This window comes from Providencia sp. LY12, assembly GCF_057621555.1.
Genome location: NZ_CM172594.1, coordinates 1,268,770 through 1,384,112, shown reverse-complemented (window position 1 = coordinate 1,384,112; position 115,343 = coordinate 1,268,770). Strand labels below are relative to the sequence as shown.

108 protein-coding genes, 3 tRNA genes, 2 other RNA genes, 1 pseudogene and 1 riboswitch (1 of these 115 running past the window's edge) are annotated in these 115,343 nt (G+C 42.5%); of the genes and pseudogenes, 39 read left to right on the top strand and 75 right to left on the bottom strand.

What is annotated here, in order from left to right:
• The 3 genes from ACY3ZI_RS06310 to ACY3ZI_RS06300 all read left to right on the top strand — a co-directional run.
• Positions 1-58, top strand: partial view of an endonuclease/exonuclease/phosphatase family protein gene (locus ACY3ZI_RS06310; RefSeq protein WP_211885005.1) — the 3' portion only. It extends 836 nt beyond the left edge of the window; only the last 58 of its 894 coding nucleotides appear in the window; its start codon lies off the left edge, out of view; its stop codon occupies positions 56-58.
• The gene (locus ACY3ZI_RS06305) at positions 51-491 is read left to right on the top strand and encodes a hypothetical protein (RefSeq protein ID WP_211885004.1); all 441 of its coding nucleotides are present in this window, start codon (positions 51-53) and stop codon (positions 489-491) included. Before ACY3ZI_RS06310 ends, ACY3ZI_RS06305 begins: the two co-directional genes overlap by 8 nt.
• A 189-nt stretch (positions 492-680) precedes the next feature.
• Complete coding sequence (locus tag ACY3ZI_RS06300) at positions 681-1,109, top strand: YbaK/prolyl-tRNA synthetase associated domain-containing protein (protein ID WP_249215424.1); 429 nt, start codon at positions 681-683, stop codon at positions 1,107-1,109.
• Positions 1,110-1,164: 55 nt separating this feature from the next.
• Here the strand turns inward: ACY3ZI_RS06300 and ACY3ZI_RS06295 are convergent, their stop codons facing one another.
• From ACY3ZI_RS06295 to gndA, 5 genes are all read right to left on the bottom strand, one after another.
• A complete protein-coding gene (locus ACY3ZI_RS06295; RefSeq protein ID WP_211885002.1) occupies positions 1,165-1,587 on the bottom strand; it encodes an FxLYD domain-containing protein in 423 nt (140 codons plus the stop codon).
• A gap of 199 nt (positions 1,588-1,786) precedes the next feature.
• Positions 1,787-2,422, bottom strand: a complete 636-nt coding sequence (locus ACY3ZI_RS06290; protein ID WP_487376511.1) for a CatB-related O-acetyltransferase — start codon at positions 2,420-2,422, stop codon at positions 1,787-1,789.
• A gap of 128 nt (positions 2,423-2,550) precedes the next feature.
• Positions 2,551-3,744 carry a multidrug effflux MFS transporter gene (locus ACY3ZI_RS06285; protein ID WP_487376509.1) on the bottom strand — a complete coding sequence of 398 codons (1,194 nt, stop codon included), beginning with the start codon at positions 3,742-3,744 and terminating at the stop codon, positions 2,551-2,553.
• An 87-nt stretch (positions 3,745-3,831) separates the two neighbouring features.
• The gene (locus ACY3ZI_RS06280; protein ID WP_487376508.1) at positions 3,832-5,124 is read right to left on the bottom strand and encodes a DKNYY domain-containing protein; all 1,293 of its coding nucleotides are present in this window, start codon (positions 5,122-5,124) and stop codon (positions 3,832-3,834) included.
• 256 nt (positions 5,125-5,380) lie between these two features.
• A complete protein-coding gene (gndA, locus tag ACY3ZI_RS06275; protein ID WP_108478980.1) occupies positions 5,381-6,787 on the bottom strand; it encodes an NADP-dependent phosphogluconate dehydrogenase in 1,407 nt (468 codons plus the stop codon).
• 242 nt (positions 6,788-7,029) lie between these two features.
• Between gndA and ACY3ZI_RS06270 the strand changes: the two genes are divergently transcribed.
• Positions 7,030-8,613, top strand: coding sequence for a TerC family protein (locus ACY3ZI_RS06270; RefSeq protein ID WP_036949673.1), 1,584 nt, complete (start codon positions 7,030-7,032; stop codon positions 8,611-8,613).
• Between the two features lie 213 nt (positions 8,614-8,826).
• Positions 8,827-9,369 carry a BAR domain-containing protein gene (locus ACY3ZI_RS06265; protein ID WP_487376504.1) on the top strand — a complete coding sequence of 181 codons (543 nt, stop codon included), beginning with the start codon at positions 8,827-8,829 and terminating at the stop codon, positions 9,367-9,369.
• A 62-nt stretch (positions 9,370-9,431) separates the two neighbouring features.
• On the opposite strand, the gene asmA is transcribed toward ACY3ZI_RS06265, so the two are convergent.
• The 6 genes from asmA to apbC form a co-directional block, all read right to left on the bottom strand.
• Positions 9,432-11,294 (bottom strand): outer membrane assembly protein AsmA, encoded by a 1,863-nt coding sequence (asmA, locus tag ACY3ZI_RS06260; protein ID WP_487376502.1) that lies wholly within the window; start codon positions 11,292-11,294, stop codon positions 9,432-9,434.
• A gap of 112 nt (positions 11,295-11,406) precedes the next feature.
• Positions 11,407-11,988: a dCTP deaminase gene (dcd, locus tag ACY3ZI_RS06255; protein WP_211884996.1), complete on the bottom strand. Its 582-nt coding sequence runs from the start codon at positions 11,986-11,988 to the stop codon at positions 11,407-11,409.
• A 65-nt stretch (positions 11,989-12,053) separates the two neighbouring features.
• On the bottom strand, positions 12,054-12,698 hold the full coding sequence (udk, locus tag ACY3ZI_RS06250) for a uridine kinase (protein WP_036949681.1): 645 nt from the start codon (positions 12,696-12,698) through the stop codon (positions 12,054-12,056).
• A gap of 170 nt (positions 12,699-12,868) precedes the next feature.
• Positions 12,869-13,825 (bottom strand): zinc metalloprotease HtpX, encoded by a 957-nt coding sequence (htpX, locus tag ACY3ZI_RS06245; protein WP_211884995.1) that lies wholly within the window; start codon positions 13,823-13,825, stop codon positions 12,869-12,871.
• A gap of 29 nt (positions 13,826-13,854) precedes the next feature.
• On the bottom strand, positions 13,855-14,415 hold the full coding sequence (locus ACY3ZI_RS06240) for a LemA family protein (protein WP_487376500.1): 561 nt from the start codon (positions 14,413-14,415) through the stop codon (positions 13,855-13,857).
• A 218-nt stretch (positions 14,416-14,633) separates the two neighbouring features.
• Entirely contained in the window at positions 14,634-15,746 is a 1,113-nt protein-coding gene (apbC, locus tag ACY3ZI_RS06235; protein WP_006662269.1) for an iron-sulfur cluster carrier protein ApbC, read from the bottom strand.
• 238 nt (positions 15,747-15,984) lie between these two features.
• Here apbC and metG point away from each other — a divergent pair, with 238 nt between their 5' ends.
• The 4 genes from metG (at position 15,985) to cdd (ending at position 20,419) form a co-directional block, all read left to right on the top strand.
• Positions 15,985-18,012 (top strand): methionine--tRNA ligase, encoded by a 2,028-nt coding sequence (metG, locus tag ACY3ZI_RS06230; protein ID WP_211884993.1) that lies wholly within the window; start codon positions 15,985-15,987, stop codon positions 18,010-18,012.
• Between the two features lie 168 nt (positions 18,013-18,180).
• A complete protein-coding gene (locus ACY3ZI_RS06225) occupies positions 18,181-18,648 on the top strand; it encodes a CidA/LrgA family protein (protein WP_132494380.1) in 468 nt (155 codons plus the stop codon).
• Positions 18,648-19,343 (top strand): CidB/LrgB family autolysis modulator, encoded by a 696-nt coding sequence (locus tag ACY3ZI_RS06220; protein ID WP_036949690.1) that lies wholly within the window; start codon positions 18,648-18,650, stop codon positions 19,341-19,343. The genes ACY3ZI_RS06225 and ACY3ZI_RS06220 overlap by 1 nt, the downstream gene beginning before the upstream one ends.
• 179 nt (positions 19,344-19,522) lie before the next feature.
• Entirely contained in the window at positions 19,523-20,419 is an 897-nt protein-coding gene (cdd, locus tag ACY3ZI_RS06215; protein ID WP_487376497.1) for a cytidine deaminase, read from the top strand.
• Positions 20,420-20,551: 132 nt separating this feature from the next.
• Here the strand turns inward: cdd and ACY3ZI_RS06210 are convergent, their stop codons facing one another.
• The 5 genes from ACY3ZI_RS06210 to ACY3ZI_RS06190 all read right to left on the bottom strand — a co-directional run bounded on the left by ACY3ZI_RS06210 (position 20,552) and on the right by ACY3ZI_RS06190 (position 23,772).
• Entirely contained in the window at positions 20,552-21,268 is a 717-nt protein-coding gene (locus ACY3ZI_RS06210) for a hypothetical protein (RefSeq protein ID WP_487376495.1), read from the bottom strand.
• 138 nt (positions 21,269-21,406) lie between these two features.
• Positions 21,407-21,793, bottom strand: a complete 387-nt coding sequence (locus ACY3ZI_RS06205) for a hypothetical protein (RefSeq protein WP_487376493.1) — start codon at positions 21,791-21,793, stop codon at positions 21,407-21,409.
• A 10-nt stretch (positions 21,794-21,803) separates the two neighbouring features.
• Positions 21,804-22,496: a hypothetical protein gene (locus ACY3ZI_RS06200; protein ID WP_487376492.1), complete on the bottom strand. Its 693-nt coding sequence runs from the start codon at positions 22,494-22,496 to the stop codon at positions 21,804-21,806.
• Positions 22,497-22,522: 26 nt separating this feature from the next.
• On the bottom strand, positions 22,523-22,990 hold the full coding sequence (locus ACY3ZI_RS06195) for a hypothetical protein (protein ID WP_487376490.1): 468 nt from the start codon (positions 22,988-22,990) through the stop codon (positions 22,523-22,525).
• 143 nt (positions 22,991-23,133) lie between these two features.
• Positions 23,134-23,772 carry a hypothetical protein gene (locus ACY3ZI_RS06190; protein WP_211884988.1) on the bottom strand — a complete coding sequence of 213 codons (639 nt, stop codon included), beginning with the start codon at positions 23,770-23,772 and terminating at the stop codon, positions 23,134-23,136.
• Positions 23,773-24,202: 430 nt separating this feature from the next.
• Between ACY3ZI_RS06190 and ACY3ZI_RS06185 the strand changes: the two genes are divergently transcribed.
• The 4 genes and pseudogenes from ACY3ZI_RS06185 to sanA all read left to right on the top strand — a co-directional run bounded on the left by ACY3ZI_RS06185 (position 24,203) and on the right by sanA (position 28,954).
• Entirely contained in the window at positions 24,203-25,900 is a 1,698-nt protein-coding gene (locus tag ACY3ZI_RS06185) for an NAD-dependent malic enzyme (protein WP_036949699.1), read from the top strand.
• 168 nt (positions 25,901-26,068) lie between these two features.
• A pseudogene (locus ACY3ZI_RS06180) lies at positions 26,069-26,959 on the top strand (rhomboid family intramembrane serine protease); the annotation flags it as partial.
• A gap of 24 nt (positions 26,960-26,983) precedes the next feature.
• Positions 26,984-28,102, top strand: coding sequence for a YncE family protein (locus tag ACY3ZI_RS06175; RefSeq protein ID WP_487377460.1), 1,119 nt, complete (start codon positions 26,984-26,986; stop codon positions 28,100-28,102).
• A gap of 147 nt (positions 28,103-28,249) precedes the next feature.
• Positions 28,250-28,954 (top strand): outer membrane permeability protein SanA, encoded by a 705-nt coding sequence (sanA, locus tag ACY3ZI_RS06170; protein ID WP_036949704.1) that lies wholly within the window; start codon positions 28,250-28,252, stop codon positions 28,952-28,954.
• Here sanA and yeiB read toward each other — a convergent pair.
• Positions 28,951-30,132, bottom strand: coding sequence for a DUF418 domain-containing protein YeiB (yeiB, locus tag ACY3ZI_RS06165; protein WP_487376487.1), 1,182 nt, complete (start codon positions 30,130-30,132; stop codon positions 28,951-28,953). The two genes, sanA and yeiB, sit on opposite strands and share 4 nt — an antisense overlap.
• 3 nt (positions 30,133-30,135) lie before the next feature.
• Positions 30,136-30,795, bottom strand: coding sequence for a GTP cyclohydrolase I FolE (gene folE / locus ACY3ZI_RS06160; protein ID WP_036949713.1), 660 nt, complete (start codon positions 30,793-30,795; stop codon positions 30,136-30,138).
• Between the two features lie 426 nt (positions 30,796-31,221).
• Between folE and moeA the strand changes: the two genes are divergently transcribed.
• From moeA to ACY3ZI_RS06145, 3 genes are all read left to right on the top strand, one after another.
• On the top strand, positions 31,222-32,463 hold the full coding sequence (moeA, locus tag ACY3ZI_RS06155; protein ID WP_211884985.1) for a molybdopterin molybdotransferase MoeA: 1,242 nt from the start codon (positions 31,222-31,224) through the stop codon (positions 32,461-32,463).
• A 4-nt stretch (positions 32,464-32,467) separates the two neighbouring features.
• Positions 32,468-33,214 (top strand): molybdopterin-synthase adenylyltransferase MoeB, encoded by a 747-nt coding sequence (gene moeB / locus ACY3ZI_RS06150; protein WP_487376485.1) that lies wholly within the window; start codon positions 32,468-32,470, stop codon positions 33,212-33,214.
• Between the two features lie 202 nt (positions 33,215-33,416).
• Positions 33,417-33,752, top strand: coding sequence for a zinc ribbon domain-containing protein YjdM (locus ACY3ZI_RS06145; RefSeq protein WP_006662278.1), 336 nt, complete (start codon positions 33,417-33,419; stop codon positions 33,750-33,752).
• A gap of 90 nt (positions 33,753-33,842) precedes the next feature.
• On the opposite strand, the gene ACY3ZI_RS06140 is transcribed toward ACY3ZI_RS06145, so the two are convergent.
• The 3 genes from ACY3ZI_RS06140 to ACY3ZI_RS06130 form a co-directional block, all read right to left on the bottom strand.
• A complete protein-coding gene (locus ACY3ZI_RS06140) occupies positions 33,843-35,417 on the bottom strand; it encodes an ABC-F family ATPase (RefSeq protein ID WP_487377458.1) in 1,575 nt (524 codons plus the stop codon).
• A gap of 277 nt (positions 35,418-35,694) precedes the next feature.
• Complete coding sequence (locus tag ACY3ZI_RS06135; RefSeq protein ID WP_487376483.1) at positions 35,695-36,153, bottom strand: N-acetyltransferase family protein; 459 nt, start codon at positions 36,151-36,153, stop codon at positions 35,695-35,697.
• A 17-nt stretch (positions 36,154-36,170) separates the two neighbouring features.
• Complete coding sequence (locus tag ACY3ZI_RS06130; protein ID WP_487376481.1) at positions 36,171-36,746, bottom strand: LOG family protein; 576 nt, start codon at positions 36,744-36,746, stop codon at positions 36,171-36,173.
• Between the two features lie 301 nt (positions 36,747-37,047).
• On the opposite strand from ACY3ZI_RS06130, the gene rhtA reads away from it, so the two are divergent.
• Together rhtA and dps are read left to right on the top strand one after the other, a co-directional pair.
• Positions 37,048-37,935, top strand: a complete 888-nt coding sequence (gene rhtA, locus ACY3ZI_RS06125) for a threonine/homoserine exporter RhtA (protein ID WP_036949726.1) — start codon at positions 37,048-37,050, stop codon at positions 37,933-37,935.
• Positions 37,936-38,227: 292 nt separating this feature from the next.
• Complete coding sequence (gene dps, locus ACY3ZI_RS06120; protein ID WP_211884980.1) at positions 38,228-38,731, top strand: DNA starvation/stationary phase protection protein Dps; 504 nt, start codon at positions 38,228-38,230, stop codon at positions 38,729-38,731.
• Positions 38,732-38,829: 98 nt separating this feature from the next.
• Here the strand turns inward: dps and dinG are convergent, their stop codons facing one another.
• Positions 38,830-40,941 carry an ATP-dependent DNA helicase DinG gene (gene dinG / locus ACY3ZI_RS06115; RefSeq protein WP_487376478.1) on the bottom strand — a complete coding sequence of 704 codons (2,112 nt, stop codon included), beginning with the start codon at positions 40,939-40,941 and terminating at the stop codon, positions 38,830-38,832.
• Between the two features lie 240 nt (positions 40,942-41,181).
• Here dinG and ACY3ZI_RS06110 point away from each other — a divergent pair, with 240 nt between their 5' ends.
• The 4 genes from ACY3ZI_RS06110 to ACY3ZI_RS06095 all read left to right on the top strand — a co-directional run bounded on the left by ACY3ZI_RS06110 (position 41,182) and on the right by ACY3ZI_RS06095 (position 43,194).
• Positions 41,182-41,343, top strand: a complete 162-nt coding sequence (locus ACY3ZI_RS06110) for a hypothetical protein (protein ID WP_165906914.1) — start codon at positions 41,182-41,184, stop codon at positions 41,341-41,343.
• Between the two features lie 36 nt (positions 41,344-41,379).
• Complete coding sequence (gene sseA, locus ACY3ZI_RS06105) at positions 41,380-42,219, top strand: 3-mercaptopyruvate sulfurtransferase (RefSeq protein ID WP_487377456.1); 840 nt, start codon at positions 41,380-41,382, stop codon at positions 42,217-42,219.
• A gap of 131 nt (positions 42,220-42,350) precedes the next feature.
• On the top strand, positions 42,351-42,815 hold the full coding sequence (locus ACY3ZI_RS06100; protein WP_487376476.1) for a hypothetical protein: 465 nt from the start codon (positions 42,351-42,353) through the stop codon (positions 42,813-42,815).
• Between the two features lie 10 nt (positions 42,816-42,825).
• Positions 42,826-43,194, top strand: coding sequence for a hypothetical protein (locus ACY3ZI_RS06095; RefSeq protein WP_211884975.1), 369 nt, complete (start codon positions 42,826-42,828; stop codon positions 43,192-43,194).
• A gap of 110 nt (positions 43,195-43,304) precedes the next feature.
• On the opposite strand, the gene ACY3ZI_RS06090 is transcribed toward ACY3ZI_RS06095, so the two are convergent.
• From ACY3ZI_RS06090 to rhlE, 3 genes are all read right to left on the bottom strand, one after another.
• A complete protein-coding gene (locus ACY3ZI_RS06090; protein WP_036949742.1) occupies positions 43,305-43,553 on the bottom strand; it encodes a GlsB/YeaQ/YmgE family stress response membrane protein in 249 nt (82 codons plus the stop codon).
• Positions 43,554-43,735: 182 nt separating this feature from the next.
• Entirely contained in the window at positions 43,736-44,695 is a 960-nt protein-coding gene (gene dusC / locus ACY3ZI_RS06085; protein WP_211884973.1) for a tRNA dihydrouridine(16) synthase DusC, read from the bottom strand.
• A complete protein-coding gene (gene rhlE, locus ACY3ZI_RS06080; protein WP_211884971.1) occupies positions 44,695-46,116 on the bottom strand; it encodes an ATP-dependent RNA helicase RhlE in 1,422 nt (473 codons plus the stop codon). Before rhlE ends, dusC begins: the two co-directional genes overlap by 1 nt.
• A 289-nt stretch (positions 46,117-46,405) precedes the next feature.
• On the opposite strand from rhlE, the gene ACY3ZI_RS06075 reads away from it, so the two are divergent.
• From ACY3ZI_RS06075 to ACY3ZI_RS06055, 5 genes are all read left to right on the top strand, one after another.
• Positions 46,406-47,104, top strand: a complete 699-nt coding sequence (locus ACY3ZI_RS06075; RefSeq protein WP_211884969.1) for a CerR family C-terminal domain-containing protein — start codon at positions 46,406-46,408, stop codon at positions 47,102-47,104.
• A 66-nt stretch (positions 47,105-47,170) separates the two neighbouring features.
• Positions 47,171-48,163: a secretion protein HlyD gene (hlyD, locus tag ACY3ZI_RS06070; protein ID WP_187128880.1), complete on the top strand. Its 993-nt coding sequence runs from the start codon at positions 47,171-47,173 to the stop codon at positions 48,161-48,163.
• Positions 48,164-48,171: 8 nt separating this feature from the next.
• Positions 48,172-49,929, top strand: coding sequence for an ATP-binding cassette domain-containing protein (locus ACY3ZI_RS06065; RefSeq protein ID WP_211884966.1), 1,758 nt, complete (start codon positions 48,172-48,174; stop codon positions 49,927-49,929).
• Positions 49,926-51,065 (top strand): ABC transporter permease, encoded by a 1,140-nt coding sequence (locus ACY3ZI_RS06060; RefSeq protein WP_211884964.1) that lies wholly within the window; start codon positions 49,926-49,928, stop codon positions 51,063-51,065. Before ACY3ZI_RS06065 ends, ACY3ZI_RS06060 begins: the two co-directional genes overlap by 4 nt.
• Before the next feature lie 8 nt (positions 51,066-51,073).
• A complete protein-coding gene (locus ACY3ZI_RS06055; RefSeq protein WP_211884962.1) occupies positions 51,074-52,180 on the top strand; it encodes an ABC transporter permease in 1,107 nt (368 codons plus the stop codon).
• Positions 52,181-52,261: 81 nt separating this feature from the next.
• Here ACY3ZI_RS06055 and ACY3ZI_RS06050 read toward each other — a convergent pair whose 3' ends face one another.
• The 5 genes from ACY3ZI_RS06050 to moaA form a co-directional block, all read right to left on the bottom strand.
• Positions 52,262-52,969: a Bax inhibitor-1/YccA family protein gene (locus ACY3ZI_RS06050; RefSeq protein ID WP_036949765.1), complete on the bottom strand. Its 708-nt coding sequence runs from the start codon at positions 52,967-52,969 to the stop codon at positions 52,262-52,264.
• 153 nt (positions 52,970-53,122) lie between these two features.
• Positions 53,123-53,575: a molybdopterin synthase catalytic subunit MoaE gene (gene moaE / locus ACY3ZI_RS06045; protein ID WP_036949766.1), complete on the bottom strand. Its 453-nt coding sequence runs from the start codon at positions 53,573-53,575 to the stop codon at positions 53,123-53,125.
• Between the two features lie 2 nt (positions 53,576-53,577).
• On the bottom strand, positions 53,578-53,823 hold the full coding sequence (gene moaD / locus ACY3ZI_RS06040) for a molybdopterin synthase sulfur carrier subunit (RefSeq protein ID WP_036949767.1): 246 nt from the start codon (positions 53,821-53,823) through the stop codon (positions 53,578-53,580).
• On the bottom strand, positions 53,820-54,299 hold the full coding sequence (gene moaC / locus ACY3ZI_RS06035; protein WP_036949768.1) for a cyclic pyranopterin monophosphate synthase MoaC: 480 nt from the start codon (positions 54,297-54,299) through the stop codon (positions 53,820-53,822). The genes moaD and moaC overlap by 4 nt, the downstream gene beginning before the upstream one ends.
• A gap of 26 nt (positions 54,300-54,325) precedes the next feature.
• A complete protein-coding gene (moaA, locus tag ACY3ZI_RS06030; RefSeq protein ID WP_036949769.1) occupies positions 54,326-55,306 on the bottom strand; it encodes a GTP 3',8-cyclase MoaA in 981 nt (326 codons plus the stop codon).
• A riboswitch (molybdenum cofactor riboswitch) is annotated at positions 55,296-55,431 on the bottom strand. (Overlaps the previous gene by 11 nt.)
• Positions 55,432-56,146: 715 nt before the next feature.
• On the opposite strand from moaA, the gene ACY3ZI_RS06025 reads away from it, so the two are divergent.
• Positions 56,147-57,055 (top strand): gluconeogenesis factor YvcK family protein, encoded by a 909-nt coding sequence (locus tag ACY3ZI_RS06025; protein WP_211884960.1) that lies wholly within the window; start codon positions 56,147-56,149, stop codon positions 57,053-57,055.
• Between the two features lie 63 nt (positions 57,056-57,118).
• Here ACY3ZI_RS06025 and pgtA read toward each other — a convergent pair whose 3' ends face one another.
• From pgtA to ACY3ZI_RS06010, 3 genes are read right to left on the bottom strand one after another with little or no spacing between them, the layout of a single operon-like run.
• Positions 57,119-58,366 carry a two-component system response regulator PgtA gene (gene pgtA / locus ACY3ZI_RS06020; protein WP_211884958.1) on the bottom strand — a complete coding sequence of 416 codons (1,248 nt, stop codon included), beginning with the start codon at positions 58,364-58,366 and terminating at the stop codon, positions 57,119-57,121.
• The gene (gene pgtB / locus ACY3ZI_RS06015; RefSeq protein WP_211884956.1) at positions 58,359-60,365 is read right to left on the bottom strand and encodes a two-component system sensor histidine kinase PgtB; all 2,007 of its coding nucleotides are present in this window, start codon (positions 60,363-60,365) and stop codon (positions 58,359-58,361) included. The genes pgtA and pgtB overlap by 8 nt, the downstream gene beginning before the upstream one ends.
• The gene (locus ACY3ZI_RS06010; RefSeq protein ID WP_211886339.1) at positions 60,362-61,591 is read right to left on the bottom strand and encodes an ABC transporter substrate-binding protein; all 1,230 of its coding nucleotides are present in this window, start codon (positions 61,589-61,591) and stop codon (positions 60,362-60,364) included. The genes pgtB and ACY3ZI_RS06010 overlap by 4 nt, the downstream gene beginning before the upstream one ends.
• Before the next feature lie 400 nt (positions 61,592-61,991).
• Between ACY3ZI_RS06010 and pgtP the strand changes: the two genes are divergently transcribed.
• Positions 61,992-63,371, top strand: a complete 1,380-nt coding sequence (gene pgtP / locus ACY3ZI_RS06005; RefSeq protein WP_132494322.1) for a phosphoglycerate transporter PgtP — start codon at positions 61,992-61,994, stop codon at positions 63,369-63,371.
• Between the two features lie 86 nt (positions 63,372-63,457).
• Here the strand turns inward: pgtP and ACY3ZI_RS06000 are convergent, their stop codons facing one another.
• The 6 genes from ACY3ZI_RS06000 to bioB form a co-directional block, all read right to left on the bottom strand.
• Positions 63,458-64,429, bottom strand: coding sequence for an Rpn family recombination-promoting nuclease/putative transposase (locus ACY3ZI_RS06000; protein WP_487376464.1), 972 nt, complete (start codon positions 64,427-64,429; stop codon positions 63,458-63,460).
• A gap of 222 nt (positions 64,430-64,651) precedes the next feature.
• Positions 64,652-66,670 (bottom strand): excinuclease ABC subunit UvrB, encoded by a 2,019-nt coding sequence (gene uvrB / locus ACY3ZI_RS05995; RefSeq protein WP_036949781.1) that lies wholly within the window; start codon positions 66,668-66,670, stop codon positions 64,652-64,654.
• Between the two features lie 624 nt (positions 66,671-67,294).
• Positions 67,295-67,969, bottom strand: a complete 675-nt coding sequence (gene bioD / locus ACY3ZI_RS05990) for a dethiobiotin synthase (protein ID WP_211884954.1) — start codon at positions 67,967-67,969, stop codon at positions 67,295-67,297.
• Positions 67,962-68,777, bottom strand: a complete 816-nt coding sequence (gene bioC / locus ACY3ZI_RS05985) for a malonyl-ACP O-methyltransferase BioC (protein ID WP_211884952.1) — start codon at positions 68,775-68,777, stop codon at positions 67,962-67,964. The genes bioD and bioC overlap by 8 nt, the downstream gene beginning before the upstream one ends.
• Positions 68,755-69,912: an 8-amino-7-oxononanoate synthase gene (gene bioF, locus ACY3ZI_RS05980; protein WP_487376460.1), complete on the bottom strand. Its 1,158-nt coding sequence runs from the start codon at positions 69,910-69,912 to the stop codon at positions 68,755-68,757. The genes bioC and bioF overlap by 23 nt, the downstream gene beginning before the upstream one ends.
• The gene (gene bioB / locus ACY3ZI_RS05975; protein WP_181478135.1) at positions 69,912-70,949 is read right to left on the bottom strand and encodes a biotin synthase BioB; all 1,038 of its coding nucleotides are present in this window, start codon (positions 70,947-70,949) and stop codon (positions 69,912-69,914) included. The genes bioF and bioB overlap by 1 nt, the downstream gene beginning before the upstream one ends.
• A gap of 93 nt (positions 70,950-71,042) precedes the next feature.
• Here bioB and bioA point away from each other — a divergent pair, with 93 nt between their 5' ends.
• Positions 71,043-72,314, top strand: a complete 1,272-nt coding sequence (bioA, locus tag ACY3ZI_RS05970; protein WP_487377454.1) for an adenosylmethionine--8-amino-7-oxononanoate transaminase — start codon at positions 71,043-71,045, stop codon at positions 72,312-72,314.
• A gap of 47 nt (positions 72,315-72,361) precedes the next feature.
• On the opposite strand, the gene pgl is transcribed toward bioA, so the two are convergent.
• Positions 72,362-73,342 (bottom strand): 6-phosphogluconolactonase, encoded by a 981-nt coding sequence (gene pgl / locus ACY3ZI_RS05965; protein WP_487376457.1) that lies wholly within the window; start codon positions 73,340-73,342, stop codon positions 72,362-72,364.
• 212 nt (positions 73,343-73,554) lie between these two features.
• On the opposite strand from pgl, the gene ACY3ZI_RS05960 reads away from it, so the two are divergent.
• Positions 73,555-74,373, top strand: a complete 819-nt coding sequence (locus tag ACY3ZI_RS05960) for a pyridoxal phosphatase (RefSeq protein ID WP_487376455.1) — start codon at positions 73,555-73,557, stop codon at positions 74,371-74,373.
• 139 nt (positions 74,374-74,512) lie between these two features.
• Here ACY3ZI_RS05960 and modC read toward each other — a convergent pair whose 3' ends face one another.
• From modC to modA, 3 genes are read right to left on the bottom strand one after another with little or no spacing between them, the layout of a single operon-like run.
• Complete coding sequence (gene modC, locus ACY3ZI_RS05955; protein WP_487376454.1) at positions 74,513-75,580, bottom strand: molybdenum ABC transporter ATP-binding protein ModC; 1,068 nt, start codon at positions 75,578-75,580, stop codon at positions 74,513-74,515.
• Position 75,581: 1 nt separating this feature from the next.
• Complete coding sequence (modB, locus tag ACY3ZI_RS05950; protein ID WP_036950542.1) at positions 75,582-76,271, bottom strand: molybdate ABC transporter permease subunit; 690 nt, start codon at positions 76,269-76,271, stop codon at positions 75,582-75,584.
• Between the two features lie 22 nt (positions 76,272-76,293).
• Complete coding sequence (gene modA / locus ACY3ZI_RS05945) at positions 76,294-77,070, bottom strand: molybdate ABC transporter substrate-binding protein (RefSeq protein ID WP_487376453.1); 777 nt, start codon at positions 77,068-77,070, stop codon at positions 76,294-76,296.
• A gap of 281 nt (positions 77,071-77,351) precedes the next feature.
• On the opposite strand from modA, the gene ACY3ZI_RS05940 reads away from it, so the two are divergent.
• Positions 77,352-78,383: an ElaD/SseL family deubiquitinase gene (locus ACY3ZI_RS05940; protein ID WP_211884947.1), complete on the top strand. Its 1,032-nt coding sequence runs from the start codon at positions 77,352-77,354 to the stop codon at positions 78,381-78,383.
• A gap of 88 nt (positions 78,384-78,471) precedes the next feature.
• Here ACY3ZI_RS05940 and ACY3ZI_RS05935 read toward each other — a convergent pair whose 3' ends face one another.
• A complete protein-coding gene (locus tag ACY3ZI_RS05935; protein WP_036950553.1) occupies positions 78,472-78,624 on the bottom strand; it encodes an AcrZ family multidrug efflux pump-associated protein in 153 nt (50 codons plus the stop codon).
• A gap of 191 nt (positions 78,625-78,815) precedes the next feature.
• Between ACY3ZI_RS05935 and modE the strand changes: the two genes are divergently transcribed.
• The 4 genes from modE (at position 78,816) to ACY3ZI_RS05915 (ending at position 83,260) form a co-directional block, all read left to right on the top strand.
• A complete protein-coding gene (gene modE / locus ACY3ZI_RS05930; protein ID WP_036950555.1) occupies positions 78,816-79,604 on the top strand; it encodes a molybdenum-dependent transcriptional regulator in 789 nt (262 codons plus the stop codon).
• 134 nt (positions 79,605-79,738) lie between these two features.
• Entirely contained in the window at positions 79,739-81,217 is a 1,479-nt protein-coding gene (modF, locus tag ACY3ZI_RS05925) for a molybdate ABC transporter ATP-binding protein ModF (RefSeq protein WP_487376452.1), read from the top strand.
• Positions 81,218-81,590: 373 nt separating this feature from the next.
• Complete coding sequence (gene gpmA / locus ACY3ZI_RS05920) at positions 81,591-82,343, top strand: 2,3-diphosphoglycerate-dependent phosphoglycerate mutase (protein WP_006660200.1); 753 nt, start codon at positions 81,591-81,593, stop codon at positions 82,341-82,343.
• A gap of 176 nt (positions 82,344-82,519) precedes the next feature.
• The gene (locus tag ACY3ZI_RS05915) at positions 82,520-83,260 is read left to right on the top strand and encodes a hypothetical protein (RefSeq protein WP_487376451.1); all 741 of its coding nucleotides are present in this window, start codon (positions 82,520-82,522) and stop codon (positions 83,258-83,260) included.
• Positions 83,261-83,332: 72 nt separating this feature from the next.
• Here ACY3ZI_RS05915 and aroG read toward each other — a convergent pair whose 3' ends face one another.
• The 3 genes from aroG to nadA form a co-directional block, all read right to left on the bottom strand.
• Positions 83,333-84,388 carry a 3-deoxy-7-phosphoheptulonate synthase AroG gene (gene aroG, locus ACY3ZI_RS05910; RefSeq protein ID WP_487376449.1) on the bottom strand — a complete coding sequence of 352 codons (1,056 nt, stop codon included), beginning with the start codon at positions 84,386-84,388 and terminating at the stop codon, positions 83,333-83,335.
• A gap of 332 nt (positions 84,389-84,720) precedes the next feature.
• A complete protein-coding gene (pnuC, locus tag ACY3ZI_RS05905) occupies positions 84,721-85,443 on the bottom strand; it encodes a nicotinamide riboside transporter PnuC (protein WP_211884943.1) in 723 nt (240 codons plus the stop codon).
• A gap of 95 nt (positions 85,444-85,538) precedes the next feature.
• Positions 85,539-86,579 (bottom strand): quinolinate synthase NadA, encoded by a 1,041-nt coding sequence (gene nadA / locus ACY3ZI_RS05900; protein ID WP_211884942.1) that lies wholly within the window; start codon positions 86,577-86,579, stop codon positions 85,539-85,541.
• Positions 86,580-86,818: 239 nt separating this feature from the next.
• Here nadA and ACY3ZI_RS05895 point away from each other — a divergent pair, with 239 nt between their 5' ends.
• Positions 86,819-87,694, top strand: a complete 876-nt coding sequence (locus ACY3ZI_RS05895; protein WP_487376442.1) for an aminoglycoside 6-adenylyltransferase — start codon at positions 86,819-86,821, stop codon at positions 87,692-87,694.
• 59 nt (positions 87,695-87,753) lie between these two features.
• Here ACY3ZI_RS05895 and ACY3ZI_RS05890 read toward each other — a convergent pair.
• The 24 genes from ACY3ZI_RS05890 to sdhC all read right to left on the bottom strand — a co-directional run bounded on the left by ACY3ZI_RS05890 (position 87,754) and on the right by sdhC (position 108,030).
• Positions 87,754-87,882: non-coding RNA, RtT sRNA (locus tag ACY3ZI_RS05890), on the bottom strand.
• Positions 87,883-87,924: 42 nt separating this feature from the next.
• Positions 87,925-88,053, bottom strand: a non-coding RNA gene (locus ACY3ZI_RS05885) — RtT sRNA.
• Positions 88,054-88,095: 42 nt separating this feature from the next.
• A tRNA-Lys gene (locus tag ACY3ZI_RS05880) sits at positions 88,096-88,171 on the bottom strand.
• Between the two features lie 34 nt (positions 88,172-88,205).
• Positions 88,206-88,281: transfer RNA gene (locus tag ACY3ZI_RS05875), tRNA-Lys, on the bottom strand.
• Between the two features lie 34 nt (positions 88,282-88,315).
• Positions 88,316-88,391, bottom strand: a tRNA-Lys gene (locus tag ACY3ZI_RS05870).
• A gap of 205 nt (positions 88,392-88,596) precedes the next feature.
• A complete protein-coding gene (gene cpoB, locus ACY3ZI_RS05865) occupies positions 88,597-89,379 on the bottom strand; it encodes a cell division protein CpoB (RefSeq protein ID WP_154600186.1) in 783 nt (260 codons plus the stop codon).
• A 22-nt stretch (positions 89,380-89,401) separates the two neighbouring features.
• Positions 89,402-89,899 carry a peptidoglycan-associated lipoprotein Pal gene (gene pal, locus ACY3ZI_RS05860; RefSeq protein WP_006660438.1) on the bottom strand — a complete coding sequence of 166 codons (498 nt, stop codon included), beginning with the start codon at positions 89,897-89,899 and terminating at the stop codon, positions 89,402-89,404.
• A gap of 43 nt (positions 89,900-89,942) precedes the next feature.
• Positions 89,943-91,235 (bottom strand): Tol-Pal system beta propeller repeat protein TolB, encoded by a 1,293-nt coding sequence (tolB, locus tag ACY3ZI_RS05855; RefSeq protein WP_036947763.1) that lies wholly within the window; start codon positions 91,233-91,235, stop codon positions 89,943-89,945.
• Between the two features lie 144 nt (positions 91,236-91,379).
• Positions 91,380-92,498, bottom strand: coding sequence for a cell envelope integrity protein TolA (gene tolA, locus ACY3ZI_RS05850; protein WP_211887958.1), 1,119 nt, complete (start codon positions 92,496-92,498; stop codon positions 91,380-91,382).
• A 70-nt stretch (positions 92,499-92,568) separates the two neighbouring features.
• Positions 92,569-92,994, bottom strand: coding sequence for a colicin uptake protein TolR (gene tolR / locus ACY3ZI_RS05845; protein ID WP_211887957.1), 426 nt, complete (start codon positions 92,992-92,994; stop codon positions 92,569-92,571).
• An 18-nt stretch (positions 92,995-93,012) separates the two neighbouring features.
• Entirely contained in the window at positions 93,013-93,696 is a 684-nt protein-coding gene (gene tolQ / locus ACY3ZI_RS05840) for a Tol-Pal system protein TolQ (RefSeq protein ID WP_036947783.1), read from the bottom strand.
• Entirely contained in the window at positions 93,693-94,088 is a 396-nt protein-coding gene (gene ybgC, locus ACY3ZI_RS05835; protein WP_036947785.1) for a tol-pal system-associated acyl-CoA thioesterase, read from the bottom strand. Before ybgC ends, tolQ begins: the two co-directional genes overlap by 4 nt.
• Positions 94,089-94,223: 135 nt before the next feature.
• On the bottom strand, positions 94,224-94,511 hold the full coding sequence (gene ybgE / locus ACY3ZI_RS05830; RefSeq protein WP_132494279.1) for a cyd operon protein YbgE: 288 nt from the start codon (positions 94,509-94,511) through the stop codon (positions 94,224-94,226).
• Between the two features lie 5 nt (positions 94,512-94,516).
• Positions 94,517-94,639 carry a cytochrome bd-I oxidase subunit CydX gene (gene cydX / locus ACY3ZI_RS05825; RefSeq protein WP_006660445.1) on the bottom strand — a complete coding sequence of 41 codons (123 nt, stop codon included), beginning with the start codon at positions 94,637-94,639 and terminating at the stop codon, positions 94,517-94,519.
• A gap of 12 nt (positions 94,640-94,651) precedes the next feature.
• Positions 94,652-95,791, bottom strand: coding sequence for a cytochrome d ubiquinol oxidase subunit II (gene cydB, locus ACY3ZI_RS05820; RefSeq protein ID WP_132494277.1), 1,140 nt, complete (start codon positions 95,789-95,791; stop codon positions 94,652-94,654).
• Between the two features lie 14 nt (positions 95,792-95,805).
• A complete protein-coding gene (cydA, locus tag ACY3ZI_RS05815) occupies positions 95,806-97,374 on the bottom strand; it encodes a cytochrome ubiquinol oxidase subunit I (RefSeq protein ID WP_211887956.1) in 1,569 nt (522 codons plus the stop codon).
• 828 nt (positions 97,375-98,202) lie between these two features.
• Complete coding sequence (gene sucD / locus ACY3ZI_RS05810) at positions 98,203-99,075, bottom strand: succinate--CoA ligase subunit alpha (protein WP_036947794.1); 873 nt, start codon at positions 99,073-99,075, stop codon at positions 98,203-98,205.
• The gene (sucC, locus tag ACY3ZI_RS05805) at positions 99,075-100,241 is read right to left on the bottom strand and encodes an ADP-forming succinate--CoA ligase subunit beta (protein ID WP_006660449.1); all 1,167 of its coding nucleotides are present in this window, start codon (positions 100,239-100,241) and stop codon (positions 99,075-99,077) included. Before sucC ends, sucD begins: the two co-directional genes overlap by 1 nt.
• Before the next feature lie 132 nt (positions 100,242-100,373).
• The gene (gene odhB / locus ACY3ZI_RS05800) at positions 100,374-101,582 is read right to left on the bottom strand and encodes a 2-oxoglutarate dehydrogenase complex dihydrolipoyllysine-residue succinyltransferase (protein ID WP_036947796.1); all 1,209 of its coding nucleotides are present in this window, start codon (positions 101,580-101,582) and stop codon (positions 100,374-100,376) included.
• A gap of 14 nt (positions 101,583-101,596) precedes the next feature.
• Positions 101,597-104,404, bottom strand: a complete 2,808-nt coding sequence (gene sucA, locus ACY3ZI_RS05795; protein WP_108479382.1) for a 2-oxoglutarate dehydrogenase E1 component — start codon at positions 104,402-104,404, stop codon at positions 101,597-101,599.
• A gap of 378 nt (positions 104,405-104,782) precedes the next feature.
• A complete protein-coding gene (locus ACY3ZI_RS05790) occupies positions 104,783-105,499 on the bottom strand; it encodes a succinate dehydrogenase iron-sulfur subunit (RefSeq protein ID WP_036947808.1) in 717 nt (238 codons plus the stop codon).
• Between the two features lie 35 nt (positions 105,500-105,534).
• The gene (gene sdhA / locus ACY3ZI_RS05785) at positions 105,535-107,301 is read right to left on the bottom strand and encodes a succinate dehydrogenase flavoprotein subunit (RefSeq protein WP_108479381.1); all 1,767 of its coding nucleotides are present in this window, start codon (positions 107,299-107,301) and stop codon (positions 105,535-105,537) included.
• 1 nt (position 107,302) lies between these two features.
• On the bottom strand, positions 107,303-107,647 hold the full coding sequence (sdhD, locus tag ACY3ZI_RS05780; RefSeq protein WP_036947812.1) for a succinate dehydrogenase membrane anchor subunit: 345 nt from the start codon (positions 107,645-107,647) through the stop codon (positions 107,303-107,305).
• Positions 107,641-108,030: a succinate dehydrogenase cytochrome b556 subunit gene (sdhC, locus tag ACY3ZI_RS05775; RefSeq protein WP_004909059.1), complete on the bottom strand. Its 390-nt coding sequence runs from the start codon at positions 108,028-108,030 to the stop codon at positions 107,641-107,643. Before sdhC ends, sdhD begins: the two co-directional genes overlap by 7 nt.
• A 652-nt stretch (positions 108,031-108,682) precedes the next feature.
• Here sdhC and ACY3ZI_RS05770 point away from each other — a divergent pair.
• Entirely contained in the window at positions 108,683-109,969 is a 1,287-nt protein-coding gene (locus ACY3ZI_RS05770; RefSeq protein ID WP_036947815.1) for a citrate synthase, read from the top strand.
• Positions 109,970-110,037: 68 nt separating this feature from the next.
• Here ACY3ZI_RS05770 and ACY3ZI_RS05765 read toward each other — a convergent pair whose 3' ends face one another.
• Positions 110,038-110,814 (bottom strand): AraC family transcriptional regulator, encoded by a 777-nt coding sequence (locus tag ACY3ZI_RS05765; protein ID WP_487376411.1) that lies wholly within the window; start codon positions 110,812-110,814, stop codon positions 110,038-110,040.
• A 109-nt stretch (positions 110,815-110,923) separates the two neighbouring features.
• Between ACY3ZI_RS05765 and ACY3ZI_RS05760 the strand changes: the two genes are divergently transcribed.
• Positions 110,924-112,048 (top strand): Bcr/CflA family efflux MFS transporter, encoded by a 1,125-nt coding sequence (locus ACY3ZI_RS05760; RefSeq protein WP_487376409.1) that lies wholly within the window; start codon positions 110,924-110,926, stop codon positions 112,046-112,048.
• A 185-nt stretch (positions 112,049-112,233) separates the two neighbouring features.
• On the opposite strand, the gene ACY3ZI_RS05755 is transcribed toward ACY3ZI_RS05760, so the two are convergent.
• The 3 genes from ACY3ZI_RS05755 to ACY3ZI_RS05745 form a co-directional block, all read right to left on the bottom strand.
• On the bottom strand, positions 112,234-112,977 hold the full coding sequence (locus ACY3ZI_RS05755) for a type 2 GTP cyclohydrolase I (RefSeq protein WP_487376407.1): 744 nt from the start codon (positions 112,975-112,977) through the stop codon (positions 112,234-112,236).
• A gap of 195 nt (positions 112,978-113,172) precedes the next feature.
• Positions 113,173-114,669: a C69 family dipeptidase gene (locus ACY3ZI_RS05750; RefSeq protein WP_487376405.1), complete on the bottom strand. Its 1,497-nt coding sequence runs from the start codon at positions 114,667-114,669 to the stop codon at positions 113,173-113,175.
• A gap of 280 nt (positions 114,670-114,949) precedes the next feature.
• Entirely contained in the window at positions 114,950-115,156 is a 207-nt protein-coding gene (locus ACY3ZI_RS05745; protein ID WP_006660462.1) for a YbfA family protein, read from the bottom strand.
• Positions 115,157-115,343 lie beyond the last annotated feature (187 nt).

Sequence of the window (115,343 nt, the reverse complement as noted above, 5' to 3'; positions counted from 1 at the left end):
TATTTATTTAAATAATTTCGATCACTATCCTATTTTTTGCGGATTAAATTATGAATAACCATGATGATATTTTAGCTCTATTAAAAACAGCTCTAGAAAAGTCACTGAATGTAATTGTATTAAAAGAAAACATTGAGAATGAAATAATTTCTATTTTTAAACTAATAGAAAAATCAACAAATAGCATTGTTTGTATCAGCATTGAAAATCAACCTAAAGCAGATACGCTTTCACGGTTAAGCAATTCAGTCTCTAGTTATGACAAAGCTGTCATATTGAATAACAGCGAAAATGATTCCATCAAAAATACGTTATGCGCTTACACCATCAATAGGGAGTTAGGATTTCCTGTTCTAATAAAATATGATAATGAAGAATTTTCATGTAATGACATCAGTACATTAAAAATAACGCTTAAAAATATCATTACTCACCCTAAGTCATCCATGATGATTGCTAATATATTTAAAGGCCGAGATACGTGCTATTGATACACATATTCATCTAAAATTTTAAGTATGGTTCCATTTAACATCCAGAGTACACCTAGTTCCAACAGGATGAACTTGCTATCATTCTTCATTTGATGTGGACTTTAGAAGGAGCTCGTTGTGTCTGACAATGACGTTTTTACACAGTTAACCCAATTACTAAATAGCCAAAATGCAAAATATCGCGTGATGGAACACCCAACGGCGGGAAAATCTGAAGAAGTTGCAAAAATCCGCGGAACGCAGCTAGGTCAAGGCGCTAAAGGGTTAGTCTGTCATGTGAAAGGAAATGGTATTCGCCAGCATGTTTTAGCCATCTTACCTGCTGATCAACAAGCAGATTTAAGTAAAATTGCCAAAGCCATTGGCGGTACTCGTGCCTCATTAGCTAGCCCGAAGGAAGTCGATGAACTCACCCACTGTGTCTTCGGCGCTATCCCGCCATTTAGCTTTCATCCATCACTGAAGCTTATCGCTGACCCCTACCTGTTTACCCGCTTTGATGAACTCGCGTTTAATGCGGGAAGCCTAGAGCGCTCAATTATTCTCAATACCCAAGATTACCAGCGTATCGCGTCACCCACTTTAGTCGAGTTTATTCGCACAGATGATGAATAACTCATCACACTGATTGATTAGGAGCCACCATCATCAGCTGGCTCCTAAATGATACTCAACGCGGTTTATCCAAATAATAGGCAGCAATGGTTTCAACAACAATCTGCTCATTGGGTATAACATCATAATCTGGAATAGTAGCAATGAAATTTACCGTTTGTTTTGGTTTAATTGAGCTAGTCACCCTATAGTTTGTTTCCCCAATAAACACGCCATCCTTCAGTAGTTCAAATCTAATATAGGTCTGATATAAAACAACATTTGAAACATTCGTAATGTTGCCAATTATCTCAGGATAATCCAGTTGATCATTATATTTAATTTCAATCTGACTGATATTAATCGGTGCGGGATATGCGACCGCTTTTTCCGAGGATGCATAAAGAAAAGAAGAAAAATAGCTACTAATAATGGAAACCAACAAAATAGAACGATAAGAAGCCAGTAAATGAAAAATACGACAAGTTAATTTTTTCATAGGCGTTGACTCAAATTAAAACTGCATGAGTTTGATACTGCATGAGCAAACCTAACACCTGACTGCTTAATTAACGTACTCGTATTATGATAATAAAAAAACTGCGGTAGTCACAAAATGATGGGTAATTAATCCTAAAAAGGGCTATCTCGCGATAACCCTTTAAATTGAAAAAATGAATTTTAAGCACTATAAGCCATTAATGAGTTTGGTCATACTGCTCGCTAGCCTCTTTTAAGGCCTGAAAATCCGAACTGCAAATAAACACTTTCAATGCTTCGAATTTATCTTCATGCCATTCATAGATCTTCAACGCTAATAATTGCTCTATTACATCAGGGGAAAAACGCGTATTAATGGGCTTTGCCGGGTTACCACCAACAATGGTGTAAGGCGCCACATCTTTAACCACAACACTGTTTGCCGCAATCACCGCACCTTCGCCTATGTGAACGCCCGGCATGATAAATGCCCGCATTCCAATCCAAACGCCATCGCTAATAATGGTATCGCCTTTACCAATATAGGCTTCTTCAATATGCTCAAGAAAAGGATACAAGCAGAACCAATCTAATCGATGGGTATGATTTCCCCCCATCAAAATAACGGCTTCAGCCCCAATACACACATAATCGCCAATATAGAGTTGGTCTACATTCCAAGCTAATTGCCAATCTCGACTCTGTTCATCGCCTTGCAAATAACGCACGACAGACTGTTCAAAACCGTCATCCCAACAGTCACTATAATAACTGTGGCACCCTTTAATATGGATATTGGGATTTTGAACAACTTCATGTAATAACTGCGTTTTCGACCAATGTTTATTTTTCATGGTAAATAACCTTCAAATCAGTATTTAATTACCATAGAACGCATTCTATGGTGATGTAATTGCGTTCACACTACATCACCGCTAACCGATCCTCGGTTGCTTTAATAATGGATTATTCATCATATCGGTTACTCTATTTTTTCTATTACAGCGGCACGTTTTATACTGGTTTTTCTTGCAACTAATCCGAAAATACATCCCGCTAGCATCACCAGCGCAAGGGATAATTTCGGGGCGATTGGTAACGCAATTGCACATAACCCTAATACTGCGCCACCCGCCATTTGCACGAACCCGACTAATGCCGAAGCCGCTCCGGCTTCATTGCCAAATGGCTCTAACGCATAGCTTGTCGCAGTGCCCATCATAAAGGCAAGCCCTGTACAGGCGCAGGCTACTGGCAGCATATACACTAACCAATGGGTTTGTGTTTCAGGTGAAAGCACCATCAAACCGAATAATAAACCGATGCAGCCGAGTGCCATCATGACACTACCAATAGATAAACACGCTGGACGCCCCATTTTTCGAATGCAGTAATTCGCGATATAACTCGCCAGCATGATCCAGAAACCATTAACACCAAAGACAATTGAAAATGCGAGAGGCGATAGCTTAGCATCCCCCATTAATACGCTAGGAGCTAGAGAGACATACGTCAGCGCCATGCCCATTGCGCCGGCATTGACTAACGCGAAAATCAAAAAATACTCGCTGGTTAAAATTCGAAAATAGCTCTTAAATTGAAGCTTTTTAACCTGCTGTAAACTGGCTGGGCGTGTTTCTGGTAGGAAAAATAGAATCAGCAAGAAAATTGCCACAGCGTAAATCGCCAAGAACCAAAATGGCGCTCGCCATCCCCACGCTTCCGCCAGCAGTCCCCCTAATAAGGGCGCCAAGGCAGGCACAATATTGAGTGTTCCGTTTAAAAAACCAAATGCTCGTGCGGCTTCAGTCCCATTCATACGGTCACGGACACAGCTAAATGCCACCACGGAGGTGCAGCATACAGCCACTCCTTGTAACAACCGGGAAGCAATAAATAACCCTGCCGTCGTTGAAAATGCGGCGACAATGGAGCCAGCCAAATAAATCGCTAACCCAATGATAGCGATAGGCTTGCGACCAAATCTATCGACTAGGGGTCCTGAAATTAGCTGTCCAATCCCTAAGACTAAAATAAATAATCCAATGGTCGATTGGATTATTGACTCGCTACTCCCTAAATCTTTAGCGATAGCAGGAATAGTCGGTAAATACAGGTCTATCCCAAGAGGCCCTAATAGGACTAAAAGTAATAATAAAGCGAGAAATTTATGCATATGACCGATTCTGAACAGGTGAGTTATCGATAGCGATTTTGAAAATGGCTATCGATAATATCAGAATTTCTGTATAGATATCGAATCTTATCGATACTTGGTAATGGCGTGGACGACTTCAGTGCCTCTTATTGGCTGTAAATCATCATTATCAATCAACACACGAATATCTCTTGGTAATAACCTTTCGTTCAATAAACGATTCACGGTACGCTGGTTATCGATCCGATAAATGGTATATCGAATTAATTGGGTAGAGCCTAAATTGTCAAAATAATAATATTCATTCCCTTTTTTCCATACCTGACCAAATCTGTGATGATCTAAATCCCCCACCTTTTCCCAAGGTGCGCTATTCGTCTCATTGAAACGATAAATTTTTGTACTCCGTGAAATTAACCCCGGATTTTTATTGGTTCCCCAAATCTCAGAATCCTGTAGATAATAAGTTTGGTTATTATGAGTGAATACTAAGGGAGCTATTTCCTTTAATTCACCGTCAATAAATGGATTCGCCCCTGCTCGAACAATAATTTCTTTTTCTCTATGATAGAAAAATACGCCATCTTTCGATAAAAATAATGCTTGATTCACATGCTGACCATTACGGCTTATTAGCTGATAAGGAGCGTGCTGCTCAGGAAATACAATATCATTCATCGTAACATTGCCTGATTGCGGATCAATCAAATACCCCTCTTGAAATAAGCCATCCAATATCAAGCTGTATAAACCAGAATGGCTCTTTATTGGCAATTTATATTGGTCATAATAGACGTTCAGATTATCACGATAAAAATGAAGGCTATCTCGTACAGAATTATCATCTTGTAGCGTACCAATATCCTGTAGGCTCGCAGGGTCAGCATCTGGCATATATTCGCCTTGATAAAAAACGCGCTGCCCATCTGTTGCCAAATAACGTGACAATAATGATTGATATGGCGTCGATGATGCAGGAAGTGGTTTCATCGGGTAAATATAGGTTTGCGGTTTATCCCCTAAATCCCAGCCATATAACCAAGACTGAAATAATTCATCCATTGTTGAAAGCTCATAATTCCTTACTGAGCCCATTGAACAATATATGGTCTGATTTCCATCGGTAAAATAGTTATTTCCCAGCGATTTTGCACTGTTCGGATTAAATGCAGGGATTTCCAAGTTTCCACAATAAGCATGGTTTTTATCTATCGCAAACTGGCCCTCATAATAAGTGCCTTCCGGTAATAATTTAAAACTCGCAGGATCGGCATCCTTCATCAGATAAAAGCCATTGCTCGGCACACTCGCATAAACTTTATCATTATAAATAACGTAAATACTGTAACCGACTTTTTCGCCCTTACTGTCGACTTCATGATACGGCTCGTCATTCATCGATAATATCATTCCTGATATAAGCGCTATCGAGACGAGAAGAGTGACGCCAACTACCATTAAACTTATCGTTTTGGATTTCATGCTGTGAAATACCTATTCTGTTTTTTTAATCTATTTTTGTCTGGGTATTCAACGGGAAAAGCGTGAGGAAAGAAATACTCGAAGTCTGAAAGTGTCTAAAAAGTTAAAAATAAAAAAGGCGCTCGATTGAGCACCTTTTTTCACTTACGGAAGATAACCTTGCGGTTTATTCTTACTCCATCCACTCAGTGTGGAAAACGCCTTCTTTATCAGTACGTTTATAAGTATGAGCACCAAAGTAGTCACGCTGCGCTTGGATTAAGTTCGCTGGCAGTACCGCTGAGCGGTAGCTATCGTAGTAAGAGATAGCCGCTGAGAATGTTGGTGTTGGGATACCGTTTTGAACGCCGTAGCAGACAACATCACGCAGAGCTTGTTGGTACTCATCTGCGATTTGCTTGAAGTAAGGTGCTAACAGCAAGTTTGCGATCTGCGCATTGTCATTGTATGCATCAGTGATTTTTTGCAGGAACTGTGCACGGATGATACAGCCAGCACGGAAGATTTTCGCGATTTCGCCGTAGTTCAGATCCCAGTTGTACTCATCTGACGCTGCTTTCAATTGCTGGAAGCCTTGAGCGTAAGAAACGATTTTACCTAAGTAAAGTGCGCGGCGTACTTTCTCGATAAAGACTTTTTTATCGCCTTCAACCGTTTTCAGTACCGGACCGGTTAAAACTTTAGATGCTGCAACACGTTGGTCTTTCAGGAAAGAGATATAACGCGCAAAGACAGATTCAGTGATCAAAGTCAGTGGGATGCCAAGATCTAAAGCACTTTGGCTAGTCCATTTACCGGTACCTTTGTTAGCTGCTTCATCTAAAATCACATCAACCAGATATTTACCTTCTTCATCTTTTTTCTTGAAGATATCCGCTGTAATTTCAATCAGGTAGCTGCTCAGTTCGCCTTGGTTCCACTCAGAGAACGTTTCCGCCAGCTCTTCATTGCTCAGGTTCAGAGAACCTTTTAATAAAGAGTAAGCTTCTGCGATTAACTGCATGTCACCGTATTCGATACCGTTGTGAACCATTTTCACATAATGACCGGCTCCGTCTGGACCAATGTAAGTCACACACGGTTCGCCTTCCGCTTTCGCAGCAATCTCTTTTAAGATTGGGGCAACTAATTCGTAAGCTTCTTTTTGTCCACCAGGCATGATGGAAGGGCCTTTCAGTGCGCCTTCTTCACCACCGGAAACACCTGTACCGATGAAGTTGAATCCTTGTTCTGACAATTCGCGATTACGACGGATAGTGTCTTTGTACAGCGTGTTACCACCATCGATTAAAATGTCGCCTTTGTCTAAATGTGGCGTTAATGCAGCAATAGTTTTGTCTGTTGCTTCACCCGCTTTAACCATCAACAGGATGCGGCGTGGTTTTTCCAGAGAGTCGACAAACTCTTCAATCGTGTAGTTGGGAACTAATTTTTTCCCTGGATTTTCGGCAATGACTTCATCAGTTTTATCTTTTGAACGGTTAAAAATAGAGACTGAATAACCGCGACTTTCGATGTTCAGGGCTAAGTTGCGACCCATGACTGCCATTCCGACAACACCAATCTGCTGCTTTGACATGAAAAACTCCTGTCTGATTAGGACCAAGTCAGCCTCGATTGTGCTGACATTCTGTTAACGGGATCACATGTTAACTCAGGATGATGCTCCATGGTAGTTATTGATGCAATCGATAAACTAATCGAATCATTTTTTGCCAAATATCACGCTACTTGAATGAATTTTTATTGATATTTAAGTCAACAAACCTCATTATTCACCAGTCGGTATAAGCCGTCATATCAGAAGGTAAAACAAACTGTATGGAATGGATCGCAGATCCTTCGATTTGGGCGGGTTTAGCTACCCTAATCGTTCTTGAAATCGTTCTTGGTATTGATAACCTCGTTTTTATCGCCATTCTGGCCGATAAACTCCCAGCTAAACTGCGTGATAGAGCTCGTATCACAGGGTTAACGTGTGCCCTGGTAATGCGTATCATCCTGTTATTCAGCCTTTCATGGTTGATCACGCTGACCCAACCTATTCTAACTCTATTTGAGCATCCATTTAGCGCCAGAGACCTGATAATGCTTATCGGGGGGATATTCCTCTTGTTTAAAGCCACCATGGAGCTAAACGAGCGGTTAGAAGGAAAGGACGAACATACCAATAACCAACGTAAAACCTCCAATTTCTGGGCGGTTGTCGCGCAAATTATCGTATTGGATGCGGTGTTCTCATTGGACTCCGTGATCACTGCGGTCGGTATGGTTGACCATATTGGCGTTATGGTTGCAGCGGTGACTATCGCCATGATGTTAATGATCTGGGCAAGTAAACCACTGACCAGCTTCGTTAATGCGCACCCAACCATCGTCATTTTGTGCTTAAGCTTCTTACTGATGATTGGTTTCAGCCTTGTGGCTGAAGGTTTTGGTTACGCCATTCCAAAAGGTTATCTGTATGCAGCGATTGGTTTCTCTATCATGATAGAGATGCTCAACCAGTTTGCGCAGTTTAACCGCCGTAAATTCTTAAAAGGTAGCCGTCCTCTGCGTGAACGTACCGCAGAAGCTGTCTTACGTATTTTAAGTGGTAAAACTGAACGTGGTGAATTAGACGCAAGAACCTCTGATTTAATCTCCGATAATCAATCTGTGTTTGACCCACAAGAGCGCTTAATGATTGCTCGTGTATTGGGTATGGCGCAACGTAACGTCGAAAGTATTATGACGTCCCGCCACGACGTCGATTATTTGGATATTAACAAATCGTCTGCAGAACTGATTGAACTGATGGAAAAAAATCCACACTCACGTTTTGTTGTTGTCGATGAAAGTATCGGTGATGACCCGATTGGCGTGGTTTATGTGCTGGATTTAGTCAAACAGCAACTTAGTGGTGAACAACTGAATTTACGTGCGCTGGTTACTCAGCCGCTTATTTTCCCTGAAGGTTTATCACTGTTAAAAGCGTTAGAACAGTTCCGTAAAGCACATACCCACTTTGCATTTGTGGTCGATGAGTTCGGCTCAGTCGAAGGTATCGTGACATTAACCGACGTGATGGAAACTATCGCAGGTAATTTACCCGTTGGCGATGAAGAAAATGACTCCCGCCATGACATTCAAAAATTGGACGATGGTACATGGATTGCCAATGGCTTTATGCCACTGGAAGATTTAATTATGTATATCCCAATGGAGCTGGATGATAAGCGCGAGTATGAAACCATCGCGGGTCTTTTAATGGAGCATTTACAACGCGTTCCAGAAGTGGGTGAGCAAGTCGAAATCAATGGCTGTATTTTCCAGCCCCTTGAGGTGAATAGCCATCGCGTGAATAAAGTTTTGATTACACCACCAGCACCAGTAGGTGATGGCTACGATTATGTGGATGACTAATCTTAGTTAATGCAATGTGTGATTAAGACAAGTCACGATTAATACAATCTAAATACCGGCTTTTATCTTAATATTGAGCCGGTATTTTTTTGTCGAAAGAATTGCTGCCGTATAACCATTAATAAAAGTAGTGGCGTTTTTTTAAAGAGAAAATTATTTGCGTGTTGAATAATTCAAATCGTTTAATAACCAATCTTTAATGAGGCTCTACCTATGACTATAATTAATAACACCCAACCAGTTCAACTGCGCCGTGTAAGCACAACGAATTTGGCTGGAAATACAATGACATTTCCGCAGTTAGCAACGAATGTGAAAAATGATTCAATCCAGCACCCTCAAAAGGGGGAAAGTAAAAAAACTGTTCATTTAAAAGAAATTAAAAATCTGAAAAAGGATATTTCAACGGCATTAACACAAATTAAATCTAGCATTGACCGCATGATGGATAGCCGTACGCCATCATGGAAAAAAGACCCTGCAAGCATCAAAAATCAGCTAACAAAACTTACAAGTTCAATCCAAGCATATCAAGACAAATTAGATAGCACTTCATATAAGCATCATCATTCAAAACAAGAAACACTCACAAAACTGAATGCTGCAATTTCAGAAAATAAAAACAAAATTAATACCATTGAAAATGAAATATCGCGCAAGAATGTATCTAATACTGAACTCAGTAAAAATACTAAAATAAATAGAGATATCGCAGCAATAAGAGCACAAGATTACAAGGATTACGGACATAAATAATCTGATTATTGTCTCTATAAATATAGAACCGCTCATTTTTGGGCGGTTCTATACCATCCAAATTACAATGCATTCAATAAATCATTAAGCCCTTTATTTTCTTCTTTTTTCAAGAAGCTACCAATGGCTTCTTTCGCTTGAGTTCGTAGCTCATTACGCAGTAATTTTTCCACATCCAATTGGTACTGTAAGTTATTCCAACCACCATAAATACGCAGTGGAATATTCATACTACGCAACTGCTGAACCAAACGAGAGTCCCCTGCCCATCCGCCAAGAATATTTACGCCTAAATTAACATCGATGGTTTCTTTTGGAATATTCACGCGCCCTTGCCCTGTAATATTCAGCAGTGAAGACGTTGCTTTAAGGGAGGAAATATTCATATTGCCTTTATTGAGATATCCCGACACAGTGAATAAATCCACTTCTGTGAAGCTGTTGGTATCCGTTGGCATATTGATTTTATTAGTGAAACGGGACACCGATTGTTGGATCAATTGCGGAATGTTTAAATCCGCCAATTTAGCACTGCGCAGTGCAAAATTAACCGGTCCTTGCCACTGATTTTTAACCGCATAATCATCGTAGCCAGTACCTGATAACGAAGCATTTAATGAAATAATTCCGCTCAGTTTTTCAGGCATACTAAATGCCTTTAATACCGGAGTAAGATTAATATTATTAAATACAGGTTTTGCTGAAACCTGAGCAGGGATAGCGTTGTAGTTAATGGTCACAGGTAGTGAAAATTGTCCACCAAACGCATTACCCTCTAACTGAGAAATCGTTAAACGTGGTGTTTGGTTATCGCCCTTAATTTTTACCCCGGTCATCGACATGCCGCGATAAATCAATGTGTCCATCGAGACATCAAATTGAGCAGTAAATCCTTTCAATCCCGTTAAATCATACTTCTGCATGTTGGAACCCGAAATAACGGGCTTCACGCCAACACGCTCATTATTACTGACGGTATTTTCAGAAGCTGCATTGGCTGTATTCGATTTACCCGCAGCTGGTGCCTGCCCAATTAACGTATCGAGATTCAAAGTAGGCGAGGATAGATTCACCGTTACATCAGGAATATCGGTTAAATTGACATTGATTGTCCCTACTAATTGGCTGTCATTTGCCTGAATGGCAAGATTATCAAGACTAATCGCCCCTGAATTTGCTTTTGTATACAGAAAGTCTGAGGTGAATTTTCCGCTAATACCATTTTCTGGTAAATCAACACCACTAAGTTGATAATCAAACTGCGTGATTTTTCCACTTACCTGCTGAGATAATTTAGATAAATCGATATCTGATTTAATATCAAAATTAAATTCTTGTTGGTTCTTATTTAAATTACCGCTGAATTTCATCGCAACTTGTTTATCATCACTTTTTTTCAGTGACAGATTAATATTGCGTAGGTTGTATTCATCTTTTGATGTTTGCCAGATAACTAAGCTGTTGGTGATATCAATTTTACTGATATCGAGTAACCATTTGCTTTTATCTGTTGTATCGGAAGGTGCTTGGCTACCGCCAGGGGCAACAGGAGTGTTAACCGTCGTAATCGGTTCACTCTCAGGTGTTTTGCGAATTACCGCCCCATCAATGACAATTTGCTCAACAGACAGTCGATGGGAAATTAGTGGCCATAAATCCACATCTAAGCGCATATTTTCAGCACTTAAAACAGGCTGGCTGGCGTTAGGTGCAGTGACCGAGACGGGACCCGTAATGATGCTCAGTGTTGGCCATACATGCCAACGCATATCACCTTTGAAATCAAGTTGGTAACCACTTTTTTTCTCAACTTGTTGAACGAGGTAGCCTCTAAAATCATTCGGGTTCACTAACATCACTAAAGCTGTTAGCCCCGCTACTACCACCACAAGTAAAATAATCAGCGTCGTTAAAAACCGTTTCATGCATCCCTCTCTTTTACTTTATTTGTCACACCTTTCGCCTGTCATTCCTTGACGCTAGCGATTGCTGACCTCTTCAAACTCCATAGAAGAGGCCGCTCGCTATCTTGCTGTATTAGTCTTGGCTAATACGGCTACCAACAGCACCTTGTTGGTTTTTATATTTTGCATCTTGTCGGCTGTTATAAGGTCTGTCTGCACTGCCTGATAGCGGTTCAAAGCTTAGTGCACCAATTACCATGCCCGGACGTAATGCTAAAGGTAACTTACCTGAGTTATAAAACTCTAACACAATTTGACCACGCCAGCCTGGATCAATCCGGTGGGCTGTGACGTGAACCATTAGTCCAAGTCTTGCTAGTGAAGAGCGCCCATCTAACCAACCGACTAAATTGTCGGGCAGCGTGACGGATTCTAGCGTAACTGCCAGAGCCAATTCACCAGGGTGAAGGAAGAAAGGCTCGTCCTCTTTAAGAACAATTTCATCGCTCATCACACGGTCTAATGCCGCATTGACTTCATCTTTTGGTCCACTAAGATCAATAAATGCCGCAGTATGTCCACGAAAAACACGAAATTGGTTCCCAAGACGAACATCCGCGGTCGCTCCGTTGATCCGTTCAATCGGTGGACGCGGGCTAATAACAAGTCGACCTTCATCCATCCACTGAATTATATCGCGGTCACAAAGACGCATGATCACTTTCCCCCTTCATTATTTATATATTTATGGCAGCTTATCGCTGGTGATATTTGACGCTATCAGTCCTGACAGAATTCACCAATTTTCGCTTTCAAAATATCAATCGCCACACGGTTTTTACCGCCACGAGGTACGATAATATCGGCATATTGTTTCGATGGTTCAATAAATTGTAAGAACATTGGGCGAACCGTTTTATTGTACTGTTCAATCACGGAGTCTAATGTTCTTCCTCTCTCATTAACATCACGTTTAATACGGCGCATTAAGCAGATATCCAGCGGCGTATCCACAAAAATAGAGAAATCCATCTCTTCACGTAAACGCTTGTCTGTTAATAATAGGATACCTTCAATAATAATGACCTTTTTTGGTTTAAAACTGACGGTTTGCTGTTTGCGAGTATGAGCGACATAGTCATACTGAGGAATTTCGACGGCTTGACCACTTTTCAGTGCTTTGAGGTGTTCATAAAGTAAACTGTGATCCATTGAATTTGGATGGTCATAATTCACTTTGAGTCGTTCTTCCATAGGAATATCTGTTTGATCTTTATAGTAACAGTCTTCTGGAATAACACCGATATTATGATCACCAACCTTTTCTCTTAATTCCCGATATAAGGTGCTTGCAATTAGGCTTTTGCCAGATGCAGAAGCGCCCGATATACCTACAATGGTACAGTGATGCGATATGTCAGTCATAAAATGGTAACCTGGTTAAAAATTTTAGAAATGAAGTGCATAACATCATAGTGTTATGGTTGGCGGGAATTATAGGGTGTAATGGTGCGCTGTACCAGTCTATCTCGTCAAAGACTGATAAAAAAACGCACCCAATTTTTATTCTTCAAAGCGTAAGCTTCGCGCTAAGCTTAAAACTGTTTGCGCCCTTCTAAAGCTGCAATTCGGTTCTCTATAGAAGGATGGGTTGAAAACACAGAATCCCCCTTATTAAAGATATATGCCGCCTGTCTGTATGCTTGTCCGGTGCTTTCATCATCATAATCATGCTTTTGATGATCCCCTGAAATTTTCTTCAAAGCACTAATCATTGCTTGGTTATCAGAGGTTAAATCCACCGCTGCCGCATCCGCCATATACTCACGGGTACGCGATAAATAAAAATAAAGTACTTTGGTAATAATTGGCAACACGATATTCATCAATAATAAAATGGTTTGTGCTTTATTCGCTGAATTATTACGACTACGTCCTGCTGAGCGAATAAACACTTGAGCAAAAACGTTCGTTACCGTCAAAATAACATTCGCTAAAATACCCACATACAGCGTTAATTTAGAATCACCGTGGATAATATGTCCCACTTCATGGGCCATTACCGCTTGAACTTCTTGGCGATTTAGCGTCTGTAACAAACCACGCGTGACGCCGACTAATGCATTACGAGAATTCCAGCCAGCCGCAAATGCATTGGGTTCGTCAGTATCTAAAATATACAGACGCGGAACATAACGTAATGTCGCGCTTAAGCTCAGCTCTTCCAAGATATTGAATAGCTGTCTTTCTTCAGGTGTTGAAGCGCCTTCTTGGGTGATTTCCTTCGCATTCATTCCGGCAAGCATCAATTTATGCCCGAAGAAATGAATATAAAGTAGACCTAAAAATGTCAGTCCAAGAATAATAAAGGTTGCCACAGGCAGTTGTTGTAATGTCGCAAATGCTATCAGGTTTGAGGTAAAATCCATTCTCTCATCTGGATGGGTTGCGGTATCCGCCAGCAAACCAATCACTAGCATCAGCACAATATAACTCAGCACAACTAACCGAGTACGGATATTGTTTTTACGTATAACGTTTCTGTAATCCATAATAAAACCCTGCCAATGGCAACATCCATTTAATCGAAATTAATGCGACGAGACTCTTCCGTTTTGATGTCAGCTTCGTCTAAACGCCAATATTCTTTATTAATTTTCAAGCTAGGAATAATGCCAACAATTAATGCGGCAGGCATAGAAGCGATATACGCGTTATACGTTTCTAATGAACGGTTATAACCACGTTTAGCAAAAGAGAGTTTATTTTCAGAAGAGACGATCTCTTCTTGTAAATTTGCCATGATCGCATCCGATTTTAGCTCTGGATACGCTTCAACTGCTACATTGATGGCACCGCTGCTAACCATCTTGGACAGCGCATCTTCCGCTTCACGGGCTTTATCCCCCATCGCATTTTGTGCTTGGCTTCTTAGCTCGGTAATTTTAGTGAAGACTTCTGTTTCATGGCTTAAATATTTTTTCACCGTCGCCAGTAAACTATCAAATACTTTACCGCGGCGATCTAATTGAACTGAAATCTCAGTTTCGCTAGAAACGACAGCTTCACGTAGTGCAACGATGCGGTTATAAAAATAAATAACAATCAGCACCAATACGACAATAAAAATTAAAAATTTCATAATCACCTTTTAGGCATTCGCCAACGGAATAAAGACTGAATTTTCTATATCGTTAATTTTCAGGCTAGGAAATTCACTTATGCGACATTCTACGCAGCCTACAACAATAAAGGAACAGTTTGAGAAGAAATCAGAACAATCAAAGAATCGGATTTTATGGCAATAAAAAAGGCTACTTAGTCATTACTGACCAAATAGCCTTTATCGATACCATTTAATTACACGGCGCGGAAAGAGATTTCCGTCGGGATCTTATCCCCTTCCCAATACATCAATGCAGAGATGTTAGACGCAATTTCGCGATAGATATCGGCGAACTCGCCTTCAGGGTCGCGCATTACGGTCGGCTGACCACGGTCTAAGTCTTCACGTAATGAAATATGCAGCGGAACCTGACCTAGCAGTTTGGTATTGTATTTTTCAGCCAGTTTTTCTGCACCGCCGGTACCGAAAATAGGCTCTACATGACCACAGTTACTGCAAATATGTGCGCTCATGTTTTCAACAACACCCAGCACAGGCACGTTCACTTTTTTGAACATGACAATCCCTTTCATCGCATCCACTAAGGCAATATCTTGCGGCGTGGTCACAACCACTGCGCCTGTCACAGGAATATTTTGTGACAGAGTCAGTTGGATATCACCCGTTCCTGGTGGCATATCGATAACGAGATAATCCAGATCTGGCCATAGCGTATCTTGTAGCATCTGCATCAAGGCTTTACTTGCCATTGGACCACGCCATACCATCGCGTTGTCGTCAGTGACTAAGTAACCAATGGAGTTAGTGGCTAAGCCATACGCCATAATCGGTGCCATGTGCTGACCATCTGGAGACGTTGGGCGTTCCAGTGTAGTGCCCAGCATATTCGGAATTGAAGGACCGTAGATATCCGCGTCGAGGATACCGACTTTTGCGCCTTCTTGTGCCAATGCTAACGCTAAGTTCACGGAAGTACTGGATTTACCCACACCACCTTTACCTGAACTCACCGCAAGAATATTACGCACACCGTTGATGCCCGGTAAATCGTTGGCGCGCTTCAGAGTGGTAATATCGTGGCGTAATTTCCATTCTACGGCGTGAGCACCCGTCAATTGCTTTAATTCAGCCGTTTTTTCGCTGATCAGCGTTTGGAATGGGCCTTTCCAGACAAATGGCATAACTAATTCGACATGCAACACATTGTCCAACAGCGCACAACGATGCAATGCTTTGATTGAAATCAGATTGCGCTTGAGAGTTGGGTGTGTAAATGAAGCCAAAACAGTGGAGACTTGTTCAGTCAGCAGTTCTGGTTTGTTCTGCTCGGGGGATTTATCGTTCATCCCGGCTCCTTTATTTTCTTTTTTGTAACTACACATTTTTGACTACGTTGCATGATAGCAGAGAACGAAAAAAATAGTGACCGCCTAGCGAATGAAAAACCACAAACAGTAAAAATTTGTTTCCACCTAGTGTTTTTTCCTAATAATTGCCGATTAATATTTTATTGCCCTAGCGACATTTTTATTGATCGGTTAACATCAAAGACCCTTTATTAATAATGGAAGTAAGAAAGTTACTATGTCTCAAGTCGCGAATAAATTACTGGTAACCTGTGCGTTACCATATGCTAACGGTTCAATCCATCTCGGTCATATTCTGGAGCATATTCAGGCTGATATTTGGGTCCGTTATCAGCGAATGCGCGGCAAAGAGGTTCATTTCATCTGTGCTGACGACGCGCACGGAACACCGATCATGCTAAAAGCTCAGCAATTATGTATTACGCCTGAAGAAATGATCGCTGCAATGAACCAAGAGCATCAGGACGATTTTGCAGGCTTCCAGATTAGCTACGATAACTACCACTCAACCCATAGCGAAGAGAACAAACAGTTATCTGAACTGATTTATGGCAAGTTAAAAAGTAATGGTTTTATTAAAAACAAAACCATTTCACAGCTTTACGATCCAGAAAAAGGCATGTTCCTGCCTGACCGTTTCGTAAAAGGTACTTGCCCGAAATGTAAAGCGGAAGATCAATACGGCGATAACTGTGAAGTCTGTAGCGCAACCTATAGCCCAACTGACCTGATCAACCCACGTTCAGTGGTTTCAGGTGCAACGCCAGTTATCCGTGAAACTGAACACTTTTTCTTTGATTTACCTGCATTTAGCGACATGCTGCAAGCATGGACTCGCTCTGGCGCACTGCAAGAGCAAGTTGCTAACAAAATGCAAGAATGGTTTGAATCTGGCTTACAACAGTGGGATATCACCCGTGATTCCCCGTATTTCGGTTTTGAAATTCCAGATGCACCAGGTAAATATTTCTACGTTTGGCTGGATGCGCCAATCGGCTATATGGGCTCGTTTAAAAACCTGTGCGATAAACGCAGCGATTTAAACTTTGATGAATTTTGGAACAAAGATTCCAAAGCGGATCTTTACCACTTTATCGGCAAAGATATCGTCTATTTCCACAGCCTATTCTGGCCAGCCATGTTAGAAGGCAGCAACTACCGTAAACCAACTAACCTGTTTGTTCACGGTTATGTCACCGTTAATGGTGCAAAAATGTCTAAGTCTCGCGGCACATTCATTACCGCTCGCGCATATTTAGATCATTTCGATGCTGACTGCCTACGTTATTACTATGCAGCCAAACTCTCTTCACGCATCGACGATATCGACTTGAATTTAGAAGATTTTGTACAGCGTGTGAATAGCGATATCGTTAACAAAGTGGTGAATTTAGCTTCACGTAACGCAGGTTTTATTGCTAAACGTTTTGCTGGAAAATTATCAGCAAACTTAGCCGAGCCCGCGCTATACCAACAATTTGTTGATGCTGCAAAAGTGATTGGTGACGATTTCACTAATCGTGAATATGGCAAAGCCGTGCGTGAAATTATGGCATTAGCGGATATTGCAAACCGCTATGTGGATGAGAAAGCACCTTGGGTCGTAGCTAAACAAGAAGGTAAAGACCAAGAACTGCAAGATATCTGCTCGATGGGTATCAACTTATTCCGAGTATTAATGACTTACTTGAAACCAATTCTGCCAAGCTTAACCAAGCGCGTGGAAGAGTTCCTGAAAGTTGAATTAACGTGGGATTCCATCAACACGCCATTACTGAACCACGACGTAGCGCCATTTAAAGCGTTATTTAACCGTATTGAATTAGCAAAAGCGGAAGCAATGGTAGAAGCGTCCAAACAAAGTGCTCAGCCAGTTAAGCAGTTGACCGGCCCTCTGGCGGATGACCCAATTCAAGAGACCATCACATTCGATGATTTCGCTAAAATTGACTTGCGCATTGCGCTGATCAAACAAGCAGACTTCGTTGAAGGCTCAGATAAGCTACTGAAGTTACAGTTAGATATCGGTGGTGAAACTCGCCAAGTATTCTCTGGTATCCGTAGCGCTTATCCAGATCCAAAAGTCCTGGAAGGTCGTTTAACCGTGATGGTGGCAAACCTTGCTCCACGTAAAATGCGCTTTGGTATCTCCGAAGGTATGGTGATGGCAGCAGGTCCTGGTGGTAAAGACATTTACCTACTGAGCCCAGATAATGGCGCGCAACCAGGTATGCAAGTTAAATAAGCCATTGATTGTCGCTCTGAAATTTGAGCAACAAACTTAGCCAATATCAGTACAAAACGGAGCCACTTTAGTGAGCTCCGTTTTTTTATGGGTTTTTATTTGTGATCTCTGGCACAATTTTCAAGTTAATTGTATGATGAATGCCTGTCGAGTAATAGGACAAATCCCATGTCATTAAAACAAGTATTGAACACCGGATGGCAATATTTGCGAGCCTTCGCAATACTTTACCTCTGCCTGATCATCGGAAATGTAATTTCCAAACTGCTTCCTTTTTCCATTCCCGGCAGTATTGTCGGAATGTTGCTGCTGTTTGTTTTGCTAGCATTACAGATAGTCCCTGCTCACTGGGCAAAACCTGGATGTAGCATCCTGCTGAAAAACATGACGATTTTATTCGTTCCCATCGGTGTGGGGATTATGAATTATTATGATTTACTCAGCCAACAGATGATCCCGATTGTCGTCTCTTGTATTGCCAGTACGCTTATTGTCATGATTGTTGTCGCGGTCAGCTCAAACTATATCCATAAAGAGCGCCCTATCGTGGGTGTGAAGCCTGATGAAATTCCTCTTCCTCCTGAAGAACCCATTTCTTCAACCATCAATAATGATAAAACCAAGGGGAAAGAGTGATGTTAGAACATATTTGGTGGTCACTGCCATTAACTATCGTTGTTTTCTATTTGGCGAGAGCGCTGTCAATTAAGTGCAAATTGCCCATTCTGAACCCATTATTGTTAACTATCGCGATTATTATTCCGCTACTGATCCTGACGAACACCTCTTATGAGCACTATTTTGCGGGCAGTAAAATACTCAATGATTTATTACAGCCGGCCGTTGTCGCCCTCGCCTTTCCGCTCTACGAGCAAATGCACCAGATTAGAGCACAGTGGAAATCCCTATTTAGTATCTGTTTTGCTGGCAGTATTGTGGCGATGTTTACGGGGGCAACTATTGCACTGTGGCTAGGGGCTACACCGGATATTGCAGGTTCAATATTACCTAAGTCGGTCACAACACCAATAGCCATGGCAGTTGCCGATTCAGTCGGAGGCATCCCAGCAATTAGTGCCGCTTGCGTACTTTTTGTCGGGATTTTAGGGGCGATGTTCGGTCATAGCCTATTTGATGTTTTGCGTATTCGCACCCATGCATCACGAGGCTTGGCGATGGGTACCGCTTCTCACGCTTTGGGAACTGCGCGTTGTGCGGAAGTTAACTATATTGAAGGGGCTTACAGTTCATTAGCGTTAATGACCTGCGGGGTGATCACCTCGTTAATTGCGCCTTTTATCTTCCCTGTTATTCTTCACTTATTTAGCTAAACTAAATCAATAAGAGAGGTTATTTACCTCTCTTATGCAAATTTCAGTGTAAAAACTTGAGATACATCTCTCATTTAATGAATTTGTTTCATTGATTGCATTCATGAAGTGATCGCGATCACATCCAATCACCCTATTAATTGAATAGAATGAAAACAATTAAATAGGGAGGGTTACTCATGCATTCAAGATTCAAGGCCGCTTGGGCCGAACTTCCAGAAAAGTTACAGTCTGTCCTAAAGCCTATTATGGACAAACCCGATTTCTCAGCTATGTTGACCGCTGAGCAAGTTAAGCATATTAAAGCTGAGAGTGGATGCACGGACAGCGAACTCGCTTTTTCATTATTACCTTTCGCAGCGGCTTACGCTGTCACACCAATTTCTCGCTTTAATGTAGGCGCAATCGCTTGCGGGATCAGCGGTAATATCTATTTCGGCGCAAATATGGAATTTAACCATGTTTCTATTGGTCAAACTATCCATGCTGAACAATGTGCCATTACCCATGCGTGGTTAAAAGGCGAAAAGCAATTAACCTCAATTACCGTCAACTACACACCTTGTGGTCACTGCCGACAATTTATGAATGAGCTGCGTGAAGGCGGTAAGATCATGGTGCATTTACCAAAACGCCAAGCCGCGACACTTCATGATTATTTACCTGATTCATTCGGTCCATCGGATCTGAATATCACCACATTGCTGCTCGACAATGTTAACCATGGTTATCAAAACCAAAGTCGCGATAGATTGTTATCTGCTGCGGTTGAAGCTGCGAACCAATCTCACGCACCATACAGCGAATCTCACTCCGGTATTGCTGTGCAGTTAAAAGATGGCTCTCTGTTTACAGGTCGTTACGCTGAAAATGCTGCGTTCAACCCAAGCTTACCACCATTACAAGCTGCGCTAATTATGGTGAATTTAGCGGGTAAAGATATTCATGCTATTGAGCAAGCAGTGTTAGTGGAAAAACAAGATGCAACGGTGCAGCAGTGGTGTACAACAGAAAATACCTTGCACGCGTTAGGTTGCCAAAAAGTGGAGCGTATTTATTTGGATGACTCCATTTAAACGCTATTTCATTTAAACCATATTTAACTGAAAACAAATTAAATATTTCAAGATAATAACGGCGGTTATTGTGAGTTTATCAACTTCAATAACCTCCGTTTTTTATTAAAACGTTATTGAGTGTTAATAAAATTAAAATGAGAATCTGGATGATGAGCTGCTATAGCCACCACTGTGCATACTCGGGGCCTGAGGCACCCTAAAATCTCTATCAAACGAGCTTGATGAGTGGTCCATGGAAGACATATGGTCTCTTAAGCTATCAACGGTTCGATCCGTTTGACACTCACCTATTTGAAAATCATTCGGTCTATATACACTCATTGGGTATCCTCGGTGTTCTGAAGCCGTTATTTCAAATGGTGAATGATTATTGGAATAGCCAGCAAAAGGAATGTTGCCAATAACATCATCTATCATGGCATTGTGTTTATTAACATTGGGGCTGTAATTGACCGATGGAGAATCAAATAATCCGGTTTCTGGCAATATATAGGCAGGGCGTTCAAGGTAATATTCAGAAAGGCGATCTTTGTGCTCAAAATCCGTTTGTCCAACCCAATCAGTCTGTATTGAATATTTATTAATGTTTTCAGATGGGTAATCCCAAAATGATAGTCGATTAGTTCCTCTATCAATTAATGGATTTCCCGTTTCATATGCTAATGCTAGAGCTTCATTAAGATCGATTCTTAGTGAAGGCGGTTCAAAAAAACCATACGTTTTTTTAAAAGTTAATGTCACGGTATCTACTGCATTGTCTATGTCTATCACTCTTCTCATCCAGCGATGGGTTTGCAATTGTTTATTTGCAGGCGCATCATATAAACTTTCAAACATAATATTCATAGTGCTTAAACTTAATTCGGCCTCCTTTTCCGTATCACCTACAGCATCCAGCGCTTTTTGCCAGTATACCTCTCTATCTTTTTCATCAGGGATGACATTAAAGACAGGTTGTAAAGTCCACGCTTCCGCGGGTAATTTTTATTTTTTAAAAACACGCTCATGAAATGCCATTGCTTCTTTATAATTAATATCTCCTGTTATCTCTGTAACACCATTTTTAAGTCTACTCCTTTGCTCATATATATAAGCATAAGCCATATCAAAACGTATTTTTTCAAGTTTAGTCTCATTGCATATTTGACCATTTTCAATTATAACTTCTTCTAAGTAGTTCAATGCAAATTTACCTGAAAAAGAATCGCCTTTGACAACGCTATTTGCTAGTAATGCATATCGGTCACCTTTACTAGCAAAGTATTCATACATTAACTCAGGTCTTTTAGTTAATATTAAAATCTTTAAAGCTTTTGATGTATCAGTCCACGTTAATGCTACACTTCCTTGTCTATTGACTTCATTATTCATATGTAAACTCCTATTGATTTATATGTTTATAAATAAAGTTAATAACATCGCTCTTTATTTCATCCCAAATAACTAAATCTTCAATTTTTATAATAACTTCAACTTTAACCCCTAGTTTTGGTATCAGAAAAAAACCATCACATTGACTATATCGGCCATCTAAAGGTATCCATAAACAATCAAAAAAATCACTTATTTCATCATTATTTATCCGCCAATAATAACCATATCTATCATTTTCAGGATCAATATATCTATTCATCTTCTTGAGTTTTACTTCATTAAAATATAGATTCAGTTTTTCATCATATGAAACATCCCCTTTAATTTTTTCCTCTCCCCTGTCAATATAAATATATCTTTTATATTCAAGGTAACCTTTAGGATCACCATCTAGTGGTTCTATAGAAAATCTAAGTTTTTTATTTTTTCCATTTTCATTCTTATTAAAAGGCTTCATTTCAGGCCAACTCATTACTAATGGCAAAACTCGAAAATTTGCATCGCAACCTTTTTTATTTTCTAAGAATCTTGGATCGAAATAACTATAACCTTCATATTCCGCAAAGGGGTAGACATAGTTGCCAGGCACTTCAATGACTGTATCGCTAAACCTCCCACACACAAAACCGGGGCGATTATCTGCCATCGATAAAGTTGAAATTAACAAGATAAATATAGAAAAAATAAATTTTATTGGCATATTACGCCTCCAAATTTTTCAAAAACTTATTTTTTATAACGAAAACTATCTTTAACCATCGTCATGGTTTTCTCAATTTCAATAACTAGGGGAATTTTCCTCATTCTCTCTAACCATCGCTGGCTTTTTTTACGTTTTTCAATTGAAGTGCTTTCTGCCTCAGCCTTCATTTTAAACCACAAATCAACAAATATTTTCTCCTCGGATTCCCTTTCGGAATTAGCGTTCATTTCCCTCCAAAATTTGTTTCGTTCATTTTCATCAAAAACATCATAAATATCAGCAAAAAACCATGCATCGCAGGGTAAATTCGCTGCTTTAAATCCATTTTCATTGATAATTTTAGCCTCGTTAAATTTAATTCTTTCCGTTCTAACCTCTACACCTTTATTTAATTCAAACCAAGACTTTAAGTAATTCGCATATGCCAATGCAGATTCATAATGGACTTTATCCATTTTTTCTTTTGACAATGGTTTTTTATATTCATCCATAGTCACTCTTATATATTCAAGTATAATTATGTTAAAAATAGATACACTATCTTTCTTAGGCTCCGAACCTATAGATTGAAAGGAGAAAAATAACAAAATAAAACATAACAATAATTTTTTATTTTGATGCCATATTACCCCCACTAGTCTCCCTCCATAATGTTAGCAAGAACAGCGTTAGTCCATATCTCACTAATTGTGTTTTCGATACTATTCATCACTGGCATTTTTCTCACTATAGATAACCAAGCTATACTTTCCTTTTGTTTCTCTGATGATGAATTTGTCGCTTCTCTAATCATTGAATACCATATTTTCATTAATACTGCTGTTTCTTCCTTTCTCCCGCCTTTATTTATTGCATATAGATATCCTTTCCATATTATCTCACTATCTTTCTCATCCAATGCATTAAAAATATGACTAAAAAACCATGCATCATGAGGTATGTTAGACCTATCCAGTGAATCATAGTAAAGTTTACTTGCTTCTTTATAATCAATTCCTTCATCAAAACATTTCTTATTTAAAATAATAAAACTATGAAAAATCTTTCTATAATCCTGTTTTTTGTAATCATAATTTTTTATTAAACTTGAACTTTTCTTAAATTCAGCAAGATACATAAATTGTAATGCAATAAGAAACCTTGAAGGCTCTTTATTTTGATATTCGCCATAGGAATTACTATTTTCAATAATATTGTTTTTATTTACATCATTTGAACCATGACAAGCACATAGAAAGAGCATAAAAATAATTAACGTGAAATTCCTTATCATAAAAGCTACCAATCTTATAGTTTTATAAAAAGAAAATTAAAACTAAATGAATTAAAAACATGCGGCAATATATGATATATAAAAATATATTTAGCAGGATCAGCATCTAGCGACCGAGCGCACCATAATTACTGATTTTCCACTGAACAGTTAAATTAATTTAACCTATAACAAAACCACATACTGCGTTGAAAAGATTGATATCGTGATAAAAGCATCGGCGAACTTAAATAAGCGTGATCCATTCGTTGTAATAGTAAAACAAACCTCGTCTAAAATTCCCTTCTGTAGATAATTTCCTTATCATATAACGCATAATATTCAGTAAAAAATTTAACTGTTTTGTAGCATTATTTACTGTACATATTTTTTGTTTAGCTTAGGATCTAACCTGACAGTTGCTTACTAATCGTCCGAAGAGTGATATTTCATGGAACATGAACACGAAACAAAACGTCCCCTATACATTCCTTACGCTGGTCCAATCTTACTCGAATTTCCTTTACTGAATAAAGGAAGCGCCTTTACAGAAGAAGAACGCGCTAATTTCAACCTGTATGGCCTACTACCTGAACAAGTTGAAACTATTGAAGAACAAGTTGAACGTGCTTATCGCCAATTAATTGATTTTAAAACAGATATTGATAAGCATATTTACCTGCGTAATATTCAAGACACCAACGAAACCCTATTTTATCGCCTGATTGATGCACACTTAACCGAAGTGATGCCACTCATTTACACCCCAACAGTGGGTGAAGCTTGCGAACATTTCTCTGATATCTATCGCCGTGCGCGTGGTTTGTTTATCTCTTATCCAAACCGTGAATACATCGATGACATGCTGCAAAACGCCACTAAACAAAACGTAAAAGTTATCGTTGTGACAGATGGTGAGCGTATTCTTGGTTTAGGTGACCAAGGTATTGGCGGCATGGGTATTCCAATTGGTAAATTATCCCTGTATACCGCCTGTGGTGGTATTAGCCCTGCGTATACCTTGCCAGTTGTTATTGATGTTGGTACTAATAACCCACAACGCCTGAATGACCCACTGTACATGGGCTGGCGTCATCCGCGTATTACTGGCGAAGAGTATGATGAATTCCTTGAAGAATTTATCCAAGCTGTAAAACGCCGCTGGCCAAATGTGCTGCTGCAATTTGAAGACTTTGCACAGAAAAATGCGATGCCATTACTAAACCGTTATCGCGATGAACTATGCTGCTTTAACGATGATATCCAAGGCACCGCTTCCGTTACTCTTGGTAGCTTAATTGCCGCCAGCCATGCGGCGGGTAGCAAACTGAGCGACCAACGCGTCACATTCTTGGGCGCAGGCTCTGCGGGATGTGGTATTGCAGAGCAAATTATTGCCCAAATGAAATCTGAAGGTCTGAGTGATGAAGAAGCGCGTGCGCGCATCTACATGGTTGACCGCTTCGGATTATTGACAGACAAACTGCCAAACTTACTGGATTTCCAAAGCAAATTGACGCAAAACAGCGCTAACTTGCAAGATTGGGATGTCAACAGTGACTCTATTTCACTGTTAGATGTTGTGCGTAATGCGAAGCCAACAGTACTGATTGGTGTTTCTGGTCAAGCCGGTCTATTCACCGAAGAAATCATCAAAGAGATGCACAAGCACTGCCCTCGCCCAATCGTGATGCCATTATCTAACCCGACATCTCGTGTTGAAGCGCGCCCAGAAGATATTATCAACTGGACAGAAGGTCAGGCATTAGTAGCCACAGGTAGCCCATTCCCACCAGTGGCTTATAAAGACAAAATCTTTGCTATCGCGCAATGCAACAACTCCTATATCTTCCCTGGTATTGGTTTAGGCGTGATTGCATCCGGTGCAAAACGTGTGACTGATGGCATGTTGATGGCAGCAAGCCGTGCGTTAGCAAGCTGCTCACCACTGGCACAAAAGGGTGAAGGTCCACTGTTACCACTGTTATCCGAGATCCAAGATGTTTCCCGCGTGATAGCAAAACAAGTGGCTAAAGAAGCGCAAGTTCAAGGCGTGGCGACCATGACATCAGATAGCGCATTAGATGAAGCGATTGAGCACAATTTCTGGAAACCAGAATATCGTGTCTATAAACGAACTTCATTCTAACTAACTGTAATTAATAAATTAAAGAGCACTTCGGTGCTCTTTTTTTATTTTCTCTGTTTTCTATATTTCAACATTGTCTGAAAGTATCCCGTTTCTATAACTTGCGATTGAGATAGCCGCCAGAGTTATTTAAGATGCAAACATAACCGGTTTACATAGGACTCGCTCATGTCAGAGCCAACCATACCTGAATCAACTCCGCCTGAATCTACGCCCAAAAAAAATATTCGCAAGTTTTCCCTATGGGCGATAGCACTCACACTGCTTATTGCGATTCTTAATATTGGTATCTATTTTTATCAGCTTAACTTTGCTGCCCCTCTTGAATCTCAGGAATACAATTTGTTGCTCTTCGGAGCCAGCGTCTATCAACTCTCTCTCACAGGTGATTGGTGGCGTTATCCTATTAGCATAGTTCTACATTCTGGATGGCTACATTTAGGATTAAATACCCTTGCCTTACTGGTTATTGGTATTGAATGTGAACGCGCTTTTGGTAAATTTCGTTACCTTGCCATCTACCTATTTGCAGGGATTGTAGGGTCATTTGTTAGCGCAGCTTGGCAATATCAAGAAGCCTTAAACAATGCAATGCGCCGCTTTGACATGATGTCATGGAGCAGCCTGCTACAGAATGATAATACCGTCTATATTACTGTCAGCTTGGGCGCGTCTGGGGCGATTATGGGCCTAGCCGCCGCCTCAGTAATTGAACTTTTAAAACAGCTCAATAACCCTGACCTCACTAAAGACGCTCGCGATACCCTTAAGCGCCCTCTCTATAATATTATTGCCATGATTGCATTAACCTTAATTAACGGGATGCAATCGGGGGTGGATAATGCTGCTCATATTGGTGGCGCGCTTGCAGGTGCCGTAATCGGCTTTGCTTTCGTTCTCATTCCTGCCAAAAAATACGTGTTAGATTTACTCGTCGTGTTAATCATGGGGGGGATTTTAGCGTTCGTTATCCACCAGCAATCATTTTCCACCGATGAAGATCTTGTTACTGAGCGTGAATTTATCTACCAAGAGCTGGATAAAGAACTGAATTCAGCCAAAGCTGAGCAAGCTAAACGAGTGATGGAACAAGCTGCTGAAAAGGAGCTTGCATCACTCCCCGCCGCGCAATCTGAAGAGCAAGTTACTGGTATTCTTGTTCAAGCCCCTGAATTAATTGAACCGAGCTTTATTCTCAGTGATGATGCCCACCAAAGAATCTTTATCACGGACGAAGAAGCCAACCTAGTTAGCGCTTACTCTTCAGCCAATGATGATTGGAAATTGCTGTTTACTATTCAGCTTCCATTACCTAAAAATGAAACAGGCTGTAGCTCTAATCGCTGCCGTGGGATGGGTGCTTATGGCGCGGCGCTCAGCACCGATGGAAAGAAACTGTATGTTGCTTCGCTTCAACCAAACAGCGTGAGTGTGATTGATATCGACACGCAAAAAGTAGAGGCCAATATTGAAACCAGCTTTTTCCCTCGCCAAATTTATGTGATGAAAAATAGCCCGCGTGCATTTGTCACAAGCGGCGTAGAAAACAGTATCGCGGTGATTAACCTTTCAAATAATACTGTCGAGAAAAAGCTTACCTTCCCTGATAGCCAAGAGTATCAAGGTGCTTTTGGTGTTCAGATGCCAGCCGCGCTTTCCCCCGATGAAAAACATCTAGCGCTGTATGACAATGTCACCCAAGCTGCCTATCTGTTAGATACTCAAACACTTACGTTTAGTGAAAAACCTTGGTTTACGGTAGAGAATTATTATGATTCTGTTAGAGAGTTTTATTTCACACCAGATAGCCAATCCATCTGGATGGTGACAGATACTCGGTTTGTTTTCGCTCATGTCACAGCACCAACCTCACCTATCACGGAATATCATTGGTGTGGAAATAATAGCGATATACAGTACGGTCGATATGGCATCAATACGGCGTTAACCCAAGCTTACTATTTGCCACAATACCCTAGTGAAGCCCAGGTTCCACTGGTCACCACCAGCCTCAATACATTGAATATCCAAAATGTTCTGCCAGTCCCAACAAACGGTGAATATATACAAGGGGTCGCGGAAACAAATAACGCTTGGGTGGTGACTTATCCAAAATCATTTTATGTGGTTGATAAACAAAAATCCGTCGATAGAAACACTATCAGCCCATTACTCTGTTTTGGTGGAACACCGAACCAATAAACCAACATATGGCATCTTATTGTTTTTCAATTCGATGCCATATTGACACGATTTTACGTTACGCGACTTGCGTCACGAAATTAAGTCAAGTAGCCTATTAATTGTTACCACTAATTATTATAGGCATTAATTATTCAAGGCGAGGACATGAGGAAACGTCTGCTTTATGGTCTATTAATACTGGCAGGGATAGCTTTCGCCACTGTTATTTTACTCGACCGCTGGATCAGTTGGGAAACTGCACCCTATATCTATGAAGATGTAGAGCAACTGCCTGCCCGAGATGTTGGGATGGTTCTCGGCACATCTAAATATTATGCCTCCGGTGCCACTAACCTCTATTACACATATCGAATTAAAGGCGCTGCGGATGCCTATCATAGCGGCAAAGTAAAGTATTTACTCCTAAGCGGTGACAACGGCGCACACAATTACAATGAGCCTATCGCCATGCGTAAAGACCTCATCAAAGCGGGCGTTCCCGCCTCAAAAATCGTGCTCGACTTTGCAGGTTTTAGAACCTTAGACTCGGTAGTTCGCACGAAAAAAGTATTCGATACCGATAACTTCACCATTATCACCCAACGTTTTCATTGTGAAAGAGCGCTATTCATTGCTAAACACAAAGGGATTGATGCCCAATGTTTAGCGGTACCGACGCCGGAAGGTATGTTTAAAGTGCGGATACGTGAAGTGTTTGCCCGCTTGGGTGCGCTTGCCGATCTCTATATTCTCCAGCGTGAACCTAAATTTTTAGGGGAACAAGAATCCATTCCCGCTCCAATAAAAATGCCTGATGGCACAAAAGGCTATCCAGCAGTTACCCCTGATGAACTGAATAAACTCAATTAATGTTCAGATGGTGAATGTCGATTTAAAAGATAAAAAAGTTTATCTGTCAGTTGTCGCCAACACCACTCCACTGGCCCTTGCTCAAAGAAGCGCAACCAGCAATAAGAAAACAGCAAGTTAGCACACCAAATGGGTGGAATGAACGCTAACAACTCCACTCGGGTAAACTGATAAAAGTAACCCAAATGATAAAAAACAGTGGTACAAATCAGTGTTTGAAGTAAGTAATTACTCAACGCCATCCGCCCCACATTTTGCAAGGCTTTCGCGAGCACACTTCGGCTAAATATCCCCCAAAAACCATAAACTAGCGCAATATAGCCCAAAGACTGAAACGGCACCGCTAGCTCATTAATGATATAACCAACAATCGAGGTATCAAAATAGCGCCAACCCAAAAGGCTTTGAACATACAGAGCCACTGACTGAATAGCTACGGTTGGGAGGATTAATACAATGGCCATTCGACGATAATGCTGCTCGGTAAATTGCCCTTTTAGCCAACCATTTTTCAGTAACAGCGCTCCTAAGATCATCATCGCAACCAGTTGCCAGCCATACTGAATAACCAATAACTCAACCATCATCGCCACTTCACCTGTGCGATATGCGATCCCCGTAATTCCGCCAATGCGGTGTTGCCAAGCATCAAGAAACGCTTGGTCTGCGGTGATCTGCCAAAAACTGGTATCCACCACATTGCTGCCGATGGCAAATAAAATAACCAAACCAATCAAATAGATAGAAATGGCAATTTTGAACAATGTGGAAGCCGCATAGTGTGGCAACACCATTATCGCAACCAGTCCCATCAAGGAATAGGCGAGAAGAATATCCCCATCCCAAAAACCAATTCCATGAATCAAGCCAATAATCGCTAAAACAATCAGTCGGCTACGTTGCCATAATATTGCGCGATAGCTTAGCAAGCCTAATGTGGCACCAAAAAGTAAGGAAAAAATTCCCAGAAACTTCCCTTGAAATAAAAGATTAAAAAACACCCAAACCGCCGCATCAGAGGATGATACTTCGGGGGTGAAATAGGGATTAAGATAGGCCGCTTGTGGTAAAGCAAATCCAAAGATATTCAGTAATAAAATACCGAGGATAGCAATGCCACGTACTGTATCAAGTTGCCCAATACGGCTTTTAGGGGCAACTGAAACGGTTGAGGTCATAAATTAGAGATGGCGAACCGCACGTAAGAATTCTTGACGTGTATTTTGGCTAGACTTGAACAGCCCACCCAATGATGTGGTGGTTGTTGCACTGGTCGCATCACGTATACCACGGGCTTTCACACAGTAATGAACTGCATCAATAGAAACCGCGACATTCATGGTGCCTAGCAACGTTTGCAGAGCCACTAAAATTTGCTGAGTTAAACGTTCTTGAACTTGTGGACGCTGTGAGAAAAACTGCACAATACGGTTGATTTTCGATAAACCAATCACTTTGTCTTTAGGGATGTATGCCACAATCGCTTTACCGTCGATCGTCACAAAGTGGTGCTCACAAGTACTGGTCAGAGTAATATCACGCACAGTAACCATTTCATCCACATTCATTTTATTTTCAATTAATGTGATTTTTGGGAAGTTAGCGTAGTCAAGACCTGAAAAAATCTCATCCACATACATTTTTGCGATACGGCGCGGGGTATCCGCCAAGCTATCATCGGTTAAATCTAAGTTCAGCAACTTCATAATTTCGGTCATATGCCCTTCAATCAGTTGCTTACGATCCTCACCGGATTTTGGTTGAATACGTAACGGGGTTTCAAGCCCTCTTGCTTCCAAAGCAGCATGAACTAATTCGGCCTCTTTACTCAGAGATGACATAGGATCCTCCACAGATGGTATAACGCTATTTTTATAAAAATGCAGGTGTGCGCGGTACTCTAAAGCAGCAAGTGCAGATAATCCAGTAATACATCTATCAACAGCATGAAATATTTGCAGGTTATCGCGCGACTCGATCCAGAATACTCCTTGCCATTTAAATAACTATTTCATTATTTAAATGCGATTAATAACACCCTTTATTTTAGCCTTTTTGGTAGCTCTGTTTTAGCAAAAATCGTGTTCTTCGATAACGGGTTCATTAAAACAACGCAATATGTGACCCAAATGAGACAAACTATCCACCCAAAAGCTATCAGTAATCAATTTCTATTCATTCACCCAATGCGCTATATCTGACATAATACCGCCAACAATTTATTTTAAGCCTCGAAGGCCAATAACAAGATTAAGGGGTAACGATTTATGGACCAGTGTCATACTAACGGTTTGATTTCACTAGAGCTTGCATTAGAAAAATTACTTTCAAACACCGCAACTGTCACAAGCACTGAAATCATTCCACTAACTGAGTCTGCCCAACGTATTATTGCCGAAGACCTAATTTCTCCCATTAATGTCCCGCCGTTTGATAACTCCGCGATGGATGGTTATGGTTTTCGCTTTGCTGATTGGGATGGAAAAACCCCGATGCCCGTCGCTGGAAAATCCTTTGCTGGCAACCCAATGGAAGGAAAATTACCCGCAGGTAGCTGTGTAAGGATCATGACGGGAGCGCCTATTCCTGAAGGCGTTGATACCGTTGTCATGCAAGAAGCAACAGAACAAACTGACCAAGGGATTATTTTTACGGAAAGCTTCAAGCAAGGTAACAATATCCGCAAAGCTGGTGAAGATATTGCCCAAGGTAGCGCGGTATTCCCTGCCGGAACCTTACTCTCCACCGCACAGCTACCATTGATAGCGTCTCTTGGAATTGCGAATGTGACAGTCCAGCGCCGTTTGAAAGTTGCCGTGTTCTCAACCGGTGATGAGCTTCAAGCAGTAGGCGAACCTCTGGCTGAGGGGCAAATTTATGACACAAACCGTTTTGCCGTTCGCTTAATGTTAGAAAAACTCAATTGCGAAGTACTGGATTTCGGCGTGATCCCCGATTCACCAGAAAAGCTCAAACAAACCTTTATTGAAGCTAACCAATGTGCTGATTTAGTCATCAGCAGCGGCGGCGTCTCTGTCGGAGAAGCGGATTACACCAAACAAATTTTGGATGAACTGGGTGAGATTGGATTTTGGAAATTAGCTATTAAGCCAGGTAAACCTTTCGCATTTGGCAAGTTAAGTTCCGCGTGGTTCTGTGGCTTACCGGGCAATCCTGTCTCTGCCGCGCTGACTTTCTATCAATTAGTTCAGCCATTAATTGCTCACCTCAGCGGCCATAGCCAATGGAAAGCCCCTGTCCGCTTCAAAGTGCCTGTCACTACACCACTGAAAAAATCACCGGGACGCCTTGATTTCCAACGAGGCATTTTAAGCGTCAATGAACAAGGTCAGCTACAAGTGGCGACCACAGGACACCAAGGCTCACACGTTTTCAGTTCTTTTAGCCAAGCAAACTGCTTTATCGTATTAGAGCGCGAGCGCGGAAAAGTGACGGCAGGTGAAATGGTTGATGTGGAAATGTTCAATTACTTATTAAAAAGTGAGTAAGACTGTGCAAGAGCTGACTGATCAGGAAATGCTGCGTTATAACCGCCAAATTATCTTGCGCGGCTTCGATTTTGACGGGCAGGAAAAGCTGAAGGCAGGTAAAGTCTTGGTTGTTGGGCTTGGTGGACTTGGTTGCGCTGCAACGCAATACCTTGCCGCCGCGGGCGTCGGTCATTTAACCCTCGTAGATTTTGATACGGTTTCCCTATCAAATTTGCAGCGCCAAACCCTGCACCGCGACGCCACCATCGGTGAGCCTAAAGTGGATTCAGCCAAAGTACAGCTAGCTGCCATCAATCCCCATATCCAGATTGATACGGTTAACGCGCAATTGGAGGAGCCTGAGCTGGAGCAATTAGTTCTACAGCATCATGTGATCTTAGATTGCACGGATAATGTTGCCATTCGTGAGCAGCTTAATCGCCTCTGCTTTAAGCACAAAATTCCTTTTGTTTCGGGTGCAGCAATTCGTATGGAAGGGCAACTTTCCGTATTTACCTACGAAGAAGGAATGCCCTGCTATCACTGCCTAAGTCGACTGTTTGGAGAAAATAGCCTGACATGTGTAGAAGCTGGCGTCATGGCGCCGCTGGTGGGGACAATTGGCACATTAGAAGCGATGGAAACCATCAAATTGCTAGCCCAGTACGGCAAAGTCAATGTTGGGAAAGTGCTGTTATTTGATGCGATGACGCTGGATTTTCGCCAATTTAAACTCAATAAAGACCCTCATTGTGAGATCTGCTCTTAAGATTATCCATGGCGAGCTAAGTCTCGCCATTTTTCTGTCTCACCATTTTGCTACCTCACCATATTTTAAGATACAAAATTAGGAATATTCCTAAAAATTCATTTATCTTGTCTTTGGTCTTATACTATCCCCCTTTCGGGGAACCTCGTTATCCCTACTGATTTGAACTATGACTGTGTCAGTCATTACTGAGAATATAAATATGTCATTACCTCCTTGCCCAAAATGTCAGTCTGAATACACCTATACTGACAACGATATGTACATCTGCCCTGAGTGCGCGCACGAATGGAATGATGCTGAGCCAGTTGCTGACATTGATGAACTCATCGTAAAAGATGCTAACGGCAACTTATTAGCTGATGGCGATACTGTTACCGTAATCAAAGATCTTAAAGTAAAAGGTAGTTCTTCAATGCTGAAAATCGGTACCCGCGTTAAAGGTATCCGTTTAGTGGAAGGCGACCACAATATCGATTGTAAAATCGATGGTTTCGGTCAAATGAAACTGAAATCTGAGTTTGTGAAGAAAAACTAATTTTGAGGCTGTTCTGCCATTTTGAGCAGCTAAATAAAAATAGCCTCGCGGGTATCACACCTGCGGGGCTATTTTTTGATTCAAACAAGATTAGATAACAACGCCTTGGCTTTTCAGGTACTCATCATAAGTGCCTTTAAAATCAATAACCTTATCTTCTTTAATCTCAAGAATACGGGTTGCCAGTGAACTCACAAACTCACGGTCATGGGAAACGAAAATCAGCGTACCTTGATACATTTCCAATGCTAAGTTCAACGATTCAATGGATTCCATATCTAAGTGGTTGGTCGGTTCATCCATAATCAAAATATTTGGCTGTTGCATCATCAGCTTACCAAATAACATACGACCCTGCTCACCACCTGATAAGACCGACACTTTTTTCTTAATATCGTCTTGAGAGAATAGTAAGCGACCTAAAATACTACGAACCGCTTGCTCGTCATCCCCTTCGCTTTTCCACTGGCTCATCCAGTCAAACACGTTCAGGTCAGTATCAAAGTCGTCTGCGTGGTCTTGCGCATAATAACCAATGTTATGGTTTTCAGACCATTTTACGATCCCGCTTGTCGCTGATTGCTCACCGACTAAGGTTTTTAAGAATGTAGTTTTACCGATACCGTTAGCACCGATAACCGCCATTTTCTCACCCACTTCCATTAACAGGTTCACATTTTTAAACAGAGGACCTTGGTCATAACCGTTAGTAACCGCTTCTAATTCTAGAGCGTTACGGAACAGTTTTTTCTCTTGTTCAAAACGAATGAATGGGTTTTGACGGCTAGACGCTTTAACTTCATCCAATTGAATTTTATCAATTTGACGAGCACGAGAAGTCGCTTGTTTAGATTTTGATGCGTTAGCACTGAAGCGGCTGACGAAAGATTGCAATTCAGCAATTTGCGCTTTTTTCTTGGCGTTATCGGATAGTAGACGCTCTCTCGCTTGGGTTGCCGCAATCATATACTCATCATAGTTACCCGGGAATAAACGCAGCTCACCGTAATCTAAGTCCGCCATGTGCGTACAAACGGTATTTAAGAAGTGTCTATCATGGGAAATGATAACCATAGTGCAGTTACGGTCATTCAGTACTTGCTCTAACCAACGGATGGTATCGATATCCAAGTTGTTCGTCGGTTCATCAAGTAACAGAATATCTGGATCTGCAAATAATGCCTGAGCCAATAGCACACGCAGTTTCCAACCCGGCGCCACTTCGCTCATTGGACCATAATGTTGCTCAACCGGAATACCGACGCCTAATAGCAGCTCACCCGCACGCGCTTCCGCGCTATAGCCATCCATTTCACCGTAAGCCACTTCAAGATCTGCAACGCGATAGCCATCTTCTTCACTCATTTCTGGCATCGCATAAATTCTGTCACGCTCTTGCTTTACATCCCAAAGCTCAGCATGTCCCATGATAACGGTATCGAGAACAGTAAACTCTTCGAATGCAAACTGGTCTTGGCGTAATTTACCTAAACGCTCGTTAGGATCCGTGGTGCTCACATTCCCTGCGGTTGGCGTTAAGTCACCACCCAGAATTTTCATAAATGTGGATTTACCCGCACCATTCGCACCGATCAGACCGTAGCGGTTACCGGTACCGAATTTAACTGAGATGTTTTCAAACAGCGGCTTACTGCCAAACTGCATAGTGATATTGTTGGTTGTTAACACTGCGATGCCTTAAATTGATCTTTGTAGAGTCGCCCCGAGATTGGCGTAATTGCCCTTATCTCGCCGACTTGAAGTCTGATAAGAATAAATAGCCGCGCATTATGCCATAATCCCGCGTTTAGATCTTGTGCTGATTTTTGAGCCGCTTTTTCTGAAAAAGATATGATTTGTTCATAATGCCAATTGCCCCATCATTAATAATGCCTTGGAGCCAATACCATAAAAAGCTCCCCAATAACGGAGAGCTTAAAATTTACAACGCGATCCCCATGGTACGGGATACCTCGACTAACCCTTCACGCTCATAAAACTTAATGGCTTGGTGGTTTTGCGCTAATACTGAAAGTTCTAAGTGGCTAAATTTCTGCAACTTAGCCCACTCTTTCATTCCATCTAAGAGCTGTTTACCTGCTTTTTCACCTCGAAAACCGGGAGAGATGACCAAATCAAAAATATAACCGAAATCCCTTGGCACAATGCAACTATAAGGATCTGCCGTTTGTTTTTGAGCAATACAAAAACCTTTGATTTCACCTTCATGATCAACCACTAAAAGATGAAACTTATTATCCTCAATGGCATTTTCAACAAACTCACTCGATTGTTCCGCGGCTTGTAACCTTTCACGATCAAACTTAGCCATCTCGGCAAATAAAATTTGGTAGAGCGCAAGAATTGCTGATAAATCATCTTTTTTTGCTTTTCTGATCATAAAGCTACCCGAATAAGTTAGTCGTAAGTTTTCACTGGTGGTGCAATATACGTTTCAAATTGATCTAATAAACTGGCTGGGGATGATTCCACAATCGCCATATGACGATATTTTTCATGTAAAAAGCCCTCATCTGCCATTTTATTGGTCATATCAATCAGAGGCTGCCAGTAATTATTAATATTGAATAATCCGCAAGGCTTAGTATGTAAACCAATTTGACTCCATGTGAACACTTCGCTGTATTCTTCTAAAGTGCCGTATCCACCAGGCATTGCGACAAAACCGTCAGCAAGTTCAATCATTTTACTTTTGCGCTGATGCATGGTGTCAACTCTGTACAGTTCGGTCAGATTTTTATGCGAGATTTCACGCTCTTCAAGCAGGGATGGGATCACTCCAATAGCCTTGCCACCTAAAGATAATACCGTATCAGCAACGGTCCCCATCAGCCCAACACTCGCACCACCGTAGACTAAAGCGATATCACGTTTTACCAGCTCTTTTGCAAACTCAATGGCTTGTTTTTGATAAATCTCATTCGTACCCATGCTTGAACCACAATAAACCGCGACGCTTTTAATTTTTTTCATGTTCTATTTTCATTCCTATTATCATTCTTGTAAGCGCAAAATTATACGGTACCCTCAAAGAAGCTCAACTCACAATATTTTATTTTTAGTCGTTATCCAATATTAAATAATATGATGAATTTTTCGCTCTCAACAAAGCAATATAATCTGCATGAATTCTGTGAGATAATTCACGCCAATTTGCTGGCTTAGGGTAAATATCCCAACAAACCACCATTATTATTTAGATTTACCCATTTTATCTGTATATACAGTGTGGGTTTTATCGACGTTCCCAACGTTTTTCTGAGGTTTTTTATTCATGTCTGCCGATACTAAAAAGAGTGCTTTTCCGCTATTACCGATAGGCTTGCTATTACTGGCAATGATGTCAATCCAAAGCGGTGCCTCTTTAGCTAAAACATTGTTCCCACTTATCGGCGCACCAGGTGTTACCGGTTTACGTTTGTTGCTTGCCACGATTATTTTGTGCGTGATCTTTAAACCATGGCGTTTAAATTTCAGAAAAAGCTCTCTGGGGCCACTGCTTGCTTATGGCTTATCTCTCGGAACCATGAACTACCTGTTTTATTTAGCGCTTGAGCGTATCCCTTTAGGGATTGCGGTCGCACTTGAGTTTACGGGTCCATTAGCCGTTGCGATGTTCTCTTCTCGCCGCCCTATCGATTTTTTATGGATTGGGCTTGTCATTGCCGGGTTGCTATTCTTACTGCCTATTGGCAATAACATTGACTCTCTCGATCTCGTTGGTGCCGCTTATGCTTTAGGTGCCGGTGTCTGCTGGGCGATTTATATTATCTTTGGGCAACGCGCTGGCGCAGGTTATGGTGCCGCAACGGTTGCTGTGGGTTCGTTGATTTCTGCGCTGATTTTCTTCCCGATTGGGTTAATGCAAACCGGGGTTGAAGCGATGTTTGACCCAGCTATTTTACCTCTGGCTTTAGGGGTCGCTATTTTGTCTACCGCGTTTCCTTATACATTGGAGATGATAGCGTTAACCAAGCTGCCCGCAAAAACCTTTGGTACTCTAATGAGCCTAGAGCCTTGCATGGGAGCATTTTTGGGCATTGTCTTCCTGCAAGAACATTTAACGATGACACAATGGTTAGCGCTGTTGTGTATTGTATGCGCGTCTATTGGTTCAACATCAACTTCAGTACCCAAATCAAAGATTGAGAAAGTATCGTAAATAATTACGTTATATTCACTTTTATTAAAGGCTAATAGGAATTTCTATTAGCCTTTTTACATTATTTTCTTTTTTCATTTTTTATTTCATTATCTTGTAAGGTAATCTTCATTTATTTGAAATGTCACATCGATAGATTCGATTGGTAAAACCTAAATAAAGCTCCAAAAAAATATCATCGTCCTGCCTATTGAAGTAATAGATTATTACTTTATGACATTCTTAGCTTTACACTCTATATTTATAAGCAGACAAGATAATTGAGTTAATTATATTTAAGAGAGGAAATTCTATGAATACTGCAAAATTATTTAAAACCTCTTCAACTGACCTTTTATATACCCGTAATGATATTGAAGATAGTGTTAAATTAGAAACCATCGGTATCTTAAACATGATGGTTATCCATTTCACCGATCTCTCTTTAATCACAAAACAAGCACATTGGAACATGCGCGGTCGCAACTTTATCGCTGTGCATGAGATGTTAGATGGCTTTAGAGATAGCATCGTTGGGCACTTGGATGAGTTCGCTGAGCGTGCGGTTCAGTTGGGTGGCATCGCCACAGGAACGTCACAACAAGTTAATAAATTTACATCGTTAGAAGCTTATCCTTTGGATATTCATTCTGTACAAGACCATTTAAAAGCGTTAGCGGAACGATATGCTGTTGTTGCAAATGATATTCGTAAAGCTATCGATGAAGTTGAAGATGAAAATACCGCAGATATGTTTACCGCCGCATCTCGCGATCTGGATAAATTCCTGTGGTTATTAGAAGCCAATATTGAGTAGTGTCGTAAAGCAGAGTCAATATATTGACCATGAGACCACTTCGGTGGTCTCGATTTATTTATCGCCCTACTTCTTTATCACCCTACTTACTTGCCGTACTACTTATCTGATGTTGGCATTTCAGGTTGTTCAATAGGGAAAATGGGTAACGAACTTAATAAACGTTTGCCATAGCTTTTGGTTAATAAGCGCTTATCATAAATGATAATTTCGCCATAACATTCATGACTTCGAATCAAACGTCCCGCTTGTTGGATCAAATTAAATGAAGCGCTAGGTAAACTTTGTACCTCGAATGGATAACGCTTTAATGACTTCAACCAATCCCCTTCAGTAATAATCACTGGGTTTGTCACAGGTGGAAATGCAATCTTGTGAATATGCACCTGGGTTAAAAATTCCCCTTTTAAATCTAACCCTTCCGCAAATGATTGTAAGCCGATTAGTGCGCTTTTTTGCCCTTGTTTAATACGTTCACAGTGCGTCTCCACTAACCGGTAACGTGGCTGATCCCCTTGCACTAATAGCTGTAAACGTAAATCTTTCACATGCTCCAGAAACCCTTCCATCGCTCGCTGGCTACTAAATAAGATCAATACTCCACGATGGTCACTTTCGGTAAATTGATGGCGAAAATAGGTTGCCATCTCTTTTAAATGTTCAGCTTCATTTGCCATAGTTGGCTCATGCTGCATTTTTGGGATCACCAACTTACCCTGTTCAACATGATTAAACGGCGAGGTGAGCGTCACGAAACGGTCATCACTCTTTTCGGATAATCCCGTTAACTCCATAAAACGTGAATAGCTGTTCAAAGAGCGAAGTGTTGCCGATGTTACTACAATATGAGGCACATTTTTCCATAACAAATGTTGCAGCTGTTCACTTACGCGGATCCCTGCGCAATGCATAAAAATCCGGGATTGATTTTTCTCATAACGGCGGCTAAGCCATTTCGAAACAGGTGCGCCTGAGCTTTGATCGAGCGAGGCTAAGCGCCACAATTTGGTCATATTTTCAAAATAGCCCATCGCTCGGCTTGTCACTAAGATGGAGCGATGCAAACGCACAATATCTTGCTTTGCTGTTTGTTCCGTTAAATCACTGAGAATCGCCTCTGATAGCCCACGTAATCCATCCGTCAGCTTAAATAGCTCTTGGCAACATTGCTGCATAACCTCAGGCAAGATCCCCATCGGGAACAAATATTCTGACTCTTTGGATGTTTCAGGTAATAGCCCGTTCGCTAACAGTGAAAAATCACGGAAACACTCACGTAATTTTTCGGCATGTTGTTGTAGCTTATCAGGATTAGTCAACTTAGGCGGTTTTGCTGGGCGAAACTGCGCAACATACTGCCCGACATGATGAATAAAATTATCCACCTGTGCGGTAAGCTGAACTAGCGTAATTTCCCCTTCCACTTCTAAAGCGTCTCTCGCCACATCGGGAACGTGATGCCCCTCATCGAGAACCAACAGTAATTTCTTGGGATCCGGTAATACCGACTCACTTTCCATCGCGGCCATCACTAAAGCATGGTTAGCCACGACCACATCCGCATCTTCAATTTCACGGCGTGCAATAAAAAAAGGGCATCGTTGATAAAATTGGCAATTACGTCCAAGACAATTCATTTTATCGGTGCTGACTTTACGCCATAAACTATCGCTAAATGCCTTTTTATGGTGGTCGCGTAGCCCATCCCAAGCAAAGCTATGAAAATCATTGCGTAATTGCTGGCATTGCGCTCTCTCTTCGCTGTTGGTAATTTCAGTTTTGTCTTCCACCAACAGCATTAAATCAATTTGTTCCCCTTCCGCGGCACAAATAGCTTCTAAGTTTCGGGGACACACATAACGCGCTCGCCCAAATGCGCCTGTATATTTTAAGTCAGGGATAATTTTGCTCAGTAATGGCAAATCCTTACTGAATATTTGATCTTGGAGGGCAACGTTAGCGGTGCTCACGACCAAAGTTTTACCTTCTTCGCGCCCAACCGCAATGCCTGGTATCAAATAGGATAAGGTCTTTCCCACCCCTGTGGGTGCTTCAATAACTAAATGACGCCCTTCTACATCCGACAAATTTTTCGCCACTTCAGCAATCATCTGCCGCTGAGGCGCCCGAGAGACGAACCCCTCAATTTGATTAGATAACCCCTTATACCATTGAGTTATTTGTTCTTTGATTTTATTTGACAGAGACATAGATACGCAGAAGACCAAGTAAAAAGGAGATGATAGCCAATCAAAAAAGAGGCAGGAAAGCCCCTGTTTCTCTTTTGCGAAACCCTTCGCAAAACTACTGTATTAATTTCCATTATACACAAATTCTGGAAAGCCTTTCGCAAAACACCAAATCGAGCCAAGAAAATACCCCGTAAAACTTGTTTGCTATCACCATCCAGTTATACTTTGGCATCTTCGTATCAAATCAGGCTAATAAAAATGAAAAAAGTCGTCATCGCACTGTGCGCATTATGCGCATTGAGTTCTATTGGGGGTATTGTGCTTGCCGGGATGAATATTTATACCCGCTCCACCACACCTATAGAACAAAATCAGGCTCAATCGCCATCGATATTACCTGCACCTAATCAGATCCAGTAATCATCCATTATTAATCAAACGGGACGGTGAGTTATGATGTACAACGATTATTTTGTAACACCAGAGTGGTTAAATTCGCACCTTTCAGACAGTAATATTATTGTGCTTGATGTCTCTACACCGCCACCTACCGCCCCTTATGATTGCTACCAAAGCTACCTTGATGAGCACATTCCCCAAGCTCAATTTTTTAATCAAGATGAAGTCGCCGATAAGAGCTGCGATTTACCCCATATGCTCCCTGATGCCACCACATTTAGCCAAGCAGTTGGGGCTATGGGGATTAATAATCAAACCCAAGTCATTATTTACGCACAAAATAACTTATTTTCATCCCCGCGTGCATGGTGGACTTTCCGTACTTTAGGCTGTAAACAAGTTAAAATTTTAGCAGGCGGAATTAACGCATGGAAAACAGCGGGTTTTGCGACCCAATCCGGCAAAGTCACCCCACCCACAGCTCAAACCTTTATTGCAGATAGACAAGATGCTAATGCGCTGAATCAACAGCAAATGTTAGAGATTGCCACTGAAGGTAAAATTCAAATTATTGATGCGCGTGCAGCTGCCCGTTTTCTGGCTCAAGCTCCTGAACCTCGTCCGGGTTTAAGGATGGGGCATATTCCAGGCAGTAAAAATGTGCCTTGGGATTTATTAGTGGATAATGGGGAATATAAATCTCCTGAACAGTTAAAAGCTATTTTTGCGCAGCAAGATGTTGATATTCTTGCGCCAACAGTCACAACCTGTGGCTCTGGCATGACTGCTGCCGTAGTTTTACTGGCATTGGTATTATTAGGCAACCCATATGTGCGCCTCTATGATGGTTCATGGGCGCAATGGGGGCAAGACAACGGGTTACCAATCGAACCTTAATCATTTTTTTCCCTCATAAATACGCGTTAATTATGAGGGAATTTATTTGTTCTATTTAAATCTAATATTATAAAAAATTAATCTAATTAATTACGTTTTCTATTACTCTATTTTTATGGAGCTAATAAACAATGAATACATCATGGGAACTCTGGGTAATAAACCTAGGGACGCTCTCTACCTTTGTCGGTACAGCCGCAACTTTATGGGTTCTATTACAAACATCAAAATTAACGATTAAATTTAATCGTAAGGCATCTATTTATTTTCATAAAGAGAAGCTATCCAAGCTACTTAATGATTATTATAAACACTTATCTGAAGTTCATAATAAAAACACATTTCATGAAGAAATGCATAGAAGGAAGTTACATAGTAGAATACAATCATTACACCATTATATTCTATTCATTGACTCTAAAGATAAAAAATTAATATCATCAATAAAACAATACAAAATAAAAACCATAAAAATAACATCAATAAAAGACCACCATGATTTAGATATTAGCCTATGTTTTGATATGTTAGATGAAGTAAATCTTCTACTTAATTATATTGATAATATTATTGATATTTCAGCTAGAAAAATATGAGGGAAAACTAATGAACCCAACAGAACACAAAGTCATATCTAACGTATTTTTAAAAAGTTTAAAGCGCCAAATAGAATGGGAGCAAACAAAAGATATCCATCCAGCCATTAACCAGTCTCCAAATTTTTGTATTCTAGGATGTTATAATACAACAAACTTAGATAACATGGCTTTTTACTTATACTCATATCGTGCTATTGAATTTAATCATTACACTGAGACACATAATTCTGTAGTGAAATTTTCTCTTACATTAATTGAAAATAACTGTATCACTTGGAATACAGTTCATGATGATAGATTATTGACTCAGTTATTTGAAATTACTGCATTTGATAAATCTTCAATACATAAATTCATGGAATCATATGAAAATTAAAAAATTAAAGCCACTCATTATTTAGCGAACGTCATAATAAGTGGCTTTAATAAATAGTAAATTGTGCAGTAGAAAAAAAACTACCCTTGATAATGATGCCCCTAGAAATGCTACTTAATAAACATTCCCGCAAGGAATAGCACGACAATGGCGCCGATCACGGCAACAACAAAACTACCGAAGTTAAAGCCATCCACCTTGCCTTTACCAAAGAATGTGCTGATGTATCCCCCGACAACCGCCCCGACGATCCCCAATACTGTCGTCATGATAAAACCCATTTGATAGGTTCCAGGCATTAACCATTTAGCTAAAACACCTGCGATTAAACCAAAGATAATCCAAGCAATAACGCCCATTTGAGGCCTCCAATATCTCTGTTGCTCTAAATTTCCTAGCACGATAACTTTGTTACACGATATAGACTCTTTAATCATGACATACGGTAATGACAATATTTTGAATTAATCACCACCATACTAGTCACCACCATACATAGTAATTAAAGACCTAATCTCAAATTTTGGCAAATTTCATCATGTTAAGATGATGCGACAGAAAGCAGCTCCACATGTAGTGCAATAACATCCGCTATTTGCTCCGCCGTTTTCAATGCTCTCACTTGAGAAAACAGTTCATCCGCTTGCTGGTACTCTTTACGTAAATAACTCAGCCATTGTTTGATACGAGCTGCGTGGTAATGCCCTGTATCTCCCAGTTTTTCTAGTTCCGTATACTTTAAGAGTATTTTCCCGACCTGTTCCCAAGGCATCTTCGCGACATTGTGTTTGATCACACGGCTCAAATTCGGCGTATTTAAAGCACCTCGGCCAATCATAATCGAATCGCACCCAGTGATTTCCATACAGCGTTTAGCACTTTCATAATCCCAGATTTCGCCATTGGCAATCACCGGAATCGACAGTTTCTGACGAAGCTCACCAATCGCCTGCCAGTTAATACATTCCGCTTTATAGCCATCTTCCTTTGTACGCCCGTGAACCGTCAGTTCGGTCGCTCCGGCTTGCTGTACAGCATCCGCAATTTCATGAGCAAACTGGCTGCTATCCCAACCCAAACGGACTTTCACGGAAACGGGTAAATCTTTCGGTACCGCCGCCCGCATAGCTTTAGCGGCGTGATAGATAAGCTCTGGCTGCTTCAATAACGTCGCACCGCCACCGCTGCCATTCACCGTTTTTGATGGACAACCACAATTGAGATCGACGCCCCAAGAGCCTAATTCAATTGCGCGGTTGGCATTTTCAGCCAACCACTCAGGATGCTGCCCTAATAGCTGCACCCGCACTAACGTCCCCGATGGCGTTCGGCTACCTTGTTGCAATTCCGGGCATAACCGATAAAACGTTTTTGCCGGCAACAAAGTATCGACAACTCGCACAAACTCAGTAATGCACAAGTCGTAGTCGTTCACCTCACTCAATAATCGGCGAACCAGAGAATCGAGTACCCCTTCCATCGGGGCGAGTAGCACACGCATTAGCTATCACTACGCCCTTGTCTAACGCGTTTTTGTGCATTTTTCCACGGTGAACCTGAAGTGGATTCAGACTGACCTTTCTCGGAATTCGCATTTTGACGACGAGGACGGCTTGGACCTTTATTGCTATTATTGCCTGAATGATTGCTGCGTTCACCGCGGCTATCCTCAGAGCTACGGCGGTTGTCCGAACCACGACGGTTATCAGACCCGCGGCGACTATCAGAACCACGACGATCATTACGCTGAGAAGGCTTTTGGATCGGCTCAGCTTTGATTGATGGGTCCGGCTCGTAGCCTTCAATCTCCATCTGAGGGATGGATTTTTTCAATAATTTTTCGATGTCTTTAAGCAGTTTAGCTTCATCGATACACACTAAAGATACAGCCATACCTGTGGCTTCCGCACGTCCAGTACGACCAATACGGTGAACGTAATCTTCCGCCACATTCGGTAGCTCAAAGTTAACGACATAAGGGAGCTGTTCAATATCTAAGCCGCGAGCCGCAATATCTGTCGCCACTAAGACACGGATATCCCCGGATTTAAAATCAGATAAAGCACGGGTACGAGCGCCTTGGCTCTTATTACCATGAATCGCCGCCGCTTTGACACCATCTTTGTTTAAATGCTCAGCTAAGCGGTTAGCGCCATGTTTGGTACGCGTAAATACCAGAACTTGCTGCCAGTTTTCACGCCCAATCATAAACGAGAGTAACTCAGCTTTACGTTTTTTATCCACTAAATGAACATACTGCGTTACTTGCTCAGAAGCTGAGTTGCGCGGAGCCACTTCAATGGAAACTGGATTGTTCAATAACTTGCTCGCCAACTGTTTGATCTCGTCAGAGAACGTCGCGGAGAACAGGAGATTTTGGCGCTTTTTAGGTAATTTCGTGATCACACGGCGAATATCGTGAATAAAGCCCATATCTAACATACGGTCAGCTTCATCCAAAACGAAAACTTCAACCTGCGATAAATCCACTGCGTTTTGATGTTCCAAGTCCAATAAACGGCCCGGTGTTGCGATCAACACATCCACACCACCACGCAGTTTCATCATTTGCGGGTTAATACTGACTCCACCGAACACAACAAATGAACGAATTCTCAAATGACGGCTATATTCTTTTACATTTTCAGCCACTTGAGCCGCAAGTTCACGGGTCGGGGTTAAAATCAATGCGCGAATAGGACGACGGTTATTACCGCGTGGATTGTCCACCAGCTTTTGCAAAATAGGTAAAGTAAAACCCGCGGTTTTACCCGTACCTGTTTGAGCGCTGGCTAATAGGTCTTTGCCCGCTAAAACAGCAGGAATAGCTTGTTGTTGAATAGGCGTAGGGCTTTCATAGCCTAATTCATTAATGGCACGCAAGATTTCCTCGTTTAACGCGAGGTCAGAAAAACTAGTCAAATTAATTACTCCGGGCTCCACCGCTTCAATTTACTGGGCAGCTCTAGGGGGGAAGATTCGATATTCAATAGAAGAAAAGCGCAAACTGCCATGCGACACGCAAAAATTCTACCATCATTTGACCGTGATAAATATATTAATTTAGATTGATGAATAAACTAATACAAAATCTGCTTTATATAGTATATATACGTACACAAAACTAAAGATACATCCGTTTTCATCCTGCACAATGAATAAATGCCAACTAAGAGCATGCTAAAAATTATTTAATTCTGAATCAAAAGGAATGTTTATGAACACAAATTCGTCGCCAACATTACGCGGAGAGAGCGCTAAACTCCAACTTCTTCTCGCCGCTGCCGATGTTTATGGAGAACAAGGTATCGACGGGGCTACCACCCGCCAAATTGCCCAAGCATCCGGGCAAAACATCGCAGCTATTTCCTATTATTTCGGATCTAAAGAAGGGTTATATCTCGCGGTTGCTCAGCAAATTGCCAACAATATCAAAGAGAGTTTCGCTGAAAGTATCACTCAAATAGATAACTTTATTAGTCAACCCGCAGAGTCACAAATTCCTGAAGAAGCGCTCGAATTACTGAAAAAAACCATTATTTCATACAATTTTTTCCAACTTAAAAAAGAAAACTTAAGCTTCTCACGCATTCTAGCTCGTGAACAGCTGAATCCAACCGAAGCGTATGGATTGATCCACGAACAAGCATTGGGACCTATTCACTCACGGCTCAATCGCTTAATTTCTATTTATATTGGCGCCGATCCTAATAATCTAGCGACCTTGATCCACACACACGCCATTTTGGGTGAAACCCTCTCGTTTCGCATTGCGCGAGAAACCTTACTCAGACAAACCGGTTGGAAACACATCAACGAAAACGAATTTAAAATTATTAATCAGGTTCTTATTGAGCATATCGACATTTTATTATTGGGGTTACGTCATCGCCAACTAGCAGAAAAGTGATATGATATATGGATAAAATTAAATCATAATCTTGAGTAATGTTTTTATCCGTCACTAAGGTTAGCTATGAACACAAAACGCCGTGCACTGGTCATTTTACTAATTATCATGCTGATTGCCGCTATTGCTGGGGGCTACTATTATCAGTCACTTAAGGATAAAACATTCGCCTTATACGGGAATGTGGATGTGCGCACAGTTAACCTTAGTTTTCGAGTCAATGGTAAACTCGCCTCTTTAGATGTTGATGAAGGGGCGAAAGTCACTGCTGGACAATTACTCGGCAAATTGGATGATGCGCCTTACATCAACGCTTTAAATAAAGCCAAAGGGCTGCGAGATAGCGCTAAAGCCCAACTAGCTCTCAAAGAGAAAGGCTACCGAACACAAGAAATTGCTCAAGTCGAATCTGAAGTCGCTCAGCGTCAAGCCGCTTGGCAATATGCGGATAATTTTTACAAACGTCAGCAAGGTTTAGCTGCTCAAAAACTGATTTCTGCTAACGATTTAGATAATGCCAAAAATAACCGAAATCAAACACTTGCCGCATTGAAAGCTTCTCAAGATAAACTCAACCAATATCAGAGTGGATTTCGCCAAGAAGAGATAGCCGCTGCCCGAGGGGAATGGTTACAAGCAGAAGCCGCCGTTGCTCAAGCGGAGCTTGATCTCTCAGACACCCAGCTTATCGCCCCATCTGATGGTACAATCCTGACTCGCGCCATCGAACCCGGAACCATTATTGGTGCGGGTAATACTGTTTTTAGCGTGACATTAACTCACCCTGTTTGGGTACGTGCCTATGTGAGTGAGGCGCACTTAGGTGATGCCGTTCCTGGCAGCAAAGTCTTGCTCTTTACGGATAGCCAGCCCAATACCCCTTATCATGGCACGATTGGCTTTGTCTCCCCTACAGCCGAATTTACCCCAAAAAGTGTACAAACACCGGATTTACGCACCGATTTAGTCTATCGATTACGCATTATTGTCGATGATCCTAATGATAAACTGCGTCAAGGAATGCCCGTCACCGTTCAATTTGCGGCACCTCAGCAATAGGGCGCACTATGGCTCAGCAAGATATTCACTCATCGAGCAATATTATTTCGTTAAACAGCGTCGAAAAACGCTTTGTAGGGCTAAATAACCCTGCGGTTGAAAGCCTAACTACCGAAATTCACGGCGGCTCCGTGACAGGGCTAGTCGGTCCCGATGGTGCAGGGAAAACGACGCTAATGCGCATGCTGGCTGGGCTACTCAAACCCGATTCAGGGCAAATCCGCTTAATGGGATTAGACCCTATTAAAGACAGTATCGAAGTGCGGGCAAACCTCGGTTACATGCCGCAAAAATTCGGTTTATATGAAGATTTAACGGTTCAAGAAAATCTTGATTTATATGCCGATCTGCGCGGCGTTATTGGTGACGAGCGCCAACAAACCTATAAACAATTACTCGCATTTACTAGTCTAGCCCCATTTACCTCTCGCCTTGCCGGTAAGCTTTCTGGGGGAATGAAACAGAAATTGGGACTCGCTTGCACCCTATTAGGCAAACCGAAAGTTTTACTGCTGGATGAGCCGGGTGTCGGCGTGGATCCTATTGCCAGACGAGAACTGTGGCAAATGGTACATACCCTTGCTGACGATGGCATGCTGATCCTCTGGAGCACATCGTATTTGGATGAAGCAGAGCAATGCAAAGAGGTACTACTACTCAATGAAGGCAAACTTCTGTATAGCGGAAAACCCGAGCTGCTCACCCAAAAGATGGCGGGACGCTCATTTTTACTCGATGTTCCCCCAACACAAAAACGCACCATTCTACAAAATGCCTTAGTGTTACCCGAAACCACCGACGGCGTGATCCAAGGTCGCTATATTCGCTTAATTTTAAAGCCTCACGCATCCCAAGAGAATTTACTCAATGCCTTAAATATGGGAGATCAAACGCTGATTGAAGCCCAGCCACGCTTTGAAGATGCGTTTATCGACCTTTTAGGTGGCGGACCATCCCATCGTTCTGAACTCGCCGCTATCGTGCCACAAATTCCACCCGCTCCCAATGAAACCGTCATTGAAGCCCGCAACCTAACCAAAAAATTCGGGGATTTTGCCGCAACGGATACCGTCAACTTTCAGGTAAAACGTGGTGAAATTTTTGGATTATTAGGGCCTAACGGTGCAGGCAAATCCACCACTTTTAAAATGATGTGTGGATTAATGAAACCCACTGATGGGCAGGCACTAGTACTTGGTATGGATTTAAAAACCAGTTCAAACAAAGCCCGTCAGCACCTTGGGTATATGGCGCAAAAATTCTCCCTCTATGGCAACCTCAAGGTTGGGCAAAACTTAAAATTTTTCTCCGGTGTATACGGTTTGCATCATAAACAGCAAGCCACCAAAATGCAGGAGATGATTAACGCCTTTAATTTTACGCCTATTATCAGCCAAATTACTGATTCACTCCCGCTGGGTTATAAGCAGCGCCTTGCCCTCGCCTGCTCGTTGATGCATGAACCGGATATCCTGTTTTTGGATGAACCCACTTCGGGGGTTGACCCGCTAACTCGGCGAGAGTTCTGGTTACATATTAATGGCATGGTAGACAAGGGAGTCACCGTCATGGTCACCACCCATTTTATGGATGAAGCTGAATATTGCGATCGTATCGGTTTGGTTTACCACGGAAAAATCATTGCCGCAGGTACGCCTGATGAATTAAAAAAACAGGTCGCCAGCACAAAAAATCCAAATCCATCGATGGAAGATGCCTTTATTGAATTGATTTTCAACTACGATAAACAGCAGGAGGCACAATGAAGACAACCGCCTCAGGTTTTTCATGGCGCAGGCTTAAAGCCCTCTGTTGGAAAGAAAGCAAGCAGATAGTGCGCGATCCCAGCAGCGCTTTAATTGCTATTGTCATCCCACTGATGCTGCTGTTTATTTTCGGTTATGGGATCAATCTCGACTCCAGTAAACTGCGGGTCGGTATCCTAATGGATCAACAAAGCCAACCCGCTCGTGAGTTGGTCGATACGTTTACTGGCTCCCCCTTTATTGATGCCACCATTAGCGATAATCGCAATTTATTGATTAATAAAATGCAAGCGGGAGAAATTCGCGGCATTGTGGTGCTCCCCGTCAATTTTGCAGAGCAACTTTCTCGCCCGGATGGACATGCGGCAATCCAAGTGATCACCGATGGAAGTGAACCCAATACCGCCAATTTTGTGCAAGCCTACACGAAAGGAGTTTGGCATACATGGCTTATCCAACAAGGTGAAAACCAAGGTTATCCCACCGACCCGCTTATCGAACTCAATATGCGCTATTGGTTTAACGAAGCGGCACTCAGCCAACATTTTATTATTCCTGGTGCCATTAGTATCATTATGACCGTCGTGGGTGCCATTTTAACTTCACTGGTGATAGCCCGAGAATGGGAACGAGGCACCATGGAAGCACTGCTTTCCACCCAAATCACTCGCACTGAACTACTGCTTTCCAAATTATTGCCCTATCAAATTCTTGGGTCGTTCGTCATGGTGCTGTGTATGTTGGTGACGACCTGCGTGCTCGATATTCCTTATCGTGGCTCTTTATTGATTTTATTTGTCATAACCAGCCTCTATTTAGCCACCGCATTAGGAATGGGATTACTGATTTCAACCATTACCCGCAACCAGTTCAATGCGGCGATGGTGGCACTGAACGCAGCCTTTTTGCCTGCCATTATGCTTTCAGGGTTTATTTTTGAAATTGATAGCATGCCAGTATTTATTCAAGTAGTGACTTACTTCATTCCCGCTCGCTACTTTGTCAGCAGCTTGCAAACCTTATTTTTGGCGGGAGATATCTATCTGGTATTACTCACCGATTTCTTATTGCTGATTGCTTCAGCGATATTATTCATTGGCTTAACGGCGCTGAAAACGCGTCGCCGTTTGGATTGAGGTGAAATATGTTTTATCGTCTTTACACCTTAATTATGAAAGAGTTACAATCACTATTGCAGGAAAAACAGACGCGAATTATTTTGATCATGCCCGTCATTTTCCAAATGATCCTCTTCCCACTGGCGGCGACCTTAGAAGTCACTAACACCACCATTGCCATTTTTGATCAAGATAATGGCGAGCATTCGATTGAGCTAACTCAACGCTTAGCAAAAGCCAGCGCATTTTCCCATGTGCTATTACTGAAAAGTGAACCTGAGATTCGAGAAACGCTAGATAACCGTAAAGCCCTGTTAGTCGTCCGTTTTAGTCAAAACTTCAGCGCCGATATCGCCAGCCATCATACCGCGAATATGATGTTGCTATTGGATGGACGAAACTCAAATAGCTCCCAAATAGCGGCTAATTACATTGAACAGATAGTCATGCAATATCAGCAGGAGCTCACACAAACCCAAGTGCAGCCCAATAACAGTGAGTTGATTGTCCGCAACTGGTACAACCCAAATTTAGACTATAAATGGTTTATTGTGCCGTCATTAGTCGCCTTGATTACGACAATTGGGGTGTTGATTGTCACCTCATTATCGATTGCTCGAGAGCGCGAGCAAGGAACCCTCGACCAACTGTTAGTTTCGCCGCTAACTACATGGCAAATCTTTATTGGCAAAGCGATTCCTGCCTTAGTCGTCGCCACTGCACAAGCCACATTGGTGTTAGTGATTGGGATTTTTTGCTACAAAATACCGTTCGCCGGTTCACTATTACTGTTCTATGGCACGATGATTTTTTATGGTTTATCACTCGTGGGATTTGGTTTGCTTATTTCCGCATTGTGCTCAACCCAGCAGCAAGCGTTTATTGGCGTGTTTGTGTTTATGATGCCCGCAGTGTTGCTATCCGGTTATATCTCCCCCGTCGAGAATATGCCCGTTTGGCTACAGGATATTACGTGGGTGAATCCCATCCGCCACTTTACGGATATCACTAAGCAGATTTACCTTAAAGATGCTGATTTTTCCGTGGTATTTCATAGCTTATGGCCTCTTCTGATTATCTTCCTGGTAACCAGCTCCCTAGCTTATTACTTGTTTCGCAAAAAAATCGCTTAACTGCCAGATAAGAACCATAAAAAACCCCGCAACAATTAACTTATTGCGGGGTTTCATATTTTCAATCAGCTTGATGAGCAATTAACGGCGATCACCGAAAATACGCAGTAACATCAGGAACAGGTTGATGAAGTCTAAGTACAGAGATAACGCGCCCATAATGGAATACTTACGCATATTTTCTCTGTCATCTTGGTTGATTTGCTCACCCATCTCTTTGAGTTTTTGAGTGTCATAAGCAGTTAATGCAGCAAACAGTAATACACCACCGTAAGTGATCACCCAGTACATCATCGAGCTTTGCAGCCAGATATTAACCAGAGAAGCGACAACCAGACCAATCAGCGCCATAAACAGGAAGTTACCCATCCCTGTTAAGCTACGCTTAGTCGTGTAACCGTAGAAGCTTAACGCGCCGAACATCACTGCGGTAATGATGAACGTCCCAACAACAGACTCACCAGTATAAACCGCTAAAATAACGGAGATAGTTAAACCAGTCAGTAATGCGTAGAGCATAAACATCCCAGTTGCAATCGCACCGCTCATTTTAGGCAGTAAGAAAGACAGCCCCATCACTAAACCAAGTTCAGCGATGATCATTCCAAAGAACAGAACTTTGTTAGTTGCGATAGTGAAAAACAGACCGCTGCTTAAGGAGTACCAAGCAACAAAAGCTGTCAGTAATAACCCGACGGTCATCCAACCGTAGACTTGCGACATAAATGCCTGAACGCCAGTGCTGGCATTCTGGACAAGAGAATCATTACGTTGATCAAATTGACCCATGATGGTTACCCTTCCATTTTAAGAAAAATCGACCCAGCAAAACCACCAACAGAGTAATCCTTACTGTGATCGGACAAATTTGTTCCAAAGTTTATCACAATATTTTGACATTACCATTCGGCTTATTCGCATTTTCCGCGTAACTATTTAAGACTACCAACGGTTTGCAGAAGCTTCATCACTCTCTTTGGCTTCCACCCAACGTTCATTATCAGGGAGAGACTCTTTTTTCCAGAATGGTGCTTTGGTTTTCAGGTAATCCATTATAAATTCAGCCGCTTGGAATGCGGCATTACGATGTGCGCTAGTCACGCCCACGAATACAATTTCTTCACCGGGTTGTAAAGTACCGATACGGTGGATCACACTTACGCGTTGCAGTGGCCAGCGCTCGCGAGATTGCATCACAATGTCCGCTAAAGCTTTTTCTGTCATGCCAGGGTAGTGTTCGAGAGTCAATGCCGCTACGCTGTCCCCTAAATTATGATTACGGACTTTACCTGTGAATGTCACTACGGCGCCATCACTGTCACATTCAGCAAGCCACGCATACTGCTCGCCAACACTAAAATTCTCGGTTTGTACCGCAATATGGGTATTGTCCATGGTCATCCCCCTGTAACTGGTGGGAAGAAAGCCACTTCATCGCCCGCATTCAGGGGATGGTCCGCAGAAACAAACGATTGATTAACCGCAGCTAATAATTTGCCATCTTCCAAAGCCAGCGCCCAGCGATCACCTTTTTGAGTTAATGCTTGGCGCAAAGATTCTACGGTTGGGTACTCCGCTGCTAACTCTAAGCGGTCAGTGCCAACTAACTCACGAACTTGAGCAAAAAAGAGGACAGTGATCATGCTTCCACCTTAAAATGACCGGACTTTCCGCCCGTTTTTTCTAATAAACGCACAGGCCCAATAACCATATCTTTTTGTACCGCTTTGCACATGTCGTAGATAGTTAATGCTGCGACAGAAGCCGCCGTTAACGCTTCCATTTCGACACCCGTTTTCCCTGTTAATCGGCAACAAGTTTCGATGCGTACACGGTTATGGGCTTGCTCAGCTTCCAGGGTGACTTCCACTTTGGTCAGTAGCAAAGGATGGCACAGCGGGATCAACTGCCACGTATTTTTTGCCGCTTGGATCCCAGCGATACGTGCCGTCGCAAAGACATCCCCTTTATGGTGACTGCCATCCACAATCATGGCTAAAGTTTCTGGGTTCATCGTCACAAACGCTTCTGCGCGTGCTTCACGGACGGTTTCCGCTTTGGCTGATACATCAACCATGTGCGCCTCGCCCGACGCATTGAGGTGGGTCAGTTGGGACATAATTACTCCTGAAAATCAAAAAGTTATTAACCGCCGATAACGGAAAGATTCGGGGTGATCCCGCTGTCGCCTTGGTGAAGGAAATGGGTTTCTCGCTTAGACATTAAGCCACTCTGGATACGTGCTTTTAGGGCTTCATTCTGGTTTTCATCGCCCAGTAAATCACGCAGTGGAATGCCATTTTCACCAAATAAACACAAATGCAGATTGCCTAAAGAAGAGACCCTGAGACGGTTGCAGCTTTGGCAAAAGTCCTTCTCATACGGCATGATCAGCCCAATTTCCCCTTGGTAATCAGGGTGACTAAAGACTTGGGCAGGGCCGTCGCTACGAGAACGTGGCTGCATATACCAGCCTTCTGCAATAAGGCGATCACGAACGGTTTCACCAGACACATGGTAACGTTGGAATAAGCTGCTCCCTTCCCCTGTTTCCATGAGTTCAATAAAACGCAGTTGAATTGGACGATGTTTGATCCAATTGAGGAAAGATTTGAGGGCGATATCATTGACGTTTTTCATCAAGACCGCGTTGACTTTAACTTTTTCGAAGCCAGCATCAAATGCAGCATCAATCCCTTTCATGACTTGGAAAAATTTATCTTGCCCAGTGATCGCCGCAAATTGGCGAGGGTCAAGGCTATCTACACTCACGTTTACCGCATTCAAACCAGCATCTCGCCATGCTTGCACATCACGAGCCATCCGGTAACCATTGGTTGTTACGGCGATTTTTTTGATGGAATTATTTTCTTTGATAGCGGCGATGATATCGGTGAAATCTTTACGCATCGTTGGCTCACCGCCAGTGATACGGACTTTTTCAGTCCCTAATTCAGCAAAAGCGCGGCTCACACGACGGATTTCATCCAGCGTCAGAAATTCATGGCGGCCACTCGGTTTGTAACCATCAGGCAGGCAATATGTGCAACGGAAGTTGCAAACATCGGTGATAGATAAACGAAGATAGTAAAATTTTCGGTCAAATTGATCGACAAGTTGCTGCATATTCACACCTTTCCAAATACGGGAGATGCAGACATTTCTATCTTGCACCCTGGTGACTCAAGGTCACGGCCAGAGCATCATATTCAGGAGAACTTAGACACAAAGGCTAGGAGTTTTATCTGGAACCCCGTGAGTTGATTAAGCCTAGAGAGTTAAGACGATCATCACTGGGTTCACTTATTTTCTGTAAGGATTTTAGCCCATTGCAAATGAAAAAGCGAATCCAAAAACGATATATAACTTAATATACAACGACTTACAGAAAACAACCGCTATACTCAGAAGTCCTTATTATTACGGATAATTTTTTGCTATTTCCATGTGATGATAAACGCCTATCTGTCAAAATCTCGTCAAAATGAGGTTAACTCTGTGCACATTGTTTGTTGTAGATCAGTTTTATCCCGCGTTTTTTGATAGATAACCCTAAGAACCCAGAAATATGATGTCTCGAATTATTGAAACGACTACATCGCCATCGAATCATTATCGAAACGAATTAAAATGGCGCCATAGAGGGTAAAATAGGTACTTAAATTCCGCGAGTTCAAAAAATATTAATTCCTGTTGCCCCGCAATAAACAGCTCCATTTAATCTGATTACAGGAAGCGTCGATAATCGCCTCTCTATCCCCTTTATTTTCATACCCTTCTAGTCAATTGCACTTAGCCACATAATCAAGAAATTTGTGATACCGATCGAGAATATTCTCTTTTGTTGTTTTTTATCACAGCAAGTAAACTTCAGATGGTGTTTTATGATAGATTAGCGCCAATTTTGTTTTAGCACTGATTCTAGATTGATAATTTAGCTAGATGGATAGTTTAAATAGGAACACTATGCCAAACCGTAGTTTGACAAATCTTAATCACGTCGTCGCCCTTGGGGGCGGACATGGGCTTGGTCGAGTGATGTCTTCTCTCTCATCTTTAGGCTCCCGTTTAACTGGCATTGTCACCACCACGGATAATGGTGGCTCTACAGGGCGAATTCGTCGCTCTGAAGGGGGAATTGCTTGGGGTGATATGCGTAATTGCTTGAATCAGTTGATTACTGAGCCATCCATTGCCTCTAAGATGTTTGAATATCGATTTGCGGGTACAGGGGAATTATCAGGGCATAATCTCGGTAACCTAATGCTGAAATCCCTTGACCATTTAAGTGTTCGCCCACTTGAGGCCATCAATTTAATCCGCAATATGCTAAAAGTGGATGCGCAATTAATCCCGATGTCTGAATCACCGGTAGACCTGATGGCTATTGATGATATGGGAAATGAGGTCTACGGTGAAGTTAACGTGGATGCTTTGCAGGAGTTACCGCAAGAATTGCGTTTATACCCTCCCGTTAAAGCGACCAGCGAAGCCCTTGATGCTATCCATCGAGCTGATTTGATTTTAATCGGCCCCGGAAGTTTTTTTACCAGCTTAATGCCCCTGTTATTACTTGATGATATCGCCTGCGCCCTAAAAGAGAGCCAAGCACCGATGGTGTATATCGGTAATTTAGGGAAGGAAATTAGCACCTCCGCCGCCAGCCTCACACTTCCTGAAAAATTAGTGATGATGGAGCGTTATATTGGGCGCAAGAAAATCGATGCGGTGATTGTAGGGCCACGCACAGATATCACGACAATCCGCCAAGAACGCAAAGTGACTCAGCGAGTATTAGAGGCGGATGATATTCCTTATCGCCACGATAGAAACTTACTGTTGAAAGCCATCGAAGAGACCATTCCCCTTCTGTAATTCACTGAAATTTTAAGTTGCAGGTCAATCCCTGCAACTTTCTCTCTATTTATCTCCAATAATTTAAGTCCGATAATGGTGCTTGTCTAATCCGTACTTTTTCATCCGTAAATAGAGTTTTTTCCGTGGCATTTGCAGATATTCCGACACATCGTTAATTCGCCCTTGATGAATATTCAGTGCTTCCGTAATAATCTGCCGTTCATAATTTTCAATTTGTTGATCTAATGCCGTTGGCGCTACCGACGTTAATAATGGATTCGCTGTCTCCCCCATTGGCATAATGCCAACCGCGTACAGCTCCGCTGCGTTGGCTAACTCCGTTACATTTCCAGGCCAATGACGACGACTTAGTTTTTTGATAAAAGGCTCATCCAGTTCAGGCAATTCCTGATTCAATCGAGTACAAGCCAGCTCTAAATAGTGTTGGAATAAAACCGGAATATCCGCTTTACGCAGGGATAACGGTAAGCAATTCACCTGAGTTAATGAAAAATAATAATAAAGTTCTGCAATAATCTGCTGCTGTTTAGTCAACGTGAGCAGCGGCTGATCCGAGATCCCAACCAAGCGAAATTCCCGTTGGTCTTGCTGTAAATGCTGAACTAAATAACGCTGTTGGTTTACAGGGAGTAACTCAATATTCTTAATCACCAATGTGCCTGAGCGAGCCTCAGAGACCCATGTTTCAACAGGCACTTCTTGCTCATTTAATAATGTTTTGATCACCAATGGCGCATGCTGCGGTGTGCTAATTTGATGCAGATAGCGCGCTAAATAAGTGCGACCGCTACCTAACTCTCCTTGTAAAAACACAGCGGCAAGGGTTTCCGATAACCCTTGAAGCTGCCCGCGAACTTGTAAAGACCACTCACTGCTCCCTACAAAATTGAGCATCAATTGGTTTTTGCCCCACCGGCGCTGCAATACACGCTGTTTCCGTGCCGCCAGCGCTTTGGCAACTTGCTCTAAAAGATATTCTGGGTTAATGGGTTTTTGTAGAAAATCCCATGCCCCCATTTTGACTGCTTCCACCGCCATTGGCACATCCCCATGCCCGGTGATCAATACCACGGGGAGATGTTTGTCTTTGGCGAGAAATAGTGTCATCAGCTCGATACCCGAACATTCCGGCATACACACATCGCTAAGAATAATGCCGCACCAATCACGGTGAACTAACTCTTTTGCTGTCAATGGGTTATCACACGCATAAACTCGGTACCCTGCTTGTTCGAGTAGCAGACAATACGCTTCCAATACATCTTTATCATCATCAATCAGCAATATGTCATGGTTGTCATCAAGCATCTTCAAGTACCTTTTTAAATTCTAAAATTACACACCCATTTCCACGCAGTGTAGAAGCGATTCTCAACTCGCCACCAATTTGCTGCATAATCGATTGGCTAATGGATAACCCAACCCCCAGCCCAATCTCTTTGCTTGTCGTAAAGGGTTTCATTAATGTATCCGCTAAATGCAATGGCCAACCCGTCCCGTTATCACACAAGGTCAACAGCAACTTATCCGCGGTTTCACTGTAATCAACGGTGATTTCTGCTTCTGTGGGGCTGGCATCAAGCGCGTTAGAGAGCAAGTTAACTAACACCTGCTGAATACCAATTTCATCTCCCAGCACCTTAGGCAATATATCCGGATAACTTAATATCACTTTGCGGGTTTTATGTTGAAGCTTCAGAACATCCCAAGCGCTGTGAATTGATTGCCGTAAATTCACCGGTTGTAATTGCTCATTATCATCACGCTTACGAGCGAATTGGCGCAGTGAACGCACAATGCCATCCATTCGAGCCACAAGTTGCTCTGACTTATTTATCGCCATCAACGAGGTGTCATTGTCTTGCTCTGGCAACCCTTTTTTCGCCATAAACAGGTGCATAGAGAGCGCATTTAGCGGTTGGTTAATTTCGTGGGCTAAGGTGGTCATCGTCTGCCCCACGACGGCGAGTTTTGCCGTTTGGATCAGCTCGTTTTGCGTAGTTCGTAAGTTCTCCTCTATTGCCTTACGTTCTGCAATCTCTTGCTCTAACTGAGTTTTTTGTTGATTAATTTGAGCAATACTGCGCTGTAACAGTGTGCCAATCCGCCCTAACTCATCACGACCTTCGACAGGAATATGGGTCGTCAAATCCCCAATACTGATCCGAGCCACTGCTTGGTTTAATGCGGTAAAACGTTTGACCAAACGAGGACGAATAAACAGCATGTTGAACAGCAATACCAACAGTAATGCCAACCCTGCGGTAATAATAATAATTGTGCCACTCCACGACATAATGTTCGCTAAACGCTGGTTTAGCGTTTGTAGCTGAAAGTGGCTGCTCCCAAGTTGCAAATCAAGCTGAGAGCGAAAATCAGCCAAAATTCGCTCTTTTTCGGCCGTCGCTTCATTTAAGGCTCTTTTCGCTGTTTGATAATTTTGCAGGACTTCAAGCATTTGGTTATCCGAAAGGCCGATATCTAGCAACTCATCGATGGTTTGACGCAGCGTCACTGAACTTGGATATAAATTCAACGCCTCTTCATTGGCAGCTAAATTCGTTTTTAAGTACCCTAAATAACGGGCATAGCCGTTAACATCGATGGGGTCATCAAAAGCATTATCCCCTTGAATATCCTTCAAGCGCCCCGTCAAAATATTGGTGATCTGCTCTTCCAAACGCGCCAGTGTATAAATTAACTGCAACTCTCCTTGCACGTTACGTAGCCGACTTTGTAGCCCCTTGGCTTGAAGAGGATCTTGCTCAATTTTGTCCAGTAAAGAGCCTTGTTGTAGGCTAATATCTTGCGATAACGAGTTGAGCTCCGTACTAAAATCGTCATGTAACCAGTTGATCCGAGAAGATAATGTATTAATTTTTTCTCGTGCTAAAAACAGGGCATATAGTGCCTTATCCAATCTCTGCAAAAGATCCTGACTTTGTGTCAAAATGACAGAAATTTGCTGCTGATCTTGACCATTCAATTGCTGATTAAATGCGGCTATTTGCGCTAAATGTTCAGTGATTTGGTTGCGTAGTTGCAATCTTGTCGCTGTATTTGGCGCTTTTAAAAATTCGTTCAATTCATTGACTAAGGTATTTAGCTGCCCTTCAATCAAAAATGAAGCCTGCATTTTGGGAAAATAATCTCCAAGAGCATAGCGGATCTGCTTATTTTGCTCTTGCCATGCATATAAGCTGACGCAACTGACGATCAGTGTCATCAAAGCGCCCGCGATAAAGGCGCCACGTAAAATAGCCGTAATACTGAAGCGCCCCATCAATTTCACTATCGATGTTTTCATTTAATCGCTTCCAATACACTGATGGCTTGGCGTTGCTGCTCCTGAAAGAAATGCTGCCAGCGCATATATTCCTCTTCCGCTTTGCGATTATCTTCAAAGCGTGAATAGTAAGCAGGATCTTCACTTTCTTTCGCACTGACTGGCATCGCCGTCAGTAGCGCTCGAACCTCTGGTAAAGGGTGTTTTAGCTTAGCTTCCGCCATATACACCGCACGCCAAGCATCTTTTGATTCCGTTAAACGAAACGTGATTGCCGCATCAAACAGTTGTTGAACTAATCGCTGGCGCTGTAATACCAAATGGACATCCAGCGGTTTAGGTGAATCTAATAGCTGGCTTTGCTGCGCTTTTCGAGGGTTATCATCCTCAAGAGGAGTAACTGGGTATTTCCCTGTGCTGCTGTCTGCAAACACTTTTTGCCCTTGTTCACTGAGTAAAAAATCAATCAGTTTTCGCGCTTTTTCTGGCGCTAAACTATGGCGAGTGATCGCAATAAACGTCGGCGATGTGGCTGAATCAGGCAGATAGTGAAACTCGAGTTCAGGGTCGGCTAATAATACATTTGCGTAGTTATCAATAATCGGTGCAGCCCCGCCTAGCCCCACTTTGATTTTATCGGCTACCCCAAAACTGCGTGATGAAACAGTGGCTAAATTCCCTGACATTCCCAGTAAAATGCGCCATCCATCGTCCCATCCCCGCTGCTGTAATAACGACTCAATCATTAAATGATAGGTATCAGAGCGAGATGGACTGCTTATCAATAACGAGCCTTGATATTGGCTATTTGTCAAGTCATCCCATGTCTTGGGAATAGGTAATTTGTTTTGCTCCATCCATTTTCGGTTAGTCAAAATGCCATATCCGGAAAATGCCACCGCAGCAACGGAACCTTTTAAAGATTTAGGAATTAAGCGCTGGGAATACTCAGGAATATCTGGCAATGCACTTAACCGATTATGCTGCTGCAAATGGTGCATCAGCATCGGTGAGGAGGTCAGAATTAAATCGACATTTTCCAAAGCATCGGTATCTAACAAGCGCTCTAATGAGGCACTGGTTCGGTTAATCGTGCGGATAGGCATCGCATCCTCTCGCGCATTCCAATTCGTGACTATCGCTTGTGTCGCTTCGGGTGAGAATGTTGTCGCTATCACTAACTCATCATTTTTCGCATGGCTAATTCCCACGTTGTTTAGCAAAAAAATAAAAAAACAGAGCCGCATTATCAGTGGACGAATTGGTGTTATTAGTCTCATAAGCGTAGTCATCCCCTGGGTAGATGTGATTCATATCAAAGAAAGTAACAATAATGTGAGTTTGTCAAAAAGTGCATTTGAGACAAATTTTACCCTTTTCGGATTTATGAGCACACGACAAAACTTACCCGCTTTATTCTCATTGTTATGCGATTAAATCAACCCTTAGTTGTTCATTTTTTGAAATCCATTCCCGTTAATTTATGAATGGGTCAATTTGACTCGTCACTATACAAAATTGGGTCAATTTTGACCCAAACCCTTCATATTGCGATATTTTTTCAACAAGAACATGATGAGTCTGTCAGAAATAAAGCGACAAAAAACATCAGGGAATTTCTTTTTACTCTATTTCACAGGTGAACCTATGCTGTCATTTTTAACGCCAGCCACGGCAAAAAAACAAATTGCACCAGAAAAAGTTCCTGCTGCCTATAAACGCTATCGTGTTCAAGCACTGCTCAGCGTGTTCTTAGGTTATTTGGCTTACTATATTGTTCGTAACAACTTCACGCTCTCTACCCCGTATTTGAAAGAAAACTTAGATTTAAGCACCACGCAAATTGGTCTATTAACTAGCTGTATGCTCATTGCTTACGGGATCAGCAAAGGCGTGATGAGTAGCCTTGCCGATAAAGCCAGCCCAAAAGCATTTATGGCATTTGGTCTGATCCTGTGTGCCATCGTCAACTTCGGAATGGGATTTAGTAACGCATTCTGGTTATTTGTTGGTTTTGTCGTGCTTAATGGTATGTTCCAAGGCATGGGTGTGGGTCCATCATTTATCACCATTGCAAACTGGTTCCCGCGTCGTGAACGTGGTCGTATCGGTGCATTCTGGAATATTTCTCATAACGTGGGTGGGGGTATTGTTGCCCCAATCGTCGGTGCTGCTTTCGCCGTATTAGGCACCGAGCACTGGCAAAGTGCGAGCTACATGGTTCCCGCTTGTATTGCAATTTTATTTGCAGGGGTTGTGTTGGTATTAGGCAAAGGTTCCCCAAAACAAGAAGGTTTACCTGCACTTGACCAAATGATGCCAGAAGAAAAAGTGATCCTGACTTCGGCACAAAAAGAGCAATCACCAGAGAATATGAGCGCCTTCCAAATTTTCTGTACCTATGTGCTGAAAAACAAAAATGCATGGTATATCTCTTTTGTTGACGTCTTTGTGTATATGGTGCGTTTCGGTGTGATCAGCTGGCTACCAATCTACCTGCTGACAGAGAAAAACTTCTCTAAAGATCAAATGAGCGTGGCATTTTTATTCTTCGAATGGGCTGCTATTCCATCCACTTTATTAGCAGGTTGGTTAACGGACAAACTGTTTAAAGGTCGTAGAATGCCGTTAGCTATTGTCTGTATGACACTGATTTTCTTCTGCCTCATCGGTTACTGGCAGAGCCAATCATTAGCTGTCGTCACCTTCTTTGCCGCAGTCGTTGGTTGCTTAATCTATGTGCCTCAGTTCTTAGCGTCAGTACAAACAATGGAAATAGTGCCAAGCTTCGCAGTGGGTTCAGCCGTCGGCCTACGTGGTTTTATGAGCTATATCCTTGGTGCAACTTTAGGTACTAGCTTATTTGGTTTCGTGGTTGACCGTATGGGTTGGCATGCAGGTTTCTATCTGCTCTTAGGGGGGATTGTTTGCTGCATTATCTTCTGTGTGCTGTCCCACTTAGGCGCATTGGAACTTGAGCGTAACCGTCAATCCGTAATAGCTAAAGGTCAGTTAGCTAACGCTTAATCTCGCTAAGAAAATTCGACTAAAAATATGGCGGAGTTCGGTTTCTCACTGAACTCCGCCTTCTTTATGTCTCAATAAATGATGCCTCAATGAATTGCTTCGATTTCTGTCGGGGATAAGCCTGTAATTTGGCTAATAACATCAATGTTTAAACCTAACCTTAAGCTAGTCAAAACTTGAGCATAGGTACGTTGTTTGGCCTTTTCTTGCTCTTCTTGTCGAGCTTCTTCTCTTCCTTCTTCTCTTCCCTCTTCTCTGCCTTCTCTTCTTCCTTGCTTAAACCCTTTTTTTAATCCCTCATTTCGTAAACGATCGGCAATGGTCATAACAGTCTCCTGATATCCTTCTGTTTTTTCTATTAATGTTTTGACTATCTTCTTGTATGTCGGCGTATCCATCACACTAAACAGATAGTTGATGATTAAAATAACGTCGTCACGGTGGTTTTCGTTCTCATGGATCACCTGCGCTAAGCGCTCTGACAACACCATAAGGTCATCTCTCAATGATGAATGTTTGAGAACTAACTCCATCGCAGCAACTTTTCGGTGATTCACAATTTCATCGTCACTTGCCACCGTGACATCCACTAACGGCAGTGGATTGCAATACAAACTACGAGCTAAATCAGACCACTCAAAACAATCCGTCCATGACTGGGAATAGGGATAAGGGGATTGATTTCCATGATAAAACAGGATGGGAACCACCAGCGGCAAAGTTTGGTGTCCCTGCTGCAAATGCTGGTTCATCGCGCAAAATGCGTAATGCATCAGCCGCCACCCCATCAGCTTATCGGGGGACGATTGGTGCTCAACCAAGAAGTAAAAATACCCCTTACCCTTAAGTGTTTGCACGGAATAAAGCATATCCGAAAAACGAGAGCGCAATGTTTTATCCACAAATGAAGCACTGGCTAACTTCAACGTATCAAAATTGCAAAGGTGCTTAATGCGATTAGGAAGATGGACTTCAAAAAAATCCCGCGCATTATCCACTTTGCTCATAAAGCCTTTAAAGGTTGAATCATGAGGAGCTACAATTGATTGGGTCGCCATCTCGGCCTCGTTTTGGTTCGGAAGATGGCGAGATACTAACCAATTTTTTTGGGAGAGTGAGAAAAAGTTAGTCCTAATTAACGAGAATTACTTGATAGATTAACTCATTGCTTTTATTGAAATTACTTACTTATTTCATTCATAAAAAAGCCCCTTAAACTGTGAATTACAGCGTTAAGAGGCTCTTAATAAATTAGCGTATTTTTTAACGATTATTAAAAATTACGAATTGGCGATAAATTGGTTCCGTAGCGTTTGTAACTCATCGCGAACCCGCGCAGCGGCTTCAAATTCCAGATCTTGAGCATGTTTATACATCTGCGCTTCCAATTGAGAAATACGCTGCTCCAGCTCTTTCGTTGACATGGATTGAACATTAAGCAGAGATTCATCTTTGATGCTCTCTTTACCGCGCCCTTTGCCTTTACCGCCGACTTTATGGCCAATCTGGAGGATATCCCCCACTTTCTTATTCAAGCCTTTAGGCGTGATGCCATGGGCTTCGTTAAACGCCATCTGTTTGGCACGACGTCGTTCTGTCTCAGCAATCGCTTTTTCCATGGAGTTAGTGATCCTATCCCCATATAAAATGGCTTTACCGTTCAAGTTACGCGCCGCACGACCGATAGTTTGGATCAGTGAACGTTCTGAACGTAAGAAACCTTCCTTATCAGCATCAAGGATAGCCACCAGCGAAACTTCTGGCATATCCAAACCTTCTCGCAATAAGTTGATCCCAACCAGCACATCAAATTCACCGAGACGTAAATCACGGATAATTTCAACGCGCTCCACTGTGTCGATATCTGAGTGTAGATAGCGTACTCGCTCCCCATGCTCTTCTAAATATTCGGTGAGATCTTCCGCCATGCGTTTGGTTAAGGTGGTGACCAGCACGCGCTCCTGTTTCTGAACGCGAATACGAATTTCAGATAGCAAATCATCCACCTGCGTTGCCACCGGACGCACTTCAATCAGCGGATCAAGCAGCCCTGTCGGCCTAACCACCTGCTCAATCACTTCCTGCCCTGATTTATCCAACTCGTAATTACCCGGTGTCGCAGAGACATAGATAGTTTGAGGTGCTAAAGCTTCAAATTCTTCAAAGCGCATTGGGCGGTTATCGAGAGCAGAAGGCAGCCGGAAACCATACTCTACGAGAGTCTCTTTACGAGAACGGTCACCTTTATACATCGCGCCAATTTGAGGGATAGTGACGTGAGACTCATCCACAACTAGTAACCCATCTGCGGGCAAATAATCAAATAAGGTTGGCGGTGGCTCGCCCGGTGCGCGACCCGAAAGATAACGTGAATAGTTTTCAATGCCGGAGCAGTAGCCCAACTCATTCATCATTTCCAAGTCAAATTGAGTGCGCTGAGTGATTCGCTGCTCTTCCAGTAGCTTATGATTCTCTAGCAACACTTTGCGCCTATCGGCTAACTCGACTTTAATATTTTCCATCGCCTCAAGAATTCGTTCTCTTGGCGTCACATAGTGAGTTTTAGGGTAAACGGTAAAACGTGGTACTCGATGTTGAATAGCCCCAGTTAACGGATCGAATAACGATAATCGCTCCACCTCATCATCGAAAAGTTCAACTCTTAATGCATATTCATCAGATTCTGCTGGGAAAATATCAATCACTTCACCGCGGACGCGGAAAGTCCCTCGCGTAAATGCTTGGTCATTACGGGTATATTGCAAATCTGCGAGGCGGCGCAAAATAGAGCGCTGGTCAATGATCATGCCGTCAGTCAAGTGCAGCATCATTTTTAAGTAGCTATCTGGATCACCCAACCCATAAATTGCAGAGACCGATGCCACTACAATGACATCACGACGCTCAAGTAAAGCTTTGGTTGCAGACAAACGCATCTGCTCGATATGTTCGTTTACCGAGGCATCTTTCTCAATAAAGGTATCTGAGCTGGGGACATACGCTTCAGGCTGATAATAGTCGTAGTAAGAAACGAAATACTCCACTGCGTTCTCAGGAAAAAAGGCTTTCATTTCGCTGTAGAGTTGTGCGGCCAAGGTTTTGTTATGCGCCATCAACATCGTTGGGCGATTTTCTTGCGCGATAACGTTGGCAATTGTAAAAGTTTTACCCGACCCCGTAACCCCTAACAAGGTTTGATGAGCAAGACCATCTTCTAACCCTTCTCTTAATTTACGAATCGCCTCAGGCTGATCGCCTCCCGGCTGAAAATCAGAATACAGTTTAAAATCCTTGCTCATAGTTATGCCTCTTTAATAATCTCTCGCCTATGATACTGGATAAAAAACCAGCTTCAAGTACTGGCGATAAATTTCCTTTTTATGAGGTTGAAATCTGTTTACGAAAATGTTATCCCCAAAATAAAACTTGACCTTTTTGAAAGTAGATATTTTATGCTTTTCGACTTTTAGGCTTTAACGCAAATCTAAATAGAACGCTTGCTTTTATTTAACTAATTGTATTTAAACAAAATTACACAAAAGCCCAGAATCACATCAAATAAAGGCAAAGCCGCTTGTCACCTAGCATCAGAATAGTTTTTGAATGTTAATTCACAAGGTTATCCACAGAAATAGTGGATAACTCTGGAAGCCCTTCCGCCTCATGCACTCCCGTAGCATGCCCATTTTACGGTTTAGCGATAAAATGACAGAAATATGGCGAAATGATGAAAGTGTTTTTACTCTCCATTCGTGACAAAAGAAAAATATTCTGTTTTTTTACGGAAACTACTTAGTATTTTCCCGATGAAACTTGACAAAAAAAGGATCTTTAACGTTAAAAAAGATCGGCAAAAACAAGTAAAAGGCGTACTCCCGCCACACCTAATTGTCTAGCGGGTTTACTAAGATTTTTAAGGGATCTTAAAGGGAAGAAAGGTCTAAATATTGCCCTAAAGAATCAGTAGATTGGCTTTCAATATGCGGGATGATCCCTAAGCATGGCGCATCGATCATCCGCTTCAGTGCAGTGAGATATTCTTGTTGATAAATGCCCGCAGGTTCCACTTCATTCGCAATCCAGCCAACTAAAGATAACCCAGAGGCTTTCACGGCTTGCGCAGTTAATACCGCATGGTTAATACACCCAAGCTTCACACCTACCACTAAAATCACGGGTAACCGCTGTTCAACCACCCAATCTGCGTAGGTTTGTTCGGCAGATAATGGGGTATACCAACCGCCTGCTCCTTCCACTAACACCCATTCCGCCTGTGCTTGTAGCTGTTTTAGTCCTTGAGTCATCACGGAAAACTCAATGGACTGCCCAGTTTTTTCACTGACAATGTGAGGTGACGTCGGCGCTTCAAAAATGATGGGATTAATTTGCTCATAAGGTACTACGACGCGGCTATTCGCTTGAAGCTGTAGTGCATCGCTATTACGCAAACCTTGTGCGGTCATTTCGCTACCAGAAGCTACTGGCTTATATCCTACGGTTTTTAGCCCTTGCAGATTAGCTGCTTGTAACAATGCACAGCTCGACATGGTTTTGCCAATTTCGGTATCCGTTCCGGTTACAAAATACGTTTTAGTCACGATAAATAATTCCAAATACAGTTTGATAGGTTAATGGCAGCCCTTTCTCAGTACTTGGATATACTGAGCTGAGTTGCTGCAAACGCTGACGAGTCATCAGCCCCGCTTGGCGACCCGCAGTTAAGTGAGTTGCGCCTATTCCCTTCACTGAATTAAGTAATTCAATGAGGTTCGAAAAATAGAGAGTGTCCGCTTGTTGATAAAGTTGGCTACGCCAACCCTGACAGCTCTTAACAATGTTTGAGTAGGATAAAAAACGGTTTACATGAGGGGAATCATCCAACGCTTTCCAAGCCGCCGAAAGCTCGCCAAGGGAGTGCTCCGCTAAGGTGGTAAAACCGATAATTCCTCCTGGCTTTGTCACGCGGTATAACTCACCCAGAGCATGAGATAAATCATCGCACCACTGAATGGCCAAATTGGAAAATACCCAATCAAAGCTGGCATCCTCAAAAGGAAGTGTGTCCATATCTCCACACACATAACGGTGTGCCGCTTGCTTGTTTTGCGCGACATCCAACATGCCCGTAGAAAGGTCGAGCGCCGTGACATATGCACCACGCTGTTTGATTATTTGGCTAAAAAATCCTGTTCCACAGCCCGCATCTAGTACTTGTTGAGAAAATATAGGCGTCTCTATTGTCCTATGATTTTCCAGCAGGCTAAGCAGCTGCTTACCGCTATTTTGTTGATAGCTAGCCAGAGAATCATAGCGCGAAGCAGCACGCCCAAATGCCGAAGCTATCTTGGCTTTCTCTCTAATATTTCGCGATAAACTTGCCTCATCATGACACAAAGACAAACTCATTGAGTACCTCCAATAATTTGTCGATATCGTCTTGCTGATGAGCAGCACTTAGCGTCATACGTAATCTGGCACTCCCCGGTGGAACCGTTGGCGGTCTAATTGCTTGAACCCAAATGCCTTTCTCGCGCAAAAATTGTGATAACTGCAAACTCTTTTCGTTATCCCCGACAATCAGCGGTTGGATAGCCGTATTTGAATCCACTAGATGCATATCCGGTAAATTAAGCTGGTGCCTAAAATAGCGAATATTGCGCTGTAATTGAGCTCGCTGCTCGTCCGCTTGTTGAATTTTTTCTACCGCCGCCGAGATAGCAACGGCTTGAGCTGGAGGCATTGAGGTGCTGTAAATAAGGTGGCGAGCCGCTTGAATTAAAAAGTCCGCAGTGCGTTCATCACACAACACCGCTGCCCCGCTAACGCCAACGGCTTTACCAAAAGTGGCCACGAGAATATCGGGCTTAATACCATATTTATCACAGCTCCCACGCCCTTGCTTGCCCCAAATCCCAAGTCCATGAGCATCATCCACCATCAACCATGCATTGTGAGCGTGAGACAGGGTTTGTAATTCATCAAGTGGCGCACTGTCCCCATCCATGCTGAACACCCCTTCAGTCACTACTAACGTTTTCGATGTATGGGGTTTGCTGATTAATTTCTCTAAGGAATCAACGCTATTGTGACTAAAGCGCCGTAACTGGGCTTGGGAATGCATTGCCCCTTCTAACAAAGAAGCATGGCTGAGTTTATCAGCCAGAATACGGTCTTCCGCCGTCATTAATGCGGTGATCAAGGCATGGTTAGCAGCAAAGCCAGAGATAAACAAAATGGCACGTGGATAACCCAACCAATCCGCTAGTTTCTGCTCTGCTTGGTGATGAGCGTGAGTGAACCCCGTGATATGTCCAGAGCCGCCACTTCCTACTCCATACTCTTGTGCACCTTGCTGCCAAGCACGGATAATTTCGGGATGTTGGCTAAGCCCTAAATAATCATTCGACGAAAAGTTCAGGTAGCTTTTGCCTTGAAAATGGAGTTCCCGACCAGAGCTTTTTTCAATACAGCGTCGCTCACGCCATGCAGAAGCATCTTTACGCTTCTGCAATTGGCTATCGATAAACGATGTCCAGCCCATCAGACTGCCGCATTATAGAATTGCGGATTGTCAGCAGTTAACAGTGTTTCTGCCAGTTTCGCTGCTTGTAGGTCTTCCCCGTCTTCCATTTCGATACGTTCAGGGTTGATATTCAGCTTCTTAAACAGCGCAATATCTTTATTTTCATCAGGGTTTGGCGTGGTTAACAGTTTGCAGCCATAGAAAACAGAGTTCGCACCCGCCATAAAACACAGAGCCTGAGTTTGCTCGTTCATATGTTCGCGACCTGCGGATAAACGCACATAGGAGCTTGGCATCATGATCCGCGCCACTGCAATGGTACGAATAAAATCAAATGGGTCGACATCGTCATTATCAGCCATTGGTGTGCCTTCAACCTTCATCAACATATTGATAGGCACACTCTCTGGTGGTTTTGGTAAATTCGCCAGCTGCACGAGTAATGCCGCACGGTCACTGACTTTTTCACCTAACCCCAAAATTCCACCCGAGCAAACTTTAATTCCCGCATTACGCACATTATCCAGCGTATCTAAACGGTCTTGGTAAGTTCGCGTGGTGATAATATTGCCGTAATATTCCGGTGAAGTATCAAGGTTATGGTTATAGTAATCCAGACCCGCGTCCGCTAAGCGACCCGCTTGCGAATCATCAATCATTCCCAGCGTCATGCACGTTTCCATGCCTAACGCTTTCACTTCCTTGACCATCATTTCAAGGTAAGGCATATCGCGCTCTTTCGGGTTACGCCATGCTGCCCCCATACAGAAACGCGTAGAACCGGCATTTTTAGCTTTTTTCGCCGATTCAACCACTTGCTGGACTTCCATCAAGCGCTCAGTTTCTAAGCCCGTTTTATACCGCGCACTCTGAGCGCAATACTTACAATCTTCAGGACATGCCCCGGTTTTGATAGACAGCAAGGTGCTCACTTGCACTTGTTGCGGGTCAAAATGTTGGCGATGTACTTGCTGTGCTTGAAATAGTAATTCAAAAAACGGCATTGAAAACAGTTCGTTAGCTTGTTTTATTGTCCACTGTTTTAGTTGGCTCACGGGAACTCTCCAGTTGAAAAAGTTGTTGCCAGTTTAAATGTTGCTATTATCATGTCAACTAAATGATCTAAAAAAAGTTGACGAAAGATAATGATGGACAGTTGCGATATTGCTTTTGATGCCAAGCACATTTGGCATCCTTACACCTCAATGAGTCACCCTATTCCTGCCTATCCAATCGTTGCAGCAGAAGGTGCGGAGCTGATTATGGAAGATGGTAGAAGACTGATTGACGGGATGTCATCGTGGTGGGCAACCATTCATGGCTATAATCACCCAGTACTCAATCAAGCGGTCACCGACCAACTAGCGAAAATGTCTCACGTGATGTTCGGGGGCATTACCCATCCACCCGCCATTGCATTATGCAAACAACTGGTTGCCATCACCCCAGAGCCACTCGAGTGTGTTTTTCTTGCGGATTCTGGTTCAGTCGCCGTAGAAGTTTCCTTAAAAATGGCGCTGCAATACTGGCAAGCTCGCGGTGAAAAGCGCCAGCGAATTCTCACTTTACGTCATGGTTATCACGGCGATACTTTTGGTGCGATGGCGGTGTGTGATCCTGACAACTCCATGCACGGTTTATACAAAGGTTATTTACCGCCCCATATTTTTGTCGACGCGCCTCAGTGTGGTTTCCATGATGAATGGAATGAAAGTGATCTTCAGCCACTCAAACGCCAACTTGCCGAGAATCATCAAGATATTGCCGCGATCATCCTCGAACCTATCGTTCAAGGTGCGGGAGGAATGCGTTTTTATCATCCTAATTACCTCAAAGGCGTTCGTGAGCTTTGTGACCGTTACGGATTACTGCTCATTGCGGATGAAATTGCTACAGGGTTTGGCCGTACCGGAAAGTTATTTGCTTGCCAGCATGCGGAAATTTCACCTGATATCATGTGCCTAGGTAAAGGTTTGACGGGGGGTTATATGACCCTCTCGGCCACCATTGCTACTCGCCATGTCGCGGAAACCATCAGTAATGGAGAAGCAGGCTGCTTTATGCACGGGCCAACCTTTATGGGAAATCCATTGGCCTGCGCCGTTGCCAATGCCAGTTTGAAATTATTGCTAGAAAGCCCATGGCAAGAGACTGTTGCCAACATTGAGCAGCAACTGAAAACGGAGTTACTTCCCCTTGCCCGTTATTCCAATGTTCAAAATGTTCGGGTGCTAGGCACTATTGGTGTGATTGAGATGAAGCAGCCGGTCAATACGGCCGAATTGCAGAAAATTTTTGTGGCTGAAGGGGTATGGGTACGCCCATTTGGTAAGCTTATTTATGTGATGCCGCCGTATATTATTACCCCAAAACAGCTAAGTAAAATAACTCAAGCAATGGAAAAAGTGCTTACCGCGTAATGAAACCTGTCGCTGGGTTATTCACACAGCGGCAGGCTTATCAACCGTTAACGGAATGTCACCCACATACAGCCCGCAGAGGCCTTATAACGCGCTAATTCAGTTAATTTTCCAGTGATAGAATCAATCCCTGACACGGAAATATGATCGGATTTTTGTCCGCTTGACACCAAGAAACGCCCTGATGGGTCAATGTTAAAACCACGAGGCTGCGCTTGCGTTGGGTAGCGTCCAACTAAACTTAACTCGCAACCATTCTCAGAAACTTGATAGTGAGCTAAGTAACTCTCTGAACGTTCACTCGCATATAAATAACGACCATTTGGCGTGATATGAATATCCGCCGCCCAACGCTGGCTCTGATTCCCCTCAGGATACAATGCTACATTCTGCATTTCACGGTAACGCGTAAATTTATGATAAACGTTGATCGTGGAATCCAGTTCATTTAAGCAGTAAATCACTTTTTCTTGAGGGTGTAGCGCTAAATGGCGAGGACCTGCTTTTGGTGCCGTTGTAATTTGATCCGCTGTAGCTTCGGTTAAATAACCATTGTTTGCCAGATCAAATAAACGAATATGATCTTCGCCTAAACATGGCACCCACAACTGCTGATTATCAGCGTCCATATGGGATGAATGCGGGTGGCGTAATCCTTCGATAACTTGAATGGGTGATCCTGCAATGCCGTCACTACCAATCGGTAATACCGCTAAATTGTGCTGGTGGTAAGAAGGAACAAACAAAAATTTACCGCTATTATCCAGCGATAAATGCACAGGTTTTCCTGGTACGCTGGTTTGCGCTTTAAAACGTAATGTACCTTGAGGTTCAATATCATAGGTCACAACACTCAGGTGAGGGCCGACCCCGATATACAGATGCTTTTTATCGTGGCTCACCACCATTGGCTGCACTTGCCCCGGTGTACTCACGGTTTGCAGTAGTGAAAGTTCACCCACTTGATTCATCGCCCAAACGTGAATTTGTTGGGTTTCTGGGCTGGCAACATAAACAACCTGATCCATCCTGACTCCTTGATTGATAGTAAAATCATCGAATGAAATGATTGAGTGACTATACCGAAAAAAAATCAAATTGCCGCTAAAAAACCAAATTACGGTTAAAAACCCAATAACCACTAAAAACCTGAGCAGCACAGTTTAGTGTATAAACACTAATCAACTTCAGTTATCATAAAGCCCTAAAATGAATCCGAAAAAATTATATGGAGTCGTTTATGTCATACCGTGTTATTGCCCTCGATCTCGATGGAACGCTACTTGATCACCAGAAAAAAATTCTGCCCGAATCTTTAGAAGCTCTGAATGAAGCCCGTCGACAAGGGGTCAAAGTCATCATTGTGACAGGTCGTCACCATGTGGCTATTCATCCGTTTTATCAGACACTTGACTTAGATACCCCTGCAATTTGCTGTAACGGTACCTATCTGTATGACTATTTAGGTAAAAAAGTCTTAGAGTCGAACCCAATGACGGTCGATTCTGCCGCCTTACTGATTGAAAAACTGCGTGGCTCCAATATTCAGCATTTAATGTATGTTGATAACGCAATGCTGTATCACACGAAAACTGAAGGTGTGACGCGTACATTAAATTGGGCGCAATCTTTACCTCAACACCAGCGCCCAACTTTCGAATTTATCGAAGATTTCGCTCATGCGCTCAATCAGTATGAGTATATTTGGAAATTTGCCGTCACCTCACCAGACCATCAACGCTTGCACGATGTTGTTCGTGAAATTGAGTCAGAATTAGACTTGGATTGCGAATGGTCGTGGGAAGATCAGGTGGATGTGGGTCGCAAAGGTAATAGCAAAGGCCAGCGCCTGAAAGAGTGGGTTGAATCCCAAGGCATGAGCATGAATGATGTGGTTGCTTTCGGCGATAATTTCAATGATTTAAGTATGCTAACCACAGCAGGTTTAGGAGTTGCTATGGGTAACGCCGTTGATGAAATCAAGCAGCAAGCCAAGTTAGTGACTCGTGTTAATACCGAACCGGGTATTGCCGAAGTGATCCGTAAATACGTTTTGTAAAACAACTCAGTGCAAGGCTCTAAGTTATTTGCATTGCAGCTAGGCGACAAATTCACTCATCCCTAGGAGCATACACAAGTATATGACTAGGGTGAGTTAATGAAGTCAACAACGCTGTGGTGTGAAGAACGACGAGCCTTTAGAACGTTTTAGAAAGAGATGCCGACTTAACCTGCGCAAACACCTTCCGCCCTTTACGAATCGAAAGTTCATCCCTAGCCCAGCGCGTGATCCTTGCCCATAAATAGTGCTCATCCCCCAAATCTAACTTCACATCCACTTGCTCGCCATCCTCTATCCATTCCACTACTTCCGCAGAAAGAATATTACGGATACTGCTCACTGAAGGTTTTTCAAGCACTAAAGAGACATCAGATGCATCAATACGTAATCGCAACGCACTGTTTTTATCTACATCTACGCGAGGGATCCACAATTTTTGATTACCCACCATCACCGCCGTCATTTGATAATCAGGGTGCTGGCTATGCACCTCCACACTCAGCACACTACTCAACGTTTCTTGCTGTAACCAAGGACGTAATGCACTACTTGCCCATACCTCTTCTAGAGGACCAAACGCCTTCACTTTACCTTGCGCCATGACGATAACTTTATCCGCCAAACGTAGAATTTCATCGAGGCTATGACTGACATACAAAATTGGGATTTTAACGTCTTGGGAAAGCTTTTCTAAGTAAGGCAATAATTCACGCTTGCGTGGAAGATCAAGAGAAGCTAATGGCTCGTCCATTAACAGAATTTCAGGCGCTGTTAATAATGCGCGCCCAATCGCCACCCGCTGTTTTTCCCCCCCGGATAGGGTCATTGGGAAGCGATTTAGTAATTTTTCAATCCCCAACAATTCAACGATATCGTCGAATCGCTCTTTCATTTGCGGCGCCATACCGTAGCGTAAATTACTTTTTACACGGTAGTGGGGAAATAACCGAGCGTCTTGGAAAACATAGCCAATATGACGCTTTTCAGGAGGCAAACAGATCCCTTTTTCGACATCCACCAGCGTGCGTCCATTGAGAACGATTCGCCCCTTATTTGGCTTAGTTAACCCGCCTATCACATTGATTAGTGATGTTTTTCCCGCACCAGATAATCCAAAAACTGCTGTGATGCTTTCCGTGGGTAACTGGGTATTCACTTCCATTTGCAAGTCACCCAATTTTTGAGCGAAATTTAGTTCTAACATATTAGGCTACCCCCAGACGCTTCTTGCCCCAACGGGTCAGCCATTCTGAAATTAATAACGAAATTAATGCTAAGACAATCGCAATAATACACAGACGCGCCGCATCGGTTTCTGCTCCCGGCGTTTCTATCAATGTATACATAGCGAGTGGGATTGTCTGAGTTTCCCCTGGAATATTAGACACAAACGTAATAGTTGCCCCAAATTCGCCAAGAGAACGTGCAAAAGCTAAAACCGTACCGACGATAATTCCCGGTAACGATAATGGAATGGTGATCGTGAAAAAAACTCTTAATGGGCTCGCGCCAAGGGTTCGTGCGGCTTGTTCCAGCTTTTTATCTACAGCTTCTAGCGCTAAGCGTATCGCTCTCACCATTAATGGAAATGCGACCACCGCCGATGCCAATGCCGCGCCGCGCCAACTGAATGTAAAACTGAAACCAAACCAGTCATACAGCCATTCGCCAATAAATCCTCGCTTCCCCATACTGACGAGTAGCAAATATCCCACTACCACTGGCGGTAGCACCAGTGGTAAGTGGATAATACTGTCGAGCAATGTTTTGCCAGGAAAATGGCAGCGGACTAATACCCAAGCCATCAAAATACCAAACGGTAAGCTAAATAGCACCGCCACGCTGGAAACTTTTAAACTGAGGTAAATCGCTTCCCATTCATATGGACTTAACATCTGCAACGATATGATCTCTTAATTATTTTTGATTTGGAGTGAAGCCGTAACGCTTGAATATTTCTGAAGCCACAGGGGTTTTCAGGTATTCATAGTAATCACGGGTCGCTTTATTATCCTGATCTTTCACAATTCCCATTGGATATTCAACAGGTTTATGAGTGTCTGCAGGGAAAATACCCACTACTTTTACTTTTTGGCTTGCAACAGCATCAGAACCGTACACAATACCTAATGGTGCTTCTTGGCGTTCAACGAGTGCCATGCCGCTACGTACGTTGTTTGTACGCGCTAATAATGGGTCAACCGTTTCCCAAGCCCCTAAATAGGTTAATGCTTCTTTAGCATAGATCCCAACAGGAACGTGGTCAGGGTCGCCGACTGCTAAGCGGCCGCCATCTAACAGTTTTTTCCAATCTGTCTGTTTGTTAATTTCCACTTTATCGATTTTTGAATCTTTAGGTGCAATCAACACTAACTCGTTACCTAATAAAGTATAACGGGTGTCTTTAACCATTAGATTTTTATCAATCGCAAAGTCCATCCACTGCTGGTCAGCAGAGATAAACATGTTTGCGGGTGCACCTTGCTCAATTTGGCGAGCCAGCGTTGAAGAAGATGCATAAGAAGCCACCACTTCAACATTCGTTTCTTTCTTATATTGCTCTGAAATTTCATTCAGTGCGTTAGTCAGTGATGCCGCCGCAAATACGGTAATTTTTTCAGCCGCGAAGCTATTACCTGCCATAGTCAGTGTTAACGTGGCACCCGCAACCAGAGATATCAAACCTTTTTTCATGTTAATCCACCATTGTATTATTTAACACGCTATATATATCAAGATACAGCGTTAACTTAAAGTCAAACAATGCATAAAAGTGTGCTAGCTCAAGAACTCATCCACTTTTTCTCAATGGGATACTTATCATGCTCATTACACTGTAGGATTTTTGGGTCTGAGCATCATCGCTTTTATATAGCCTTAAATATATTTCCTTTGTAATTTTATCGGCACAAATCATTTACATTTGAATGTTTAATTCAACTTTTTTGCCATGCGTCATGAAAAAAGGAAAAGGTATGATTCCCCCACAGATAGTACGTGCTCCAGCCCAAAGTAATTACATAAGCGGATTAACGACCGAACAATTTAATCAATTATTTGATAAAGAGATTAACCCAGAAACATTGGATGCGTTGGAAAAACAGGCAGGAAATGGAAATTTAAACAGCATTGAGTTATTGCACAATATTGCCCTACGCCAAGACCCTTCAGGAAAAAAAGCCGAAAATATCCTATTCGATTTATTCAGTGGTAAACAGCCAGCAAAAAAAGGAATTGATAAGGAAATCCAGAAAACCAGTAAAGCGTTATACCAACTATATACCGACAAAAAACTCGCAAACCACTTTGACGATTCAAAACTAAAAGCTCCCTCCAAGCTCCTCTATATTATTGGTTCATCCATAAAGAATCTCATGGATAAGATTGGGTTGAGCACCTTGTTATTCAACGATGATAAAACTGAATCAACAATTTGGGATACAAATAGAATGGTCACCAGCGATGAAATTGATTCCGCAAATAAAGCCTTCAACGCTTTACCATCAGATATAACCATCAATAGCTCAATGCCTCTTACTCTAAGTGGGTTCGATTTTTTGAAGGACAATATTAAGCAAAAAGAGAAAAATGCGCAGGGATTGAGTCAACTTGAATTATTTCCCGTCAATGTCCACGAACATTGGATTTTGCTTGCACTTTATCGAGACCCATTGACACAGAAAACCGATAGTATGGTATTCAATTCATTCACTGCACTGGCGCCAGAAACTCGTGAACAGCTCATGGATGCCGCTCAAGTTGTTGGGGCTGGCGATAATATGATCTTTATTGAAGGGAATATTCAACAATACGTGCCAAATGGTTGTGGGCTATTTGTTCTTGAAGCAATCAAAAAATTAACTGAGAACACACAACAAGATCCAAGAGAGATCCTCAAAACATTCCACAAAAATTTCCCAGAAAAATCCATTGAAGAACAGCAGCAATTTAATATTCAGAACCGCAGGGAACTGTTTTCAAACTATTACGATGCTCAACATTATTAATCTTAAAGCGCTTTCCTAAAACGAAAAGCCCCTTGGCTGCATACACAACCAAGGGGCTAGGATTAATTCGAGCTAAGCTCGCTATGTATTACTTATTTTCAGTATTATGGTGATGCGGAACATGGGCTTTAGACAATAGGTTAAAGAATGAACCTAAGCCATAGATCAGACCCATGATCAATACCATTACAACCGGAACCATTAATAGGGCAAAGCCCAAACTTTTGATAAGTTCTAACATCTAAGCCTCTTCAGTGATACTGTGCTCACCAGCATTCTGATACGCTGACGAGGGAAAAATCAATATAACAAAAATAATAACGCACAATAGCATTATATTGCATACTATTTTAGACAAATTATTATACTAGCAACATACTAAATGTGCTTTTTGCCTTTGCCGCCACAATCCTAGCAGGGAGATCTTAAACAATGCAGGCCGAAATCTTACTTACATTGAAGCTACAGGGAAGTTTATTTGCCGACCCTCGCCGAATTGCCCTATTAAAGCAGATAAAAGCGACAGGATCGATTAGCCAAGGCGCTAAACTTGCTGGGATCAGCTATAAAAGTGCGTGGGATGCCATCAATGAAATGAATCAACTTACCGATGATATTCTGCTGGATAGATCGACCGGAGGCAAAGGTGGCGGCGGAACCACTCTCACCCAGTATGGAGAAAGATTAATCCAGCTCTATGATTTACTGGGGCAAATTCAACAAAAAGCCTTTGATGTGCTCAAAGATGATAGCCTTCCCCTTGATAGTTTACTCGCTGCAATCTCTCGCTTTTCATTGCAAACCAGTGCCCGAAACCAATTTTTCGGTACTCTGATTGCTCGAGATCACAACCATGTTTTACAGCATGTTCAAGTGAAACTGGCCGACAAGAAAACTGTCATTAATGCCGCACTAACCGAGTCCAGCGCTAACCGCCTTGGCTTAGTTGAAGGGAAAGAAGTCCTCGCTCTGATTAAAGCGCCGTGGGTCAAATTGACCAAACAACCAAGCGAAACCCATTTTGATAATCAACTGGCAGGCACCGTTTCAACCCTGGAAAGAGGCCCTGAAAACAGCGAGATCCTTGTCGCTTTAACGGGTGGAGAAACACTCTGCTCTACCTTATCAAATCAAGAAGTTGATGCGTTAAAACTGGCGATTAACGACCCAATTACAGCGCTATTTAATGCTGACCAAGTGATTATCGCTACGCTTTGTTAGATTTTTAGGGGGTAACGCCCCTAATATTGCCCCTGATTCGCTATTTTTTAGCTTCCCCCTCATGTCGACTTATTGACTTTACCTGTAAACCTGATTATTTGTGGTAGCAGGCAGGTCAATGATAAGGAAGCTAAATGAGCTCGATAACAATACAAAATGGGTGCTTTAAGCTGAGCGAGACCCAAACGCTTGATATTCCTCATCTCGAAATTCATTCGGGTGAAAGCTGGGCTTTTATTGGTGCCAATGGTAGCGGAAAATCATCGCTAGCACGCGTACTCTCCGGAGAATTGCAATCTCTTTCCGGAATCACCCAAAGCGGCTTCAAGTCCCCTATCCGCCTCTCTTTTGAGCAGCTACAAAAAATCATTGCAGAAGAGTGGCAACGTAACAACACCGACTTACTCAGTGACGATGAAGAAGATACAGGTTTTACTGCCGCAGAAATTATTCAACTTCATCATAAAGATAATGAACTGTGCTTAGAGCTTGCGGCTAAATTTGGCATCAGCGACTTGCTATCACGCCGCTTTAAATATCTGTCTACCGGGGAAACTCGCAAAGTCTTACTGTGCCAAACTTTGATGAGCTCTCCAGACTTACTGATCCTCGATGAACCTTTTGATGGCTTAGATATCTATTCACGAAGCAATCTTAGCGAACTGCTATTTAGTCTGCATAATAAAGGTCTCACTTTGGTATTAGTTCTCAATCGATTTGATGAGATTCCCGATTTTGTTGAGCACATTGGTGTTGTCGCTGACTGTAAACTCACTCTAAGTGGAGATAGAGAGTCAGTGCTTGCTAACACCCTAATCCACCAGCTACAACACAGTGAAAAAATCAAGCAACTCACTATTCCTGAAAAAGAAGATCCCACGATTGAAGAGGCTCTAGATACAGAGACACCACGTATTGTTTTAAACAATGGTGTCGTTAGCTACAACGATAAACCTATTTTACATGGGCTCAGTTGGCAGGTTAATTCTGGAGAACATTGGCAGATTATTGGTGAAAATGGTGCAGGAAAATCCACATTATTGAGCCTGATAACCGGAGACCATCCTCAAGGATATAGTAATGATTTAACCTTATTTGGGCGCCGTCGCGGCAGCGGAGAAACGATTTGGGATATTAAGCGCCATATTGGCTATGTCAGTAACAGTATTCATCAAGAGTATCGTGTGGCAACCAGTGTACTCAACGTAATTATTTCCGGTTTCCATGACTCCATAGGTCTGTATCAAACACCTTCAGACCGCCAAGTTCAGTTAGCTTATGAATGGCTAGCACTGCTTGGATTTGCACCACAAACGGCTCAACAACCATTTCATAGCTTATCCTGGGGTCAACAGCGATTAATTCTGATTGCTCGCGCTTTGGTTAAACACCCTACCATGCTTATTTTGGATGAACCTCTTCAAGGGCTTGATGGGCTAAATCGCCTGCTGGTACTGCGTTTTATCGATATCATGCTTAGCCGAGGAAATACTCAGTTGCTATTTGTGTCACATCACCAAGAAGATGCCCCATCGTGCATTACCCATCGACTGAAGTTTGTCCCTGATGGAGATAAATACCGCTACGATATTGAAGTCGTCTCAGAACTCTAACCCTGTTATCTTGCTGGTAAGTATTTACTTACCAGCATCATTTATTACCGCTTATCAAATTTCTCAATAAATTAATCCAGCACATATTATTATTGAATTTTTCACTTGCTGTATCGATTCACTTAGGGTTAAATCTATGCCATACCTTCTGATTTACTGAGCCAGTGACACGGTGCTAAAACACCTAATAGACTAAATCGTTTCGCCTAACTTTAAGTTAAATTAAAATCACTAATCCCTAGATATTATTGATTTTTTTGACTTGAAACTGAGAAAACGTCATGTTGTCACTAGCGTTCGGGGCGACTATCCCTATAATGTAGGTCAGCAATAATTCATTTCTAATTTGAATGTACTGATAGGAGTTTTAGCTATGGCTGTAACTAAACTGGTTTTAGTAAGACACGGTGAGAGTGAGTGGAACAAAGAAAACCGCTTCACCGGTTGGACTGATGTAGAACTGTCAGAGAAAGGTCGTGAAGAAGCCAAAAATGCAGGTCAACTGCTGAAAAAAGAAGGTTTTGTTTTTGATTTCGCTTATACCTCCGTTCTAAAACGTGCCATCCACACCTTATGGAACATTCTGGATCAAGTTGAACAGCAATGGCTGCCAGTTGAAAAAAGCTGGAAATTAAACGAGCGTCATTACGGTGCACTGCAAGGCTTAGACAAATCAGAAACCGCTGCTAAATACGGTGATGAGCAAGTGAAACTGTGGCGTCGTGGTTTTGCAATTACTCCACCAGACCTGACTAAAGATGATGAGCGTTTCCCTGGTCACGACCCACGTTACGCAAACTTAAAACCATCTGAATTGCCAGTGACTGAAAGCTTAGCAACCACTATCGACCGTGTTGTTCCTTATTGGGAAGAAGTGATTAAACCACGCGTTGAAAAAGGCGAGAAAGTGATCATTGCCGCTCACGGTAACTCACTGCGTGCACTGGTTAAATACTTGGATAACATGGGTGAAGAAGAAATTCTGAACCTGAACATCCCAACAGCTGTGCCACTGGTTTATGAGTTCGATGAGAACATGAAACCAATCAAACACTACTATCTGGGTAACCAAGACGAAATCGCAGCAAAACAAGCTGCGGTTGCAAACCAAGGTAAAGCGAAGTAATTACTAACTTTTCTTTATGCCTATTGAGGGTTAAGCCAATGGCTTAGCCCTTTTTTATGGGTCTTTTTCTCTCTTTTTGATATTTGATTATAAAATCCATCACCTCGGAGTGTCGAAAACACCGATAACCGACTATCATAGGGAAAAATTCACTGAAAGGTTGATAAATCAAGAAAATGAATAAGTTTAATCTATATGTCTGGGTAGGGTTGATCCTCAGCGCCAGTATTTTAGGTGCGCTACTGTATATGTTACAAACCGGGGAAATGACTCTTGAAGGACCTGCGGGTAGCGCAAACCCTGAGCTGATGAAAACATTGATGATTATTGCGTGTGTCAGTTTTCCACTGCAAATTGTCAGCATGATGGTACTCAATTATAAACCTACATTCGCCATTGTTCTTGCCGTGGTCAGTAGCGTAGCGCTCATGCCAATTACTATTGTGTTTGCGATGGGGATGGTTTTTTCTGCCATTCGCTGGCGTTACCACCAACTCACGCCATTTGATACCACTATTAATGTGCCTTTCGATGTCAGCATCCCGATGAATAAACGCAGCAATACAATGATGGTATTCCCAATTGCGATTTTAGGTATTGTGTTGATTGTATTAAGCCAAAGCCTAGGTATGTTTTTATTCGTACTGGCCGTTTTCTTAGGTTTCTTTGGTAAAAAAGCGAGTAGCACTACCTATTTGGCTATCAAAGATACACATTTTTATATTCGCCCAAATATCTTTGCTTATTGTTACCGTATTCCACTCAAAGATGTGTTCTACGTAAAAAGTGAGAAAGGAAAATTATTTTTCACTGCTAAAGTAGACGGTTCAGATATTCAGCTCTCTGCTAATCCTGCCAATATGACTCCTGAAGATCAGGCAAATATTGAAAAATTATTAAGCCGAGTGCAAAAATAGTCACAAAAAAGCCAGTTCCGAGAACAACGAACTGGCTTTTTCATTCATGCTATTAAGTGCGTAATTTGTTGATTACTTTTGACGACGAGCAATCACCGCATCGGATAACTGACGTAAAACTTTTTCCGTATCATCCCAACCAATACACGCATCAGTGACACTCTTACCGTAAACCAAAGGCTCACCAGATTCTAAATTCTGGTTACCTTCAACTAGGTGGCTTTCGATCATCACCCCCGTAATTGAGCGATCGCCATTGCTAAGCTGGGCGCTAACATCCGTGGCAACTTCCATCTGTTTTTCAAATTTCTTGCTGCTGTTCGCATGACTAAAGTCGATCATAATGCTTGGGATAAGCCCTGCATTCGTTAACCCTTCACGCACGTCTTTAACATGTTCAGCGCTGTAATTGGGCGTTTTGCCACCACGTAAAATAATATGGCAGTCAGGGTTTCCGCTTGTATTCACAATCGCTGAATGGCCCCATTTAGTGACCGATAAGAAACTGTGCGCCGAGCGCGCTGAATTAATAGCATCAATCGCAATTTTAATTGTGCCATCAGTTCCGTTTTTAAACCCTACAGGACAAGATAAGCCGGAAGCTAATTCACGGTGGATTTGTGATTCAGTGGTACGCGCACCAATGGCGCCCCAGCTCATTAAATCCGCCACATATTGTGGGCTGATCACATCGAGGAATTCACCCGCCGTTGGTAAGCCTTGGTCATTGATCGTTAGCAGCAGCTCGCGCGCGATACGTAATCCTTCGTTAATATCAAAGCTGTGATCCATATGTGGATCGTTAATTAATCCTTTCCAACCAACGGTAGTACGCGGTTTTTCAAAATAAACACGCATCACAATTTCTAAAGAACCTTTTAACTCTTCACGAAGTTTTTTCAAGCGCTCAGCATATTCCAAAGCCGCTTTTGTATCGTGAATAGAACATGGACCAATGACAACGACTAGACGGTCATCTTTCCCTACTAGGATATTGTGAATAGCATGACGAGCTTCATGAACGGTAAACGCCGCTTTATCGGTTGCTGGAAATTTTTCAAGCAGTGCAATAGGGGGTAATAATTCTTTTATTTGTTTTACTCTGACGTCATCGTTCTGATAGTTCATACTGGCATATCCAATGTTTATTATTTTTCCTAAAGTTGAGTTACATACCTTTTTGAGTCTCAATAGCTAACAATTAACTTAAAATGCGACAGGTATCGAATTTTCAATCTAACTGTTCCCTAGCCATCTGTAAACAGCCAAAATGGCGAGATAATCACTCATTATTCCGCTTCTGATTATAAAATGAGGTGAAACTGTGATATCTAGCACAATAGCTAAACAATAGAGGGATAATACAGAGTAAAAATATAAAGAAACGGCCAAATAACGATGATGTTACTTTAGCCGTTTTTTGCATTTTTTCCTACTGAGTTACTAACTCAACAAGAGACTTAATCACGAGATAACGCCGTTGAGCCATTTTCTTTCGCGGATTTGATCCACAACCGAGAACCATTCAATGCGATGCCAAGCAGAATTAAATATTCCAGTGACATTGCATAAACGCCTTGGATAAAGAAAATCACAATGCTAATAACGTTAATCACAACCCAGAGCAACCAGTTTTCTACATACTTACGAGTCATTAAAATCATCGCAACCACAGATAACACGGTCATTGTGGAATCCCAGAATGGGAAAGCATCTGGGTCTATTGTTGGTAAAGTTAAATTAGCACCAAAGAGGTTTAATAATTCAACAGCCCAAGTTGCAAGGCGCCCAAATACCGCATCAATATTAAAGGTAAGGAAAATAATAGCTAAAACTGAAATAACCAGCGTTGTTAACGCTTTAGGAAGACTTAACCAACGGATTTTCAACTCAGCTTCTTGAGAGTTTGATACGCGACTCCACGCATACCAACCATAAATATTGGCACCGAAGAAAAATACCTGTAAAAGCAAATTAGCGTATAACTGAATTTGGAAAAAAATCACTGCGAATAAGGTCACGTTAATGAGACCAAATAAGTAGTTGATAGTTTTTTCAAAGCTTGCCAATAGAATGCACAATAAACCCGCTATTGTGCCAACAGCTTCAATATACGAAAGGTCATAAACAGTTCCCCATACAGGGATCTGCACTAACGTATTTGCGGTGCTAAAAAACTCCATTTTTAAATCCTATTTATCATTCATCGTTAAAATAGCATTGCTCATCAATATCACACGGTTAACTTATTTGAAATTAAACCGATCATTTTTGGTTGTTATTTTAGACTTTCTGCAAACTTTAACATTTTATCCAATGGTAATAGGGCTTTTTCACGCAACTGTGCATCTACATGAATTTGATGCTCGATACCATTGCCTTCTAAGGCCTCTGTAATTGCCTGTAAGCCATTCATCGCCATCCAAGGACAATGAGCACAAGTCCGGCATGTCGCCCCCTCACCTGCCGTTGGAGCGATATACAGTGACTTATCTGGACATGCTTGCTGCATTTTATAAAAAATACCTTTATCGGTCGCCACTATCATGGATGGGTTAGGTAAAGTTTGTGCAGCTTTAATCAGTTGGCTCGTTGAACCAACAGCATCCGCTAAATCTACAACCGCCTGAGGCGATTCAGGATGAACCAATACCGCCGCTTCAGGATACATGGCTTTCATTTTCTCTAATGATTGGGTCTTAAATTCATCGTGAACGATACAAGCCCCTTGCCAACAAAGAATATCCGCGCCAGTTTGTTGTTGAACATAGCGCCCTAAGTGCTTATCCGGCGCCCAAATAATCTTTTCTCCGAGGCTATCTAAGTGTTCAATCAACTCCACCGCAATACTGGATGTCACGACCCAATCTGCACGGGCCTTTACCGCGGCTGACGTGTTCGCATACACCACCACAGTTCTGTCTGGGTGAGCATCACAGAAGCGGGCAAATTCTTCGTCTGGGCAGCCAATATCCAGCGAGCATTGTGCGTCGAGTGTTGGCATCAAGACATTTTTTTCTGGGCTTAGGATTTTGGCTGTTTCCCCCATAAATCGTACGCCAGCAACAACCAGGGTTGATGCATCATGTCGAGCGCCAAAACGCGCCATTTCAAGAGAATCAGCAACACAGCCGCCAGTTTCTTCCGCTAATGCTTGTATTTCAGGATCGGTATAGTAATGCGCGACAATCACCGCATTTTTTTCGACCAATAATTGCTTAATGCGCTCACGGTAAAACGCTTTCTGATCGGTATTTAACGGTGCTGGTTTAGGAGGAAAAGGATAAACAGCATGGTCAAAATCGATAAACTCGCTCATTTCTTGCCTCTGTTTAGCAGAAAGTTATTTTATGCCTGAAAATATTCATAAAACTCCTAATTCTGCACATTTTTGTTTTATATACTAAACAAGATACGCTTATTTGGCTAAGATGTCTCCAACCTTTTCATCTATGAGCGAATGATTTTGCTGTAGCGCCCTTTTTCACGATTTGTTTTTCGCTTTTCACCTCATTTGTCGGTATCTTAGCGGCTTCTGTTAACTCCAATAGGTTAGTTATGGAATCACCTGCAACGCTATTAAATAAAATAATTTCTATTTCATTACTCGAACCTAGAATCGAAGCCGTCATACTGACTGGCTCTAGAGGACGAGAATTAGACATCGATGGCTATTCAGACATTGATATTGAACTCATTGGTCATGGTGTGACTGCACTTTTTAATGATAAGCAATGGGTTAGCCTTATTGCCAATCCATTAATCGCATTACATTTAGATAATGGTGGTGAAAATGAGCCAGAAGATCCCACCTGCTTAGTAATTTATGAAGAAGGGCGCAAAGTGGATTTTACATTTGCAGAACCTTCTCGATTACTCAAAATGCAGCAACAAGGGTTAGATAGTACTTATTCACGTGGTTTCATGGTGCTGTTAGATAAAACCGGGCTCACGGATGCGCTACCGTCACCTAACCCTAGCGTATTAAAGCCCGCACCGTTGAGTGAGCGTCAGTTTAATGAGCTGGTTACGGATTTTTGGTTTGAAGCTCACCAAGTAGCAATCGCATTAACGCGTAATGAGCTATGGAGCGCTTGGTCAATAAGTGCTGACATGAAACGCTTCTTTCTCAGTTTACTTGAGCAAACTGTTGCTCATGGAAATACACAACACGATGTTTGGTATAACGGTAAACATTACCAACAATGGATGCCAGAGCATGTTATCCAAGCCACTGAAACGATTTTTGACTGTGGTACTGCGCAAAAAGCTGCATTATCTCTACATAGCTTGATGGGTCATTTTATGGAAGCGATGACTGAGGCCATTGAACTGTTTGGTTATCAAGATAACCGAGCGGTGGGTTTAAAAGTGCAAGAAATCGTTATCGAGATCTTAAAGGATAATGGGTTAATTCCTGAAAATCTGGAATAAATGGTATTAGGCTGGCGAGGGAATGCTGGTTTCTTGTTTTTTTTCTAAGGGTACAGAAAGAGATAGTCGTGCAAGATTACTCGGGCTTTGCCCTCGCCCTTCGGGTCGTTGCGGCAAGCACAACGCTGTCTCGCTTCGCTCGGCTCGAACCTGAACGCAGCTTCTCACCTGCACTCAACGTACAATATGCAAATGACAGAGTTGTTTAGGATTGGGGAGTTTACTTGAGATGGTGGGTCGTGCAGGATTACTCGGGCTTTGCCCTCGCCCTTCGGGTCGTTGCGGCAAGCGCAACGCTGTCTCGCTTCGCTCGGCTCGAACCTGAACGCAGCTTCTCACCCGCACTCAACGTACAATATGCAAATGACAGAGTTGTTTGGGATTGAGGAGTTTACTTGAGATGGTGGGTCGTGCAGGATTCGAACCTGCGACCAATTGATTAAAAGTCAACTGCTCTACCAACTGAGCTAACGACCCATCTGAAATGCTTGAATTGTTTACTACTTTTAGATGGTGGGTCGTGCAGGATTCGAACCTGCGACCAATTGATTAAAAGTCAACTGCTCTACCAACTGAGCTAACGACCCATCTGAACTGCTTGAATTTTTTACTGCTTTTAGATGGTGGGTCGTGCAGGATTCGAACCTGCGACCAATTGATTAAAAGTCAACTGCTCTACCAACTGAGCTAACGACCCATCTAAATGTTTTTAGAATCAATGTGTAATCGATTCTTGCTGATATCACTCGGATTTATCAACCCGCGCTTTCTCGTATCAACGGCGGCTTATATTACTGATTTCTGACGAGGGTGCAATGGTTTTTTTTAAAAAAAAGATTAAGTGCACACTAAACATACGGATAACCCCGAAATATTCGGCTACATCGCTTCGGGGTTATCAATTACAGTGTACTGAGCTTCTTCTCTGCAAGTTTTGCACCAGAACTATTTGGGTATTGTTGTAATACCTGCTGGTAAACAGCCTTCGCTTTATCTTTCTGTCCCTTATCTTGCATGATCAACCCCACTTTAAATAAGGCTTCACTGCTTTTTTGAGACTTAGGATACTGCTTAACTACAGTCGCAAAGTAGAATGCGGCGTCATCCTTGCTACCTTTGTTGTAGTTTAACTGTCCTAGCCAATAGTTGGCATTCGATTGATATCCAGATTTTGGATATGCTTTGATAAACCCTTGTAATGCACCAATCGCTTCGTCAATCTGTGCTTTGGACTTACTTTCCATCGCCAGTTTAACAGCAGCATTGTAATCATCTTTTTCATTACCGCCGGAGCTTGCAGCTGGCGTATCTGAAGAAGATGATTGCGCATTTGATGCACTAGTATCAGTTGCATCTGAAGAGCTTGAAGAATCACCACCACTCGCTTTGTCTAATTGCATGTACAAATCTTTTTGGCGCTCAACAACTTGATTCAATTTGTATTCACTTTCTTGAATCTGTCCACGTAACATATCAATATCACGTTGGTTATCGGCTAATTGCTGCTGGATTTGATAAATCATTTGACCTTGAGAGCTAACAGCGGTCTCAAGTTGAGTGAGGCGGTCTGCGGAAGAACCCGATCCGACATTGTTGATTGGCGCTTGGGCAATAGCGGCCCAAGGGGCCGCTACGCCAACCAATAACGACAGACCAACTAGTAATTGTCTGAAGTTACTGTTCATAATAGATAATTTCGCTTATCTATTAGTATGCAATGACTGCACGACGGTTTTTCGCGTAGTCTGCTTCAGTGTGACCTAACACAGCTGGTTTTTCTTTACCGTAAGAAACCAGTGAAACTTGGTCACCTGAAACGCCTTTGCTTTGCAGATACATTTTAACCGCGTTAGCACGACGCTCGCCCAGTGCGATGTTGTATTCTGGAGTACCGCGCTCATCCGCATGGCCTTCAACAACAACACGTACAGATGGGTTGCTACGCAGGAATGCTGCGTGTGCATCTAACATTTCAGCGTACTCTGGAGATACATTGTATTTATCGAAACCAAAGTAAACAGTGTTGTTCTGTTGCAGTTGTTCCATTTGCTGACGTGCCAGCTCTTCCGCAGACAGACCAGTGTTAGTTTGATTCATAGAAGAATCATCACCAGTTTGGTCGTTGTTTTTGTTAGAGCTACAAGCTGCGACTGCCATGATTGGTAATGCGATCATCAGCCCTTTAAGCACTTTATTCAGTTGCATCGTTTTGATCCTTAATATTTTTGCCACACATTATTATTATGCATCACAGATACGGCGACCAGGCAGGGAATTTAACCTGTCCATCGGTTGCCGGAAGACGCGCTTTGAAACGCCCGTCGGTCGAAACTAGCTGCAATATAGTCCCCAAGCCTTGAGAGGAGCTATAAATTACCATAGTGCCGTTAGGTGCGATACTCGGCGTTTCATCTAGAAACGTTGACGTTAAATATTCAACGTTACCCGTTGCCAGATCCTGTTTGGCGATATGCTGCTGACCGCCCCCGGAGCTGACCATCACTAAGAAAGTTCCATCCGGGCTTACATCAGCATCCTGATTTTGTGATCCTTCATAGGAGACACGAACAGGACTACCACCATTAATATTCATTTTATAAATCTGCGGACGTCCTGCCTGATCAGAGGTATAAACTAAAGTTTGGCTATCCGGCATCCAGCTTGGTTCAGTATTGTTACTGCGACCATCTGTTACTTGACGAATTTGACCACTACCTAAGTCCATCACATATAAATTCAGGCTGCCTGTCTTAGACAGAGCAAAAGCTAGTTTAGTCCCATCTGGTGAGAATGCAGGTGCCCCATTATGACGTGGGAATGATGCAACCTGACGAACCGCACCACTTGATAGAGTCTGGATAACTAGCGCAGAACTACCACTTTCAAACGTTACGTACGCAATTTTTTGGCCATCTGGTGACCAAGCTGGCGACATTAAAGGTTCTGGCGAACGGTGAACCGTGAATTGGTTAAAACCGTCATAGTCAGAAACTCGTAATTCAAACGGATATTGACCGCCGTTGGTCTTCACCACGTAAGCAATACGTGTACGGAAAGCACCACGGATACCAGTCAACTTCTCAAATACTTCATCACTTGCAGTATGCGCTGCATAGCGTAACCAATCTTTGGTCACTTTAAATTGGTTTTGCGCTAAAACTGCACCTGGGTTAGCGGCAACATCCACTAACTGATAGCTAACAACAAAGCTACCATCAGCTGCTGGTTGAACTTGACCAACAACAACCGCGTTAATGCCTAACGCAGTCCAAGCTTCTGGCGTCACTTCTGAAGCCGTGCCAGGTTGCTGAGGCATGCGGCTTGGTTCAATAGGGTTAAATTTACCACTATTGCGTAAATCAGCACCGACAATTCCGCCCACTTCTTGTGGCGGCGCACCCGCGCCAGCCCATTTAAATGGGACAACGCCGATTGGCTGAGCTGAGTTAACACCTTCAGTAATCTCAATACGGATCTCTGCCTGAGCAACAGTAGCCCATAGCATTAAGAACCCGAGAACTATTTTAAACGCATGCTTCATCCTAATCTCCCTTACTGCGATATTCACCACCGCAATAATTCGCTGAATTTTAACAAAGGTATACTAACAAAACTAGATAGCACACAAACTATTTATTACATTGCCTCAAAATTTACAATACAGACTGCTCTGAGTTGTTGAAAATCAAGGCTTAAATACCAATGTGCTACCCGATTTATTAAACGTATCATAGACCTCTCTGCTAGGTGGTTTTGGCATAGTCGCAAGTTTTGCTGCTCTCATTGCCGCCTCACATAACGCGGGATCATTTGCTGGATTATTTTTCGGTGAAATATTCACCAATAATCCATCTGGTGCTAACTTCAATTGCAGCTCACAAGTACGTCCACGATAACTTTCTGAGTCATAGAATTTACTTTGAACAGCAGCCTTAATTTTACCGGCATAGCTATCAACATCAGCATTCGATGCGCCTGATTTTTTACCACCACCGCTACCCGCAGCTGTTTGTCCACCTTGCTTGCTTGGCCCTGATGCAGTTAAATCACCCAGCAAATCATCAACAGATGATGCACTTTTCGCAGCTTCAGCTTTGGCTTTAGCTGCTTTTGCTTTAGCTTCTTTATCTGCCTTAGCCTTAGCTTCTTTGTCAGCTTTCGCTTTAGCATCAGCATCAGCTTTAGCTTTGGCTTCTTTATCAGCTTTAGCTTTAGCGTCAGCTTCCGCTTTTTCTTTAGCTTCTTTTTCTGCCTTAGCCTTAGCAGCTTCAGCTTCTTTCTTAGCTTGTGCGTCAGCTTTTTCTTTCGCTGCCGCTTGTTCTTTTACGAGTTTTTCTTTTTCAGCTTTGGCTTGAGCAGCGGCTTCTTCCGCTATTTTTTGCTCTTCCTTCGCTTTTTTAGCCGCATCTAAGGCTTGTTTTTTCTGCTCTTCAGCTTGTTTTTGCTGTTGTTCAGTTTCTCGCTGAGTTTGAATCCGTTCTTCTTCAAGTTTTTGCAGACGTTTTTGTTCCTGCTCTTGCTTTTCTCTTAGCTCAGCATCTTGTTTTTGTTGCTGTTCTTTACGTTCTTTAGCTGCTTGTTGGGAACTTTTTTGCTGCTGCTGAGATTGATTATATTGCTCAACAACTGCACCTGGGTCGACCATCACTGCATCAATGACAGTCCCCTCTTCCCCACCGCCGCCAAGTTGGACGACTGTCACTAAAGAGCCTATAACGATCAAAGCAATCAATAAGATGTGCAGCCCAGCTGACATCAGTAATGAGCGCTTCAAGTCATCCTGTTTCTCTTTTGTCTTTCCCACTCTGGTTTCCAAAAAAAGAATCGATTCTTTTCAACTATATCTGAGCCACTTTCAAAGTGGCGTCAGCAAATTAAATAGGTTGAGTCATCAAACCAACAGATTTGATCCCAGCACCGTGTAACATGTTCAGCGCCTTAATGACTTCGTCATAAGGAACTTCTTTCGCACCACCAATTAGGAAAATCGTTTTCGGATTTTTTTCTAACTGCTCTTTTGCGACCGCTGAAATTTGTTCAGGTGGCAGTAATTCCATGCGCTCACCATCGACCAATAAATTATATTGATCAACACCCGCCACTTCTAAAATAACGGGGGGATTATCACTGGATGAGACGGTTTGGGTATCTGTTGCATCCGGCAAATCAACTTCCACGCTCTGAGAGATAATGGGTGCAGTTGCCATAAAAATCAGCAAAAGCACCAACAATACGTCCAGTAATGGAACAATGTTGATTTCGGATTTTAGCTCACGTCTGCGTCTACTATTGCGCGCCATTCGCTTTTCTCCCTCGTCTTATTTCTTATCAGCCGAGAATGCTTGACGATGCAAGATAGCGAGGAATTCTTCCATAAAGTTATCGTAGCTTTGCTCAAGTTTATTCACACGTAAGTTTAAACGGTTGTACGCCATAACAGCTGGAATTGCAGCGAATAGACCGATTGCTGTTGCGATCAGAGCTTCCGCAATACCCGGAGCAACCATTTGTAATGTTGCTTGTTTTACCGCACCCAGTGCGATGAAAGCATGCATGATCCCCCAAACGGTACCAAACAGACCAATATAAGGGCTAATTGACCCTACGGTACCTAAAAATGGGATATGCGATTCAACAGATTCCAACTCACGGTTCATGGAAATGCGCATAGCACGAGATGCACCAGTAACTACCGCATCTGGTGCATGAATATTAGCTTGATGTAAGCGAACAAACTCTTTGAAGCCAGAGTAAAAAATTTGTTCTGCACCACCTAATGCATCACGACGAGCTTGGCTTTCTTTATATAATCGGGACAGCTCGATACCTGACCAGAATTTATCTTCAAATGCTTCCGCTTCGCGCGTGGCGGCATTTAAAACTTTTGTTCTCTGGATAATAATCGCCCACGATGCAATAGAAAAACCGATCAAAACGAACATAATCAGCTGAACCAATAGGCTCGCTTTTAGGAATAAATCCAAGATATTCATGTCAGTCACTGCTTAAACTCCGCGACAATAGACTTAGGAAGCGCTTTCGGCTTCATTTTAGATGTGTCCACACAAGCAATTAGGGCTGTCGCCCCACAAAGCAAGTTACCTTGCAAATCAACTAACCTTTGCTGAAAAAGTAAAGAAGCACGTTTTATTTCAACGACTTCCGTTTCCACTTCCAGCAGGTCATCTAACCGAGCGCCCTTAATAAAATCGATGGTCATACTACGGACGACAAAACCAAGGTTCTCAGCGAGTAAACTTTGTTGGTTAATACCTTTATTCCGCAACATTTCTGTTCTTGCCCGCTCAAAAAAAGCCAGATAACGTGCATGATATACAACTCCGCCCGCATCTGTATCTTCATAATACACGCGGACAGGCCAGCGAAATAACATAAAAAAACCACTCCGTCTTAGGTTAAATTAATTAACGGTGTCACTATACGCAAGACAGTGCCGCTTTGGAATCACTTTGCAGGTAAAGATATCAAAAATAATTGCAGGCCGCATGGCCTACAATCTGAATTTAGATTAACTAAAGACTTTTACAAGTCCCCAGATAAGAATGATGGCGGCAGGTAATGGGTGGAACAGCACTCGCCACGTCAATTTATTGGGTAGGAAGCCCACTCCAAAAATGATGGCGCTGCAAGTTGCCCATATCATGAGAAGACCTTGCCAGATTGGAAATGCACTGGTATTGGCTGCAAACAGGGAAGGATCCCACATTACTGCGCCAGCGGTTACTAAAGCTAATATAAGGATAAGGGCCCTTATCGGGCCCTTTCCTAATAGCTGATAGGATTTATCCATCAGCATACTATTTACTCACCATCTTTAGCTGTTTTAGCTTCTTTTGCACTTTCAGAGTGCTCAAGGGCTAATGCTGCAATCACTGCAAAACTACAAGCTAACAGAGTGCCGAGGATCCAGGCGAAATACCACATATGTTATGCTCCTTAATACAGTGAATGCTTGTTGCTTTCGATGAAGTTTTTGTCCAAACGGCCAAACATTTTGTAGTAACACCAAGCGGTGTAGCACAGGATGATTGGAACAAAAATGATAGCAACCACAGTCATAACTTGCAGAGTGAACAGGCTAGATGTCGCATCCCACATGGTCAAGCTTGCATTTGGCATGATGCTTGAAGGCATGACGAACGGGAACATTGCAACACCACATGTCAAGATAATGCAAGCGATAGTCAATGATGAGAACAGGAATGCCCAACCATTTTTATCTGCTTTAGTTGCAATCATCGTTAACAGTGGCAATGCCAGACCCAGACCAGGTAAAGCCCACAGGATTGGATACGTATTAAAGTTAGTTAACCATGCACCAGAAACAACTTCTACAGTTTTGTTCAGTGGGTTAGACGGGCTTAATGTATCAATCGTTGAAGTCACAACATAACCATCGATACCCATCACTAACCATACGCCAGCACCAGCGAACGCTAACAGAGTCACTAACGCACAGATGTAAGTTGCTTTACGAGTACGTAAGTGCAGTTCGCCCGTTGTACGCATTTGCAGATAAGTTGCACCTTGGGTAACAATCATCATTAAACCGACAACACCAGCTAACAGACCGTATGGGTTCAGCAGTCCAAACAGGTTACCTGTATAAGTCAGATACTGCTGGTTATCGATTTGCAGTGGAACACCCAGTAACAGGTTACCAAACGCAACACCGATAACTAACGGAGGCACGAAACCACCGATGAACAGACCCCAGTCCCACATGCTACGCCATTTTGGGTTCTCCAGTTTAGAACGGTAGTCGAAACCAACCGGACGGAAGAACAATGCAGCTAATACCAAAATCATAGCGACATAGAAGCCAGAGAATGAAGCAGCATAAACCTGAGGCCATGCAGCGAACATTGCACCACCCGCGGTGATTAACCAAACTTGGTTACCATCCCAGTGCGGTGCAACAGCATTAATCATAACGCGGCGTTCAGTATCTGTTTTACCTAAGATAGGTAATAAGAAGCCTACGCCCATGTCAAAGCCATCCGTGACGGCAAATCCAATCAGCAGTACGCCGATAAGGATCCACCACACAAATCGAAGAACTTCATAATCAAACATAAGTGGACTCCTGTTTACTGAACGTCGTGTGCTGAACTATTTTTCTGTTCAAAATGGTAACGACCGGTTTTCAGGCTGCTAGGCCCTTTGCGAGCGAATTTGAACATTAAGAACATTTCGGCAATCAAGAACAGTGTATACAGACCACAGATCAGAGCCATAGAGAAGATCAGGTCTTGTGGGGTTAAGTTAGAGTGTGCGACCGAAACCGGTAACACTTCACCAATTGCCCACGGTTGACGACCATACTCAGCCACGAACCAGCCTGATTCAATAGCAATCCATGGTAATGGAATACCAAACAGAGCCAGACGAAGCAGCAGTTTGCTCTTACCAATACGGTTACGAACAACTGACAGGAATGACCAACCGATGATTAACAGTAACGCGAAGCCAACTGCAACCATGATACGGAATGCCCAGAACAGTGGTGCAACATTAGGAATACTGTCTTTAACCGCTTTCTGAATTTGTTCTTCTGTCGCATCAACAACGTTTGGTGTGTATTGTTTTAACAGAAGGCCATAGCCAAGGTCTTTTTTACTTGCTTCGAACGCAGCACGCAGTTCTGGGCTCTTATCACCAGCTAACAGCTGTTGTAATTGACCATAAGAAACCATACCGTTACGGATACGGACTTCGTGTTGCTTCATCAGATCTTTCAGACCTAATACTGGCGTATCGATAGAACGCGTTGCAATAATACCCATCGCCCATGGAATTGAGATAGAGAATGTATTCTCTTGTTTCTCATTGCTTGGGAATGCGATTAAGTTAAATGCAGCTGGAGGCGCATGGGTTTCCCACTCTGCTTCAACAGCGGCGAGCTTCGTTTTCTGCACGTCACCCATTTCGTAACCTGATTCATCACCAAGAACGATAACAGAGAGAACAGCAGCCATACCAAAGCTTGCAGCAATTGCAAAAGAGCGCTTAGCGAATGCCAAGTCACGACCTTTAAGCATATAGTAAGAGCTGATACCCAGAACGAACATAGCACCAGTACAATAACCGGCAGCAACTGTGTGAACGAATTTAACTTGCGCAACTGGGTTCAGGACTAGCTCAGAGAAGCTAACCATTTCCATACGCATTGTTTCGTAGTTGAAGTCTGCAGCGATAGGGTTTTGCATCCAACCGTTCGCAACCAGAATCCACAGCGCAGAGAAGTTAGAACCTAAAGCAACTAACCAAGTCACCGCAAGGTGCTGAGTTTTGCTTAAACGATCCCAACCGAAGAAGAATAAACCAACAAAGGTAGATTCTAAGAAGAATGCCATCAGACCTTCGATTGCCAGAGGCGCACCGAAGATATCTCCAACGTAGTGGGCGTAGTATGACCAGTTAGTCCCGAATTGGAACTCCATAGTCAGACCAGTCGCAACACCCAGAGCGAAGTTAATACCAAATAACTTGCCCCAGAACTTAGTCATATCTTTATAAATTTGTTTACCAGACAGCACATATACCGTCTCCATAATCGCAAGCAAAAACGCCATACCGAGCGTTAATGGAACGAACAGGAAGTGATACATCGCAGTTAAGGCAAACTGTAATCGTGACAGTTCGACAATATCAAACATCTTGACTCCTTGCTCCTAGCAGGAAGACACCGACTTGCGGCAACCCAGCTTCCAGTGTTAAACGGGAAAGCCTCTTAACTACCAGCAAAAAATGCCTCAAAACAACAAATAATTAACAAAAGTAAAAGAAAAAACCTACCATAATAATAGTACGCCTATCTTCACATACAATAAACTTCTTTTACGTGATTCAGATTTGAATTCTGAAGTTATATCAATAATTATACCCTTTAATAGAAAAATGAGTATTTGATCGAGCACCAATTTAAGCAATTTGGGCAAATAAAGCTAGTGGTAATAAATTGATTTACGTCAATTTTTTCTCACTTGTTAATTGTTCTCGACCCGATTCAAATAATAGTTAGCTAGTTGTTAACTACCTGTTATTTTAATTGATATAGGTTTTTTTACTTTTTTAATAAGATTAAAACAAAATGATAACTTTTGTTTTTCTCAATCTAAAAAAGAATGTTTATTTATAATAGCAGCCCATTTCTAAATTATTACTTTATTTATTAATAAAGATAATTATCGTAGAAAAAGCCCTATATTCAGTTAATCAAAATAATCTAAAAATAAAAAAATTGATCTAATATCAAATTAGACTAATTCCCATTTTGTGCTATTTCATATTCAGTAATAAACTTACCCAAAACTTACTATTTATGCTGATTTATTTTGGTATTACTCACTGAAAACCCTACATTTTAATCTTTTAGTAGGAATTACATGAAATAAGCATGGTCATTAGCCATAAAAAAACCCGCGCTTCCTAGAAAGCACGGGCTTCGTCTCTTACGTGATACGAGCTATAAGCTCATATTGCGCTTATTTGTTTAGCATAGACTTCACAGCATCGCCGATATCAGCCAAGCTACGTACAGTTTTCACGCCAGCGGCTTCTAAAGCAGCAAATTTCTCGTCAGCAGTACCTTTACCACCAGCGATAATTGCACCAGCATGTCCCATACGCTTACCTTTAGGTGCAGTTACACCCGCGATATAGCCAACAACTGGCTTAGTGACGTGCTCTTTGATGTATGCAGCCGCTTCTTCTTCCGCGTTACCACCGATTTCACCGATCATCACGATCGCTTCAGTTTGTGGGTCTTCTTGGAATAATTTCAGGATATCGATAAAGTTTGAACCAGGAATTGGGTCACCACCGATACCAACGCAAGTTGATTGACCTAAACCTGCATCCGTTGTTTGTTTTACCGCTTCATAAGTCAGTGTACCTGAACGTGAAACGATACCAACTTTACCTGGCATATGAATGTGGCCAGGTTGGATACCGATTTTGCACTCGCCCGGAGTGATAACACCTGGGCAGTTAGGGCCAATCATACGAACGCCAGCTTCGTCTAATTTCACTTTAACAGTCAGCATATCCAGTGTTGGAATACCTTCTGTGATAGTGATGATCAGTTTGATGCCTGCATCAATCGCTTCAAGGATAGAATCCTTACAAAATGGTGCTGGTACGTAGATAACAGATGCTGTTGCACCGGTTGCTTCTACTGCTTCACGCACAGTGTTAAATACCGGCAAACCTAGGTGAGTTGTACCACCTTTACCTGGCGTTACACCGCCAACCATTTTTGTACCGTAAGCAATAGCTTGTTCGGAGTGGAAAGTACCTTGACCGCCAGTGAATCCTTGGCAAATTACTTTGGTGTTTTTATCGATTAAAATAGACATTATTTAGCCTCCGCCGCTGCTACTGCTTTCTTAGCTGCATCTGTCAGGCTGTTTGCAGCGATAATATTTAAGCCGCTGTCTGCCAGTTTTTTCGCACCTAACTCTGCATTGTTACCTTCTAAACGTACAACTACTGGTACATTCACGCCAACTTCTTCTACTGCACCAATGATGCCGTCTGCAATCAGGTCACAGCGAACGATACCACCAAAAATGTTTACGAATACAGCTTTAACGCTCTTATCCGAAAGAATGATTTTAAACGCTTCAGTTACGCGTTCTTTGGTTGCACCGCCACCAACGTCAAGGAAGTTAGCTGGCGCACCGCCGTGCAGTTTAACGATATCCATGGTACCCATTGCAAGGCCCGCACCGTTAACCATACAGCCGATGTTACCATCCAGAGCAACGTAGTTAAGTTCCCACTTAGCCGCTTGAGCTTCACGCGCATCTTCTTGAGATGGATCGTGCATTTCACGCATTTCAGCTTGACGATACAGAGCGTTGCTATCCACGCCTAATTTACCGTCTAAGCAAACTAAATCGCCTTCAGTATTGATAACTAATGGGTTAACTTCGATCAGCGCTAAATCGCGCTCTAAGAACATGGTTGCTAAACCCATGAAGATTTTAGCGAATTGGCTAACTTGTTTGCCAGTTAAGCCTAATTTGAATGCCAGTTCACGACCTTGATATGGCATTGGGCCAGTCAGTGGATCGATAACGGCTTTGTGGATCAGTTCTGGTGTTTCTTCAGCAACTTTTTCAATTTCAACGCCGCCTTCCGTTGATGCCATGAATACAACACGACGTGTACCACGATCAACGACTGCACCTAAATACAGTTCTTTAGCGATGTCAGTCGCGCTTTCAACCAAAATTTGGTTAACCGGCTGACCATTTGCATCAGTTTGGTAAGTAACCAGATTCTTACCTAACCATTTTTCAGCAAATTCACGGATGTCATTGATATCTTTTGTAACTTTTACGCCGCCAGCTTTACCACGTCCACCTGCGTGAACTTGGCATTTGATAACCCATGGACCATTACCGATTTTTTTCGCCGCAGCTACTGCTTCTTCTACTGATGAACAGGCATAACCAGTTGGTGCTGGTAAACCATAGCGTGTAAAAAGCTGTTTTGCCTGATACTCGTGTAAATTCATGATGTTCTATCCATAATTGAGTCTGGAGGAGCGTTTATCGCCCCTTGCAATTGTTACAGATTTAGCAGCCAGCGAACTGGCTGCATCGGTTACCTCAGACCGGACAGGCTGTCCCCCTGCCCTGTTATGTTTCTATACGTCTAGCAGTAAACGAGTTGGATCTTCCAACATATCTTTGATAGCCACTAAGAAGCCAACTGATTCACGACCATCGATTAGACGGTGGTCATAAGACAGCGCTAAATACATCATTGGAAGAATTTCTACCTTACCATTAACTGCCATTGGGCGGTCTTTGATGGCATGCATGCCTAAGATTGCGCTTTGTGGTGGGTTAATGATTGGAGTAGACATCAGAGAACCGAACACACCACCGTTAGTGATAGTGAAGTTACCGCCACTTAAATCTTCAACAGTTAATTTACCGTCGCGACCTTTGACAGCCAGCTCTTTAATATTTTTCTCGATATCAGCCATGCTCATTGCATCCACATCACGCAGAACTGGGGTTACCAGGCCACGCGGTGTTGATACCGCAATACTGATGTCGAAATAGTTATGGTAAACCACGTCCGAACCATCGATAGAAGCGTTCACTTCTGGATAGCGTTTCAGTGCTTCAACCGCCGCCTTAATGTAGAAAGACATAAAGCCTAAACGTACACCGTGACGTTTTTCAAATGCTTCACCGTACTGTGCACGCAGGTCTTTAATAGGCTGCATGTTGATTTCGTTGAAGGTTGTTAACATCGCCGTGCTGTTTTTCGCTTCCAATAGACGCTCTGCAATACGTTTACGCAGGCGAGTCATCGGAACACGTTTTTCACTACGGTGAGCTAATGGTGCTTGAGCTGCAGCTGGTGCTTGAGCCGCAGGTGCCGCAGCTGGTTTAGCTGCTAAATGTTTTTCAACATCTTCACGAGTCAGACGACCGCCAACACCAGTCCCTTTGATATCCGCAGGGTTCAGGTTGTGCTCAGCGACCAGACGACGAATCGCTGGGCTCAGCGCATCATTACTTTCTTCTTCTAAGCTAGCCGTTTGACGTGCTGCTGGTGCAGGTGCTGCTTCTTTAACTTCAGCAGGGATACCTGTGCTATCGCCTAAACGAATGCGACCTAGTAACTGTTTAGATAAAACAGTTGCGCCTTCTTCTTCAATAATGGCTTCCAGAACACCTGCTTCACTTGCAGGAACTTCAAGAACAACTTTGTCTGTTTCGATCTCAACCAGAACTTCGTCACGCTGAACACTGTCACCTGGTTTTTTATGCCATGTGGCAACCGCTGCATCAGCGACGGATTCAGGAAGATCGGGAACAAGAATTTCTACGCTACTCATTTTCTATCCTTTAATTATGCAATGTTCAAAGCGTCATTAACCAGGGCCGCTTGTTGTTCCTGGTGAACGGAGGTATAACCAACTGCTGGAGAAGAAGAAGCTGCTCGACCCGCATAGCGTAAAGTTGCGCCTGCTGGGATAGCTTCATGGAAATTGTGCTGGCTGCAATACCAAGCACCTTGGTTTAGTGGCTCTTCTTGGCACCAAACGAAATCTTTCACATGAGCGTACTGAGCGAATACTTTTTGGATATCTTCGCGTGGGAACGGATACAGCTGTTCAATACGCACGATAGCCACATCTTTTTGCTCTTTCTTACGACGTTGTTCTAATAAATCGTAATAAACTTTACCGGAACACATAACGACGCGTTTCACATCTTTCGGATTAATTTCGTCAATTTCACCGATAACTGGTTGGAATGAACCATTCGCCAGCTCATCCATGCTAGAAACTGCTAATGGATGACGTAACAGTGACTTAGGTGACATAACAATCAGAGGACGACGCATATCGCGCAGTGCTTGACGGCGTAACATGTGATAAACCTGGGCTGGTGTTGATGGCACACACACTTGCATGTTTTGATCTGCACACAGTTGCAGGTAACGCTCTAAACGTGCAGATGAGTGCTCTGGACCCTGACCTTCATAACCATGAGGCAGTAGCATAACCAGACCACACATACGACCCCATTTTTGCTCACCAGAGCTAATGAATTGGTCGATAACAACTTGCGCACAGTTAGCAAAGTCACCGAACTGAGCTTCCCAAATAGTCAGCGCGCGCGGTTCAGTTGTTGCATAGCCATACTCAAATGCCAATACTGCGTTTTCAGTCAGAACAGAGTCCCAAACGTTGAATACGCCTTGGCCGCTATGAACATTTTGCAGAGGTACGTAAACAGAGCCATTAGTTTGGTTGTGAACAACTGCATGACGGTGGAAGAACGTACCACGCCCCGCATCTTCACCAGATAAACGGATTGGAATACCTTCATCAACTAACGTACCGTAAGCCAGAGTTTCTGCCGCACCCCAATCAAGTAATTTTTCGCCTTTCGCCATTTCAGCGCGGTCAGAATAAATTTTCTCAACACGAGATTGCGCAACGATGCCTTCAGGGATCGTGCTCAGCTTAGTTGCTAACTCAGTTAAACGTTTAATATCGTAGTTAGATTTGTATTGCTCATTCCATTCATGGTTTAAGTACGGTTCCCATGTGTAAGAATGCAGACCCATTTCACGATATTCTTCAACAACACAGTCACCACGGTCTAACGCGTCACGATACAGGTTAACCATTTCAGTGACTTCATTCGCAGAAACTACGCCAGCTTCGATTAAACGATCTGCATAGATTTTACGTGGAGTTGGATGCTGTTTAATTTTTTGGTACATGATTGGCTGAGTTGCACTTGGCTCATCAGCTTCGTTATGACCATGACGGCGGTAACACACTAAGTCGATCATTACATCGCGCTTAAAGGTGTTACGGAAATCTAAGGCTAAGCGAGTCACAAATGCGACCGCTTCAGGGTCATCAGCGTTAACGTGGAAAATAGGCGCCTGCACCATTTTCACGATATCAGTACAGTATTCTGTTGAACGCGTGTCTTTCGGGTTGGAGGTTGTGAAACCAACTTGGTTGTTGATAACGATACGCATGGTACCGCCAACTTCATAACCACGAGCCTGAGACATGTTCAGGGTTTCTTGTACAACACCTTGACCGGTTACTGCTGAGTCACCGTGAATGGTGATTGGCAGAACCATGTTGCTGCGACCTTCGTCCAGACGATCACGGCGAGCACGTACAGAACCGATAACCACTGGGCTTACGATTTCTAAGTGTGATGGGTTAAATGCCAGTGCTAAGTGAACACGGGAACCCGCCGTTTCGAAATCAGAAGAGAAACCTTGGTGATATTTAACGTCACCTGCGCTTGAATGGTCTTTATGCTTACCAGCAAATTCATCAAATAATTCGGCTGGTTTTTTACCCAGAATGTTGATCAGGACGTTTAGGCGGCCACGGTGCGCCATACCAAGCACCACTTCACGAGTGTCTTGTTTGCCTGCATGATGGATAAGATCCTTCAGCATTGGGATCAGTGCATCGCCACCTTCTAAAGAGAAACGTTTTGCACCTGGGAATTTTGCACCAAGGTAACGCTCAAGACCTTCTGCTGCTGTTAATTCAGCTAAGAAGCGACGTTTTTCTTCTTTAGAAAATTGCTGCGCAACATTCACAGACTCTAAACGTTGTTGAATCCAACGTTTTTCTTCTGTGTTAGTAATGTGCATATATTCCGCACCAATGGAACCGCAATAGATGCGTTTCAGGTGGTCATATAGTTCGCTGAGTTTCATGGTTTCTTTGCCAATTGCAAATGAACCCACGTTGAAAGTTTCGTCGAAATCTTCTTTGGTTAGGTTATGGAATGTAGGGTCCAGATCTGGAACGGCTTCGCGTTTCCAAAGTCCTAACGGGTCGAGATTTGCATTTTGATGTCCGCGGAAGCGGAAGGCATTGATGAGCTGCAAAACTTTAACTTGCTTTGCGTCGATCGTTGGATCGCTAACAGAGGTGTGGTAACGGGTAGAATCTTTTGCTAAGCGACGGAAGTAGTCTCGTGCTTGCGAATGTAATTGCTCACCGCTATTACCCGCTCCAGGTAGTTGCTGGAAGATTTCTCTCCATTCGACATCTACGGAATTAGGGTCAGTCAGATAATCTTCATAGAGCTGTTCTATATAAGACTGGTTCGCGCCTGCCAGAAAGCTTGAATCCAGCCAGTCCTTCATTACGCCGTTCTGCATTGTGATCCCTTAAGCTTTATAAGCTTTAGTTTTCGCCGTGGTTAACTAATCGCCGCATTTAAGCGACCTCGATAAAGGTTCTCTTGGACGTGCTTTTTGCATGTTCTCACTTTGGGAGTCCCTCTTATCAATTAAGGGTTTCCCTTTTAAGGAACCTTTAAAAACTGTCTACGGTTTTTAAAGGTTCCTTGCTTTCGCAAGTGTCTTCATCTGGTTTTGCAGTTGGCTTTTTACTTTCACTTTTTGACTTTTTACTTTACGTTTCAGTGATTCAATTTAAGACTTATACTTACTTTACGCTTATTTTTTACTTTAAGTACGTATTTTGTGCTATCCAAATTTAGCCTACGGCACCTAAGCGCCGCAGGCTGTATCGATTTAGGCACTATGTTTCAATAACATAGACTTAATGTGACCGATAGCTTTCGTTGGATTTAGTCCTTTAGGGCATACATTGACACAATTCATGATGCTATGACAGCGGAAAACACTAAAAGCGTCGTTCAGATCATCTAATCGTGAATCTGTTTCAGTATCGCGACTATCAATTAAGAATCTATACGCAGCTAGCAGACCCGCAGGACCGATAAATTTGTCCGGATTCCACCAGAAAGATGGGCATGAAGTTGAACAGCATGCACACAGAATACACTCGTAAAGACCATCAAGTTTTTCACGTTGTTCTGGTAGCTGTAAGTTTTCACGCGCCGGCGGATTCTTATTATCATTAAGAAGATACGGACGAATTTTTTCGTATTGAGTATAAAATTGCGTCATGTCGATAATCAGGTCACGAATCACTGGCAGACCAGGTAATGGACGGATCACAATTTTTTTGCCACTACGGGTTAAAGCAGACAATGGCGTAATACAAGCCAGTCCGTTTTTACCGTTCATGTTCAGACCATCAGAACCACACACACCTTCACGGCAAGAACGACGGAATGAGAGTGTTGGATCTTGTTCTTTTAACTGAATTAACGCATCCAGCAGCATCATGTCACGCCCTTCTTTCACTTCAAGGGTGTAATCTTGCATGCGTGGCGCATTGTCTACATCAGGATTGTAGCGATAAATCGAAAATTCTAGTTTCATAGTTTATTTCTCCGCAACTGGATTAACACCACGCATTAATAAGTACGAATCTTCGGTGGGAAGGCTTCACGCAACTTAGGTTGCATGTTCACTTCACGACGAGTCATCGTTTCAGATTGCGGTAGATATAATGAGTGACATAACCAATTTGCATCATCACGATCTGGGAAGTCAAAGCGGCTGTGAGCACCACGGCTCTCTGTACGGAAGTTTGCAGCTTGTGCAGTTGCATAAGCAGTTTCCATCAGGTTATCCAGCTCTAAACATTCGATACGTTGGGTATTGAACTCAGTTGAGGTGTCATCCAGACGCGCATTTTTCAGACGTTCACGGATTTCTTTCAGCTCTTCTAAGCCTTTCGCCATTGCATCCCCTTCACGGAATACGGAGAAGTTGTTCTGCATACAAGATTGCAGTGCTTTACGGATATCAGTTGGATCTTCACCCGTACGCGCATTTTCCCAACGATTGAAACGAGCCATTGCTGCGTCGATGTCTGATTCAGACGCATCACGCATTGGACCTTGTTCCATGATGGATTCATTCAAGTGTAAGCCAGCAGAACGACCAAATACCACGAGGTCAAGCAGGGAGTTACCGCCTAAACGGTTAGCGCCGTGTACAGATACACAAGCAATCTCACCCACAGCAAACAGACCTGGAATCACTTCGTCTTCGCCTTTTTCGTTATAGCGAATCGCTTGCCCCGTCACTTTAGTTGGAATACCACCCATCATATAGTGACAAGTTGGGATAACTGGGATTGGCTCTTTAACTGGGTCAACGTGGGCAAAAGTACGAGATAATTCAAGGATACCTGGTAAACGAGATTCCAGAACATCTTTTCCTAAATGGTCCAGTTTCAGTTTCGCGTGTGGACCCCATGGGCCATCACAACCGCGACCTTCACGGATTTCAATCATGATTGAACGTGCAACAACATCACGACCAGCAAGGTCTTTCGCGTTTGGTGCATAACGTTCCATGAAACGCTCGCCATCTTTATTCAGCAGGTAACCACCTTCACCACGACAGCCTTCTGTGACCAGAACACCTGCGCCAGCGATACCCGTTGGGTGGAACTGCCACATTTCCATATCTTGTAATGGAACGCCAGCACGTACGGCCATACCAACACCGTCACCCGTATTGATGTGTGCGTTAGTGGTGGATTGGTAAATACGACCTGCACCGCCAGTTGCTAAGATGGTTGCTTTCGCTTTGAAGTAAACCAGCTCGCCCGTTTCCATACAGATTGCAGTACAACCTACGATATCGCCATCTTGGTTTTTCACTAAATCCAGTGCATACCATTCAGAGAAAATCGTAGTGTGGTTTTTTAAGTTTTGCTGATACAAAGTATGTAACAGTGCGTGACCAGTACGGTCAGCTGCCGCAGCAGTACGTGCCGCTTGCTCGCCACCGAAATTCTTAGACTGACCACCGAATGGACGTTGATAAATACGTCCATCATCAAGGCGAGAGAAAGGCAATCCCATATGTTCTAATTCAAGGATAGCTTCCGGTCCTGTTTTACACATGTATTCGATAGCGTCTTGGTCACCGATATAGTCGGAACCTTTAACGGTGTCGTACATGTGCCATTCCCAGTTGTCAGGGTGTGTGTTACCAAGTGCAACAGTGATACCACCTTGCGCTGACACAGTATGAGAACGAGTTGGAAAAACTTTAGATAACAAAGCACAAGATAGGCCTTGTTGAGAAATTTGTAGTGCTGCGCGCATACCTGCACCGCCCGCACCGATAACGATAGCGTCAAACTCTCTGATTGGCAGATTCATTTTATGCACCCCACACAACAATTGTTCCGTAAATTAAGTAAGCCAGTAAACCAACCACGATGGCCAGTTGCAGCACTAAGCGAATCGCCAGCGGCTTAACATAGTCAGTCAATACTTGCCACATACCAATCCAGGCATGCACAAGAATCGAGAACAATGTGAGGATGGTGAATACTTTGGTCACAGAGGAGGCAAAGAAGCCACGCCATACTTCATAGGTAATATCATTAATTGCTACGAAGCCAACAATGTAGAGTACGTAGAGGACGATAACAATCGCCGAACCACGGATTAGCAGCCAGTCCTGGATACCAGTACGGCCTAAAGCTGATGCATTACTTACCATACTAAGATCCCCGCCAGAATTGCCAGAATTACAGTAATTACGAATGTAATTTTTGCGGATGAGTTGCCCGCAGCAAGGGTTTCATCAACACAACCGAAATCCATCAGCATATGACGAATACCACCACAAATGTGGTAAGCCAGCGCTGTTAAGATCCCCCAAAGAATGAACTTGGCAAAAAAGCCAGTCATTATTTCAGACGCGTATTGAAAACCTTCTGGAGAGGAGAGAGAAGTCCCTAGCAACCAAAGCAGAATACCAACTGCGATGAGAGTAATGACGCCAGAGACACGGTGCAAGATCGACGATATTGCAGTAATCGGAAAGTGAATCGTCTGCAAATCAAGGTTGACAGGTCTTTGTTTTTTCACAATTTTGCCCACACAGCTCTTTATTATTTTCCATCCTCCGGACCTGGGGTGGAAATCAGACAGCGACAGGGGTACAAAATGCAACTTAACACAAACTTTAATCCATCATGTTTGAATAAAGTTGCATACTGATCACGCTGGGAACTCCTACTCAGGGTAATCCGGAGACCTGGCGCCAGTATAAAGTCTTCACATTGCTATTACAATTCCCACACAAAAGGTTTGGAGACATTTAGCCCGAACAGTGAGAAGGATCACGATTTAAACATTTTGTATAAATGTGCTTATCTTATTTGACAATGATTCAACATTTATCTTACATATATGCCTGATAGATTTATCTGAATACGTTACGGATGACCCAGAGTCGTGTAGTAATGTGAATGAGTATGCAAGTATAAACAAAAGTTATGAAAGTTGTTTCCCTTACCACAAATAATGATATTGTAGAGAAAACAACAAAAAAAGAACATAACGCCCTATACACTCGCAAACAACCTAACCACATTGTTATCGGTATTGATATTGGTTGCCGGATTTCAAGGTTTTATGTGATATCCCGCTGATTTTCTCAACACACCGATAGAACAATGCTCAAAGACGCAGTATAACGCTGAGTTCTGGGTTGTTGAGTGTGGATTATCAAGCGCTAAGGAGACCGTAAATGGCTGATAACAAAGCTAAGATAATGACTGGAAGTAAAGGTGATTTCGAACTAGACATCCTAAGCCCGACCATTGGCCAAGATGTTATCGATGTACGAGCTTTAGGTTCTAAAGGGTTCTTCACATACGACCCCGGTTTTACTTCTACCGCATCCTGTGAGTCAAAAATTACCTATATCGATGGTGATAAAGGCGTTCTACTCCACCGTGGTTTCCCAATTGATCAACTCGCCACTCAAGCCTCATACCTTGAAGTCTGTTATATCCTGTTATACGGCGAAGCTCCAACCCAAGAACAGTACAATACATTTAAAAATACGGTGACTCGCCACACCATGATCCATGAGCAAATCACTCGCATGCTTAATGGTTTCCGTCGTGACTCTCACCCAATGGCCGTTCTGTGTGGGGTAACAGGTGCTCTAGCAGCGTTCTACCACGATGCATTAGACGTTAATAACCCTCGCCACCGTGAAATCACCGCTTACCGTCTGCTGTCTAAAATGCCGACCGTTGCAGCGATGTGTTATAAATACTCTATTGGTCAACCTTTTGTTTATCCTCGTAATGATTTATCTTACGCGGGTAACTTCTTGCACATGATGTTCTCTACTCCATGTGAAGAATATGTGGTTAACCCAGTACTTGAGCGCGCAATGGACCGTATTTTGATCCTGCACGCTGACCACGAACAAAACGCATCAACCTCAACAGTCCGTACCGCAGGTTCTTCCGGTGCTAACCCATTTGCGTGTATTGCAGCAGGTATCGCGTCTCTGTGGGGACCGGCTCATGGTGGCGCTAACGAAGCATGCCTACGTATGCTTGAAGAGATTCAAACTGTTGAGCACATCCCAGCATTTATCGAACGTGCAAAAGATAAAAACGACTCTTTCCGCTTAATGGGCTTCGGTCACCGTGTTTATAAAAACCATGACCCACGCGCTACCGTTATGCGTGAAACTTGCCATGAAGTACTGAACGAGCTGGGTCTAAATGATAGCCTGCTTGAAGTGGCTATGGAATTAGAACGCATCGCGCTGAACGACCCGTACTTCATTGAGAAGAAACTGTACCCTAACGTTGACTTCTACTCAGGTATCATCCTAAAAGCAATGGGTATTCCATCTTCAATGTTTACCGTTATCTTCGCGATTGCACGTACTATTGGTTGGATTGCACATTGGAACGAAATGCACGATGAAGGTCTGAAGATTGCGCGTCCTCGCCAACTGTATACTGGCTACGACAGACGTGAATTCAGTTCTGAGTTAGACAAAAAGTAATTTAACTCACTCATCATTAAAGCCTCGAAGATTCGGGGCTTTTTAATTTCTAACGTTCTATTTTTATTCTATTTTTTTAGTCTTGATTCACCGCGGTATTCCCGAGGTGTCATCCCGCTCATTTTGCGAAAAAAACTAATAAATGCGCTGTCACTGGTCAAACCTAACTCTTGAGTAATAAATCCATAGCTTTTCTCCTGTGCTAATAACTCTATCCCTTTGATAAACCGCCATTGTTGTCGCCACGCTTGGTAGCTCATTCCCGTCTCTTTTAGAAATATTCGTGTAATGGTCTTCTCACTGGCACCAACCGTTTGAGCTAATTGGTTCAAAGGTGGAGGAAGCCGTTCGAGATCAAGGGACTTAAAACGTCTATCTTGAGGTAAAGAAAGTAGCGTCGGCTCTACTGTTGCACATTGTAATTCATCAATAAAAACAGGCAGTAACCTTGCGAGTCGCCCTTCTCGCCAGTCACTCTCAAAAGGCGCCACCGCGATACGTTCCAACAATTCTCGAAGCAAAGGAGAGATACTTAAAATAGACACCTGACCAAATATTTGCTGCGCATATTCTTGGCTTAAGTAAACAGACCGATATCCTACCGAAGCGCGCATTTGTGCTCGATGCTGTGTAAATGGCGGGATCCACGCAACTCTCCCCGGCGGCAACAGCGAGATATTGTTCTCTAAACTAATACGAATACAGCCTTGTTGTGTAAATAACAACTGCCCCATTTCATGGGTATGCGCTCCTGAATCATGTTGCCCCATTTGGGCTGCAATCCCCAATACGGGGGCATCATACCAGTGAGTTTGAAATTCATCCGTCTGTAATAACCACGCCATAAATGTCTCTTTTTTGATATTTATTGTCTTTATTATTGTAATAAGACAAAGAAAAAGCCACTAAACTTTGCGCCATTCCACATACTTTGAAAATAATAGGTAAATCAATATGGAACGCGTACTTTCATTATCTTTAGCAATAGCGCTAATGATGTTTCCGCAAATTGTCGAAACCATTTATAGCCCAGCGTTAACGGATATTGCAGCTGCATTTCAGGTGAATGCCGAACAAGCCTCTCAAACGCTTTCGCTATATTTCTTTGCATTCGCTTTTGGTGTCGTATTTTGGGGCAGAATGTGTGATGTGATTGGGCGTCGTCCCACTATTTTGCTTGGATTATTTCTGTATGGAATTGCCTCTGTAAGCACTCTTTTTGTCTCACATTTCTATGGGTTACTGTTACTGCGTATGTTATCTGCGTTTGGTGCTGCGGTCGGCTCTATTGGCACACAAACCATGATGCGTGACAGTTTTCAAGGTCATAAATTAGCCAAAGTTTTCTCAGTGATGGGCATCGCCTTAGCGATAAGCCCCGCGCTTGGTATGATTTTCGGTGCCAGCTTAGTTTGGCTAGGTAGTTACCGAGCCGTTTTTATGGGTTTGGCTCTCTTAGCCGCCATACTTTTGTTATGGTCATGTTATAAGCTTCCTGAGACCAAACCACAGAACGTGATCAAAACCCCATTTTTAACCACGTTTTTACACATGTTAGGGGATAAACGAATTTTCCAAAATGTGATGTTGATCGCATTTTTCAACATTAATTTATTCAGTTACTATCAACTTGGACCTTTCATTTTTGAGCAATTAGCGTTCAACCAACAACAATTTGGTCTAACTGGAATTCTGTTAGCGTTTGGTGTCGGTCTCGGTTCACTGATTAATCGCACATTATTGGCGAAAAAGTGGTCAGCAGAAAAGCTCGTCAAATCGGCAAGTGGCGTTTCTTTAATCAGCGGCGGCTTAGTTTATCTACTACAGGATAGTATTTGGTTTGTACTACCAGTCATGGGCATTGTGGTGGGCTATGGGGTCGCGATTCCCAATATTTTGGCGCATGCTCTAAATCATTATCAAGACAGAAAAGGCACCGCCGGCGCAATTTTAGGTCTGTTTTACTATTTAGGATTAGCGCTCGGATTAATGGCCGCCGGCGAGGTTCAAAACCTAGGATTAGTGCTTATCACTTCAAGCTTAATTCTGGTTTTAGTGGCTTTAAAATACCGGACTTAAATCAAACTTAAATTTGATATTTAACGGAAAAAAATCAAATTATCTTTATTACATAGCTATTTTCTAAATAGTTCGCGTTGTAGCTAGGCGGCAAATGAGCTAATCCCTAGGAGCATACAAAAGTATGTGACTAGGGTTAGTGAGTGAAGCCAACAACGCTACAGCGCGAAATATGACGAAAAAAATTAGGCGGGGTTATCGATATCGATGAAGGTAGCATTTACCTCATGATTATCATTCAACCACTCCGTCAACGCCTTAATCCCATAACGCTCTGTTGCATGATGCCCTGCGCTGTAGAAATGGATCCCCATTTCTCTTGCGATATGAATGGTTTGTTCTGACACTTCCCCTGTCACAAAGGCATCTACACCAAACTCTGCCGCTTGCATAATAAAGCCCTGACCACCACCAGTACACCATGCAATTTGACGAATTTCTTCTTTGGCGTTGTCGCCACAATGCAATACTTTACGCCCTAATCGAGTTTCTAAACGTTCGGTTAATTCCGCAGGGGTAATAGGTTGGTCGAAAAAGCCAAATGGCATCAGTGGCTCAATGTTGCCATTGACTTGCACGCCCATAATGTGAGCCAGTTGCGCATTGTTGCCTAATACCGGGTGAGCATCTAATGGTAGGTGGTAACCGTAAAGATTAATGTCATTCGCCAGCAATGTTTTTAGGCGATTTCTTTTCATGCCTTTGATAATGGCAGGTTCGTTTTTCCAAAAATAGCCATGATGCACAATTACCGCATCGGCATTAAGTCTTACTGCTTCATCCAATAATGCTTGGCAAGCTGTCACGCCTGTCACGATTTTTTTAACGTGAGGACGACCTTCTACTTGTAGCCCATTTGGGGCATAGTCTTGGATTTCACTGACTTTCAGCTCGTCGTTAATCAGCTCTTCTAACTTAAAATTATGCATAATCGTATCCTTTACCTACTGAATTCCTACATATTCGTATTCAATTAGCATAAACGTAAATGACATTTTTTTCTGCTGTATTTATTGGCAAACTCACACAAGCTAAGAATTCAGTTAAATTTGAAAGAGAGAGGGAATTAAATAAAAAGGCTCCCCACAGAGAGCCTTCTTGAGTTTACAGAATTGCGACTATTTTTAGTCTTTCTTAGATTTATTCGCAAAGAAAATATCAGATTGAATATCTTCAGTTCGAATAGTGAAAAGCTGGTTGGTTAAATCTTCAGTTAATTTCTCGGCGCTTGCCATCACATCCAAATTAAACTTGTTAAGCATTTTATTGGCGGCGGCTTTATCTGTTTTAGCCATTTTTAAATAATTCACTTCCATAGCTTTTTGCTCTAACGCCGTTTTCGCTTCCCACTCTTGATAGGCTTTTTTAACAATAGGCGCCAATTTAGGGTAGTCCGTCATCACTAATGTTTGTAACTTACGGTATTTCCAATAAATAGAATCGCTGTCTGCCTTGTCTGTCCCAATACCATAATGTTTTGGATAAGCTTCTAACCCACTATAGAAAGGAACAAACGCGGTCAAATCAGCCATTCCTAGACCAACATATGTCACTTCACCAATTTCTTGCGGTAGCTCTGGACGTACTTGCATCACATGCGCTTCATAAGTTCTAAACACGCTAATTGGCCGCCAAGGCTCTTTTCCGTTTAGACCGTTGGTATACGGGTCATGTTCTGTGCCTTCAAAGTGATTACGTAGCATGGCTTTTGCTTCTTCGACAGAGACTTTTTTCTCTGGCGTTAAGAAAGGTGCAAAATTTCGTCCATCGGTAATCTCTTGTTTTAACGACGGATTAAACTGCTGCTGAATGATCCAAACTCGTGGGTCGTTATAATCACGATCACGCTCATCATCACGCGTATAGGCTTTAGAAAAATTGAATGCACCATCTTTAGCTGGATTGTATAAACCCTTTTCTACTGCAAATTCAACGAGGTTTTTAGAACCAAGCATATCGGGATTATTCACCTCAAATGCTTGTAAACGCCCCTGATTACCCGTTGCAAAATATTTATCTTTTGCAATTTTTTGAGCCATCCATTGATGCCCCGTCCCTGTTTCTAAATACCACAGTTCATTTTTATCGACGACAGCAACACCAAAACCTTCACCAGCACCTTGGGTTTCAATAATATTACCTAAAAGCTCCACCGCTTCACGGGCTGTTTTTGCACGAGAAAGAAGTACATCTGGAATATCATCTTCGGTAATTCCAGTTTCTTCAACATAGGGGTCAAACGCTAATGCTTTAGGAGAAGCAAATATAGATTCGGTGCCACTAACTCCTACACCTAATTCATTAAATCCAGTTGCACCATGTAATTGTGTTTTCCAATTTGGCACAGTTGTATATCGTAATGAATTTTTTGGTAATGGGTAGGTGAAATTATTAGCACCATTATGTTCTTTTGTACTGTATATTCCGGATTGATTTTTCTTTGCTGGATGTATGACAAAATGCTGAGCCTTTAATGCACTGCTGTCAGCGCTTCTCGCGATAATTAGCGAGCCATCATTCGTGGCTTCACTACCTGCCAGCAGTGTGGTACAAGCCAATCCCGATGATATTAATGCGATATTAATTGACAATGCGATAACACATTTTTTAAATAGAATCATGATATTCCTCATTTGCTATTTATAATTAAATATCTTTTGAATTTTAATAAAATAAAATCTAATTTTATTGGGGATGGATATTAGCAATGAGATAAAGACAATTACCGTGATTCACTTCTCAGTGTCAAATAAGTTAATTTATTTAAATTTCAAATTAAATAACATGGCTTTAATTTAAATAACATTGAAGTATAGGAATTAATTATTATGATTTTTATATAAAAAAATCCCCACAATTAAATTATTGCAGGGATATCTTTTTAGTGAATTGAATCACTGATTAACGATGGCTTTCCATCGTTACTTCCGAGCTAGCCAACCATACAGGTTTATCGCTCGTTTTAGCCCAGACTTTATGCAGGTAGCTATAAAATCTTGCTCTTTTTGGGTAAAAAACCATAACCGGAAACGCAATAATGCCAGCTGTTACAGCAGCAGTGCGGCGTAAAAGTACCTGATTACGGGAATATTCTTGATATGTGGACATCGATATCCTCCTTCAGTAGCCACTTAATTTTACCGATTCCAGTCTTGCTCTTTACTTCTATTTCACTTAATTCATGTTTAACTCAATTTGCATTGAGCGTGAATCACCAAAGAGGCACTAAAATCGAACACCAAGGTTAATCTTCACTAACGGAATCTATAATAGCGCAACTTGTGTAATTAAACCA

Coding starts and splice junctions, on each gene's coding strand:
- ACY3ZI_RS06305 (WP_211885004.1), top strand. CDS start 51: ATGAATAACCATGATGATATTTTAGCTCTATTAAAAACAGCTCTAGAA.
- ACY3ZI_RS06300 (WP_249215424.1), top strand. CDS start 681: ATGGAACACCCAACGGCGGGAAAATCTGAAGAAGTTGCAAAAATCCGC.
- ACY3ZI_RS06295 (WP_211885002.1), bottom strand. CDS start 1,587: ATGAAAAAATTAACTTGTCGTATTTTTCATTTACTGGCTTCTTATCGT.
- ACY3ZI_RS06290 (WP_487376511.1), bottom strand. CDS start 2,422: ATGAAAAATAAACATTGGTCGAAAACGCAGTTATTACATGAAGTTGTT.
- ACY3ZI_RS06285 (WP_487376509.1), bottom strand. CDS start 3,744: ATGCATAAATTTCTCGCTTTATTATTACTTTTAGTCCTATTAGGGCCT.
- ACY3ZI_RS06280 (WP_487376508.1), bottom strand. CDS start 5,124: ATGAATGACGAGCCGTATCATGAAGTCGACAGTAAGGGCGAAAAAGTC.
- gndA (WP_108478980.1), bottom strand. CDS start 6,787: ATGTCAAAGCAGCAGATTGGTGTTGTCGGAATGGCAGTCATGGGTCGC.
- ACY3ZI_RS06270 (WP_036949673.1), top strand. CDS start 7,030: ATGGAATGGATCGCAGATCCTTCGATTTGGGCGGGTTTAGCTACCCTA.
- ACY3ZI_RS06265 (WP_487376504.1), top strand. CDS start 8,827: ATGACTATAATTAATAACACCCAACCAGTTCAACTGCGCCGTGTAAGC.
- asmA (WP_487376502.1), bottom strand. CDS start 11,294: ATGAAACGGTTTTTAACGACGCTGATTATTTTACTTGTGGTGGTAGTA.
- dcd (WP_211884996.1), bottom strand. CDS start 11,988: ATGCGTCTTTGTGACCGCGATATAATTCAGTGGATGGATGAAGGTCGA.
- udk (WP_036949681.1), bottom strand. CDS start 12,698: ATGACTGACATATCGCATCACTGTACCATTGTAGGTATATCGGGCGCT.
- htpX (WP_211884995.1), bottom strand. CDS start 13,825: ATGGATTACAGAAACGTTATACGTAAAAACAATATCCGTACTCGGTTA.
- ACY3ZI_RS06240 (WP_487376500.1), bottom strand. CDS start 14,415: ATGAAATTTTTAATTTTTATTGTCGTATTGGTGCTGATTGTTATTTAT.
- apbC (WP_006662269.1), bottom strand. CDS start 15,746: ATGAACGATAAATCCCCCGAGCAGAACAAACCAGAACTGCTGACTGAA.
- metG (WP_211884993.1), top strand. CDS start 15,985: ATGTCTCAAGTCGCGAATAAATTACTGGTAACCTGTGCGTTACCATAT.
- ACY3ZI_RS06225 (WP_132494380.1), top strand. CDS start 18,181: ATGTCATTAAAACAAGTATTGAACACCGGATGGCAATATTTGCGAGCC.
- ACY3ZI_RS06220 (WP_036949690.1), top strand. CDS start 18,648: ATGTTAGAACATATTTGGTGGTCACTGCCATTAACTATCGTTGTTTTC.
- cdd (WP_487376497.1), top strand. CDS start 19,523: ATGCATTCAAGATTCAAGGCCGCTTGGGCCGAACTTCCAGAAAAGTTA.
- ACY3ZI_RS06210 (WP_487376495.1), bottom strand. CDS start 21,268: ATGAATATTATGTTTGAAAGTTTATATGATGCGCCTGCAAATAAACAA.
- ACY3ZI_RS06205 (WP_487376493.1), bottom strand. CDS start 21,793: ATGAATAATGAAGTCAATAGACAAGGAAGTGTAGCATTAACGTGGACT.
- ACY3ZI_RS06200 (WP_487376492.1), bottom strand. CDS start 22,496: ATGCCAATAAAATTTATTTTTTCTATATTTATCTTGTTAATTTCAACT.
- ACY3ZI_RS06195 (WP_487376490.1), bottom strand. CDS start 22,990: ATGGATGAATATAAAAAACCATTGTCAAAAGAAAAAATGGATAAAGTC.
- ACY3ZI_RS06190 (WP_211884988.1), bottom strand. CDS start 23,772: ATGATAAGGAATTTCACGTTAATTATTTTTATGCTCTTTCTATGTGCT.
- ACY3ZI_RS06185 (WP_036949699.1), top strand. CDS start 24,203: ATGGAACATGAACACGAAACAAAACGTCCCCTATACATTCCTTACGCT.
- ACY3ZI_RS06175 (WP_487377460.1), top strand. CDS start 26,984: ATGGAACAAGCTGCTGAAAAGGAGCTTGCATCACTCCCCGCCGCGCAA.
- sanA (WP_036949704.1), top strand. CDS start 28,250: ATGAGGAAACGTCTGCTTTATGGTCTATTAATACTGGCAGGGATAGCT.
- yeiB (WP_487376487.1), bottom strand. CDS start 30,132: ATGACCTCAACCGTTTCAGTTGCCCCTAAAAGCCGTATTGGGCAACTT.
- folE (WP_036949713.1), bottom strand. CDS start 30,795: ATGTCATCTCTGAGTAAAGAGGCCGAATTAGTTCATGCTGCTTTGGAA.
- moeA (WP_211884985.1), top strand. CDS start 31,222: ATGGACCAGTGTCATACTAACGGTTTGATTTCACTAGAGCTTGCATTA.
- ACY3ZI_RS06145 (WP_006662278.1), top strand. CDS start 33,417: ATGTCATTACCTCCTTGCCCAAAATGTCAGTCTGAATACACCTATACT.
- ACY3ZI_RS06140 (WP_487377458.1), bottom strand. CDS start 35,417: ATGCAGTTTGGCAGTAAGCCGCTGTTTGAAAACATCTCAGTTAAATTC.
- ACY3ZI_RS06135 (WP_487376483.1), bottom strand. CDS start 36,153: ATGATCAGAAAAGCAAAAAAAGATGATTTATCAGCAATTCTTGCGCTC.
- ACY3ZI_RS06130 (WP_487376481.1), bottom strand. CDS start 36,746: ATGAAAAAAATTAAAAGCGTCGCGGTTTATTGTGGTTCAAGCATGGGT.
- rhtA (WP_036949726.1), top strand. CDS start 37,048: ATGTCTGCCGATACTAAAAAGAGTGCTTTTCCGCTATTACCGATAGGC.
- dps (WP_211884980.1), top strand. CDS start 38,228: ATGAATACTGCAAAATTATTTAAAACCTCTTCAACTGACCTTTTATAT.
- dinG (WP_487376478.1), bottom strand. CDS start 40,941: ATGTCTCTGTCAAATAAAATCAAAGAACAAATAACTCAATGGTATAAG.
- ACY3ZI_RS06110 (WP_165906914.1), top strand. CDS start 41,182: ATGAAAAAAGTCGTCATCGCACTGTGCGCATTATGCGCATTGAGTTCT.
- sseA (WP_487377456.1), top strand. CDS start 41,380: ATGTACAACGATTATTTTGTAACACCAGAGTGGTTAAATTCGCACCTT.
- ACY3ZI_RS06100 (WP_487376476.1), top strand. CDS start 42,351: ATGAATACATCATGGGAACTCTGGGTAATAAACCTAGGGACGCTCTCT.
- ACY3ZI_RS06095 (WP_211884975.1), top strand. CDS start 42,826: ATGAACCCAACAGAACACAAAGTCATATCTAACGTATTTTTAAAAAGT.
- ACY3ZI_RS06090 (WP_036949742.1), bottom strand. CDS start 43,553: ATGGGCGTTATTGCTTGGATTATCTTTGGTTTAATCGCAGGTGTTTTA.
- dusC (WP_211884973.1), bottom strand. CDS start 44,695: ATGCGTGTGCTACTCGCCCCGATGGAAGGGGTACTCGATTCTCTGGTT.
- ACY3ZI_RS06075 (WP_211884969.1), top strand. CDS start 46,406: ATGTTTATGAACACAAATTCGTCGCCAACATTACGCGGAGAGAGCGCT.
- hlyD (WP_187128880.1), top strand. CDS start 47,171: ATGAACACAAAACGCCGTGCACTGGTCATTTTACTAATTATCATGCTG.
- ACY3ZI_RS06065 (WP_211884966.1), top strand. CDS start 48,172: ATGGCTCAGCAAGATATTCACTCATCGAGCAATATTATTTCGTTAAAC.
- ACY3ZI_RS06060 (WP_211884964.1), top strand. CDS start 49,926: ATGAAGACAACCGCCTCAGGTTTTTCATGGCGCAGGCTTAAAGCCCTC.
- ACY3ZI_RS06055 (WP_211884962.1), top strand. CDS start 51,074: ATGTTTTATCGTCTTTACACCTTAATTATGAAAGAGTTACAATCACTA.
- ACY3ZI_RS06050 (WP_036949765.1), bottom strand. CDS start 52,969: ATGGGTCAATTTGATCAACGTAATGATTCTCTTGTCCAGAATGCCAGC.
- moaE (WP_036949766.1), bottom strand. CDS start 53,575: ATGGACAATACCCATATTGCGGTACAAACCGAGAATTTTAGTGTTGGC.
- moaD (WP_036949767.1), bottom strand. CDS start 53,823: ATGATCACTGTCCTCTTTTTTGCTCAAGTTCGTGAGTTAGTTGGCACT.
- moaC (WP_036949768.1), bottom strand. CDS start 54,299: ATGTCCCAACTGACCCACCTCAATGCGTCGGGCGAGGCGCACATGGTT.
- moaA (WP_036949769.1), bottom strand. CDS start 55,306: ATGCAGCAACTTGTCGATCAATTTGACCGAAAATTTTACTATCTTCGT.
- ACY3ZI_RS06025 (WP_211884960.1), top strand. CDS start 56,147: ATGCCAAACCGTAGTTTGACAAATCTTAATCACGTCGTCGCCCTTGGG.
- pgtA (WP_211884958.1), bottom strand. CDS start 58,366: ATGCTTGATGACAACCATGACATATTGCTGATTGATGATGATAAAGAT.
- pgtB (WP_211884956.1), bottom strand. CDS start 60,365: ATGAAAACATCGATAGTGAAATTGATGGGGCGCTTCAGTATTACGGCT.
- ACY3ZI_RS06010 (WP_211886339.1), bottom strand. CDS start 61,591: ATGCGGCTCTGTTTTTTTATTTTTTTGCTAAACAACGTGGGAATTAGC.
- pgtP (WP_132494322.1), top strand. CDS start 61,992: ATGCTGTCATTTTTAACGCCAGCCACGGCAAAAAAACAAATTGCACCA.
- ACY3ZI_RS06000 (WP_487376464.1), bottom strand. CDS start 64,429: ATGGCGACCCAATCAATTGTAGCTCCTCATGATTCAACCTTTAAAGGC.
- uvrB (WP_036949781.1), bottom strand. CDS start 66,670: ATGAGCAAGGATTTTAAACTGTATTCTGATTTTCAGCCGGGAGGCGAT.
- bioC (WP_211884952.1), bottom strand. CDS start 68,777: ATGAGTTTGTCTTTGTGTCATGATGAGGCAAGTTTATCGCGAAATATT.
- bioF (WP_487376460.1), bottom strand. CDS start 69,912: ATGGGCTGGACATCGTTTATCGATAGCCAATTGCAGAAGCGTAAAGAT.
- bioA (WP_487377454.1), top strand. CDS start 71,043: ATGGACAGTTGCGATATTGCTTTTGATGCCAAGCACATTTGGCATCCT.
- pgl (WP_487376457.1), bottom strand. CDS start 73,342: ATGGATCAGGTTGTTTATGTTGCCAGCCCAGAAACCCAACAAATTCAC.
- ACY3ZI_RS05960 (WP_487376455.1), top strand. CDS start 73,555: ATGTCATACCGTGTTATTGCCCTCGATCTCGATGGAACGCTACTTGAT.
- modC (WP_487376454.1), bottom strand. CDS start 75,580: ATGTTAGAACTAAATTTCGCTCAAAAATTGGGTGACTTGCAAATGGAA.
- modB (WP_036950542.1), bottom strand. CDS start 76,271: ATGTTAAGTCCATATGAATGGGAAGCGATTTACCTCAGTTTAAAAGTT.
- modA (WP_487376453.1), bottom strand. CDS start 77,070: ATGAAAAAAGGTTTGATATCTCTGGTTGCGGGTGCCACGTTAACACTG.
- ACY3ZI_RS05940 (WP_211884947.1), top strand. CDS start 77,352: ATGATTCCCCCACAGATAGTACGTGCTCCAGCCCAAAGTAATTACATA.
- ACY3ZI_RS05935 (WP_036950553.1), bottom strand. CDS start 78,624: ATGTTAGAACTTATCAAAAGTTTGGGCTTTGCCCTATTAATGGTTCCG.
- modE (WP_036950555.1), top strand. CDS start 78,816: ATGCAGGCCGAAATCTTACTTACATTGAAGCTACAGGGAAGTTTATTT.
- modF (WP_487376452.1), top strand. CDS start 79,739: ATGAGCTCGATAACAATACAAAATGGGTGCTTTAAGCTGAGCGAGACC.
- gpmA (WP_006660200.1), top strand. CDS start 81,591: ATGGCTGTAACTAAACTGGTTTTAGTAAGACACGGTGAGAGTGAGTGG.
- ACY3ZI_RS05915 (WP_487376451.1), top strand. CDS start 82,520: ATGAATAAGTTTAATCTATATGTCTGGGTAGGGTTGATCCTCAGCGCC.
- aroG (WP_487376449.1), bottom strand. CDS start 84,388: ATGAACTATCAGAACGATGACGTCAGAGTAAAACAAATAAAAGAATTA.
- pnuC (WP_211884943.1), bottom strand. CDS start 85,443: ATGGAGTTTTTTAGCACCGCAAATACGTTAGTGCAGATCCCTGTATGG.
- nadA (WP_211884942.1), bottom strand. CDS start 86,579: ATGAGCGAGTTTATCGATTTTGACCATGCTGTTTATCCTTTTCCTCCT.
- ACY3ZI_RS05895 (WP_487376442.1), top strand. CDS start 86,819: ATGGAATCACCTGCAACGCTATTAAATAAAATAATTTCTATTTCATTA.
- cpoB (WP_154600186.1), bottom strand. CDS start 89,379: ATGAACAGTAACTTCAGACAATTACTAGTTGGTCTGTCGTTATTGGTT.
- pal (WP_006660438.1), bottom strand. CDS start 89,899: ATGCAACTGAATAAAGTGCTTAAAGGGCTGATGATCGCATTACCAATC.
- tolB (WP_036947763.1), bottom strand. CDS start 91,235: ATGAAGCATGCGTTTAAAATAGTTCTCGGGTTCTTAATGCTATGGGCT.
- tolR (WP_211887957.1), bottom strand. CDS start 92,994: ATGGCGCGCAATAGTAGACGCAGACGTGAGCTAAAATCCGAAATCAAC.
- ybgC (WP_036947785.1), bottom strand. CDS start 94,088: ATGTTATTTCGCTGGCCTGTCCGCGTGTATTATGAAGATACAGATGCG.
- ybgE (WP_132494279.1), bottom strand. CDS start 94,511: ATGCTGATGGATAAATCCTATCAGCTATTAGGAAAGGGCCCGATAAGG.
- cydX (WP_006660445.1), bottom strand. CDS start 94,639: ATGTGGTATTTCGCCTGGATCCTCGGCACTCTGTTAGCTTGTAGTTTT.
- cydB (WP_132494277.1), bottom strand. CDS start 95,791: ATGTTTGATTATGAAGTTCTTCGATTTGTGTGGTGGATCCTTATCGGC.
- cydA (WP_211887956.1), bottom strand. CDS start 97,374: ATGTTTGATATTGTCGAACTGTCACGATTACAGTTTGCCTTAACTGCG.
- sucD (WP_036947794.1), bottom strand. CDS start 99,075: ATGTCTATTTTAATCGATAAAAACACCAAAGTAATTTGCCAAGGATTC.
- sucC (WP_006660449.1), bottom strand. CDS start 100,241: ATGAATTTACACGAGTATCAGGCAAAACAGCTTTTTACACGCTATGGT.
- odhB (WP_036947796.1), bottom strand. CDS start 101,582: ATGAGTAGCGTAGAAATTCTTGTTCCCGATCTTCCTGAATCCGTCGCT.
- sucA (WP_108479382.1), bottom strand. CDS start 104,404: ATGCAGAACGGCGTAATGAAGGACTGGCTGGATTCAAGCTTTCTGGCA.
- ACY3ZI_RS05790 (WP_036947808.1), bottom strand. CDS start 105,499: ATGAAACTAGAATTTTCGATTTATCGCTACAATCCTGATGTAGACAAT.
- sdhA (WP_108479381.1), bottom strand. CDS start 107,301: ATGAATCTGCCAATCAGAGAGTTTGACGCTATCGTTATCGGTGCGGGC.
- sdhD (WP_036947812.1), bottom strand. CDS start 107,647: ATGGTAAGTAATGCATCAGCTTTAGGCCGTACTGGTATCCAGGACTGG.
- ACY3ZI_RS05770 (WP_036947815.1), top strand. CDS start 108,683: ATGGCTGATAACAAAGCTAAGATAATGACTGGAAGTAAAGGTGATTTC.
- ACY3ZI_RS05765 (WP_487376411.1), bottom strand. CDS start 110,814: ATGGCGTGGTTATTACAGACGGATGAATTTCAAACTCACTGGTATGAT.
- ACY3ZI_RS05760 (WP_487376409.1), top strand. CDS start 110,924: ATGGAACGCGTACTTTCATTATCTTTAGCAATAGCGCTAATGATGTTT.
- ACY3ZI_RS05755 (WP_487376407.1), bottom strand. CDS start 112,977: ATGCATAATTTTAAGTTAGAAGAGCTGATTAACGACGAGCTGAAAGTC.
- ACY3ZI_RS05750 (WP_487376405.1), bottom strand. CDS start 114,669: ATGATTCTATTTAAAAAATGTGTTATCGCATTGTCAATTAATATCGCA.
- ACY3ZI_RS05745 (WP_006660462.1), bottom strand. CDS start 115,156: ATGTCCACATATCAAGAATATTCCCGTAATCAGGTACTTTTACGCCGC.